This window comes from Pseudanabaena sp. Chao 1811, from assembly GCF_027942295.1.
Lineage (GTDB): Bacteria > Cyanobacteriota > Cyanobacteriia > Pseudanabaenales > Pseudanabaenaceae > Pseudanabaena.
Genome location: NZ_CP101416.1, coordinates 2767844 through 2883186 on the forward strand (window position 1 = coordinate 2767844; position 115343 = coordinate 2883186).

Here is a 115343-nt window from a genome sequence, read left to right on the forward strand (position 1 = left end):
GGTTTTAGTCGATTCGCGAGAAGGCGATCGCTATCGGGGTGAACGCGAACCTATCGATCCGATCGCAGGTCATATCGAAGGCGCAGTTAACTATCCTTGGATGGAAGTTACTAATGAGCAGGGTTTTGTGGTGGCGAATCAAAGCGATCGCTGGCGGTCAGTAAAAAATGCTGAAGAAGTGATTGTGTATTGCGGTTCGGGTGTAACTGCTTGCGTGAATTTATTATCGTTGAAATTAGCGGGAATTGAGACTGGTAAACTCTATGCAGGTAGTTGGAGCGATTGGTGTTCGTATTTAGACCCCATTTAAGAATTCAAGGATTTGCCCCCTAATTAGGTAGTGCTAAAATAGGTAAGAATGGGCGGCGCTTCGCGCCGCCCATTCTTACCTATTTATTTAGGACTATCTAGGGGTTAGGGCTGCAACACTTGCTTGAGATGAAATTTTTGACTGCATTCATTTCTCAAACATGATCTTAAAATGCTTTCCCTAAAATAGGTAACCGATACTGAAATAAAGAGCTGATTCTTGCAAATTAGAGCCGCGATCGCTAAGGTTCACAAATGGAATTGCATAATCTAGACGTAAGTTAAGACGTTTAATCGGTTCTACTAATATGCCCAGTCCACCACCTGCTAAAAAGTTTTGATTGGGGAGAACATTGAGGTTTCGGGAGTTGTTCCAAACTGTGCCAAGATCGACAAAAGGAGCTAACTGAACGATGGTTCTTCCTTCCTCATCTCGTGCCACCACAAATCGGCTCTCCAAAGAAAGACGAATCCCATTATCACCCGATCGAGCATTTTGACGGAAGCCTCGCAAGGATTGCCCACCACCAATCACAAACTGCTGTGATGGTAGAAGAGGATCGGCTGAGAGTTGCGTATCTAAAGAACCAATCAAAATAGTATCAGTGCCAAGAACCTGAACTCGTTGAATCTGTCCTAACCAACTCAGGAATGATGCACTAGGAGAAGTAACGAAAGTTGCGCCAAATAGCCCTGTACCAAGACTAAACTGCGATCGCAAAGACCAGACTCCTTCGGTATCACGACTAATATAGTCTTGCCCAAATTTAAAGACGCTGGTGCGGCTAGTGCCATCGGCTTCAGGTCCAACCCCAAATGGTACGGCAAGATCGTTGAATAGAAATGTCTGACCTCTTTGATATTCATAGCCTAGAGACAGTGCAAATTCTTCACGGGGATTGCGAATTAAAGGCTGACGATATGTAGCGGAGTAAACTTCGTTGTTGCCACGAATATTGAAGACATCAAATGGGGACTGGGTAATGCGATAGTTGCTAGGTGCAAATCGAAGGGAGACGGTTCCATTCATCGGATTGACGGGAATGCTAAAACCAAAATCATATTGATTAGAGCCGCCCGTTGTGGTTCTGGAATAATTGGCAGTAAATACATCTCCCATGCCGAAGAGATTGCGGTAACTGAGTCCTGCCCCCATGCGCTCGGAACCAACCGCAGGCGGAGAGAAGTTGTCAAAGCTAACCGATCCTGCTAGTTGATTTGCTTCCACAACTTTAATTGTGAGTATGCTTAAACCAGATTGACTACCTGCCTTGAGACTAGCATCTACGCTTGTAAAATTGGGATCGGCACGTAGGAGACGCAGTTGATCTTCGAGGTTATTGGTGTTGAGAGGATTCCCAGTTCCTAGCTCGGCTCGCGATCGCACGTAGTCTGGATTAAGGGTATTAACACCTACAACTTCGATTTTTTCGACTTTTCCTTCTGAGACCTGAATCTTGGCAACACCATCAACGACACTTTGAGGCTTATATATGGCTTGAGAAGTAACATAGCCATTGCTGACATAAAGCTGGGTAATGGCATTGGCGGCGGCTGTCAATTGCTCTTCAGTGACTTCTTTCCCTTCAAGAGGTTTGGTGATGGGATCGAGATTGTCTGCACCAAAAACTGTACTGCCAACAACTTCAATTTTTTTGAGAGGAATTGCTTGAGCAATTTGGGCTTGAGAAGTTTGCGTTTGAGCAATTTGAGATGGAGAAGTCGTAGGAGAAGAAGCTAATTTTTTTGAGGAAGTAGAACTTGATAGTGAAGGTGTTAACTCTGAGGAGATGGTATTAGCATTAACCGATAAGCGACAGTCTATTAATAAAATTGTAGAAATACTTAATACAAATAGCTGAATTTTCTCTGTGCCAATCTTTGATCTCGCTATTTTTATATTCATAGTTTTTGCTTTTACCTTATCTCCTCACTGACAAGAGAAATCGTAGCATATACAGTGTATGTATCTTACAGAAATTATGCATGACTTAGAAATAGCCTAACCAGACAGCTAAATCATTAATTGTTTCACTATGTAACATCACCAAATCAATTTGTAATAAATGTCTTATTGATAATGTAAATTAGGATTTAAGGCAAAGTAAATTTCGATGTAGTTGTTGGAGATTATGATGAAGTCAGTTTTGGGAATGTATTGGGCAACTACAGCAATCGCGATCACCCTGTCACCGATAGTCCTGACAGCACCAGTCACAGCACAATCAATTACCGCAGCTCAAGACGGAACGAATACCGTAGTAATGTCAAATGGACAGCAGTTTGACATTACAGGTGGAACGCAAGCAGGAGCGAATCTCTTCCATAGCTTTCAACAGTTCGGATTGAATCAAGGACAAATCGCCAACTTTCTGAGTCAACCAAACATTCAAAATATTCTCAGTCGAGTCGTTGGCGGCGACCCATCAGTAATCAATGGCTTAATCCAACTGACAGGCGGAAATTCCAATCTGTACATCATGAACCCCGCAGGGATAATCTTTGGAGCAAATGCCAGTTTAAACGTCCCAGCTTCCTTCACAGCCACAACAGCCAATGGCATCCAAGTAGGAAATGGATGGTTTGGGATGAACACCAGTGCCAGCGATCTGCAAAATCTGACAGGAAATCCCAATGCTTTCGCATTTACTAATTCTTCTATTTCTAATATCCAAGGACAAACATCAGGAGTAATTCTCAATCAAGGAAATCTCAACGTTCCCCAAGGAAAAAGCATCTCCCTAGTGGGAGGGATTGTAATCAACACAGGAGCGATCGCAACTGCCAATGGCACAATCAATATCGTGGCAGTACCCGATGGTAAGTATGTACGAATTACACCTGAAGGTGGTGTACTCAGTTTTGATCTGCCCATCGCCACCCAACAAGAACTAGGCAATACAAAGCCAATTACAGGGATAGATTTACCACAACTGCTAACTGGTTCAGGGATTACTGCACCGACACAAGCAGGAACTGCGATCTCAACGGGTAATCTCACAGCAGCAAACATCAATATCCTTGCCAATCATTACGACACAACGCAAGCATCTCTGAATGCAGCAAATATTCAACAGGGATGGAACTTAGTCTTTATCGACAGCACAGTTAAGAACTATCAAACATTGCTTGATGGAACTAATGGCGGCAGTAGTGTCACCTTGATTAATCCTGATCAGTATGGCATTCAGAAAGTGACTGAGACTTTAGCGAGTGTCACAGGTGCAAATAGTTTGCATATTGTCTCTGAGGGTGATGTTGGTAATTTCTGGCTGGGTAAGGATTTTGTTAGTACAGAGAATATTGCTAAGTATGCTAACGATCTTCAAGCATGGAAAACATCTTTATCTCCTGCGGCGAATATTTTGCTCTATGCCTGTAATTTGGCAAATGGAGAGAATGGAGCGGCGCTAGTTCAGGCAGTGAAGAACTATACAGGGCGAGAAGTAGCGGCTTCCACTGACTTGACGGGTAGCAGTAATCTCGGTGGTAATTGGAATCTGGAATATCAGACTGGTAAACTGAATACGGGAGTGGTGTTTAATTCTGAAGCCCAGAATAGTTATGATGGCAGACTTGTCACCTTTACGACTACGAATATTAATGATGCAGGAGCAGGGTCTTTAAGACAAGCAATTCTCGATGCTAATGGTTTGGCGGGTGCTGATACGATTCGATTTAATACCACGGGTGTATTTGCCACACCTCAAACAATCAATCTGACATCGGGGACGCTGAATATCACTCAAGCTCTGACGATTCAGGGGACTGGAGCTAGTAATCTCACTGTTAGAGGCAACAATACTTTTGGGATTTTTAATATCACTGCTGGCAATGTCACGTTTGATGGTCTAACGATTACCAACGGTAGAGGTGTCAATGGTGGTGGCATAAGTAACAATGGTGCTGGAGCCTTGACTGTCACCAATAGCAATGTATCGGGAAATACGGCAACTAATTGGGGTGGTGGGATTTTTAGCTTAGGAGCCTTGACCGTCACCAATAGCACTGTGTCGGGTAATACGGCAACTAACGTTGGCGGCGGGATTCTTAGCTTAGGAGCCTTGACCGTCTCCAGTAGCACTGTGTCGGGTAATACGGCAACTAACGTTGGAGCTGGTGGAATTTACGGTGGCTCTACGACGACTATTACTAATAGTACAGTGTCAGGAAATATAACAGGTAATACTGTTGGTGGTGGTGGAATTGCTATAGACGCTGGAGGAGTCTTGATACTTACTAATAGTACTGTGTCTGGGAATAAGTCACTTTTAGATGGAGGTGGGATTTATTTCTTTTTTAGCAGGGGTACAATCTCCAACAGTACAATTACAAACAATACTGCCGATGCCGATAACAATAACTCAGGCAATGGGGGCGGGATTTTTAATAACAGCGCTAACATAGTTACTATCAGGAACTCGATTATTGCTGGAAACTTTGACACTCCAAATAATGCTGGATTGGGAGTAAAAAACCCCGACGTAAGTGGAGTGTTTGTTGATGGTGGCAAGAATTTGATTGGCGATAAAACTGGAAGTGCCAACTTTACCGTCAGTACTCTAGTCGGCACAGCCGCAAACCGCCTCAATCCCCAACTTGCTCCACTTGCCAACTATGGCGGCGTAACTCTTACTCATGCGCTCTTACCCAATAGCCCCGCCCTAAATGCAGGAAATAACGCCAATGCCCCAGTAGGTAACGATCAACGTGGAGCAACCCGAATTATTGGTGGAGTTGTCGATATAGGAGCATTTGAATCTCAAGGATTTAGTCTCACTCCCCTCACCAACAGCACACCCCAGAGTACAAATATCAACACCAGTTTTGCTCAACCCCTAGGAGTACAAGTCACCGAAAACTTCGTGAATAGCCCAATTCCCGCACCAAATATTCTCGTCACCTTTACTCCACCATCTAGCAGTGCAAATGGTGTATTTGCTGGAAACACCAGCGTACTAACCAATAAACTCGGCATTGCCGTCGCTCCTACATTCACTGCAAATGGAGTTTCAGGCAGTTACGAAGTTACAGCGACAGCAACAGGATTTAAACCAGCAACTTTCACACTTACCAATAAAGTTGCTGGTGGATTTGGTGGCGTATTTCCTAGCCGAGAGGATTTAGAAGGACGTTCTCCCAGATTAGATGAGCAAGATCTAGATATAAGTTTCACACAGGTTCTCTGTCTCGATGCTTCTATCGCAAATGCTCAGACTAATTCCATTCCTACTTGCAAAGATAAATAACAGAATTTTATTGCCTCATTAATTTAGGTTAAATTATACTTTCGGGTAAAGTAAATCTTGATTTAGCGGCTGGAGAGCATGATGAAGTCAGTTTTGGTAATGTATTGGGCAACTGTCGCGATCTCGATCGCCCTATCTCCAGCACAGTTGCTCACAGCACCAGTGAACGCGCAATCGATCACCGCCGCTCAAGACGGAACGAACACCGTAGTATTGCCTAATGGACAGCAGTTTGACATTACAGGTGGAACGCAAGCAGGAGCGAATCTCTTCCATAGCTTTCAACAGTTCGGATTGAATCAAGGACAAATCGCCAACTTTCTGAGTCAACCAAACATTCAAAATATTCTCAGTCGAGTCGTTGGCGGCGACCCATCAGTAATCAATGGCTTAATCCAACTGACAGGCGGAAATTCCAATCTGTACATCATGAACCCCGCAGGGATAATCTTTGGAGCAAATGCCAGTTTAAACGTCCCAGCTTCCTTCACAGCCACAACAGCCAATGGCATCCAAGTAGGAAATGGATGGTTTGGGATGAACACCAGTGCCAGCGATCTGCAAAATCTGACAGGAAATCCCAATGCTTTCGCATTTACTAATTCTTCTATTTCTAATATCCAAGGACAAACATCAGGAGTAATTCTCAATCAAGGAAATCTCAACGTTCCCCAAGGAAAAAGCATCTCCCTAGTGGGAGGGATTGTAATCAACACAGGAGCGATCGCAACTGCCAATGGCACAATCAATATCGTGGCAGTACCCGATGGCAAATATGTGCGGGTTACGCCTGAAGGTGGGGTGCTGAGCTTTGATCTACCGATCTCCACCCAACAAGAACTAGGCAATACAAAGCCAATAACAGGGATAGATTTACCAAAACTGCTAACTGGTTCAGGGATTACTGCACCGACACAAGCAGGAACTGCGATCGCAACGGGTAATCTCACAGCAGCAAATATCAATATCCTTGCCAATCGCTACGACACAACTCAAGCATCTCTGAATGCAACGAATATTCAACAGGGATGGAACTTAGTCTTTATCGACAGCACAGTTAAGAACTATCAAACATTGCTTGATGGAGCTAATGGTGGTAGTAGTATCACCGTGATTAATCCTGATCAGTATGGAATCCAGAAAGTAACTGAAACCCTAGCCAGTGTGACGGGAGCAAATAGTCTGCATATAGTTTCTGAGGGTAATGTTGGCAATTTTTGGCTGGGTAAGGATTTTGTCAGTACAGAGAACATTGCTAGATATGCTAACGATCTCCAAGCATGGAAGACTTCTCTATCTCCTGCGGCGAATATCTTGCTGTATGCCTGTAATCTAGCAAATGGAGAGAATGGAGCAGCACTAGTTCAGGCAGTGAAGAACTATACAGGGCGAGAGGTGGCAGCTTCGACTGACCTCACGGGTAGCAATAGCCTTGGTGGTAATTGGAATCTGGAGTATCAGACTGGGAAACTGAATACGGGAGTGGTGTTTAATTCTGAAGCTCAGAATAGTTATGATGGCAGACTTGTCACCTTTACGACTACGAATATTAATGATGCAGGAGCAGGGTCTTTACGACAAGCAATTCTCGATGCTAATGCTTTGGCGGGTGCTGATGACATTCGCTTTGACCCGAATGTGTTTAATGGCGCTCAAGCAGCGATTACCTTAGCATCAACCTTGGCGATTAATACCACTACTGGTGGTCTCAACATCAGTGGCGCATTTGGGGCAAGCAATGTCACGGTGAGCGGTAACAATGCGGTAGGGGTGTTTGATATCGTGGGTAATGGCAATACTACGTTTGATAGTTTAAGGATTATTAATGGTAGAAGTGTCACTGGTGGTGGCATAACCAATGGCTCTGGAGCCTTAACTATTATTAATAGCAACATATCGAGTAATACGGCGACAAATATCGGTGGAGGGATTTTTAGCGTTGGAGCCGTAACTCTCACCAATAGCACCGTGTTGGATAATACGGCAACCGATACCGGTGGAGGGATTGTGAGCAATGGAGCCGTAACTCTCACCAATAGCACCGTGTTGGATAATACGGCAACCGATACCGGTGGAGGGATTGTGAGCGTTGGAGCCGTAACTCTCACCAATAGCACCGTGTCAAGGAATACAGCAAATAATGGAGGAGGGATTTTTAGCGTTGGAGCCGTAACTCTCACCAATAGCACCGTGTCGAGTAATACGGCTATTGATGGTGGAGGGATTTTGAGTAATGGAGCCGTAACTCTCACCAATAGCACCGTGTCGGGTAATAGGGCAAATAATGGTGGCGGAGGGATTTTGAGTAATGCCGTTACTGTTACTAATAGCACCGTGTCGGGTAATAGGGCAAATAATGGTGGCGGAGGGATTTTTAGCCTTGGAACTGTGACTCTCACAAATAGTAACGTATTGGGTAATACGGCAAATAATGGTGGCGGAGGGATTTTGAGTAATGGAGCCGTAACTCTCACCAATAGCACCGTGTCGGGTAATACGGCAAATACTGCTGGAGGAGGGATTGTGAGCACTGGAACCGTAACTCTCACCAATAGCACCGTGTCGGGTAATAGGGCAAATACTAATGGAGGAGGGATTGCGAGCACTGGAGACGTAACTCTTACCAATAGCACCGTGTCGGGTAATACGGCAAATACTGCTGGAGGAGGGATTTTTAGCGGTGGAGCCGTTACTGTTACTAATAGCACCGTGTCGGGTAATACGGCAAATACTGCTGGAGGAGGGATTGCGAGCACTGGAGCCGTTACTGTTACTAATAGCACCGTGTCGAGTAATACGGCTATTGATGGGGGAGGGATTGCGAGCACTGGAGCTGTAACTCTTATCAATAGCAACGTGTCGGGTAATACGGCAACAAATAGCGGTGGAGGGATTGTGAGCAATGGAGTCGTGACTCTCACAAATAGCACCGTGTCGAGTAATAGGGCAAATATTGTTGGTGGAATTTTTAGCAATGGAGCCGTGACTCTCACAAATAGCACTGTGTCGGGTAATACGGCAACAAATGGTGGAGGGATTGTTGGCAATAATGGAGGTACGATCACCAATAGCACGATTACTAACAATACTGTCAATATAGGCGGTGTTGGTGGGATTTTCCGTAATGGAGGCATATTCACGATTACAAATTCGATAATTGCAGGTAACTTTGACCGAGGATTGCAAGCTTCTGACTTGGCTAGTAATGTCGCAGGAGTAGGTTTTACCAATGGTGGCAATAACTTAATCGGCGCAAATAATGGCTTTGCGGCGACTTTTGCCAATAGCTCCCTCGTTGGCACGATCGCCAATCCTGTCAATCCCCAACTTGCACCACTTGCCAACTATGGCGGCACGACCCTAACTCATGCGCTTTTACCCAGTAGCCCCGCCTTAGATACAGGAAATAACGCAGGTGTAGCCGCTACCGACCAACGCGGCGCAACCCGTATTTTTAACGGTAAAGTCGATATCGGTGCTTTTGAATCTCAAGGCTTTGGTCTAACGCCTCTAACCAATACCACACCCCAAAGCACAAATATCAACACTAGTTTTCCTCAACTGCTAGGCGTACAAGTCACAGAGAACTTTGTAAATAGCCCAATTCCTGCACCAAATATTCTCGTCACCTTTGCTTCATCACCTAGTAGTGCCAATGGAGTATTTACAGGAAATACTAGCATCCTCACTAATAATCTTGGCATTGCCCTAGCTCCAACATTCACCGCCAATGGAATTCCAGGTAGTTATTCAGTTACAGCCACAGCAACAGGATTTAAGCCTGCTACTTTCACACTTACCAATAAAGTTGCAGGTGGATTTGGTGGTGTATATCCTAGTCGTGAGGATTTAGAAAGACGCTCTGCTAAATTAGATGAGCAAGATCTAGATATAAGTTTCACACAGGTTCTCTGTCTCGACGCTTCGATCGCAAATGCTCAGACTAATTCCATTCCTACTTGCAAAGATAAATAACTAAAGTTTATTGCCTCATTACAGCGCTTTGCGCTTTCTTAAAAACCAGATAAATTTTGAAAAAGCTTGCGAAGCAAGCTTTTTCAAAATTTATCTGTACTATACCAACCCTAAATAGGCTGTAAGTAGATGAGCATATTAAACCCTAAAACCAAAGATTGTTCCGCCCGCTACGCGGGCGGAACAATCTTTTCGGTTTTCAGTTTATTTATGCCTAGCTACTTACCTAGCTACTTAATTTAGATTAAATTAGACTTTCGGGTACGGTAAATATTTGATGTAATGGCTGGAGAGCGTGATGAAATCAAGTTTGGGAATGTATTGGACAACTGCCGCGATCGCCCTTAGAAATGATATTGCAGTTTGCATTTTGCCTTAGGCAAAATGCAAACTCAACCTCTTCAACAGAACATCAACCTAAAAATAGCTTGTAGACAGGATTTTGGCTTTCATCCCAATAGCGATAGCCGAGGGTGTCGAGAAATGCTTGCCACTCTGCCATCTCCGACGGTGGAACCTGCACACCGACAACAATTCTGCCGTAGTCAGCACCATTGTTCCGATAATGGAATAGACTAATATTCCAATGGGGACTCATCGAACCAACGAACTTCATTAATGCGCCCGGACGTTCAGGAAACTCAAAGCGATAGAGTAGTTCATTGTGGGCAAGGGGCGATCGTCCGCCGACCATGTGGCGCAAATGCAGTTTTGTCAGTTCATCATCGGTAATTTCGATCGCTGTAAATCCGTTTTCCGCAAAAGCCTTCGCTAAGTTAGCTGCATCGGCTCGATTCACAATTTGGATGCCCGTAAAAATATGGGCGATCGCTTGATCGGCAATGCGATAACTAAATTCGGTGAGGTTGCGTTTACCCAAAAGTTCGCAGAACTTTCGTAGACTTCCTGCTTGTTCGGGAATGGTCACCGCAAAAATAGCTTCTCGATGTTCGCCTAGTTCGGCACGTTCAGCAACAAAGCGCAAACGATCAAAGTTCATATTTGCACCACAGGCGATCGCCACGAGCGTTTGACCTTCGATGCCTTCACGCTCGACATATGCCTTTGCCCCTGCGATCGCTAAAGCGCCAGCAGGTTCCAAAATTGAGCGAGTATCTTCAAAAACATCCTTAATTGCCGCACAGGTGTTATCCGTATCGACTAACAAAATCTCATCGACATATTGCTGACAAAGGCGAAATGTCTCTTGCCCAACTTCGCGTACAGCCACACCATCGGCGAATAGTCCCACTTGATCGAGGCGCACCCGATGTCCTGCCTGTAGCGATCGGGACATGGCATCGGAGTCCTTGGGTTCCACTCCGATGATTTTGATCTCAGGTCGCAAGCGCTTTATGTAAGCAGCTACCCCTGAAATTAAGCCACCACCACCGATCGCTACAAAAATCGCATGAATCGGCTTTTGACATTGGCGTAAAATTTCCATCCCAATCGTTCCCTGACCTGCAATCACATCAGGATCATCAAAGGGATGGATGAAGGTTAAATTCTTTTCGGCTTCCAGTTGACGGGCATGGGCATAGGCATCATCGTAGGTATCGCCATGCAAGACTACTTCTCCACCACGCATTTTTACCGCATTCACCTTTACGAGCGGGGTAGTTACGGGCATGACGATAATTGCCTTTGTGCCGAGTTCGCGAGCGCTGAGGGCAACTCCCTGAGCATGATTTCCTGCGGAAGCGGCGATTACCCCATTGGCGAGGAGATCGGGTGGCAATTGTGCCATTTTGTTATAAGCACCGCGCAGTTTAAAAGAGAACACCGACTGCATATCTTCCCTTTTTAGCAGCAGTCGATTGTTCAATCGTGCCGATAGATTAGGTGCAAACTCTAAGGGTGTTTCTTGCGCGACATCATACACGCGAGCTTTGAGGATTCGTTCTAAGTAGTCAGATTGCATACAGATCGCACAGTGCCGTCAGCCTAGTCATCAATTTTGGCAAGTTACAATTTTACTCTCTTTTTCCTCAAAACCTAGGTTCTTAATGGGAATTCACGATAAACTTTGGCTAGAAGAAATTTTTACAGGCTTATGCAAGGCAAATTCCCATTGTATCCACCCATACGCTTTGGCACTGACGGTTGGCGAGGTATCATTGCTGACGACTTTACCTTCGATCGCTTAGCGGCAGTTGCTCCGATCGCTGCCCATATTTTGCGCGAAACCTTTGGCGAATCAGGCAGCAATACGATCATTGTTGGGTTCGATCGCCGATTTATGTCCGATGCCTTTGCTAGACGGACTGCCGAAGTTGTAGCCGCCATTGGGTTTGATGTATTACTTGCCGATGATTTTGCACCTACACCTGCTTTTAGTTGGGCTGCCTTCGATCGCAAGGCTTTAGGAGCCTTGGTCATTACCGCTAGTCATAATCCTGCGAATTATTCAGGTTTAAAAATTAAAGGCGCATTTGGTGGCTCGGTATCACCAGACATCACGGCAAAGGTTGAAGCAATTCTAGAGCGGGGTGATTTTGTCTATGAAACTCCACAAAAGGGCAAAATCGAAACCTTTGACGCATGGAAAAGTTATTGTGATGCTTTGCGTGGCAAGGTCAATATCGAGTTGATTCAAGAGGCGATATCGTTGGGAAAGTTGACCATCTTTGCAGACGTAATGCATGGAGCCGCCGCAGGTGGTTTAGCAAAAATTTTAGGATTGTCAGCCGCTCAATCTAATTTGGTGGAGCTAAATGGCGATCGCGATCCCCTCTTTGGTGGTGGCGCACCTGAACCGCTACCGCGCTACATTTCTGAGCTGTTTCGTCAAGTCAAAACCTATCATCATGAGCATCCTGAAAAAACTTTAGTGGGTTTTGTTTTTGATGGTGATGCCGATCGCATTGCTGCGACTGACAGCGAAGGCAATTTCTTGAGTTCGCAAATTCTGATTCCGATTTTATTGGAGCATCTTGCCAAGCATCGTGGGTTTAAGGGTGAATTGATTAAAACCATCAGTGGCTCTGATTTGATGCCTAAAGTGGCGGCTCTCTTTAATTTACCCGTTTACGAAACTCCCGTTGGTTATAAATATATTGCTGAGCGAATGCTTTCGGGAATTCCCTGTCTATTAGGTGGTGAAGAGTCTGGTGGTGTGGGCTATGGCAATCACATTCCTGAGCGAGATGCTTTGCTTTCGGCACTGTATGTGTTGGAGGCGATCGCTACATCTAACAAGGATCTAAGCGTTCTCTATAGTGACTTGCAAAAGCAAACTAATTTCTTTTCCCATTACGATCGCATTGATAAAAAGCTTTCAGGGATGGCAGCTCGTGAGAAGCTAGTAGCTACCCTTCAGCAGTTCTCTTTAACGGAAATTGCAGGACGAAAAGTAGTCGATGCTCAAGCCCCCGATGGCTTTAAGTTCCGTTTGGCTGATGGTAGTTGGTTATTGGTGCGCTTTAGTGGTACTGAGCCTTTGTTGCGTCTCTATTGCGAGGCAGAAACTCCTGAACTTGTGCATAAAACCCTCAATTGGATTTCCAATTGGGCAGAGCAGTTTAACTAAAAGAGAAGGGGCGCAAAGCGCCCCTTCTCTTTTAGCAAGCTTCTGCTTCTAATACACAACGTAGAGTTGATAAACCTTTTTTGAGTTGACGGGAAATCGTCACGGCACTGACCCCCAGCATTTTGGCGACATCCCTTTGAGGCATGTCTTCGATAAATACAAATTCGACAATCTCTCTAGTACGTTGCTCTAGAAGGGAGAGCGCTTGGTGTAAACGGAACTTCTCATCCTGTTGTGATTGCAGATTGCTCTTAGGATCGGCAACGAGATCACCAATGGAAGCGGCATCTTCTTCTTCGGAACGGATGGGAGCATCAAGACTTAAAGGAGCGCGATTTTGACAGGCTAGTTTTGCTTCTTGCCATTCACTGAGGTTGACTCCTAGGGCATTAGCAACTTCCTGTGCAGAGGGTTCTCTTTGTAGGGTATTGCGTAACTTTTGCATCACACGGACTGATTGTTGTTGCAAATCCATCCAACGGCGAGGAATGCGAACGGCTGAACTTTTATCGCGGAGATAATGTTGAATTTCGCCACGAATGTAGCGGACGGCGAAGGAACTAAAGGCATAACCGCGATTGAGTTCAAAGCGATCGACTGCACCGATGAGACCTAAGGCTCCCACTTGTAATAAATCGTCATATAGCTCTGAGTGACGATCTGCCCAGAAATGGACTTCTTTTTTGACGAGCCCGATATTTAAACGCACGATGCGATCGCGTAGGTATGCTGATGGTGCTTTGCGATATTGCTTGAGTAGTTCGAGGGTTGTAGTTTTGTCTGCCGCCGAAAACTCACGTACCTTATGAGTGGTGATGCTTGACTGAGTGGGAATGTCGGATTCGATGGTGAGTGTTGCGGTAGTCATAGTTTTGCCCTGAACTAATCAAGCTTTTTAATATAAGTCATGAATAACTTTTTTATTTCGATGTACTTAGATTAGGGGCTTAAGGAGTGAGCGTCACCTTTCAGACTGTTAGGGATTTGTTAAATTTCTAAATACCTAACACCTAACAGGTTGTTAGGTGTTAGGTTGAAAGGACGATCAAATATACTTAGACAGGATGTAGACTTTATTTTTTGAAAGGGTAAAAATGGAAAAAACAGTAGCTTTTCTCCAAGATGATCCGAATAACATTTAGCAAAGAAGAAATGGATGCCCTACATCACGAAAGATTCCATCACCCGCATCCGCGAGTACAGCGAAAAATGGAAGCACTATACCTAAAAAGCCAGAAATACGCGCACAAGGAAATCACGAAACTACTAAGAATCACTGAACCGACATTGTTGAGTTATTTACGAGATTATAAAGAAGGTGGGATAACCAAACTCAAAGAACTGACCTTTAATCGTCCCCAGAGTGAACTCAAACAGCATCAGGAAAGTTTAGAGATATATTTTCGAGAACATCCACCCAAAACTCTGGCTCATGCAGCAGCAACAATTGCCGAGTTGACAGGAATTGTTCGTAGTCGAGAACAGGTGCGTCATTTTTTGAAATCGATGGGAATGAGTTGTCGTCGAGTGGGGCTAATACCTGCTAAGGCTGACCCAGCAGCACAAGAGGAATTTCTAAAAAAAAACTAGAACCACGCTTAGAGGAAGCTAAATCTGGTCAAAGAGCCGTTTTCTTTGTCGATGCGGCACATTTTGTCCTCGGTGCTTATTTAGGCTTTTTGTGGTGTTTTGAACGCTTGTTTGTCAAAACTGGGACAGGAAGGCAAAGGTTTAATGTCCTGGGTGCGCTTAATGCTGTTACTCATGAACTAGTTATCGTGACTAATGACACTTATATCAATGCTCAATCCATCTGTGACTTACTTTATAAACTTGCGGCTCTGGGCTTGACTATACCCATTACTCTTGTCTTGGACAATGCTCGTTACCAAAAGTGTGCTTTAGTTTTTGAGTTGGCTCAGTCATTAAACATCGAACTTCTATATTTGACTACTTACTCCCCAAACTTGAACTTGATTGAGCGCCTTTGGAAATTTGTCAAAAAGCAATGTCTCTACTCGGTCTATTATCCTGATTTTTCTTCTTTCAAATTCGCTATTTCTTCTTGCCTTTCACAATCCCACACTACTCATAAAACAGCTTTGGATTCTTTATTGACTTTACGCTTTCAGTCTTTTAAAAATGTTAAGTCTATTCCCTGTTAAGGTATATGCTGAGGATATTAATTTTTATGTTCACTTAGCTTTCTTTATTGCGATGTTGTTTAGATGTCTTGGGGCAATAAGTTTGATCATATTAGGGAATACTATTCGCTTTGTTAAGATTTAACGGATTGCTCTGGTTTCAACTTAAAGTTAGTTTCCAATTTATAAGCTTCTAGTTATGGATAATCTACGCCCTAAAACGCAAACTTCGCCTTTGCAGTCAGGGAACTTTGGTGAGGTAAAGAATGAGATTAAGATCTTAATTGTGGAAGACTTGGAAAGCGATCGCTTCAGTTACAAGCGCTATCTCACATCCGATCCAGAGCAGAAATATCAGATTGCTGAAGCAGAAACCTTAGAGGAAGGATTGGAACTGTGGCGATCGCAGCAACCCGATGTCGTACTGCTCGATATCAATCTGCCCGATGGTGATGGTTTAGAGTTTTTAGAAGAGATTAGTACGGGGCAATTCATCAATAAACTGCCTGTGATCATGCTGACGGGACAGGGAGATGAACGGATTGCCGTGCGGGCGATGAAGTTGGGGGCAGCCGACTATTTAGTGAAATCAGATGTGACTGCGGTTTCGCTCCTCACCTGTATCAATCAGGTGCAAGAAAATAATTTACTCTTTCGTCAACTGCGGCGATCGCAACAGCAACAAGCAGTAATTGCCTCAATGGCGCTACATATCCGTAGATCGGTTTCATTTGAGGATGTTGCTAATACGATCGTCCAAGAAATACGCGGCTTTTTAGCTGCTGATCGGACGATTATTTACCGATTTCATCCTGATATGAGTGGGTCAATTGTGGCTGAGGCAGTTCTTCCCGAATGGGAAACATGCTTGAATAGTCAAATTGAGGATACTTGCTTTCAGGAAAATCTTGGTGGGGAATACCAAAATGGCAAAATCTTTGCGGCGAATGACATTTACGAAGCTAACCTCACAGAGTGTCATATCCAACTTCTCGAAAGATTTCAGATCAAGGCAAATCTGGTAGTGCCGATTCTCCTGAATGGTACAAATGCTCTATGGGGATTGCTGATCGTTCATCAATGTTCATCTCCACGCCAATGGCATGAAGAAGATATTCAGCTATTGCATCAGCTATCTGTGCATTTAGCGATTTCCCTACAACAAGCTGAACTCTATCAAAATCTAGAAAGCCTGAATTCGTCTCTGGAGGCAAAAGTACAGGAACGCACTGAAGAAATACAACTGCAAGCGCAAATGCTTGAGCAGATTCATGATGCTGTAATTTCTACAACCCCAGATGGCACGATCTTAACTTGGAACACTGGGGCTGAGCGACTCTATGAATACAAGTCTAATGAGGCGATCGGGCAGAATGTTAGTATGCTTTACCTGAATGAAGATGTGCCTATCATTCAATCCACAGTCTTTGTTCCTGTAATAGAAAACGGAAACCATGAAGTTGAGCTACGGAATCGGACAAAATCAGGAAATATAATTGATATAAGCTTACGTCTTTCTTTGGTTAGGGATGCGCTAGGAAATCCCATTCGCTTGATTGGGTGCTCTAACGATATTAGCGATCGCAAACAAGCCGAAATAGACCTCAAAGAAAGCGAACAGAGCTATGTTAGTCTCATGGCAGCGTCTCCAGTAGGAATCTTCCGCGCCGATCCGATGGGATATTGCACATACATCAATGATCGCTGGAGTTTCATTGCAGGAATTACAATAGAATCTGCTATGGGAGATGGATGGCGACAAGGTATCCACCCCGAAGATCGGCAATTAGTCTCTGATGAGTGGGATCAATCAGTACAGGAAGAGCGAACTTTCACCCTTGAGTATCGCTTTCAGCGTCCCGATGGAGTAGTAACTTGGGTCTATGGGCAATCAGTTGCTAAACGTAACGATGATGGGATTGTCACAGGCTATGTCGGGACGATTACAGATATTAGCGATCACAAACGCGCCGAACAAGAACTACAGAACCTCAATCAAGAACTAGAAGTCAGAGTGGAGCAACGGACTGCTTTATTAAAAGAAAGCGAACAGCGTTTTGTAACTTTAGCTGAGGCGGCTCCCGTCGGCATTTTTCAGGCAGATGAAATGGGTCAAACTATTTATGCCAATCCTGCTTGGGGACATATGACGGGGCGCGAACCCGAAGCAGCTTTAGGAAGTGGTTGGCTCGAAACGATCCATCCCGAAGATCGCGAACGAATTCTGAGAGAAGCGAGCGAGGGAATGAGTCAAAATAGCAGTTTCCAAACGGAGGCGAGATGCCTCAAACCCGATGGCACGATTACTTGGTTTTACTGTCAGGTCAATCCCAAATTAGACTCTAACAATAATGTTTTGGGCTACATTGGTACTTTAACCAATATTAGCGATCGCAAATTAGCTGAAGCAGAACTTCAAAAGCTATCTAATCGCCTTGAATTAGCACTCAGATCTGCGGCGATCGGTTGTTGGGAGTGGGATCTCGTTAATAACATCAAAGTTTGGGATGCACGAATGTATGAGATCTATGGTTTATCAGAACAAGATGTTAATTCTGTTGACTATGAGCGATGGGCAAACATTCTCCATCCAGATGACTACTTACCCACCACGACTCTACTCCAGCAAGCCATCTTAGGAGAAGCTGAGTATGATACCGAATTTCGGATTATACATTCCGATGGGACTGTTCACTTTATCAAAGCCTATGGTGTGTTAGTCAGAGACGAACAGAGCAATCCCAAAGCTATGATTGGGATTAACTTTGATATTAGCGATCGCAAGAAATTTGAAGAAACTTTGCGAGAGAGTGAAGAAATAAAAAGACGGATTCTCGAAAGCAGTAGCGACTGTATTAAATTGCTTGATCTTGATGGACGACTCCTATATATCAATGATGGAGGACTCGACATTCTGGAAATTGATGACTTTTCAGCTTTTCATAATGTCGATTGGTGCGGTTTGTGGCCAGAAGCATCGCATTCAGACATAGTAGCAGCCGTCAATATTGCCAAGTCAGGGCAAACAGGTAAATTCCAAGGTTTTTGTCCTACGGCAAAAGGGAATCCTAAATGGTGGGATGTTGTAGTTACTCCCATCCGCGATGGAAATGGACAAGTAGTACAACTGCTATCGGTTTCGCGAGATATTACTGAACGCAAGCGAGCAGAACAGGAAATTTTGGAAAATCATCAATTGATTCAACAAATTGCCGACTCATCGCCCAATGTCCTCTACCTATATGACCTCCAAGAACAACGGAATACCTATGCTAATCGCGAGATTTTGGCGACGCTAGGTTACTCGGCGAGTACGATCCAAGAAATGGGTATGTCTTGGTTGCCTACTGTAATTCACCCAGATGATCTCCTGCCAACCGTAGAACACTTTGAGAGATTGAAACAGGCTCATGATGGCGAAATCTTTTCCCATGAGTATCGACTTCGACACGCAAATGGCGAATGGCGCTATTTCTTCAGTCGCGATTTAATCTTCAGTCGCGATGTACAGGGGCAAGTCAAGCTCATTATTGGCACTGCCCAAGACATTACCGATCGCAAAAATGCCGAAGCCGCCTTAAGAGCTAGCGATCAACGTTGGCAATTTGCCTTAGAAAGCGCTGGCGATGGCATTTGGGACTGGAATATTCAAAACAATGAGGTCTTCTTCTCGCAGCAATGGAAAGCGATGCTGGGATATACAGACGATGAATTTGAGAATAGATTTGAGTCATGGGAAAATCTCGTTCATCCTGACGATATCGCCAAATGCTACGAGGATATTACCAAATGCCTCAATCGTGAAGTTCTCCTCTATGAAAACGAACATCGACTACGTTGCAAAGATGGAAGCTATAAATGGATTTTGGCTCGCGGCAAAGTGTTTGAGATGGATACCAATGGTCAAGCCTTGCGAGTGATGGGTACACATACCGATCTGAGCGATCGCAAACGTGTTGCCTTAGAACTGCAACAACTAACAGAAAGACTCACCCTAGCACTAAAATCTGGGGCGATCGGCAGTTGGGATTGGAATATTAATGACAACAGATTGTATTGGGATGATCGGATGTATGAGATCTATGGCATCACTAACGAGTCTGACGTAGAGATGACCTATGAAACATGGATTAATACATTGCACCCTGAGGATGTTCATATTATCGAAGATATCATCCAGCAAGCCGCTTCAGGTATATCCGACTTTGAAACTGAGTTTCGGATTGTGCTCCCAGATGGAATAATTCGCTACATTAAAGACTATGGAGTAGTGATCAGAGATAATCTTGGCAATGCCCAAAGCATGATTGGGGTTAATTTTGATATTAGCGATCGCAAACAAGCCGAAGCCCAACTCCAACAAATTAACAACGAATTACTTCGCGCCACCAAACTCAAGGATGAATTTCTTGCCAATATGAGCCATGAACTGCGGACACCACTTAATGCGATTTTAGGTATGTCCGAAGCTCTCATAGATCAAGTTCTTGGTTCGATCAATGAACGGCAACAAAAAGCGCTCGGCAATATCGAAAGAAGTGGACGACATTTATTAGATCTGATTAATGACATTCTCGATCTCTCGAAAATCGCGTCAGGCAAAATGGTACTGAATCGCACCTCTACTTCCATCACCAATCTATGCAGTGCTAGTGAAGTTTTTGTCCGTCAACAAGCATTTCAAAAGAATATTCAAATCATCAGCAATATCCCACCCAATCTCAGAGATCTGAATGTAGATGAACGGCGCATCAAACAGGTACTGATCAATCTCCTCACCAATGCCGTGAAATTCACGCCGAATGATGGGCAGATCACCTTCTCTGTTGCCGTTGGCTATGGCAATACATGGCTAGGCGAAGCGCAAATTCCTAACCAAATCCGAGATGAAAATGCGCCAATGATCCTATTTCAAGTCACAGATACGGGCATTGGCATTGCTGCCGAGGATTTATCCCGCCTCTTCCAACCCTTTGTGCAGGTGGACAGCAACCTCAATCGTCAATACGAAGGCACTGGCTTAGGACTAGCGATGGTCAAGCAGATTGCCGAACTGCATGGTGGACAGGTTACGGTCGCGAGTCGGCTTGGACAAGGAAGCTGCTTTACGGTTGCCCTACCCTACGAAATATCAGATATATCCATCATGCAATCAACAGCCGAATCAACCACTGCTACTGTGATGGCATCTTTAGAAAATGCGATCGCCCCACTCATTTTGCTTGCCGAAGACAATGAAGCTAATATTTCCAACTTTACGATCTACCTTACGGCACTCAATTACCGCTTGATTGCGGCAAAAAATGGACAGGAAGCGATCGCCCTTGCGAAATCTGAAAAACCCGATATTATCCTCATGGATATTCAAATGCCGATCATGGACGGACTAGAGGCGAGTCGCTTAATTCGTGCTGATGCCGAGATTGCCAATATCCCGATTATTGCCTTGACTGCTCTAGCTATGGAAGGCGATCGCGAAAGATGTTTAGAGGCAGGAGTGAATGAATATATCAGTAAACCTGTTAGGCTAAAACAACTGGCTCTAAAAATTGCCGAATTATTGGGTGATTAAGAGCGTGTTTGAGAAGTATCCTATTTAGCATAAGTTTCCGCTTTTACCCCCCTTAATCCCCCCTTACAAGGGGGGAAACTTAAATTCTCCCCTTATAAGGGGGAAACTCAAATTCCCCTTGCAAGAGGGGAAACTCAAATTCTCCCTTGCAAGGGGGAGTTAGAGGGGGTTAAAACTTCTTAAACACGCTCTAGTTTTAGATTGTTGCTGTTTACCATTGACTATATGAGATTTCACTCAACTGACTAGCTATGTCGTACGCTCACCTTAGTTCTACCAACAATCCTTTGCCGTCAACGATCGCTGTCTTGATCGTTGATGACTCGGAGAGCGATCGCGGTAGTTTTGGGCGCTATCTCCAATCAGATAGAGATAGCAGCTATAACTTCCTCGAAGCAGAAACCCTAGAAGAGGGACTGGAACTATGGCGATCGCAGAAACCTGATATTGCCCTCATCGATCTGAATTTACCCGATGGCGATGGATTGGAATTTCTAGAAGCAATTAATGAAGTTTCTAGGAGTGAGCGTATTCCTGTGATCATGTTGACGGGGCAAGGGGATGAGAAAAAAGCCGTACAGTCAATGAAGTTAGGAGCATCGGATTACTTAGTTAAGGGAGATGTCTCCGCGAAATTGCTATCTAGTACTGTAAATCGAGTACTACGCGAAACTGCGCTCAATCGCCAACTATGGCGATCGCAACAACAGCAAACAGTAATCGCCGAAATAGCACTACGGATTCGCGAATCTCTAGACTTAGTCGAAATCTCGAATGCGATCGTTAAAGAAGTACGTCAATTTATCAACGCTGATCGCGCCGCTATTTATCAATTCAAACCCGACATGAGTGGCGCGATCGTTGCCGAAGATATCATTGCTCCTTGGCAGCCCTGCTTAAATATCCAAATTGAAGATACCTGCTTTCGCGACAATCTAGGCGGTGCATATCGCGATGGCAAGTTCTTTGTTGCTAATGATATCTATCAGGCAAATTTGACCGATTGCCATGTGCAACTGCTCGAAAGATTTCAAGTACGCGCCAATCTCGTTGTCCCAATCCTATTACCAAACGCCGAACAGAGTATTTTATGGGGTTTGCTGATAGTGCATCAATGTTCGACGGCACGTATATGGCAAGATTCCGATATTCTGTTGCTTCAGCAGTTATCAGTACAGCTAGCGATCGGCATTCAGCAAGCACTGACCTACCAACAAGTCCAAACTGAGTTGGCAGAACGCAAACGCGCCGAAGCTTTACTCTTGATTAAGCAAGCAGAAATCGAAGAACGCAATGTTCTCCTAGAAAAAACAAGTGCCGACTTGGAATGCACGATCGAGGAACTGAGGGTCAGTGCTGAAGATCTGATCTATCAGCAACGCCAACTAGAATACGAACAGCTCCGTTATCAAAATTTATTTAACTTCGCTCCTGATGGTTATCTAGTAACAGATTCCGTCGGCAAGATTGTAGAAGCAAATCAAGTTATCTTAGATCTGCTAGGAGTCACCCGTGAGTATATCGTAGAAAACTTTTTGGCGAGCTTTGTTGTTGCTCACGACCGAGAAATTTTCTTTAACCGCCTTAGTTATCTGTTATCCCATGATAATTCCGTCGAAACTTGGGAAATTACCTTAACCACTTATCAGAAAGAGTCTTTCCCTGCGGAAATCATCCTCACCAAAAATATCAATCCTGCAACCAAGCAAATCCAACTGTTATGGATTATTCGCAATATCAGCGATCGCAAACGCGCCGAGCAAGAACTGCTAGAACTCAATCAATCCCTAGAAGCAAAAGTCATAGAACGTACCCAAGAACTATGGCAAGTCAATAAACTGCAACGCGCTATTCTCGATGGTACGGACTACGCGATTATCTCCACTGACCTCAATGGCATCATTCAAACTTTTAACACTGGTGCGGAAAAAATGTTGGGCTACAGTATGGGCGAAGTGGTTGGCAAGGTGACACCCGAAATTTTCTACGATCCCCAAGAGCTTCTTGCCAGAACTAAAGATTTGCCAATAGAGTCGGGACAGGTGGTTCAGGGCTTTGGAGCATTAATACCTCTGGCGCTTCAAGGCGGGTTTAGTGAAGAATGGACGAGTATCCGCAAAGATGGTTCTCACTTTCCCGCAGAGATATCAGTGACAGCGCTTAAGGATGACAATGATCAACCTATTGGCTTTTTGAGTATCAGAAAAGATATTAGCGATCGCAAAAAGAACGAACTGATACTGCAAAAACAAGCCTTAGTATTTGAGAATATCTCCGATGGCGTAATCATAACCGATGTCAATGGAATTATTATCGATTGGAATCAGGGAGCCGAAAAGTTATATGGTTATAGCAAAGCGGAAATAATAGGACAGTCTGTAGCAATTCTGCATGATCAGGAAGATGGCATAAAAATAGCTCGTGAGGTAATTGAGCAGACCATTGAAAACGGGGCTTGGTATGGAGAGTTGCAGATTATTCGTAAAGATGGTGTTCCTAGAATCACGGAAACTTCAACGGTACTATTACAGGACGAGATTGGACAGATCATTGCTTTGATTGGGACAAATCACGATATTAGCGATCGCAAGCAAGCAGAGATCGCTCTGCGGAACTATGCCCACGAAGTGGAAGATCTCTACAATAATGCACCCTGTGGCTATCATTCCCTAGATATAGATGGTCGATTTGTTCAAATCAACGATACAGAACTGCGATGGCTGGGATATACACGTAAAGAGGTGATTGGTAGATTATTTACTGATTTTATGACTGAATCTAGCCAGCAGATCTTCTCCCAGAGCTATCCTCAATTTATACAGAGGGGGTGGGTCAAAGACGTGGAATTTGATTTAATTCGCAAAGATGGTAGTGCTTTTCCTGTTTTGTTAAGTGCAACAGCGGTTAAGGATGCGGAGGGGAACTATCTGTATAGTCGCTCTATGCTATTTGACATTCGCGATCGCAAACAGTACGAAGCGCAACTACTACAAGCCAATAAAGAACTTCTTCGCGCCACCAAGCTCAAGGATGAGTTTCTCGCCAACATGAGCCACGAACTCCGCACACCGCTAAATTCGATCTTAGGACTATCAGAATCTCTTAAAGAACAGATTTTTGGTTCACTAAACGAAAAGCAATTAAAGGCGATCCGTACAGTGGAGTCAAGCGGAGAACACCTGCTATCGTTAATTAACGACATTCTCGATCTGTCAAAAATCTCATCAGGCATGATGAAGCTAGAACTTGCTCCATCTTCAGTCCGCTCTCTGTGTGATGCCAGTCTGGTTTTTGTCAGGCAACAAGCATTCCAAAAGAACATAACACTCAGCAGTAATATTCCGCCGAATATCCGAGATATCCATGTCGAAGAGCGTCGGATCAAGCAGGTATTAATTAATCTCCTTACTAATGCCGTCAAATTTACTCCCAGTCAAGGGGAAGTCAGTCTGCTTGTATCTGTCGGTAGTGGCGATACATGGCGAGGAAAGGCAATTATTTCCCCGCAATTAAAACTTCAAAATGCACCCATGATTGTCTTTCAGGTAGTGGATACTGGTATTGGTATTACCGCCAACAATTTGGCACAACTCTTTCAACCCTTTGTGCAGATAGATAGCAGCCTCAATCGTCAATACGAAGGCACTGGACTAGGACTCGCTCTAGTCAAGCAAATTGTGGAGTTACATGGTGGTCAAGTGATGGTTGAGAGTGAAATCGGTAAAGGCAGTGTCTTCACAGTTGCTTTGCCCTATGAGATTTCTCAGCCGATTGCGACCGAAGCTACCCCCACTTCCCCAAATGTAGAATTCCTAGAAGTTAACCCTGACGAAGCCCCGCTCATTTTGCTTGCCGAAGACAATGAAGCTAATATCGCCAACTTTACGATTTATCTCACTGCGCTCAATTACCGCTTGATTGTGGCGAAAAATGGACAGGAAGCGATCGCCCTTGCCAAATCTGAAAAGCCCGATATTATCCTCATGGATATTCAAATGCCGATCATGGACGGGCTAGAGACAACTCGCTTAATTCGTGCTGATCAGGAGATTGCAAATATTCCGATCATTGCGTTGACTGCCCTCGCCATGCAAGGCGATCGCGAAAGATGTCTAGCAGCAGGAGCTAACAACTATCTATCCAAACCAGTCAAGCTTCGACAACTTAAACTCTTAATTCAGCAAGTTTTAAATTCCGTAAAATAAAGAACTAATTTTTGGTGTTGCGGCGCAGCCGCAACACCAAAAATCGGTTTACAAAATTACACTTTTGGTAACTGGTACTGAGCAATGATCCGTTTAGCAAATTCGGGGACATGTGCTTCTAGCTTCTTGGGATAGTTGCGGCGCACATAGAGGTAGTTACGGACAAAGTGGGAATCGATAGAAAAACGCCCATATTCCAAACCTTTCGGCCCAATCTTATTCACCACAAAGCTAATGATCCAAGCGAACCAAATTGGCAAAGTTACCGCCTGATCGTATGCCGAGATACCTTGTTGCACAGCCGCACGGCGATCGCCATTAGAGATCACAGGCTGAGTCTGCAATTGATCCTTGATTAGCTCCAGCATCTCTTTGCCCGTCTCGTTACGCACCACGATCCATTGCCAGCCAAAGGTTGCGCCCATATAGCCCACAACGATGTCAGCAAGGGCATTGGTGTAGTCAAAGCAGGTCATGCAGGATGGCGCAAATACATCCTTGAGTTCCTTAGTATTTAACCCAAAAAATGGCACTAACTCCGTCGAACCGTCGGAATGCTTGAAATGCACATTAAAGTCCTGCATGAATTCATAATGCACTACGGTTTCAGGCGATCGGCTAGTGGTATCGAGAAATTTCTGTAACCCTTCTCGCGTGACGTTATCGGTGCAGGGTGTCCCTAATACATAGAGCTTTTCTAAGCCCAGTTCTTTCTCAACAGTTCTTAGGGCTTGGATTTGGCAGCCGACACCGATCGCTAAAAGCCTCTTGATCCCCGACTGCTCGATCTGCTCTAGCACCGAGAGATTGGGCGAAAGCGTCGGTTTATTGACTCGCGCCGCCAAAATTTCTTCACGGGTACGGGCAATGACAGGCTGGGGCTTAAAGCGATCGCTAGCACTAGACTGCACACAGACCACGCCTTCGACTAGCCCTTTTTCGAGCATCTCGATCGCTAAAGTAGACACAATGCCTGTCCATTGCGCCCCTTCGATCGGTTCAGTCTTGCGGGCGGCGATCATTTCTTGATGCACACCGAAATAAAGCTCTTTTTCGTTATCGAGATCACGCGATCGCCCGTGGGATTGTGTCTCTAGTTCATCAATATGCTGAGTGATAAACGCGCAAGCCTCTTTGACGTAATGAATGTAATAGGTATCACAGAGACCACATTCACTGCATAGTTCTTTGGCAGGGCGACGCTGGACATCTGCGAGACCCTTTGCCTTGCGATGGGATGGGACAACCGACATTTTGCTATTTCTGACTATATGGATCTAAGGTAGATCATATCAGTCAAGAGATTGGAGTCGCATCTTATAGCGCTTTTCAAGCAAACGAGGTTGTGTCACCGCCTTCGGCGGTGACACAACCCTAGATATATTAAAGAGGTATGGTGATAGAGATACTTGTGCCTAAATTTTCTTGACTTTGAATGTCGATGTTACCCCCGTAAAACTCCACTAAAGTTTTCGCCAAAATCAGACCGAGCCCTATTCCCTGTTGCTCGTAAAAGCGACGTTCAAACTGGATATATGCGCCAATATTGGCAATATGTTCTTTATTCATCCCCCGTCCATGATCTTGAATCTTCAAAATCAAGTCTGTATTGCTGATATGACTACTGATGCAAACCTTAGTGCCTTTGCAGGAGTATTTGAAAGAATTATCGATGAGTTCTTCGGCTATTTTAACTAAATCCTCACAGGAAATTGCTAAATCAGCCTCTGCAATATTCAGTTCTAGGTCATCTGTACGTTCATATTCCCTTGCTTTGCGATCGCTAATACTACTGATCACAACAAAGCTATTGCAGGGATAGGTAGGAGTGCATTTTTGTAAGCCTTGCGATCGCAATAGTAATAGCTTGCTATAGAGCAAATAGTTTTGGATGAGACGATAGAGTCGCTCTGCCGAACGATGAATGCCGTTAGCATACTCATAAATTTCGCTAGGCGTAAATTCTTCACTTTGCATCATCATTAGTTCAGATAATCCCAGAATCCCCGAAAGTGGAGTCTGCAATTCATGGGGCAAAGATAGAGTAATGCTGCTGCGCAAAGCATCCATTTTTTCTTCAATACGTTGTTCGATCGCTTTTTGCTTTCCTAAACGCACTGTAATCGCTGCAAGTAATTCATCTTTTGTACAGGGCTTTTCTAGATAATCATCAGCGCCTAGAGACATCCCCATCCGATTACTGCGCCGATCCATCATTGAAGTTAAAAACAAGAAAGGAACTGTACTTAGTTCCTTATCTTGGCGCACCTGTTCTAACACCTCATACCCGTTAAGTATTGGCATCATTACATCACAGAGAATCAAATCAGGTTGTCTGTGACTTGCTAAATACACGCCTTTTTCCCCATTTTCGGCAGTGATTACTTCAAATCCTTCTACTAAGAGCAGATCTTCAAGAGAATCTCGAATTAAGTCTTCATCTTCGATGACTAATATTCGTGTCATAGATTTTATATATTCTTTGTATCTATGTTACCCAGAGAGGCGTGTTCTTCGTACAACCATACACAACTTTAAATCCTCACGATTTAATTGGGATAGGACGATGAAAGTACGCCTCACCCAAAATCGAGATAACGGTTCAGCAAAATAGTGAATACTGACCCCTTGGGATGATTATTTGCTACAGAAATTTCTCCTTGGTGGGCTTCGATGGTCATTTTGCAGAAAGAAAGTCCCAAGCCAATTTGTGATACCCCTGTCACGATATTGCCTACCTCATATTTCTCAAAAATTACTTGTTTTTGCTCTGGGCTAATCCCAATACCACTATCAATTACTTGAAATTTAACTAAGTCTTGGCGATCGGGATTTTTGGGTAAACATTCTATTTTAAGAATAATAGAACTTTGCTGAGGAGAAAACTTAACGGCATTGTCAATTAAATTATCAATAACACGACGAATTAGGTTTTTGTCACCAGAAATATAGACTGGTTCTGTCGGAAATTCTCCTAAAACTTGGATGTGTTTATTGGATGTTAGGGGTTCAATATCGTCAATAGCAGATTTTGCCATTGCAACTAGATCGATTTTGGTGAGATTGAGGACGAGTTTCTTGGCTTCGATTCTACCGATTGTCAAAATATCGTCGATGAGTAGACGCATTTGCTCAATGGTTTTGCCAATCTGGTCGATCCTTTTTTTGGCGCGATCGGACATGTCTACAGCTCTAAGTGAGTCACAGCCGAGCATGATCCCAATTAAAGGATTACGCAGATCATGGACGATGGTTTGCATCATTTCCTCACGCAAACGCATGGTGTCTTGGATGCGATCGTATTGAGACTTGATTCGCAACATCGATCGCACACGGGCGCGGAGTTCGGTACTGTTTATTGGCTTGCTGACAAAATCATCGGCTCCAGCATCTAGACAACGGGCGAGATCTTCCTTATCCGATAGAGCTGTCACAATAATGATCGGAATATGATGCCATTGGGGGTCATTTTTTAAATGTTGACATACTTCAATACCATCCATGTCTGGCATCATGACATCTAATAAAATGATGTCAGGTTTAATTTCTCCTAGATCTGCGATCGCTGCTGCACCGTTATCTTTATAGTGAAGTTCAAAACCCTCTTTGAACAGCAAAATTTCAATTACATCAAAATTTGCTGGTTCATCATCTATAACTAAAACTACTTGTTGATTGCCCATATTGCTTACATTTAAGTTAGGGAGGTGAAGCGTCCCTAAACTTCTAGAGATTAACCGATGATTGCGGTTTCCCCATTGTCTACGATAACTTGAAAACGGCTAAATCTACATTTGATTTAATGAGTGATGTGTATATTATCTATGTCAATGAGTCAAAGGCAATATCAATATACTTACAGCAATATGTGACCAAAAGAATCAGAATATTTTAGTGAAGATCGCCACTTTTTAATACTCTTAACAAAAGTATTACTTCTAGTTTGGTAATGCTAAATAGGTAAGGAAGGGCGGCGCGAAGCGCCGCCCTTCCTTACCTCAATATTTTTTAGTACAAATTGCTGTAATTTTTAGAAGGGAGAATACAGTAGATAAAGTAGCTCCCTAACTTCTAGAAATTAGTTGACTGCTTTTATTCTTACAGATTTTCATTTACCATGACTTGAGATATTTCGCGGAAACAGATCATGACCTTAGATGTCAAAACTCTAGCAGCGATCGATGTGGGTACAAATTCCATTCACATGGTAATTGTGCAGATTAAGACTTCGATTCCTAGTTTCAGTGTGATTGAGTCAGAAAAAGCAACTGTCAGACTAGGAGAACGTTGCGCTCAAACGGGAAATTTGACTGAAGATGCGATGAAGCGATCGCTAGAAGCTTTAAAGCGATGTCAAGAAATATGTCGTACTCAAAAAGTAGAAGAAATCGTGGCTGTGGCAACTAGTGCTACGCGGGAGGCTCCTAATGGGCTGGAATTTATTCGCCGCATTCACGAAGAATTAGGTTTGCATATTGAGGTTATCTCAGGACAGGAGGAAGCCCGCCGCATTTACTTGGGAGTGATCTCAGCGATGGAACTCAAGGATGAGCCACATCTGCTGATAGATATAGGGGGTGGCTCTACGGAAATGATTTTGGGAGATGGCAGAGATCCAGCCTATCTCAGTAGTACGAAGATTGGGGCAGTTCGTTTAACAGATTTATTTATTACTACCGATCCTGTTTCTCAAACGGAATACGATCGCCTGTTGGGGTATGTGCTTGGTTCGATTGAGCGCCCGACTGATGATGTGCGATCGCTACTAATTAGTCAGAACATTAAGTCGCTAAAAGCGATCGGGACATCGGGAACTATTGAAACCCTCGCGATTTTGCATTCTAAAGAAAAAACTGGTTTAGTTCCCAATCCTTTGCAAGGGTATGAGATTCCTTTTGCCGATTTAGAAAATATTGTCTGGCGTTTACGGCGAGCCACTTTAGATGAACGCACAGCAATGGTGCGTCAAAAGAGAGCCGAAATTATTTTGGCAGGAGCCTTAATTCTCTTAGAAACTATGCGTTTATTAGGAATTCCCAAAATCACGCTCTGCCAAAGTGCTTTACGCGAAGGTTTAGTTGTCGATTGGATGATTCGGCATGGCTATATCGAGGATGGCTGGCGCTATCAAAGTTCGGTACGCGATCGCAGTATTCTCAAACTTGCTGATAAATATAGCATTGATACTAGATATGCCAAACAAGTTGCTGACCATGCTCTCAGTCTCTTTGATCAAACTAAGGGAATCTTCCATGAATGGGGCGATGATGAGCGCCATTTACTCTGGGCGGCGGCGATGCTACATAACTCAGGGCATCACATTAGCCATGATGCTCACCACAAGCATTCCTATTATCTAATTCGTAATGGGGAGTTGTTGGGATATACCGAGTCCGAGATTGAGGCGATCTCTAATCTTGCTCGCTATCACCGCAAAAGTGAACCGAAGAAAAAACATGATAACTTTCAACGTTTAGGTAATGAGCGTCTGAAGTTATTTGTCCGTCAAGCCAGTACTTTTTTGCGTTTAGCCACAGCGTTAGATCGTCGCAAAATTGGAGCGATCGCCGAGATTCGGGTGGTTTGCAATCCGCGTACTCGTGCTTGCAACTTGCAACTCACTCCCCAACAAGCTAACGATCCCTGCACACTAGAACTTTGGAGCCTTGATTATAAAAAACAACCCTTTGAAGCACAGTTTAACGTTACGCTGTCAGTATCTTTAGAGTAGATGGGGGTTGGTGCTTTGCGCTAACCCTATAGTCAGGTTATGGAAGGGTCTCTCTCTTTAATCATAATTATTGCGATCGTGGCAGGGATTGCTGCTCGTGTCATTGCGAACTTCTTTCGTGTGCCGAGTATTGTGTTCCTACTGCTATTTGGTGTGGCTTTGGGGGGCAATGGGTTAAACCTAGTCCACCCAAGACTCTTAGGAGATGGTTTAGAAGCGATCGTATCTATTTCCGTTGCCCTAATTCTCTTTGATGGGGGGTTAAATCTCAAACTGCAAGAACTGGGTAAAGTTTCTGCGAGTTTACGCAATTTGATTACTATTGGTACGCTGATTACTCTAATTGGAGGTGGCATCGCTGCCTATTGGTTAAGTGAATTCCCTTGGACGATCGCTTTTTTATATGCTGCTCTGGTGGTCGTAACTGGGCCCACAGTCATTAATCCGATTGTCGAAGAGGTGGGACTAGATCGCCGCCTTGCCACGATTCTAGAAGGAGAGGGAGTACTAATTGATGCGATCGGCTCAGTATTAGCGGTTGTAGTTTTGGATGTAGCTTTAAACCCTGCGGCAGGAGCCTTTGAAGTCGTAAGTGATCTTGGTTTGCGCTTAGGTGTGGGCGGTTTGCTTGGGGCGATCGCGGGATGGCTATTAGGCAAGTTTTTGCAATGGGCGACATTTCTGGCGGAAGATACGAAAAGTGCAGTAGTGGTTGCCGCAGTGTTAGGACTCTTTGGCATTGCCCAAGAAATTCAAAGCGAATCGGGCTTAACTGCCGTGGTAGTGATGGGGATTATCCTCCGTGCTTCCGAGATTCCCAATAGTCGAGACCTACTCAAATTCAAAAGTCAACTAGTGGCTTTGATTGTCTCCGTTCTTTTCATTCTGCTATCTGCCAATCTTTCCATTCCTAGTATCTTCGCTCTGGGGTGGGGCGGGGTACAGACAGTGCTATTTATGATGTTTATTGTCCGCCCGATCAATGTCGTTGTCAGCACATGGAATAGCAGCTTCACATGGCGACAAAAAGCTTTTTTATCATGGTGTGCGCCAAGGGGAATTGTGGCAGCTTCCGTTGCCTCACTCTTCTCGATATTATTAACGGAACGGGGAGTCAATGGTGGTGAATCAATTAAGGCGCTAGTTTTCCTCACCATCGCCATGACTGTGTTTTTGCAAGGTCTATCGGCGAAGCTAGTGGCGAAACTGTTAGGGTTGAATCAAGGTGATATCTCTGGCTTAGTGATCGTGGGCAGTAATCCTATTGGTATTCTCGTAGCACGGCTCTTTCAAGCTAATGGGCAGAGGGTGGCTTTGATTGATACTAATGCTGAACTTTGTAAACAAGCTGCCGAATATGGTATTCCCGCCTTTGTCAGTAATGGGCTGGATGCGAAATCCTTAGCTGAAGCAGGACTAGACTCGGTGGGAACCTTTGTGGCGCTAACGATTAATACCGATGTGAATATTGTGATTGCTCAACTAGCAATTAAAGAATTTAATCCCCCGAAAGTATTGGCAATTTATGTCAAGGAGACTGAAAGCGATCGCAATGGAAAAAATGAAGTGCAGCAAGCCTTTAGCTTCCGTGTTCCTATTAAAACTTGGAATCAATATATTCTACAACGGGAAGTCAGGGTGGGAGAATTTCTTCTTACTGCCGAAGAATTGGAAGAGCAATTAAATCGCTTTAATACGTTATTTAATGCAGGAATATTATTGCCACTGTTATTTGAGCGCAAAGGTCAATTACAAATTGTAGCGGCGGATATGACTTGGGAAAAAGGCGATCGCATTGTCTATTTGCTATATACCCCCAAGACCTTACCACCTGCGGAGTTTGCTGTACTGCCACCCAATACCCTTGATATCACACCAGTGGTTCTCTCTGATTTGGATATTGCCCAAAAGACTAGTGACTCTAATTCCTCTAGTTCACAAAATTCTAGAAGCAATGCTAAAAACAATGGCAAAAATGGTGAAAACTCCTCTAATCCCGATTATTTCTTAAAAATGGCAAAGGATATTCTCAATGGGCGATCTTAGCCTAGTTTGGTGAATTCGTCAGGTCGCATAAAATCAGAACCGCAGTCAAATTGTCATATCCATTGACATTATTTCCTAATTCAATGAGATTGTCTAAGCCAGTTACGAGATCAAGATCTTTGTTTAAAATTGGTAATAAATGAGTTTGCCAGTTCTCTTCGATCACATCGTTATCACATAGACCATCGGAACATAGTAAAAAGAGAGTTGGCTCGGTTAAGGTGAAGAATTGAATCGAAGGCTCTAGGCGATCGCTAGGATTTGGACCTAATGCTTGAGTTAATTGATGACTGTCAGGTCTGGCTATTGTCGATTCTCGATCCATGCCCAGATCAAGTAATTGATTGAGAACATCATGATCGCGAGTGATTTGTGCTAATTTTGCTGAACTAGCGGCTGCACTAACTTCTAATGAATTTTGGATATCTTTAGTGGAAATTTGAGCATCATTAGGACTATTTGTAACCTTATAAATTCGGCTATCACCAACATGGGCAATCACAACATCAAGATCATGAATCGCCAACATGACGAGAGTTGTTCCCATTCTCCCTAGAGATTGTCTGTTTTCTTCTTCATTTCGATCAAAGATAGCTTGATTGGCATTGCCGATAATTTCATTAAGTTTCTTCTCCCCTGGTAAAGTGTCTACCCAAAATGGCAGAAACTGCTCAGTAATGGATTTAACTGCGATCGCACTAGCCTCTGCTCCTCCCTCATGTCCACCCATACCATCACACAACACAAATAATCCGCGCTGACTGCGATCGCTAATCTGACTTTTGCCATGACTGCTACGAGTTTGAAAAATCGTTACGAAATCATCCTCATTGCGATTTCTCTGTCTACCAACATCAGTTTTCCCCGCATAGACGATATCTTGTAAATGTACTTGGGATAATTGTACTTGGGGAAATTCGAGTTGCTCAGTTTCCGAGGATAAATCTAAACTTGCATCAGGCAACGCTTCCAAATCCATAGATGCAGGCTGTTCTGGGGTGGCGATCTTTGGAAACATGATCGGTATGGTAACTGCGATCGCATTATCGACATCTTCCTGAGCTTCCGCAGACGCATCTCCTTGCGCTTCATTTTCATTGGGATTCTCTAGCATCTCGGATGGCTGGTGAGCCTCACTGTCCATGCTATTATCGCCAACCTCGCCATCTTGATTATGTGCAGTATGTTCTAAATAGATGGGTTTAGTTACTGCGGATTCCACAGCTAGGGATGGTGCGATCGCACCATCCTCTGACGGATGATTAACAATTTCAGTAACAATTTTAGAACCGCAAAATTGACAGAATTGATAATCATCAGGGTTTACGCTGTTGCAACTAGGACAGATGCTCATAATTATGTCTAGGTTTACCCAATATGAGAAATTAGCTTCATAATAGGGGTGAAGAATTAAGGTAATCGCACCCATGACTGATTCTACCAGACTCAACCATGCTCAAGAGATCACCCTCGGACGGGACTTTATGACTCTTTCACAGCATGTCCTCTCCCAATTTGGGACATTTTCTCCTGATGCGTATGATCTGAGTGCATTAATGGGGCGGATTGGTTTAGCAGGTAAAACGATTGCCCGCCATCTCAGTCGAGCGGGCTTACTCGAAAATGTCCTTGGGGTTACAGGCGAAGTTAACGTCCAAGGCGAAGCGGTCAAAAAAATGGATCACTACGCTAATCGAGTGTTTCTACGTGCGTTTGAACAAAGCGGCTTAGTTTGTCGCCTTGCCTCTGAGGAAATGGAGAAGCCCTATTACATTCCTGAAAACTGTCCCATTGGTCGCTATACCTTGCTTTACGATCCCATTGATGGTTCTAGTAATATCGATGTCAATTTAGCGATCGGTTCGATCTTTTCGATTCGTCAACAGGAAGGGAATGATGAATCGGGAGAAGCTCTAGATTTATTACAGTCAGGACGCAAGCAGATTGGTGCTGGATATATTCTTTATGGTACTAGCACGATGCTAGTTTACTCCCTTGGCATAGGCGTTCATGCTTTTACTCTTGATCCTAGTATTGGAGAATTTATTCTGTCTCAAGAGAATATTCACATTCCTCCAACGGGTTCCACTTACAGTGTTAATGAAGGGAATTTTTGGCAATGGGAAGCGCCAATGCGTGAATATGTCAAGTATATTCATCGTCAAGAGGGATATTCTGCTCGTTACTCAGGGGCGCTAGTGGCAGATATCCATCGAATTCTCTTTCAGGGTGGTGTATTTCTCTACCCCGGTACAGTCGGTCATCCCGATGGAAAGTTACGCTTACTCTATGAGTCTGCGCCTTTAGCATTTTTAGTGGAGCAAGCAGGCGGCAGAGCGACTACGGGCAATCAAGATATTCTTGATGTGATTCCCAAACAATTACATAGTCGAACGCCATTGATTATTGGTAGTTCAGAAAATGTAAAATTAGTAGAGTCATTTTTAAATAAGTAAGTTAAATAAGTAGGGCTAAACTTACAAAATTTCTAATCTCAGACTATAATTTTAACTAATATTTAGATTGACAAACAAGTAGGAATCAGCATCTACGCAAGGACATCACAATTATGGGAATGACACTCACCGAAAAGATTTTGGCAAAAGCTTCGGGAAAAAGCTACGTTAGTCCAGGCGAAAATATTTGGGTGAATGCTGACCTGCTGATGACCCATGATGTCTGTGGTCCCGGCACAATTGGCATCTTTAAAAAGGAATTTGGTAGTGATGCAAAGGTTTGGGACAGAGAAAAAATTGTTTTAATTCCTGATCACTATATTTTCACCAAGGATGCAAGGGCAAATCGCAACGTTGATATTTTGCGAGATTTTGCCAAAGAACAGGACATTAAATACTTCTACGACATCACCGATCTTTCCAACTTTAAAGCTAACCCTGATTACAAAGGTGTGTGCCATGTTGCCCTAGCTCAAGAAGGTCACACCAGACCCGGAGAAGTTCTATTCGGTACTGATTCCCATACCTGCAATGCGGGAGCCTTTGGGCAGTTTGCTACGGGTATTGGTAATACTGACGCTGCCTTTGTGATGGGTACTGGCAAATTGCTGATCAAAGTACCTGCATCAATGAAGTTTGTCTTTGATGGCGAAATGCCTCCTTACCTTTTGGCAAAAGACTTGATCTTGCATGTCATCGGTGATATCAGCGTTAGTGGGGCAAACTATCGCGCTTTGGAAATTAGCGGTGAGGCAATTTCTAAACTGACGATGGAAGAGCGGATGACTCTTTGCAATATGGCGATCGAGGCGGGTGGTAAAAATGGTGTGATTGCGCCTGACCAAACTACCTTTGACTATGTGCGATCGCGTACCGATAAGCCCTTTGAATCGCTCTACGCTGACGCTGATGCCCCCTACTATTACGTCAAGCATTACGATGTATCTAAGCTAGAGCCTGTAGTTGCTAAGCCCCACTCTCCCGACAATCGTGCCCTTGTCCGTGAAGTCACAGATGTCAAAATCGATCGCGTTTACATCGGTTCTTGCACTGGTGGTAAAACTGAAGACTTCTACCATGCTGCCAAATTGCTGAAGGGGCAACAGGTCAAGGTTCCTACCTATCTTGTACCTGCGACGCAGAAGGTTTACAACGATCTATTCAGCATCAAGATTGATGGGTTAACCCTTTCTGAGATTTTCTTGCAAGCGGGTTGTATTGAGCCAGCATCACCTTCCTGTGCTGCTTGTTTGGGCGGACCACAAGATACCTTTGGACGGGTGAATGAAGCTGAGGTTTGTGTGTCTACCACTAACCGTAATTTCCCTGGACGGATGGGCAATAAGCAAGCGCAAATTTATCTTGCTTCACCCTATACGGCGGCGGCCTCTGCCTTAACAGGTCATATTACCGATCCTCGTGATTTTCTGTAGTGTTTTCTAGTCTAAGTTTGCTTTATTTCTGAAGGTGAAGAAGCAAACTTAGACCACACTTGATTGAAAAATGCTAAGTAGCTCGGCGTAATTAAAAAAACAGAACTAAAGCCTGTGGCGCACGCTGCGCGTGCGCCACAGGCTTTGAGGTTTTATATTTAGAAAACGTTATTATAGAAAAGGGGTTGTGCTTTGCATATCCCCTTTTCTATGGTTAATTGTTAAGGCTATTGTGGGAATTCTCAGTGAGGAATACCAGATATGTTTTTATATAACTTTCAATATTTGCTTAATAAACTTGAAAGTATATGGTAGTCCTAAAGCCATTTCTAGGTTTTGGGGTTTGTAGAAGCGCAACTCGAAGGGGTTTGCTTTTACAAACTATTTAGGATTGCTATGTATAGATTAAGCTTAGTAAAATATAAATGATAAATGTGTGTAGATAGGATAAGTATTAATAGTTTGCTCAAACAAAAAGTTTCTGAATGTTATCTTTCCCAAGGATATGAGGTAATTCAACAGCCACATATTCATCAATTACCTTTTGATTTGAGTAATAAGTTAGGCGTATATTCCCCAGATTTATTGGTGACTATATCTAAGCATCAGGGGCTATTCATAACGATCGCTGATTATGCGACGAATTTGCCAATCTCTAATTACTGTCACATCGCGAAAACTATTGCTGAACATAGTGGTTGGCGATTTTTATTGATTACGGGTGAAGATGCTACCCCGATCGCAGAGGAAGATATTGCCGATCCGAAATTGACGCGATCGCAAATTTTGCATCGTAAAGAGCGCATTGCCAAGCTCATCTCGATTGGTGAACATGAGCCAGCTTTCTTATCCCTATGGATTTTTGCGGAAGTATTGATGCGTAGACATGCTCGACAGGCTTTAATTCCCATTGATCGCCTGCCAACGATTTTGATGATTCACCATCTCTATGCTCAGTTAGAGATCTCTGAGGGACAATTTGAGAGAGCGATCGCCTTAAATGAAATTAGAAATCGAGTTGCTCACGGATTTCCTGTGAAGTCCATCAATCTCAATGAGGCGATCGAAAAGCTTTTAAATTTAGTAGATGAATTTATTGCTGCTGAAAAACATTAGAGCGTTTTTGAGAAGTTTTTACTCCCTCTGACTCCCCCTTGCAAAGGTGGAGGACTTTGAGTTTCCCCCCTTCCAAAGGGGGGATTAAGGGGGGTAAAAGTAGAAATTTATGCTAAATAGGATACTTCTCAAACACGCTCTTAGAGGGAATGCTTCGCGATTCCTCAGTTTACTAATCGTTTGCTAGACCTTGCTGACGGGCAACTGCATGGACGGCGGCGGCGACGGCATGGGAAACTCGAGGGTCAAATACTGACGGGATAATAAAATCAGGGGCAAGATCGCTGGTGCTAACTAAAGAGGCGATCGCTTGAGCAGCACCTAAATTCATTTGGGTAGTGATTTTGTGAACCCTAGCGTCAAGCGCACCTCGGAAAATTCCAGGGAAGGCAAGTACATTGTTAATTTGGTTAGCATAGTCGCTGCGACCTGTAGCGATGACTGCGACATCATTTTCTACCAGTTCGGGTTGAATTTCAGGATTAGGATTTGCCATAGCAAATACGATGGGTGCAGGAGCCATACTTCTGACCATTTCAGGGGTGAGCGCTCCCTTAACGCTCAGACCAATAAACATATCGGCTCCCTTAATCACATCAGCTAACGAACCAGAGAAGTCGCTGACAAATTCTAATTTTTCCGCAGTTAGATCGGTGCGGTTTTTGTTGATGCAACCTTTAGAGTCACACATAGAAATTTGCTTCACACCTGCTTCACGCAAGAGTCTAGCTACGGCAATACCTGAGGCTCCTGCCCCATTCATGACAATGCGAACTGCATCAATGGGTTTGCCGACCACTTTGAGGGCATTGATGGTGGCAGCAACTACGACAACTGCTGTGCCATGTTGGTCATCGTGGTAAACGGGAATATCTAATTCCTCTTTAAGACGCTTCTCGATTTCAAAGCAGCGTGGGGCGCTGATATCCTCTAGATTCACACCGCCAAAGGATGGTGCAATCCGTTTAACTGTTTCCACAATTTCATCAACATCTTTAGTCTTGAGGCATATCGGAAACGCATCCAGTCCTGCAAACTGCTTAAATAGCATTGCTTTACCTTCCATTACAGGCATGGCGGCTTCAGGCCCAATGTCGCCGAGTCCTAAGACTGCTGTGCCATCGGTGACAACGGCGATCGTATTGCATTTGATCGTGTAGTCGTACACTTTACGCTTATCTTCAGCGATCGCCATACAGACTCGCCCTACTCCGGGGGTATAGACCATGGCAAGATCATCCTGACCTTTGACTGCCACTTTAGCTTCGAGATGGATTTTGCCACCTTGGTGAATTTGGAAAGTGCGATCGTAAACATCGAGTACGCGGATTTCGGGAACTGCCTTAACAACGGCAATCAATTTATCCATATGCTCGGTGCTATAGGCATTAACTGTAATGTCGCGCACCGAAATTTTACGAGTCTGTTGGATTAAATCAATCTGTCCTAAATTCCCGCCTGCTTCAGCTAGAGCGCCGATTACAGAAGACAGCATTCCTGCGCGGTTGAGGAGTTGCACGCGGAAGGTCAAGCTAAAGCTAGGGTTAGGTGTTAGTTTTTGCATCTTGAGAAGTGAGTAATTGCATAGAATCAGGCTTTGCCCGATTGATGCAATATTACCTGATTGTCTGTAGGCTTAGCGTTACAAATCACACACCATTAAAGTTCGTCAGCTGTTGCTAAGTGTATTAGTACATAAACCCTAATAAGAGAATGGCGGCGCGAAGCGCCATTCTCTTATTTAGCTATCAGTGCTGTACTTAGCTGCACTTATTTACATATAAAGAAAGCGGCTCAGCCGCTTTCTTTATGATTTGATCAGTTGGCGGGCAATGTACCAAGTGAGGATGCCTGTAAATAGCGCGATCGCACTGAGAGCAAAAATCACCTGTTGCAATCCGAAATAGGACTCGGCGATGCCTGCGACGGAGAGGGGCAGACTGAGGGCAATATTTACAGCATTATTTTGTAAGCCGAAGACTTTACCGCGCACATCTTCAGGAGTCTCCTCTTGAATAACTGTCTGCATAGGGATCACGCATAGCCCCGCAAAAATCCCTGTACCTGCGATCGCGATTAGTCCTAATCCAAAGCGATCGCTAAATATTGCCAACATTCCTAAAAATAGACACATCCCAATCGAGCCAACTAGCGCGAGGGTTTGACGACTACAGCGATCGCCCAGTTTCGCCACAACTCCAGCCCCGATCGCCATCCCTAAACTAGCCACTGCCAATAAAAAACCAAACTGCTCGGATTTAATTTCGGGCATGACCTCAGCTAAACGTACCGCCAGTACTGTGAGTGCCGCAATAATCGAAAAAGTACAAATTAGCTGAATCAGTGCAGACAGTGAAGTTTTTTTATGTTTGAGATATTGCAAACCTTCTTTGATGTCATTCCAAAGATGAAAGCTATCGCGGTGGAGATCTTCTTTGGTTTCTCCTGTTTTTAAAAGAATTAAAATAATCCCTGCTAGTAAATAACTGCCACCGACAAGAACTTCTTGCCCGACATTGTGCCACAGGTGATCGGATAGAGCTAAAAGCGGTTCACCAAGGGCAAATCCCAAAATTAAAGCCGCCATAATTGTCGTCGTGTAGAGAGAATTGGCGGCTAATAGCTTTGGCTTTTCAACAACAAGGGTAATTGCAGATTGTTCGGCAGGGGTAAAGAACTGCGTAAAGGTAGAGACCAAAAAGGTAATACATAGCAAGCCCCAGAAACCTGTTGGTGCGCCCCAAGGCAAAACACTATTTTTCGTCACCCAGAGCAAGAGAGGAATGCTCAATACCAAAGCTCCACGTAGAATATTGGAGCTAACTAAAACTGTTTTTTTATTCCAGCGATCAACATATACACCAGCGATCGACCCAAATAAGATCGCAGGAATTGTAAATGAGACCATGACTGCGGAGACCCATCCGCTAATCGTTTCGCCTTCATGCTGAAATTGGGTAGAGACGATCGCAATGACGAGTACGAGAAAAATCTTGTCCGCAATCTGCGAAAAAACTTGACCACTCCACAGTGATAAAAAGTTGGGATTGCGAAGGACGGATTGGGAATCAACGGGAGCGTCACTGATGATATCGATCTGCGAATCGCTGGTTTCTACGGTCTGCTGGTGATCGGCATGATGTGGATCAACGTGGTGGGGATCGTGATGTTCAGGGAAATTCGGTGTGGGTGGATCGAATAAATGGGTCATATATTAAAAAAACAGTTGTCAATCAGTGCCGAAGACTGGATTGGTCTATCAAAATGATACTGCGCGTAGGCTCGTAACAATCTCTCGACTGTCAGCCAATCTGTTGTGTGTGACTTTAAAATATTATCGGTTAAATCGGTTTGCGCGAGTTCCTGAATAGCTAATAGTTCTGTGGCTGTTAGGTAATGGCTAATCCGATTGTGGATCGCGTCACTGCCGATGATCTCCATGCCATTGATAGAGCGATCGCTATTCGGATTACCGCCATGAGTCGGATCGGTTATTTCAAGATTAATCACCCCACCACCGACAATGCTAAATCCTGCTTTCCATTTGGGAAGTTCACGATTGGCAATAACGGGGCGTTGGGAGATACAGCAACTATGTACCTGTGGGGCAAAACCTGCGATCGCCAGCAAGTGATAAGTCCCATGCGCCAAACAAGCCAAGACATGGTTGTTTTCGGCATTCTGAATGCGAGTAAGATGTTCGACTAATACTAGAAACAGTTCCTCCTGTGGTTGAGACGATAGAGCCTGCATGAGAGCTAATTCCGATAAATATTGTGCAGCCGTTAGCTTAGCCAGAGTTTTCCCCAAACCCACAAAAGATTGCAACATTTCCGCATTTTTAACCCGATCCATTGATCGCCCCACCGAAATTTGCAGATCATTGACTACAAATAAGCCCGATCTTCCCGCCATTGCTGATCGATGTTTTCTTGCCCCAGCCGCCACTGCCTTGATCAATCCATGCTCTTTAGTCAGAATCGTCAATAGGCGATCGTGCTCACCCAAGGGCATTCCCTTCAAATTAATTCCTGTAGCTTGATATTCTTTGGGCAAGATCGCAACTCGTGACTAAGTAAATAAACTCAAATCTCAGTATACTTGCTATTTTTTTTACTAAGCGGTGTGATATGTACTGCACTCAAGTTTAAAATTAGGAACAAGAGGATAGTTGAGGAATTAAAAAACCATCAATACATTGGTATGAAGCTTAATCTCAAGATTCATCGCTATTGATTCGCCATTTGGTTGCCATTTGCTTGTCATTTGGTCGCCATTTAGTTAGTTTTTTTATCTTTCTCAGATCTAGTTTTTATCTCCTGCAATGATGAATCCTGCCAATCGTGGTTTGAGTGCAGTTTTAACTCGCATTACCAATAAATTACAACAAGACTCGTTAGTTCATGATGCCCTACACGAACTAAGGCAGTTTCTTGATGTTGATCGTGTCGCTTTGTACTATTTTTATTCCCATTGGAAAGGTCAGGTGACGTTTGAGGCTTTAAGCGATCACAGGTATTCGATCATTTGTTCGACGGGGGCTGATGAATGTTTTAAGCGGGAATATGCTGATCTATATTTAGCTGGGCGGATCTATTATGCTGACGATATTGAAACTGCGCCAATTAGCGATTGTCATCGAGACTTTTTGAAAGAGCTTCAAGTGCGCTCCAATTTGGTTGCGCCAGTGCTAAATTATGGCAAGTTATGGGGTCTACTAGTGGCTCATCATTGCCAAGAAGTGAAGAAGTGGCAGCCTTCAGATATTGTGCTTATGCGTCAATATTCGCAAGGCTTATCCGCAGCTCCTTCAATCCAGAGTGAATCGGACAATTTCTAGATATTTCTAGATAGGGTATAGCTGGTGATGAGTTGCTCAAACCATTTTTCTAAGCGATCGCCCCATACTTCTAGGGAATATTCTTCCTCTAATTGCTGACGACAGGCTAAGCGATCAATGGTTTCTAATTTGGAAACTGCTTCAATCAGTCCAGCGACACTTCCCATATCCACAAGAAATCCTGTCTTGCCATGACGCACAATTTCTGTGAGTCCGCCGCTACGATAGGAAATCACAGGTACTCCACAGGCAAAGGCTTCGATCGCCGCATTACCAAAAGCCTCGATCCAGCGTGGTGTCATTAATAAAGCACTCGATTGACCTAACTTTTGCTGTAACTCATGGGTAGACAAAAATCCTTCATAATGAATTTCTGCCTTCGGGAAATCGTTTTGAATCTGTTGCCAATAGGCTTGATCTTGAATAAGACCAAATACTCGTAGCGGTAAACCTGTGGCTTGAGCAGTTTCGGCGGCATCCTCTAGTCCCTTTTCAGGAGAGATGCGTCCGACCCATGCCAGACTAGGTTTTTCTGGCTTTGCCACAAAATTGTATTGGGTGACATCAATGCCTTTTCCCATAATCATCAAGCGATCGCCATCGCTAAAGGTATCGGCACAGGCGCGAGTATTAACAGCGATCGCCTGTGGACAAAGCTTGACTGTTTTGCTGACCATCGCATCGATCACGGGCGAGAGGGATGACATACTAATCCAATGGGCGATCGGGCGATGGAAGAATGGTGTGAGATATAGCGGTAGCCAATCGTAGGCAAAATTGAATAATAAATCAAACTGATCTTGGACTTCCCTCGCGTAACTCCACATATTTTCGAGAACGGAATCTTGCGGCAATACGACCATATCTGTTCCGACTTGAGTTTGGGCGGAAACTTGGCTATTGCCTGCTATTGGGGTTAGTTTCGTGACATTGGTAACAGAACCTTCAGGAGCAACGATTTCCACTTCATGACCTTTTGCCATGAGCGCTTTGGCTGCATTCTGAAGAGTTAATTCTACGCCGCCCCCAATTCCAGAACCTAATGCACCTACGGGAGTAGATAAAAACAGTAACCGATATTTTTTATTCATCTCTTTATTCTTACAGTAATAACCGCAAAGAAATTTTTAAAAGCGTTGCAAAGCAACGCTTTTAAAAATTTCTTTGCGCTATAAAATAAGGGTCGCGCTTTGCGCGACCCTTATTTTATTTTATACCCATTAATCCTTTTGTGAGGCGCTTTACCGCAGCCCCAGCGACATCACGATAACGTAACTCACCACAGAGAATCTTGCCCATGCGTTGGCTCGCACTGGGACGCTTCACTCCCATTTTGTAGCCAAAACTGGGAATGCGATAGAAAATATTGGCAATGCGCTGCGCCCACACCATATCTTCACCCCATTCTTCATGGACTCTCTGGGTATATTGCTTTAGAGCATCGGTATTGCCACCGATCGCTTCATCGATCGCTTGCCCTGCAAACATGCCTGTTAACAGGGAAGGACGAATTCCCTCGGCAGTAAAGGGATCGACTATACAGGCGGATTCTCCTGTGAGAATCGCATTTTGGGTATGTAGCGGTTGATTGCCATCCCATAAACAGAGTGGATGTCCATATTGCTTAATGGAAGTGATGTCGATACCAAACTTTTGGGCATAGGCAGCACCAATCTCTTTGAGGTTTTGCTTCTCACCACCAAGGAATGTACCTGCACCAATGGAATATCCATCAGCTTTAGGGAAGTTCCAAATATAGCCATTTTGGACAGAGCCAAAGTCAAAATGAGCGGCACTCACATCGGGTGCTGAATGGGGCGCTTCGACTTCAAGGGCTGCCCCCATGCGACGTTTTCTTTCTTTAAATCCTAGCCATTTTGCCATTGTGCCTTTTGCACCATCAGCAGCGATTAGATATTTTGCTTCAAAGACTTCATTTTCGGTTTTGACTAACCAGCGATCGCTTTTCCATTCAATTCCTGTAACGCCAGTATTGTCGCGGAGTTCTACGCCTAATTTTTGGGCTTGTTGGACGAGGTAATGATCAAAGACATCGCGGCGCACCATCCACACTGGTTCTTTAGTTTCTAATGCGACCAGTTCGGGATCGCCCATTTGCCATGTATAGCGAATATTGCTGACTGTTAGTGATACTGCTGGCGAAAAGTCAAAGTCAAACCACTCTTGTACCATCGGCGAAACGCCACCACCACAAGGCTTGTATCGAGGCAGGCTTTCTTTTTCGAGTAACAAAACCGAACGTCCTCGTTTTGCCAAATGATAGGATGCTGAACCGCCAGATGGACCTGCTCCCACAACAATGCAGTCGTACATAGAAAAATTTCTTTTAGGTAAAGGTACAAGCAAATCTTTTAGATTCTACCTTTAAACGTAAATTATGGGGCAACCGCCAATTTACAGAATTTATAGTTGTCGCCATTCTGGTTAGGACATAAAACCAAATAATGTAAGGCGATGCAAAGCGTCGCCTTACATTATTTGGTTTTTGATATCAGGTGACTGTAGCTATATAAAAGGGCAGCACTTAGTGCTGCCCTTGGTTGGGATTATAAAAAGTTACGCTTAACGACCTTGGCAGAAAATTCCTTATCGCGGATTTGGACTTGGACAATTTGCCCAATCTTAGCGAGATGGGGCGGTACATAACCAAAGGCGATCGCTTTGCCGAGGGTTGGTGACATCGTGCCACTGGTGACGATGCCCACAGTTTCACCTTCAAAGCGAATTGGATAATCATGACGAGCAATATTGCGACCTTCCAATTCCAAACCAACTAATTTACGAGGCACTCCATTCTGTTTTTGATCTTCAAGAACAGCACGTCCGTAGAATTCTCCCTTCTCTTTGAGATGAATAATCCAATTGATATCCGCTTCCCAAGGTGTAGTGCTATCGTTCATGTCCTGCCCATAGAGGTGCATTCCTGCTTCGAGGCGCAGGGTATCGCGACAACCTAAGCCGCAAGGAACAACACCGAGGTCGAGCAGTTTTTGCCAAAGTGCCTTACCAGTTTCGATATCGGTCATAATTTCACAGCCATCTTCGCCTGTGTAGCCTGTACGTGCCACGAAGCTGCGAACGCCTAGTACTTCTGTATAGGTATGCCCAAAGCGCAGTCTGGGTAATTTCATCAAGTCCGCACCGACTAACTCCTGCAAAGTGGCGATCGCGGTTTTCCCCTGTACGGCAATTAGGGTTTGGGAAGCGGAATTATCAACTAAGCGATCGCCTAAATGTTGTTGTAACCATGCCTTATCCTTTTCGGTGGTGGAAGCATTGACAATCACTGACCAATTTTCGCGATCGCCATCAGGCTCATGGTGATAAAAAATCACATCATCGATAATCCCACCTTTTTCATTGAGTAAGACCGTATATAGAGCTTGTCCTACCTTGACTCGACCTAAGTTCGATGGCACAAGTTTGTTTAAGGTTTCGAGAACGCCTTCCCCAGAAATCGCAAATTTGCCCATGTGGGAGACATCAAACATCCCCACCTGCGATCGCACGGCATTATGTTCGGCAATGATGCCTTTGTACTGCACGGGCATCTCCCACCCACCAAATTCTACTAATCGTGCGCCAGAGCTAACATGAAGATCATACAAAGGGGTGCGCTTGAGAGAGTTGCTCATGATTGCCATTAAAAAAATTGGTTACATCTATAGATTATGCAATCTGAAGTGACGATTGTTATTGACCATACCCGAACATCATGTGGGTTTGTTCAAACTGCGATCGCCAAAATGAAAGACAGCTTGATGTCAAATCAGAATCCCCAAGGTTTGGCATCCTTCGATTTTATGCAGCTTGCAAAATTGGAATTGTTTGAAACTTTTGGCGCTTGGGCAATGGTTCACCTTTTTCTATAGCAGCTTCTACTAGCAGTTCAATCACTTCTTGAGCATTTTGAATTGCTTCTAAGTAAGTACTCCCGTGGGTGCAAGGTTGCATCACATCTGTAAATTTAGGTAAAAAGACAACAAAGCAGTTATCTTCATTTGAGGCATTTCTGAGGATATCGCCTTTGGTAATGAAAAGCGATCTAGACTTCTAAATGCGATCGCCTTAGTCAAAATATCACCATTAGCTGTAATCTTAAATATTTCTAGAATTTCTAGCGATCGCATCAGTGCTAATAGTTCTAATCTCAATATCATTATCGCCACTTATCGGGTTAGTATTTTAACTTTGCTAGAGCCATCAGTAGCATTTTAAAAAATATCACTAAACTATAACTAGTACTAAGTAATAAAATAAATATTACAAACCGAAAAGGGACATATGCTATTTCGCTAAACTTTTTGCTCATCTCTAAATCAGATAGTGGCTATAGTTTTAAATTGCTAAATGTTCCTGGAATTTCTCGTTATAAATATGGAGAAACAGTTAGCAGAAAATGCTTAAATGGCTGTGCTGCTTTGATAGATAGCCCAAGCACTGTTACTCCTGCTAGAAAGTATTTCTTTAAGTTTGGAGAAAGAACCTTAAGCATTTATATTGGAAAGGGGCTTGTAGGATGTTGTCTAAATATAGAATAGGTGACAAAAAAACTTGATTTAATTGAGAATAGAGAAGGCAGATTAAAAGAATGTAATGATTTTTGCTATGGATAAACAACTTTAGATTCTGATATTCTTCCCGCAGGAACTTTTGATTTATCACTGGTAAATTTCAAAGTAAGAATAGTGTACTTTAAAAGTTTAAATTGATCTTCTTCAAATTTATATTCAGCCTCATAGCCAGCTAAATTACGAACTGTACTGACTTTTAAAGTTAGACTGTCAGTATCAAATGTTGGTAGCCCTCGAATTCCTTTGCTATATTTCCAAACTTGTTGAATCTGACCATTAGAATTCAATTTCTCTCCATTATTTACAATTAATAAAAGAGGCTTAATCTCTATTTCATTATTAGCGATTGAATATAGAAGAAATTCTTTATATACGTTGTATGCTCCTGGATAACAAGTAAACTCTAAAATATGTTTATGACTATCTACTTTGTATACCTTAGAAGATTTTGCCCTGAATTCTAAAAGTTTATCAGATACTGCATTAACTTCATTTCCTGTATTTTCTTCGCAAATGCGAAATGATCGTCTATTATCATGAATATATCCTAATTTTTCATCATTAAAATGAGGCTCATTTTCTTTATTATAAATATATTTATATATATTAAGATCTCTCTTAGTTACTGAGAATGCTATATTTGAGTCAAATCTTGAGTTGGCGATATATGCCAAAGATTTACTAGAAATCGTAGGAATCTGAGCAACTAAAATCTGGAATATCAATATTAGTTCCAACATTACTCAAATCCTATAAGTATTTCCAATCATCGATAAACCCCTTAACTCATTGAAGTGCGATCGCCGATCCCGTAGGGTGTGTTCATAAAATAGAACGCACCTTATTTTTATTTTAACTGGTCATCTAATAGGAAATGAGTGGAAATGCCCATTTCATTATGATCTGGTCAAAAATTTGGTGATTGCCATCAAAGTTCTGTGAATAAACCCTGAGTCCAAGAGCTTAAGCTTTGAGGATCGTAATTTAGGGCAGGGTATAATTGTTGCCTATTTCAAATACAGCGATCGCAAATAATCATGATTCCAGAATCGGGCGAAGGTTTTAAATCGGGCTTTGTCGCATTAGTAGGACGACCCAACGTCGGTAAGTCCACATTGCTCAATGCCCTCATTGGTCAAAAAATTGCGATAACTTCGCCCGTTGCCCAAACTACGCGCAATCGGTTGCGTGGCATTCTGACATTGCCCGAAGCCCAAATCGTGCTAGTAGATACTCCCGGAATCCATAAACCCCATCATTTGCTCGGTCAAACCATCGTCAAAAATGCGATTGGCGCAATCTCTTCCGTTGATGCAACGGTATTGGTAGTCGATGGCAGCGTGTTTATGGGAACAGGCGATCGCTTTGTTGCCGAAACAATCTTACAGAGCAATGTTCCTGCAATTTTAGGTATCAATAAGATTGATATGCTTGGTGAAGATGCAGAAGAGATTCTTGCCAGTTATGAAAGCTTTGCCGCCGAACATGGTTGGCAAGCGGCTAAGTTTTCATCGGTAACGGGTGAAGGACTCGAAGCTTTGCAGGCAATGATGTGCGATCGCTTGCCCTTAGGTCCCTACTACTATCCACCCGATTTAGTCACCGATCAGCCTGAGCGCTTCATTATGGGTGAATTGATTCGCGAACAGATTCTCTTGCTGACTCGCGAAGAAATTCCGCATTCAGTAGCAGTCAGTATCGATCAAGTGGATGAACAGCCCAAAATTACGCGAGTAATGGCAACTGTACATGTGGAACGGGATTCGCAAAAGGGAATTTTAATTGGGAAGAAGGGGCAAATGCTCAAGGAGATTGGGACAAATGCTAGACAGCAAATGCAGAAATTAATTATGGGTTCTGTCCATTTGGAGATTTTTGTCAAAGTTCAACCCAAATGGCGATCGTCACGGTTTCAACTGTCAGACCTTGGTTATCGCGTGGAATAAAAAAGAGCAGTGTATTGCACTGCTCTTTTTTACAATTCATTACCGTAGTAAATTCTGACTCCCCAGATTCCGACTAAGAGAATTAGTAAAAGGATATCGCGAGGTAATAATTTCAAGGGATTCCACACGACAAGATGCGTATTAGGACTAGTGAAACCACGCACCTGCATGGCACTGGCTGTCTGTTCGGCACGAATGAACAGATTATCGATCAATCTTTCTGCCAGAATTAGCCAAATCTGGGTAGTGCGCTTAAAGCCTAGCTTTTTCCAATTAATGGAACGGGTACGCATCGCTCTGGCAAGATTTTGAACTTCTTCTAATACTAAAGGTACAAAACGCAGCGCAAGGGTGAGGGTGAGGACAACTTCAATAATCGGCACTTTGAAAAATTTTAATGGCGCAAATATAGAGGCGATCGCCGCAGTAATTTCTTCGGGAGCCGTAACCAGCAGAAATAACGTCGGTGCGTAAAGATAGGTGAAAATCAATGTACAAACACGTACACCCAACTCACGGGATTTACGAGTAATCGTTATACTGCCTGCTTTCCAGATTACATAATTGTAGGGTGTGGGCTGTTGTAATTTGAGGGTTAAGGGGGATGCAATTACTGGTTTATCATTGCTGATATTCACCTCAGGTATGGGACGGCGTGGTTGGACAGTGGCATTAAATCCATCGGGTGAAATCGTGGCGATCGCTAAAGTCATAAATGCTAGTAACAACAAAATCCCCATTTGCTGTTTCCATACCCGCATTGGAATTTTTGAAGCGAGGGTGAGGATGATCAGGGAAATGGCGATCGCAATCCGCCAAGGCTCATTAGCTTGAATTGGGGTTAGCAAAAATGTCAGCAATCCAAACAGTTTAATGCGCGGATCGAGTCGATGCAGCCATGTAATAGGCTGTTCGAGATAAAGTCCAATGGGTAGCGATCGCAGTATGTCCACTATATTCTGATATTTTTCGGAGATTGGGTGCTGGCAATTTACAATATACCAATTTAAGAGCAACAGCACTTCGTACTATGACCATCGAATCCGAACAACTATTAGAAATTGCGCTCAAATCTGGCTGTGAAGCGGCGGAAGTCTATGAATCTCGCTCAACTTCCCGACCTGTATTTTTTGAGGCAAATCGACTTAAGCAGCTAGAAAGTATTGAATCTGAAGGAGTTGGCTTGCGGATTTGGAAAGATAGTCGCGTAGGTTTAGCGATCGCCTATGGTGCGGTAGAGGCAAAGGACTTGGTAGAACAAGCGATCGCCCTGAGTGCATTAAATGAGCCTGAAGAGATTTTATTACGCAACTCGACCATTGTGGACTATCCCAAACTTTGTGGGCAGGAAGTGAGCGTTGAGCAGATGGTGGATTGGGGAAAATCAGCGATCGCACAGGTGCTAAATCGCTATCCCGAAGCAATTTGTGGTGCGGAATGGGAATGTAGTCGGGAAATGGTGCGGATTCTCAATAGCCAAGGTTTAGACTGTGGCTATACTGACATTACGGTGGATGGCTCTCTCAGTGCCGAGTTGACGAGAGGTGATGACTTTCTCAATGTTTGGTATGGACAATCGGAACGGGGAAATGTGAATCCTGAAGTAATTGCTCAAAAAGTATTGCAATATCTCGACTGGTCTAAGAAGAATGCAAAAGCGCCATCGGGTAAAGTACCCGTAATTTTTACAGGTAAGGCAGCAGATTTACTGTGGGGGGTGGTAGCGATCGCGATGAGTGGTAGGCAAGTGCAGCAAAAAGCGACACCTTGGCTCGACAAAATCGGAAAACCCGTAATTTCTGATATTTTCACCGTCAGCCAACATCCAGATTTTGGGGTTTATAGCGCTCCTTTTGATGATGAAGGTACACCTACGCAGGAAGTTACTTGGATTGATCGCGGCACTTTGCAAGGATTTTATGGCGATATGCGTACCTGCAAAGATTTAGGAATTGTAGCCACGGGCAATGGTTTTCGTGGAGATTTGGGCAACTATCCGAGTCCGGGGCTATTTAATCTCGCGATCTCCGCTAAGGAAAATATTCAAGGCGATATTGTAGAACTCGCGGCAACTTTAAAAAATGGGTTAATCGTCGATCAAGTTTTAGGTGATGATACGGATTTGTCGGGAGATTTCTCGGTTAATGTCGATTTGGGCTATCGCGTCAAAAATGGCAAAATCGTTGGACGGGTCAAAGACACGATGCTGTCAGGAAATGTCTATACAGTGCTGAATCAAGTGACAACGGTTGCTAGCGATCGCCAATGGTATGGTTCGCTCTATGTACCAGCCATGATTGTTGAAGGCATATCTATTACTAGTCGTGACGCTTGAGCAAAAGTAGAGTTAGTGCGCTTTATTTCCCATAAGTGATCGCCTGTTCCACATTTGCTGTCACACCTTCACAAATTGCATCGATCGGTAAATCGTTAAAATCATGTCCAAAGGGATTTTCGATTTCATTGCCAATTTGTTCTACTCCCATCAAGATGAAACTGACTAACCCCACTGCGATCGCCGTTAGCCAATGAATCTCAAGGACTAGATGGAATGGTAAACCGATGCAATAAATCAAAATTAAACGCTTTAAATAGATACAGTAGGCAATGGGCAATGGTGTTTTGAGAATACGTTCGCAACTGGTTAAACCCTCTACTAATGCATTGAGATGACTATTCATCGCCACAAAATAATTGGTATCTATGCGATCATTTTGTACTTGCTGGTGCAGGTAGTCTCCCAACCATAGTGTCAATTCTAGAGGTACATGTTTAGAAGTCTTTAATTTCTCAATTTCTGCTTCCGTGAGAATTGTGTCTAAATCCTGATTAATTTCTTCATTGCGAAGATGTCGTTTCGTAGCGATCGCAAAAGCAGTTAAGAACTTAATCGATTGCTCTTTTTGTTGCTGTTCTAAACCTTCAGAAGATTTGATGGCAACCTGCATGAGTCTCGACAAATTCCGAATATTGACCACTAAGGTTCCCCATGCTTTGCGTCCTTCCCAATAGCGATCGTAGGCAGTATTTGTACGAAAGACGAGGAGCAAACCTAAAACGAGATTAAAAACAACATTATTGGTGAGATCGCCTAAGACTTGGAGAGATATTTGGGGTTCGTAATAGTGCAGTACAGATACCCCCAACGCAAAGCCTGCAAAAATGAGAACCCTCGGTAAAATAATCGGTGCGACGGAGCCTTGAAGCTTAAATGCAAGATTGAACCATTGCCAAGTCATAATCTCGATATTGTGAAAGTTGATCGCCTCAAAAAATTGTATAACGCTTTACAAACATCCTTGGGAGAGATTGTGGGATATAGGATTATTGATTTAGCGATCGCTGCTTACCAGCAATGCTCTAGTTAAAACTTATAAGTATAAATATAAAACCCAAAAGCCTGTGGCACAAGTCGTGCTTGCACCACAGGCTTTTGCTTTGGTTTTTAATTATGCTCAACTACTTGGTGCTTAGGAGTAATACTGATCTACGGTGAAATTAAATATCGAAGTAATTAATCAATAATCTTCTTCTCATTTCGATAGAAGAAGATTGTAGAAATAATTAGTGGATATCTTGCGATTTTCGCCATTTATAAATATCAAAAATGCTATAAATCTCTAGGTGTAAATCCGTAAAAAACATAGTTTTTTCAAAATGTCTATGTTATGCTTATTCAAAGGGAATAGGATCAGAACTTTATTATAAAAATACAACGAATTACTCAAGCTTATAGTTTGTTGTATTTTTGTTTTGTAATAACTTGGAATACTGAGTGAGAGCTTTCTTCATGGTCAATGAAAATTGGTTGTGAGCTACAGCAATTTTTCGGTGGGGGTAATTATATCTAGTAATTATAAGAATTATTTATTTAAATTTCGAGAGAATGAAAACCCTATCGCTCTGCGTTGTGAGTATAGTCTGGTAAAAAAGTATTTGCTATCCCCTGCACTTGCGGAGGGATAAATCATTTCAATAAATTAATAATTAAAACCTTATAAATAGATACAAAAGGATTAGATATATCTGCATTTGTTAGGACTGTTTTGTAACGCTATCTGATGATTTGAAATAATTTACAAGAAATACAACTATGCTGCTAGAGTCAATGAATCTGCAAGGATTAATTCTTATTGTGGATGATGAGCCAGCAAACCTTAATGTTCTTTCAGAGGTCTTAATTGCTGAGGGATATGATGTGGCTATTGCCAATAGTGGGGAGCGAGCAATAACAATAGTCGATCGACAATTACCAGATCTAATCTTGCTAGATATCCATATGCCAGATATGGATGGTTTTACTGTCTGTCAAAATCTCAAAGAAAATCAGAAAACCTCTGCAATTCCTGTCATTTTTATGACAGCCTTAAACGATATAGACAGTAAAGTCAAAGGCTTTGAACTGGGGGCTGTAGACTATATTACGAAGCCTTTTAATGTGCGAGAACTCTTAGCACGTATTAAAAACCATTTGCAGTTAACCAGAGTTACCCAAAATTTAGAAAAGGTCAAGGAACAATTATCCCTAGTTTTAAAAGGTTCTAATGATGGTTGGTGGGATCTTGATCTATTACAAAATCAAGCTTATAACTCTCGTCGTTGGTGGGATATGTTGGGATATGCAGATGGGGAGATAGAATCGTCCTTCGAGAATTGGCAAAAGTTAATACATCCAGAGGATCGCGATCGCGTAAATGCCCAAATGATTACCACTGAAAGTGATAGTCAGCAGCATCGGGAGCATGTCACTTTTGCAAAAAGGGAGAGAAAGGAGGGAAAATAGAATAATTTAGAGACCAGAAAAAGCATGACACCAGAACAAGCTGAGAAATTACAAGAACATGTGCAGGAGATCGCCAAAATACTTTACGCAAATACCGAACTAGAAGCGCTAAAGACATTTTCAGGGATCGAACAAGCCGTGCGAGAACAGATGCAACAGCATGTGATGCCCGAAGTAGGAATTTTTTTGTCTCAACAAGTACAGGAACAACAGAAGGACGAGAACGCAAGCTCAAAAGCATCCTTGGAGAAATAACTGTAACCACGCAACAAGCAGAGCAACTGGGAATTAAGGCACATACTCGTCTGAGTCCATATCTGGAAATGTGTTGTTTGCGAGTCAGTGCAAATAGCTCCTATGAACACACCGAAGCAGATGTGGCAATGTTTACAGGAATTCGAGTCCCAGCCAAGACCCAACAGCGTTTAGTCCATCGGCAAACCTTTGAATTACCCCAAGCAGAGCAAGAGATTAACGAACTGAGTGCAGATGGCGGTAAGATCCGTATCAGAACACCTCTGGGGGAAGAATGTCGATGGCTAGACTATAAAGGAGTGAGATTACATGAGTTTGCTACTGGAGCTTGCTTTCAGGACAATCAGCAGTTAATCGATTGGGTACGCCAGCAACCTTTGAGTACGCCAATAACTTGTTTAGGGGATGGACATGATGGAGTATGGAATTTGATTAAGCCCATGGCTACTGAAGAGCAACGACGTGAAATTCTCGATTGGTATCATCTGATGGAGAATCTAGAAAAAGTGGGTGGTTCAATACGTCGCTTAAACGATGCGAGAGCTTTACTTTGGAAAGGTAATGTTGATGATACTATTACTCTTATTGAACAATGTAAACGCAGGCAGGCTGTTAATTTCTGTGCCTATCTCCGAAAACATAGACACCGTATTGTCAATTATGATTACTATCAGAGTGAGCAGATTTGTTCTATCGGTTCAGGAGCAGTTGAGTCTGCGGTAAAGCAGATTGACCGTCGCACTAAAATCTCTGGTGCTCAGTGGAACAAAGATAATGTCCCTCAGGTGCTTGCCCATCGTTGTGCTTATCTCAATGGTTTATTGGCTTTCTAGACTATCCAAAAAAAGTGACATGCTCCCGCAGCATCTTCTCGAATTTGAATACCGTTTATTGCATAAACAAGGACATTATGTCCCCATTTACGCGAGGGCGCTGTTGCAACGAGATGCTACTGGTCAAGCGATCCGTATCTCTGGTACTAATACTGATCTCACCGCTTGGAAGCAAAAGGAATCAGAACTGCAACAAGCTCTTACAACCGTACATGAACTCAATCATAAGCTAGAAAATAGAGTAGCTGAACGTACTCAGACTTTACAAAGACTCATGGCAGCGATCGAGGCTAGCATTGATGGCATCGCTGTTGTTAATGAAGATGGCAAATATATTTATATTAATGCTGCTCATCTTGAATTGTTTGGTTATAAACATCCTAGTGAGTTGATTGGTGAAACTTGGAGGGTATTTTACTATCCTGATGAGGTACAACGCATTGAGCAAGAAATTTTTCCCATCATTGGAGAAACTCAAAAATGGCGAGGAGAAGCGATCGCGAAACGACGGGATGGTAGCACATTTGTCGAAGAACTATCACTGACAATGGTTCAAGATGTCGGGCTAATCTGTGTATGTAGGGATGTGACAGATCGCAAGGAAATGGAAAATGGTATTCGTCAGTCACTAGCCAAAGAGAAAGAACTCAGTCAACTCCGTTCTAACTTTATTTCGACAGCGTCCCATGAGTTTCGGACTCCACTTACGATTATTTCATCTTCATCATCAATTCTGGAAAATTATAGCGATCGCTTAACTGAAGACAAGAAAAATAATCATCTGCAACGCATTCAATCAAGCGTCAATCACATGGTGAATTTATTGGATGATGTGCTTACTGTAAATCGAGCTGAAGTTAACAAATTAGACTTCAATCCAGAAATAGTTGATCTCGTTAGTTTTTGTCAAAATATAGTGGAAGAAATTCAACTGAGTACTACAGAACATAGTATTAGTTTCTTTGCTGTTCCCAATAATTTTGATGAGACTGATTTAAAAGCTCTAAATATTCGATGTGATGTGAAACTCATGCGGCAAATTATTACAAATCTTTTAAGTAATGCGATTAAATATACTCCAGACGGGGGAATGATATATCTATGGCTAATGCAGCAGGATAACAATGCAGTTTTAAAGGTACAAGATCATGGCATCGGCATTCCTATTGATGATCAAACAAAGCTATTTGATTCGTTCTATCGAGCTGGAAACGTCGGCAATATATCTGGAACTGGGCTGGGATTAGCTATTGTTAAAAAATGTGTTGATTTACATAATGGTGTAATTGGAGTAGAAAGTAAACTCAATGACGGAACAACTTTTACTGTGATTATTCCTAAGAGTCCTAACATTTCTAACACTCCTAAATTAGTACATCAAATGTTAATTAATTAACTGAATAAACTCTTTGAATTATATTTTTGCGAAGTGGTCTAAATATTAGATATGAAAAAGATTTTAGTGATAGAAGACTCCAAGGAAGTTTGTGATAATATCCAGCAAATTCTGGAATTAGAAGATTTTAATGTAATTACTGCTGTCAATGGACGTATTGGGATCGAGTTAGCCCAATGTCAGAGTCCTGATTTAATCATTTGTGATGTCATGATGCCAGAAGTTGATGGCTATGGTGTACTAGAGGCATTACAAAATGATGTTATAGCTAGACATATTCCTTTTATATTTTTAACAGCTAAAGCTGAGTATAGGAGTATGCGTCAGGGGTTTGAGTTAGGAGCGGATGACTATTTAACTAAGCCTTTTTCACCTAATGATCTTTTAAAAGCGATATCTGTGCGATTGCACAAGAAGAACTTTGCCGCCAATTATTTAAATGAGCAATCTCAAGATCATTTATATCTATGGGAACATGAGCAAATCCAACAAATCCAACAACAAATTGATGGTGCTAAGGTATCTTTGCTCAGTTCAGTAGATTTAACACTCTTGGAAGCCCTTAAGCGATCGCTAGATAAACTAGAAGATCCCAAGCAAAGAGAAATATTCATTTTCTATCAACCTCAGATTAATTTAAAATCAGGAAGAATTAGCGGGATTGAGGCTTTGGTGCGTTGGCAACATCCAGAGTATGGATTCATTACACCAAGCAAATTTATTCCAATTGCTGAAACTACAGGTTTGATTAGACAACTGGATACATGGGTCTTGCAACAAGCTTGTAAAAATGCTCAGCAATGGCAAAGTATTCAAGAAAATCTGACAGTTGCAGTGAATATTTCCGCCAATCAATTTAGAAATCCAGATTTTTATTTAACCGTTCAACAAACCCTTATTGAGCAGGAACTTAAACCAAATTTGCTGAATTTGGAAATATCAGAAAATATTGTAATTCAAGATTCTAATCTGACAATTGATCGACTGAATAAGCTCAGAAGTCTAGGTGTTCGGATTGCTATTGATAATTTCGGTACTGGTCATTCTTCATTAATTTGTCTGCAAAAGTTTTTGCCAAACTTTATTAAGCTGGATCAATGCTTTGTCAACAATATTGATGTCAACCTAGCCAATGCCACAATCGTAAAATCATTAGTGGAAATGGCTCACAACTTAAATTGTCAAGCAGTTGGAGTAGGTGTAGAGGTCGTAGCAGAGCTTAATTTCTTGAAAACCTATAATTGCGACATAATGCAAGGTTTTCTATTTAGCAATCCTTTGCCTTGTCATAAGATTGAGCAGTTATTGATTGGAGATAAAAGGCTTATTTCTTATTAGGACATAAAAAATGCCGCGAAGCGGCATTTTTTATGTCCTAATAACTTTGCTCTCCTTTTCGGTAGAGTTCGCGGGCATAGTCTGTCCATGTGCCTTGTCCCCAATAACGGAAGCAACTAGTTTGGACTAGCAGGTTATAGAGTAAGGCTTGCTGATAGTCCGATCGCTTAGTAATCGATGGATCTTGAGCTACCAGTGGATCATATTTCTCATGGAACTTAGCACTGAGTTGATTCATCGGTTCTAAAACATTTTCGTAACCATTAACCCAGCTCATACTATTTGTCCATGATGCACCATCCATATGGAACTGATGATCCCTGGCTTTGAGTTCAGTAATTGCCTGCTCGACCATAGCTGTATTCAGATTTTGGCGATCGCCGATTTGATCGACCTTTTGCCAGACCTTATGCTGCTGCACTGCTTGAATCGTTGGATAATCAAGGGGACTCACACCTGCTGCCTCGATCATTTCTAAATATTCAGTACCATTTAAACCGACAACACCCGCAGCGCCACGACCATTATTTTTCAGTTGATCCCATACCAAAGGATAATCGCGGGGAAATTCATTCATCATCACGCCGCCATTCTCGCCATCGGCAATCTGAGTGACTAGGGAGGGAATGGAAACATTACCAAGTTGCTGTTTACCTCGACCTTTGGCTTCATGGTAGGGCTGCATTTGTGCAACTAATTTGGTATCAGAACCTTGGGTTTTAATTAGTGCGGTAATGCTAATCGATTCACCTTTCGAGTTCATCGCTACCAATCGATTAGGCAAATATTTCTGATCTTGAGTTAAACCCGAACCATCAAAACGTTCTACGGAATGTTCCTGTACCATTAGCCAGCGATAGCCGCATTCCTTGAGCGCTTTAATATATTCATAGAGTGTATCAGGATGATTGGGAAGGTGCATCTCTGGTGGCGAAAACCCTTTCACGCGCTTGAGAGCATCAATTCCGAAAATAGAAGCAAAATGACTTTGCCATGCTTGGATATGCAGTTTGATATCAGGAATCGGAGTGGAGGGAATCACCGCATGACTCCACATTGTACCGAGCCATTCCACATAGGGTTGATATTGGCGATCGCAAGTAATCCGTTTGAGATTATCTAAAATGTCATGGCGTTGCATCTGCTGCAAGCCCCAGAGCAGGTTTCCAGAATAGTCCAACATGATCCGAGGATTGCTGCCCTGTGCGACAAGTTGGGGAATGAAATCGCCCATGCGGCTATAGCACCAAGCAAATACTCCAGCATTGTGATTATCACCTTCGCCTTGATGCTCGAACATATGCTGAAGATTGCAAATTAAAGCTCCATTCGCGCCTGCGGGAATAGTCGGCTGGTGCATATGCAAGGCACAGGCAAAGGCAGAAGTAATCTCTTCTAGTTTTAAGTTATTGCTATTTAGATTGCTATTTAGAAATACAGGTGCATCATCCTGTACTGCGCGTTGAATTAATTCTTCATTGCCACAAATAGCAGGAAGATCAGAGGTAACAAAGCTTGATGGTGTCGTTGAAATCAAAACTTGGAAACCTCGATAAAGATATGTTGATACTCAGATTACCATAGTAAGAAGGGCGGCGCTTAGCGCCGCCCTTCCTAGATTAACTGGCTAAGTGGGACTTTTTGATTAATTAGGAAGCAGGTAACTCCGTAGCAACATTAACCTTGAAAGCCTTGACTTCATTAGCTTTGGGCAAGGTGAGAGTAAGAATACCATTGGTGTATTCAGCCTTCACCTGTTCATTTTCGATCGCGACAGGCAATGCAAATACACGGCGGAACTTGCCATAGCTGATTTCACTCCAGTAGTAACCCTTTTCCGCAGATTCTTCTTTGCGTTCGAGGTGACGTTCACCAGCAATTGTCAACGAATCCTTAGTTACTTGAATATCGAGATCCTTAGCTTCGATATCAGGAATGGAGAGTCTGAGGGTCAAATGATCGCCATCATCGCGCAATTCACTAGCGGGAACCCAGCCTTTGGCGGCTTCTTGATCTAGGGTAGTGATGTCACGGAACATGCGATCAAACTGACGACGAACTTCTTCGATTTCTTGTAAAGGTTGCCAACGTACTAACATAAATATCACCTTGAGCTATTTCAAAACAACTATGAACATTTAGAAGTAGGTTTAGGATTTAGTTGATATTTTGTACTTCCCTTTCGTTCACAGTTTTATTATGAAATAGCCGCAAAGCTATGGACAGAAGGGGAACCGAACTTTTTTGGTAGGGTTCACCTCACCACTTTGACTGCGTAATCTTTGCGCTTGACAAAGGCTAAACCTAAGACAAGGAAAGTACAAATACCTGCTAAATAGAGCGGATAGCCGTAGGATTCAGGATGTTCTTGATTGACAAGTAAGCCTGCAATGACGGGACCAAATCCATTGGAAATGCTCAGGTATGAGGCATTTATACCTAGTACAGTCCCTTGTTCCTCAGGACGGGCATTGAGAGAGAGTAAGGCGCTAATCATCGGTTGTACAACCGAATTGAGTAATGAGAAGAGTACACAAACAGCGATAAAGTAATAGATATCCTTCCATATGGGCATTAAGACAAAAGATAAACTACGGATGAATAGTCCTAAAAATAATATTTGCGCTAGTTGCAGATGTTTGGTCATTTGGGAAATACCCGCCGTTTGCATAATGACTGCGAGTACGCCAAATAGTAAAAACATGAGGGCAAGCCCATCACTATTTTGGTTGAGAACCTTAAGAAAGTAAGGCTGAAAGGCAAAGGTAAAGATATTAAAAGTCAAGCCTGTCAGGAAATTAATAATCAGTAAAATGCCAATTTTGGGCATCAATAATCCTGTAATTAGTTTCTCTAACCCAAGGTCAAATATATTTTGTGCTTTTTCCGCTTTAGTTTTCAGCGTCTCTGGCAAGAAGAATATAGTTAAAAATAAAGCGATCGCCGCAATCGCCCCTGACACCAAAAACGAAGCCCCAAAGGATTTACCTAAGGGAGTATTGAGGGCAGCTTTCTGCGCGACCAAACTGATCGCAGGACCTAGGATAAAGCCCATTCCAAAGGCGGCTCCATTGATCCCAAAAGCTTTGGCTCTGGTCTCAGGTGTAGTGACATCAGAGATAACAGCTTGAGCAACCGAGGCATTTCCCCCCGTAATCCCATCTAAAAATCTCGCAAAAAACAATACTGCGGCACTAGCGGCGGTTCCTGCCATCAGATTAGCAACCACTGTTCCCGCTAAACTCAGTATTAATAAAGGCTTTCTTCCAAAGCGATCGCTAAGTTTCCCGATGATTGGAGTTGCAAAAAATTGCGAGATTGCATAAATTGCGAATAATAAGCTTGTCTGAAAATCATTTAATTGAAACTGTCTACCATATTGGTACAAAACAGGGATGAGAATCGTAAAACTCAGCGCATTAATGAAAGAAATAAGAGCAATAATCCAAAAGTTACGATTCATTCTAAAGGCGATCGCATAGAGTCCTTTTCTATACTACAGCCCGATCATGGAAAAGATTTATAGCTCATTACCCTAGACTTAACTATAAGCTTGGCGATCGCTACTTAAAACGATGGGAGTTCGATAACGCCAATGGCGTTATCGAACTGACCTTCAAACAGAGGTAGTGCTAAATAGCAAAGGGATCTGCGTCGCAGATCCCTTTACAGCCTTTACAGTTTTGAGGACGAATAAAGTTTTAGTTGAGATTTTGAAAAGCGGCAAAGGGCAGAGCAGCCGCGAGCGCCTTTGGCATTGCTCCAGTTAGGGTTTTAAGAGCCATGTCCCATAACTTGGCAGGTTCGAGATCGACACTGAGCATATTCCAGATACGCATGAGTTCCTCAGTGTGGAGACGATTATCTTCGGTAAGAGCTAGCAAAATACGACGGCGGATATATTCGCCATCTTTGGAAGTTAGGAACTTAAAGCCCATACTGGCGGTAGGGATGATGTCAAATTGACCATCGGATTTAGCGATCGCTAATAAATTCTCTAGTCTTGACCATTGGAATTTGTCATCTTTAAAGAGAACTTCTAATAGTCTTGACCGCAAACTTTCTGATTCATCGGTGAGCAAGCGTCTAGCCACATAAGGATAAGCCACCTGCACGATCCGAAATTCAGGATTGAGGCTGAGAGCTACACCTTCTTGGGTAATTACAGAGCGAATAATTAGAGCAAACTTAGCAGGTAAGCAGAAGGGATAGTCGTACATCACTTTTGAGAAGCGATCGGTGACAACTTTGAAGTTGAAATCCTTCACTTTTTCGGACATGATATCGCCTAGCACCGATTCCAGAGCATTGACAATTGGCTTCATCTCAATATCTGGTTGTAGGAATCCCAATCTCACATAGTCCTGCCCAAGCTCGTCATAATCCTTATTGAGCAAATGCACAACGGAATCGACTAATTGTTCTTTAGTTTGGAGATCTAACTGATCCATCATCCCAAAGTCGATATATGCCATCTTGCCATCGTAGGTAGCAAAGAGATTTCCGGGGTGAGGATCGGCGTGGAAAAAGCCAAATTCTAACAATTGTCGTAACCCAGACATCACACCAATTCTGACAAGATTATCCGTATTCAGACCTGCCAATTTAATTTGATCGATTTCGTTGAGCTTGATGCCGTTAATCCATTCCAAAGTCAGAACTTTATGGGTGCTGTACTGACGATAGATAGAAGGAACCTTCACATCAGGATCGTTTTTAAAGTAGCCTGCAAACCTCTCAGCGTTAGTCGCTTCATGGGCATAGTCGATTTCTTCAAATAATTTCAAACCGAACTCATCAACGATCGCTTCTAGGCTATTACCCAGATTGAGGGGCAAAAGTGGACCCAGCCATCCTGCAAACCAACGCAAGATAAATAGATCGAGGGTCAAAGTTGGGATCAGATATGGGCGTTGGACTTTAACGGCAACTTCTTCGCCTGAGTAGAGTGTGGCTTTGTAGACTTGTCCTAAACTTGCGGCAGCGATCGGATCTTCAGAAATAGTCCGATAAACTGTACTGACGGACTTGCCTAGCTCAGACTCGATGATTGCGAAGGCTTGCTCGTTAGAAAATGGTGGTAGTTGATCTTGAAGTTTTGTTAACTCCTCAAGGAAATCTACACGCACGAGATCGGGACGTGTAGATAAAGCCTGTCCAACTTTGATATAGGTTGGACCAAGAGCCGTGATGATGCGGCGTAACTGTTCGGCAAGCTTGGGTTGACTTGCGGTGTTCCCAGTCAAGACATCCCAGCCAAAGGCTAAGCCAAAACTAATTGCAAAATAAATGATTTTGAAAATGCGACTAATCGCTAGCCAAGGGCGACGACCGTAATATTCGGCATTGGCTTTGGCATCATAGCGATTTAGCTCTTCTAGGGGATGCTGACTCACGCTGTTAAATACCTTTGTTATATCCCATTCAAACTACCAGTATACAAAACTACATAATATAGTTGTAACAATTTTTAAAGACTTGTAAGCGGCTAGACATAATTAAAAACCTGTGGCGCACGCGCAGCGTGCGCCACAGGTTTTTAGTTTTTATATTTAATTAGGCTTAGCTACTTATAGCAATGCTTGAGTTAGTACCGAAATTGTTGTGCTGCATCCAACAATCTCAATTTAGTTTATATCTGTAGCCATTTGTCAATCAATCCCTTTGGAGGAGTGACTTCAATTCTTTTTTGTTTAATATCTACAAAGGGAACGATCGCTTCAACAAAAGGAATTAACTCAATTTCTTCATCATCGGGATTGCGAACTTCTAGAAGATCATTGCCTGCGGCGATGATACTAATCACTTCTCCCAAAAGTTTACCTGTTGGTTGGTGGTAGACATTGCAACCCACCAAATCGGCGATCATGTACTCGTTAGGCTCTAGGTAAGGGCGATCGCTAGTAGGAATGAACATTAGATAATTACGCAGAGCTTCAGCGCGATCGCAATCATTGATTCCTTCAAGACGCACCACAAAGAGATTCTTTTTACCTGCAACTTCTCGACCTGAGAGCATCATGATCTCCTGTGGTTCATCTTTCTCTGAAGCGGCAATCCAGCGTTTACCCGCATTCTCAAAGCGCTCAGGAAAATCCGAATAGGACAAAACCCTTACTTCACCCTTTAGTCCTTGTGGTGAAACAATCTTGCCAATCATTAACCAATATTCAGTCATCATTTTTTCCTTGTTTTAAAATTTTTGCTTCGCAAAAATTTTAAAACTTATAACATTCTTTCTATTTGTTCTAATGCGTCGAGCGCAGCTGCCCGTTCTGCTTCCTTTTTGCTAGAAAAATTTCGCATACTTTGACCATATAGGCGATCGCCAACATATACTTTAGACGCAAATTCGGGCGTATGATCAGTTCCGCCTACTTTTTCAGTGACATAGCGCGGTAATGTGTGACCGATATAGGACTGCACCCATTCCTGCAAGCGATTTTTGGCATCGAGATCTGAGCGTGTGTTTACTAGCTCAGGGGGGACAGAGGCAAATAATGCTTCCACCGCAGGACGTACTGACTCCACATTGCAATTTCGATCTAGATACAATGCCCCAATCATCGCTTCAAAGGCGCAACTCAAAAGGTTATCGCTCTTATTGCCGCCATCACGCAAAGCCCCTTTACCTAACAAAATTTGGTTATCGAGTTCTAAGGCGATCGCAAAATTAGCTAGCTGCTTTTCGTCCACCAGAGCTGCCCTTCGCCTCGTTAGTTCATCTTCACCTAATTCAGGATGTTGACGATAGAGATAGGAACCACTCAAAAAATTTAAAATGGCATCCCCTAAAAATTCTAGACGTTCGTTATCTTCCCCCACACTTGGATTTTCATGGACATAGGAACGATGGGTTAGGGCCATTCGTAATAGGTTTTTATCTTTAAAACTAAATAGATCTTTCATTGTCACTAAATATAGCAATCACTTTTTGGTTACAGCAAATTGTGATTAAACAATCTCAGAGTTAAGATTCTTATAACTGACAAGTCCGACTAGAAATACTACCATTGGGTAAAATTGTCTGGCAGATTTTGACTCCATTTCGCCAACCGACATCTAAAACAGCATGTTTTAAGTTAGCACCATCAAGATTGACCCCATATAAATCCGCATTAGTTAAATCGGCATTAGTTAAATCCGCATTAGTTAAATCGGCATTCCACAAGTTTGCAGAATTGAAACAAGCTCCCCGCAAAATTGTACCGCGCAAAATTGCTTTGCTCAAATTGCTACCACTGAAATTAACATTGCTTAGATTCAGTCCACTCAAATTTGCTAAACGGAGATTGATCTCACTAAAATCGATGCGATCAAGATCTGCCTCACGTAAATCTGCCTCACTTAAATTTGCACCTTTCAAATTTGCACCATGCAGGCTAGCTTCACTCAAGTCAGCTTCACTGAGGTTGGCATTTTCTAAGTTAGCCCGACTTAAATTTGCCCGAAACAAGAAAGCATGGTGCAGGTTAGCATCGCTAAAATTAGCTTTAGAAAGATTAGCTTCTAACATATAAACTCTTTGCAGATTTGCATTTTTAAAATCCATACCATGCAAATTTGTACAATTGAGAATGGCAGTTCTTAAATTCGCATTGTCTAAGCTTACATTGCTAAACTGCACACCACTTAATGAGGCATAACTAAAATTTGTACGGGTGATATTAGCGTTACTGAGATTAGCATCTAATAAAGAAGCCCCACATAAATCAGCATCAGATAAATTTGCACCTGAGAGATCAGCATTACTGAGATCTGACTCCCATAAATTGGCGAAAACCAAGTTGCTATTTCGTAAAATTGCACCACTAAGATCGACTTTACTTAAATCTACTCCCATCAAATCTACTCCCTCAAAGTTTCTTTCACCTTGGGAATAACGTTCTATCAAATTGCGTTTCTTAGCAAAGTGATTCAACATAGAAATAATATGTGTGGATCTAAAAGAACGAGTGGAATTCTTTCGTTCATCATCAAACCCCTAGTCTAACTTTATGCAGTTGTGTTATGTGGTTATGTTGCTGGAGTAAAACCTATTTGCATTGTTCCTGTATAACATTAAGACTTGGGTTCTTTGGGTTGTTTGTGGGAAGTGTACTCTAAAGTGCATATCCCACGACTTATCCTGCTTGCCAATCTGATGATTGCATTTTACTTTGCTTTCACCTTTTGTTGTTGCTTTTCTTGACGTTTTTCCGCTTGTTTTGTTCTTTCCTTTTCCTTCTTTAAGGCATCTTTTGCGGCTTTGGCTGCCATCTCTGCTTTGTACTTAGCTTCTCGTTCTTCTTCTTCCTTTTTCTCTTGGTAGTAGGCGTAGTCACCTGCATAGACTACGAGATCGCCATCACGGATTTCGACTATTTTATTGGCAACTTGGGAGATGAAATAGCGATCGTGGGAGATGACAGCAACAGTCCCTTCATACTCACGTAAAGCTGCTTCTAGCATCTCTTTAGCAGGAATATCAAGGTGGTTAGTCGGCTCATCGAGGATTAAAAAATTGACAGGAGTGAGCAACATTTTTGCAAGGGCAAGCCTTGCTTTTTCCCCACCACTGAGATCACGTACTAGTTTAAATACAGTGTCTCCACTAAATAGGAATTTACCCAATACGCCACGCACTTCTTCATGGGTCATTTTGGGAAAATCGTCATGGATGGTATGAAATACGTCTTTGTGCAAGTCAAGGGCTTCCGCTTGGTTTTGCTCAAAATAACCAATGAGGACATTATGACCAAGGTTGATTTCGCCTTCGTTGTAGGGTTCTTTGCCCACAACCATTTTGAGTAGGGTGGATTTGCCTGCGCCATTGGGACCAAGGAAGGCAACGCGATCGCCTCTTTCGATTTCTAGATCTGCACCCAAGAATAGAATTTGATCCCCATAGGCATGGGTGAGATCTTTAATTTCGACGGTGACACGCCCACTACGAGATGCAGGGGGAAAATGGAATTTGAGAGTCCGTACATCGCTTTCAGGTGCTTCGATACGCTCGATTTTGTCCAGTTGCTTTTCACGACTCTTGGCTTGGGTACTACGGGTAGCACTTGCCCTAAAGCGATCGACGAATACCTGTTGCTTTTCGATATATTTTTGTTGACGTTCAAAGGCAGCACTCTGGGCAGCTTTGGCTTCAGCTTTTTGGGTGAGATATGAGGTGTAATTGCCCAAATAGGTGGTGGATACGCCACGCTCAGTTTCCACAATTGAGGTACAGAGGCGATCTAGAAATTCACGGTCATGGGAGACGATCACCATTGGTGTACTTAGCGATCGCAGGTATTTTTCTAACCACTCAATGGTTTCTAAGTCCAAGTGGTTTGTCGGTTCGTCCAATAGCAATAGGTCTGGCGATTGCAGCAAAATTTTGCCTAAGCCCATCCGCATTTGCCAACCGCCGCTATATTCACTGACCAAGCGATCGCCATCGTCAGTTTTAAAACCTAGTTCTGGCAATAGTTTATCGATACGGCTTTCCAGTTCATAGCCATTGTGATCTTCAAACTGACGTTGGTAGCGATCCATCTTTTTAAGAATCGGCTCATAGTCCTCACCATCCTTGAGGTTTTCCAAGTGATGATGAATAATTGCTAATTCCTTCTGAATTTCGCGCACTTCCTGAAATGCTTGCCACATCTCCTGTTTGACGGTACGAGTCTCTTCGATGTCAAATTCTTGACTGAGATAGGCAATTTTCAGACTCGAAGGACGCACGATTTGCCCTGCGGTCGGTTCGATTTCCCCTGCAATAATCTTGAGCTGTGTTGATTTCCCCGCGCCATTTACGCCGACCAAACCAATGCGATCGCCTGTTTTGACTTCCCAGTTAACGTCTTTGAGGACTTCGCCAGTGGGATAAATTTTCTGAATGTGTTCTAGACGAAGCATAGGATTGGGGGGAGCAACAAAACTTAACTTTTTATTAAGATTATCATTTTTTTGTAACAAAAGCATCATCTATCCCAAAACATACTGTAACTAAGACCTTTTTGGCTTTTAAAAACCTTTCTGGGGGTGGCTTTTAAGTCACAAATTCAAAGAGCAATTAATTCTTAAAAATGTCCTTTTATCAAGCTTTAGCTTCAAAATAGGTCAAAATCGTCAATTTATTGCTTAGGATGATGCTTGTTTTAAGTAGATGAGCATATTAAAACCTAGAGATTATTCCGCCCGCATAGCGGGCGGAATAATCTCTAGGTTTTAAGTTTATTTATGCCTAGCTACTTAAGCGATATTGATGGAAATCATCAGGGGTGTTGCAGTTAAATAGCATCGATAAAGGTGCATTGGGAATTGCCATAACTTCTTGTGTATCTAGCCATTTCTGAAACGATCGACCTCCCTTTTCTATAAATTCCACCAGTGAATCACAACATTGCCATCGATAAAAACCACAGAGAGGTTCCCATTGCTTTCTTGATTCATCAGGATTGGCTGCATGGGTTGGTAAATAGGCGATCGCAGTTTTAGGTAAGTCTGCTAATTGTCTAGCCCAAGTTTGTAAAACCTCACTTTGTAGATTTGGCAAGTCACAAGCAAGTAGTAATATCCAATCAGTCGGTTTGGCGATCGCTTGAATTCCTTGCCAAAATCCGACTAATGCGCCATCAAATTTCTGGTCGAGAACCAAATGAATAGAAGCTTGAGAATCTATTTTCAAGCTTTGATATTGTTCTTGACTACGAGCTACAATATATACTGAGTCAGCTGTTTGCAATGCTATGCGGCTAGTTTGTGATAAGAGAGTTTCGCCATTAATTTCTAATAGAGCTTTATCTCTTCCCATTCGCGAACTTTTACCACCAGAAAGGGCGATCGCTGTAATTTTCATCGCGTTACTCGATAAACTTACTGTCGCTTAGTTTCATTGATTTGCCATTGTCCTGAAGCTTCATCCCATACTAGATTCATGCGTAGGGTTTCGGGAAATAGAGCTTTACCCTTTTGATAGGTTAAATCAATGTCAATAATCGCTGAGTTTTCCTTAACTTCAACTAAACGAGAGCCATTAACGGAAACCTTATCAATGGTGCGCCACCAGTCTGTGAAAGTACTATATCCACCTGCGCGATCGCTTTGAAATTTGGGTGTGAGATTTTTCCATGCGTTTTGAAATTGGCGATCGTTAACGAGACTGTAGTAGCTCTTGACAAACTGTTCGGGAGAGGGTTTGGCTTTTTGAGAAGGAGTTACAGTTGGCGTAGGCGTGGGGGTAGGAGTTGCGGAAGGAGAAGTTGATGATTGGAACTGATCACCTGTCACCCGATTTACTGGATCTTTCGCATTTAGACTTGCAAAGGCACAGTAGGCATCAGGAACACGCTTAACATAGGTCTTGAGATCGTTAATGCAACTATTTGCCTCGGTAAAAGGAACTGCATAGACTTGATAATATTGACTATTACCGAGATTCGGATAGTCGGGTATCCAGAAAGCTCCTGCTTCTTTAAAACCTTGAGATGTCAGAGCTTGTACTCTTAAATTGGCATAGTTTTTATCTTCAAAAGCTGAATCTGCTAGGAAATAGAATGCTTTTTTATCAACTGGTTTATTAAAGGGAGAGATTTTATTCCAGAAGGCGACGATGCCGCCATTTTGCGATACGACTACACCTAAGGCGATCGCTGCACCAATTGCGCCACCGACGATGACAGTTGCTAAAGCTTGACCAAAGATCTTCTTTTTCGGATCGTGCTGTGGTTGATAGACGTAAATATCAGGTTGATTTTGAATTGCAGGTGGCGTATAGCCTCTAGGTGTTACTGCCACCGTCTGCATATTCGACATCGCTGGTTGAATGGGAACAGGTTGTAATGGATGAGATTGATTTGGTACTTGGCTAACCTGTAGAGCATTTAACATTTCTCGTGCAGAATTGTAGCGATCGCGAGGATCAAATTGGAGTGCTTTAGTAAATATTGCCTTTAAATCAGTGCTAATCCCTGTTACTTGGCTTTGCCAGAGGACTTCACCCGTTTGGGGATCAGTGCCTAGCTCTTGGGGATATTTGCCAGTGAGTGCGAAAATGGCAGTCAGGGCAAGACTGTAGAGATCGCTTGCAAAAAAAGGTCTACCTGCCGCCTGCTCTGAAGCCATAAACCCCGGTGTCCCGATCACGATTGAATGTGCTTGCTGTGAAGAACTACGAATCGTACTTACATTCAGAGTTTCTTTGACTGCGCCAAAATCGATGAGGACAGGTTCCCCAGCACGCAAAATAATATTATCAGGCTTAATATCACGGTGAATAATGCCGCGTTCATGGACATAAATGAGCGTTTGCAGAATACTGCTCATCAGTCTTCGGACAGCATCTTCATTCCAGTTGCCATTACGTTCTATCTCTTGAGTTAAAGTTAATCCATCAATCCATTCTTGGACGAGATAGAACAAGCCATTCTCAATAAAGTTGGCATAAAGTTTAGGGATATAGCGACTTTCTTCTCCTAAGGCTTCGAGTACCACTGCCTCTCGGTGAAAGCGCTGTTGCAATAACTCATACATCTGTGGATTATCAGCAACGGGCTTAAGTTGCTTGATCACACAACGACGATTAGATGGCATTTTGGTATCTTCAGCCAAATAGGTCTCACCAAAGCCACCACTACCGAGGACGCTAGTGACGCGATAGCGGTTATCTAAAAGGTTTGACAGCATGGAGTTTATTATTAATTGCCTATTAATCGCCTGTTAATTGCCTGTTGGTTGCTAATAGCGATCGTACAGCATATCGAGGCGATCTAGCGATTTGTCAATGAGTGACCACTTGCTTATAAATCTTAAAGTCAATTGGGGTAAGGGATTTGAGGTGTTTATTTTGACTTATAGCTCTAACAACCTGTGGCGGCGCGAAGCGCCGCCACAGGTTGTTAGAGCTAATTATGCTTGACAGCTAATTAGCTCTAGGTGTTGCTTGATCTCTTGTTTTAATTTATGAAAATCTGATTTTTGGAAGGTCAATATATCGTCAACCGAATAGACTTCGACGATACTTTCTCTTCCCTTGGTATGAAAATCACCAAGTCTAACAGGCTTCCAGCGATCGCTTAATCCTGCACGTACAGAAGCAGAAAATACGAGAAATCGATTTAACTGTCTGGTGAGAGCTTCTATTCTGGCGGCAACATTGACGGCATCACCAATCACTGTATATTCCTTCTTTGTTTGCGAACCGATATTTCCCTCTAACACAATTCCTTTAGATAGACCAATACCAATGTAGAGAACTCGTAATGGACTATTGGCAGGGGCTTGATTGCGTAAAAGCTCTAGTTCCGCCAGAATATCTAGGCTTGCCTGTAGGGAATCATCTGCGCGATCGCCATCAAAATATGCCATTACGCAATCGCCAATAAATTTCGTAACTTCACCACCTCTTGCAGTAATCGCTCGCGTGCAAATGGTAAAGAATTGGTTGAGCAAATCCACCACTTCCGCAACTTGCAATTTTTCAGTAATGCCAGAAAATGAGATAATGTCGGCAAATAAGATGATTTTATCGCTATAGAGTGGTTTGAGGGTGAGGGGATTAATCCCATTCTCAATTGCTTGCAAAACTCCTGACTGGGTATAGTTAGCGAGAATGGTTTGAGATTCGCCTAGAGTTTGCAAAAGAATTTTAATTGGTTGCAAGAGAATGTCATTATTTTCATCAAGAACGATGACTTCCATTGACCAATCAGGAAACTTACGGGTTGAAACATTTAATTCAGATTTCAAGCATAAAATATTGCTATGACGATCATCTCGTAAAATCTTCTCGTACAGCCGATCAATGCGGTCTTCATCTCCTTCTAAAATTTGAAAGAAAATGCTGTTACAGCTTAATAAAACCCCTGTAATTCCTTCCCTAGAATTATTAGTCTGAGAAATATGTCCAATGGCTTCAATTTCTCTTTTGCTAAGCGATCGCGAGAAGCTACTAATATAAGTTAGCCTTTTCATAAAATTGAGAAGTGATTTACATGAAAGAATTCGATCTGAGACATGTTAGTGTTTAATTACAGCGCTTGTCGCTTAAGCCCAAAGCAATAGGCTTGTTTGAAGGTATTGGCAACAAAGCCTTCAAATAAGCTGTTGTGGTTGATTGGAGCAAAAATTGCTGTAAAAGATGAAAAATCCAAGCTTCTTTACTACTTGTAACGCAAATAAGGAAAGAAGGGTTATAAGCAATACGGCGTAAATGTTTCTTCCCGTATTCTATATTAATGCTTCTGAGCGCATCGGACTGTGATTTTTATTAGCGATCGTAAAGCTTAAACAGTGTTTTGCGTTGTTTGTAAGACGCTAGAGTTTGCTTTCCTATGAGTTCAAGCTGCTCGTTAATCTCTTGTTTTAGATGGTGGAAATCTGATTTTTGAGATGCCAAAGGATTATCAATTGAATATACTTCCACGATCGCTTCCCTTCCTTTAGCATAGAAATCCCCCATTTTTAATAATTTCCAGTGATCGCTGAGTCCCTCTCGTACTGCTGCCGAAAACACTAAAAATCTATTTAACTTTCGCGTTAGCGATTCGATTCTTGCGGCAACATTAACGGCATCGCCGATGATTGCATACTCTTTTTTGGTTTGAGAACCGATATTTCCTTCTAAAACTGTTCCTTTAGATAGTCCAATCCCCACATAGAGAACTCGCAACGGGCTATTAACAGGCGATCGATCTCGTAAAATTTCTAATTCTGAAAGAATGTCTAGACTTGCTTGTAAAGCTTCGTTTGCACGATCACCATCGAAATATGCCATCACACAATCGCCGATAAACTTCGTAACTTCACCGCCTTTAGCTGCGATTTCTGACGTGCAAATCGTAAAAAATTGATTGAGTAACTCCGCAACTTCGGTCACTTGGAGTTTCTCAGTCATACTGGCAAAGCCCATAATATCTGCAAAGAAAATAATTTTTTCGGTATAGCGTGGGGTCAGGGTAAGAGGATTGATTCCATTTTCGATGGCTTGTAAAACCCCTGAATGCGTGTAGTTTGCCAAAGCCATTTTTGACTCTCCCAAGCTTTGTAGCAATATTTTAATTGGTTTTAATAAAATCTCGCTGTTTTCATCTATGGCAATTGCTTTCATCGACCAGTCAGGAAAGAATCTCTCAGTAATATTTACTTCAGACTTAAGACATAAAACTTGATGGTGACGATCATCTTTTAAAATTTTTTCGTACAATAAATCTACTTGATGATCATCCCCTTCCAAAATTTGAAAAAAAATCCCACTACAACTCAGCAAAATCCCTGTAATCCCTTCTCTAAAATTATTTTTTTGTGAAACAATCTCAATATTTTCTATTTCCTTGCTGGTCAATGATCGCGCGAAGTTACTAATATAGGTTAGCCTTTTCATACAATTACAATATTTTAATTAACTAAAGAGAGCGATTGCTGTCAGATTTTGCAGCAATCTTTTTGTAAAATGAAGCTTCCCCACCTACTTTTAGCTCAATTAATGCCCCAAGGGTAATCAGCAATAAGGCGTAATTGACTTAAATATATATATTTCGACTATTTGTATCATATAGCACTAAATCCCAAATTTAAGGAGGGCAAAGCGATCTAACGACTTCCTTATTAAGTTGATGTCACCTTGTTTCGCTTCGTGCGATAGGATTAAAAGTGCTGCTTTAAAGTTTATAAATGAGTATTTCTGCTGAAGATATTAAAAAGTTAAAACAAGAAGTTGGAATTGCGGCGGCGCAAAGAGTCCAGTCGGGTATGGTAGTTGGCTTAGGTACTGGATCAACCACAGCTTTTGCGATCGAGGAACTAGGTAGACGCATTGCGGCGGGTGAACTTACTGACATTGTTGGTATCCCTACGTCCTTCCAAGCTTCAGTACTAGGAAAAAAATATGGTATTCCTATCCGCAGTCTCGATGATGTCGATCGCGTAGATGTAGCGATCGATGGTGCTGACGAGGTTGATCCTCATAAGACTCTGATTAAGGGTGGTGGCGCAGCCCATACTCGCGAAAAGGTAGTTGATTCCCTCGCAAGCCTCTTTATCGTTGTAGTCGATGAATCGAAATTAGTTGATAAGCTAGGTTCTACCTTTGCTGTACCCATCGAAGTTTTACCTATGGCTGTTGCGCCTGTAACTAGAGCTGTAGAAAAGCTTGGTGGTAAACCAGATCTGAGAATGGGCGTGAAAAAAGATGGTCCCGTAATTACCGATCAAGGCAATATGGTTTTAGATGTCACCTTTGATGCGATCGCTGATGCTGCTGAACTAGAAAAGACCTTAAACAATATCCCTGGAGTAGTTGAGAATGGTCTCTTTGTTGGCGTTACCGATCTGATCTTAGTTGGTGAATTTAAAGACGGAAAACCTCAAATTCGCGAAATTTCCTAATAACAAAAAAGGGCTTTTCACAAACTTTTATTTATATTTTTTCCCCACTGAACAAGAAAGGAAGGCGTAGTTTATTTATATTTTTTCGCCCCTGAATCAAAAAAGGAAGGCATAATTTATTTATATTTTCGCCACTGAACAAAAAAGAAGGCGTAATTTTTTTATATTTTTTCGCCACTGAATCAAGAAAAGAAGAGCGCAAAGCGCTCTTCTTTTTTATATTTTTTCGCCACTGATAATAAATATCGGACTAATAGCAGCGAAAACTTGGCGATTGCCACGGGTTTCTAAGCGGTTAACCGAACATTGCACCACCTCAACATTCCGAGCTTGCAATTTTGCAAAACTTGCCGATATTGCATATAAACCTTCGAGACTATTGGTCGTTGCGATCGCTCTACCATCAGCCTGTAAACGCTCCCAACTATATTCCAGAATTTCCGATACCGATCGCCCACCTTCAATACAAATGCGATCTGGCTGTGCTGTCAGCCCAGTGAGGCATTCTGGCGCACTGCCAATCTTGATTTCGACATTATTCACCCCAAATTTTTTGCAGTTGATAGCAATCAATCCCGCTACATCTTCATCCCGCTCGATCGCCACAATTTTGCCCTGAGGACAGAGTAATCCCGTCTCAATTGGGATGGTTCCTGTGCCTGCACCAATGTCCCACAAGATCGAGTCTACCTTTAAGCGTAACTGCCCCAAAATTAGCAAGCGAGTCTCACATTTGCTCATGGGAATACCTGGCAAGCGCTCGAAGAGTTCGTCAGGAATGCCGGGGGTGACATATGACCAGATGGGTTCAGACATGATCTTGGCGCACTAGATGATTAAACATGCTAAATATAGCGTTTTTCTACTCTGAAAACGAAGAATGCGTGTAGCGAAAATGATCACTTCTTATGCCCCAAGACACGATGCGACTTGATTTTGCTGTTACATTGTTTTTGTTATCGTGATTTTCATGTACAGCGTTCGTAGATTTTATGGCAAAGCAAGGGCAGCAACAGCTAGATTTTTGGTCGGAGTCTAACGGGGGAAAGATCATACCGACTTCACTGCATACAGAGATGCAGCGATCGTACCTAGAGTACGCCATGAGCGTGATTGTCGGTCGTGCTTTGCCCGATGCCCGTGATGGTCTTAAACCAGTGCATCGCCGCATCATCTATGCTATGCACGAACTGGGACTACTGCCCGATCGCCCCTTTCGTAAGTGTGCCCGTGTGGTCGGGGACGTTTTGGGTAAATATCACCCCCACGGTGATCAGTCGGTTTACGATGCCCTTGTGCGCTTAGTACAGGATTTTTCTAGCCGTTATCCTTTGCTGGCGGGACATGGTAACTTTGGCTCGGTGGACAATGACCCTGCGGCGGCGATGCGCTATACCGAATGTCGCTTGGCAGCGATCGGTAATGAGGCTTTGTTAGGGGAAATTGAGGAAGATGTTGTTGACTTTGTCGATAACTTTGATGGCTCAGAGCAGGAACCTGCGGTATTGCCTGCCCAATTGCCGATGTTATTGCTCAATGGCGCAACGGGCATTGCCGTGGGGATGGCGACAAATATTCCACCCCATAATTTGAGTGAAGTGATTGATGGCGCGATCGCTTTGATCGATAATCCCAATTTACCCGATGAGCAGTTACTCAGCCTAATTCCTGCGCCTGACTTCCCTACAGGTGGGATCATCATGAATGAGGAGGGTGTGCGCGAAGCATACCTCACAGGTCGTGGCAGTATTACCATTCGTGGAGTTGCCTCAGTTGAGCATTTTGGCGGTAAAGGCACGGGCAAGCGCCAAAAACTTGCCATTATTGTTACCGAGTTGCCCTATCAGGTTAATAAATCTGCATGGATCGAGAAGATTGCCGAATTGGTTAATAATGGCAAAATCGAGGGTATTTCTGATATTCGTGATGAAAGCGATCGCACAGGAATGCGGGTGGTGATTGAACTGAAAAAAGATATTGCCCCTGCCGTAATTATCGATCAGCTCTATCGACAAACTGCTTTGCAATCAAACTTTGGCGTAATTCTCCTTGCTTTGAAAGGCTCTCAACCCAAACAAATGAGTTTGCGAGAGTTACTGCAAGAATTTCTGGAATTCCGTGAAGAGACTTTATCAAAACGCTTTCGTTATGAATTGAAGAAGGCACAGGAAAAATCGCATTTATTGGAAGGATTGGTACTAGTTCTCCAAGACATCGATCGCCTGATTAGAATCCTGAGATTTGCCAATAATAGCGCCCTTGCTAAAACTGATTTGCAAACAGAATTTGCCCTATCAGAAACTCAAGCGGAAGCAATTCTCTCCATGCCTTTGCGACGAATTACTGCCATTGAGCAACAGAAGATCCGTGAGGAATTGGAAACTTTACAACAGCAAGTTTCGCGATTAGAGAAATTACTAAGCGATCGCCGCGAGCTGATGAAATTCCTCAAAAAAGAATTGCGTGATCACAAAAAACGTCATAGCGACCCAAGGAGGACACATTTAGCATGGCAATTGCGGGAAAATAATCAAAATGCGATTGATGTTGAGTCCAGCGAAGAAAATGAACCACCTAAGGCAAAAGGTAAAAAAGGCGATCGCCCAATTCAACAAACTATTGAAACGGAGCAGGTAGTCGCAAGCGTCCCTGAAAAAAAATCTCGCGCCTCGACCGTCAAGCAACCCAAGCCCGCCGAAGTTCCACTTATCTCCCTGACTACTGAACTAAATATCCCCATTGCTGAGCCTCAAGATGTTACTGTTCAAATTACACACAAGGGCTATATCAAGGGTTTTGAGAATAGTTCCAAAATCTCGCAGTCAGCAGATTTGAGTGATGATGTGACGATCGCTTCCTATAACACCCGTAGCGATCGGGAATTGGTGGTACTCACAAATTCAGGTAAAGCCTTTGCCTTAGCCCTAGCCAATGTTCCGATTGTGAAAGGTAAAGGACGCGGTACTCCCTTAATTACGCTATTGCCAGATAGTACAGAGCGCATTGTCTCGCAATTTGTCTGGGAAAAGAATCCTGAATCTAAGGAAGGTCTAGTGCTGCTTTCTAGTCAAGGCAAAATTAAGCGATCGCCTCTTGCGGAATTTGCGGATATAACTGCCCGCGGATTAATTGCGGCAAAATTTAAAGAAGATGATTCTCTCTTCTGGGCAGATGTGGTGAGTCTAGATCAAGAATTGGCGATCGCTACCTCCGCAGGTCGCATCCTCCGTCTCAAAGCTGATGAAACGCAGATCCCCACCGTTGGTCGTTCTGCCGCAGGGAATATTGCTCTACGTCTAGGCAGTTCTGAGACTCAAATTGGTGTGTCAGTATTAGATCTCGTAGCTGCTCCTAGTTCAGAACTAATTTTAATTACCGCCGAAGGATTTGCTAAGCGGATTGCGGCGTCTAATATCAGGGCTGCTGTCCGAGGTGCGATTGGCGCTCAATGCTTTAAGTTCCAATCCCGTACCGATAGATTAGTCAGCATGACTGCGATCGCGCATCCTCGCCTAGATTTACTTGTCACCTTCTTAATCGGTCAAGATAATGATGTTGGTTTACGAACTGTGCAAATGCCCTTAGGCGCGATTCCCTTAGAATTGCCCAATAGTCAAGGACGCTCGATATTTGCGGGTGAAAGCGATTTAGTGCGATCGGAAAAGGTGATTCGCGTAGTAATCTAAATAAATTTATGGAACTGTCACCACAGGCACAACTTGGCAATTTTTGAAACTTGAACAGCAAAAAGTTCACATAGATTTAACCGAATACTTTATCAATCAACTCGATTTGATTTTGGGTATTCTTACCCTTCCTTTTCAAAAATTGGGAGAGTTCCACAGTTAATGTGGAGAACTCTCCTAATTCAAAGTGATTTCGATATGGCATCGGAAAATCACGAAAATCAGATAAAATATTAACTACACATTTTTTGATACCTGTCTTATGACTCTCAACAAAGTTCATCTAGTAGGACGTGCGGGACGAGATCCTGAAGTCAAATATTTTGAATCGGGCAAAGTGGTTTGTAACTTTGCGATTGCTGTTAACCGTAATACGAGCAATCGTGATGAGCCACCCGATTGGTTTGACCTAGAAGTTTGGGACAAAACCGCAGAAGTGGCAGCAAACTATGTCAAAAAAGGCAGCTTAATTGGTATTTCAGGCTCACTCAAATTTGATCGCTGGAATGACCGTACTACAGGCGACGAACGTCAAAAACCCGTAATTCGTGTTGATCGTCTGGAATTATTAGGATCGCGCAAGGACAATGAAGCCGCAAGTGGTGGTAGTAGCGGTGGCTATGACGATGATTTCTAAGCTAGAAAACCTTGCATAGCAAGGTTTTCTAGCTCTTTTATACGGTTAAATACGGTTTTCCTACTCGAAAATTTTCTGTTGTATCAGTAAGAATAGACTTAGCGAATTACAGATACAAGGAATCGATCATGTTTAACCTTGGTGAACTCAACTCCAGCAGCAACAACCTTTTGCTTGATTATCTTAAAAATCAATCACCTGAAACTTTAGCTACAGTTGCCCAGTCTGTTAGTCCCGAAGCTCAGCAAATCATTAACCAAAATATTCAAAACCTGCTTGGCATATTGCCACCATCCCATTTCAATGTCAGCATTACCACCGATCGCGAAAACCTAGCAGGCTTAATCGGTTCCGCAATGATGACAGGTTACTTCATTCGCCAAATGGAAACGAGAATGCAGCTAGACAATTCACTAGCATCAGTAGAATAAAAAAAGAGAATAAAAAAAGCGGCGCTTAGCGCCGCTTTTTTTATTTGTGTTTGGAGTGAAAGCGAATACCTAAGAACACATCGTATAGAAATCCCGCTAAATCAGGCATTTTCAGTAGTCCTAAGGTTTGGGGTGAGCCATTAGCATCTAGTAGAGGCTTCATTTGATAGTACGCACTCTCGTAGTAATACCAAGGCACATTGGGCCATAGGTGGTGAACTAGGTGATAGTTCTGACCGAGTAACAGGATATTGAGAAATCTGCCTGGATAAACTCTGGCATTCTTCCAGCGCGATCGCTCGACAAAGGGACGATGGGGTAGGTAATCGAAGAATAAACCTAGCAATAGACCCATGACGGCGGCTGGCACAAACCAAAAGTTCATCATGTAGCCTAGAAAACCGTGGTAATAGCCAAAGATAATCATCGCTACAACAATTAAGCGACTAATTGCCCATTCCAGCAATTCATAATTTCGCCATAGGCGACGCTGAAAAAAGAACACCTCATGATAGAAAAAGCGGGCAGCAATCAACCATAGTGGGCCACCTGTAGAAACAAAGTGATCGGGATCATCCTCTTCATCATTCACATGGGCATGATGCTGCATGTGAACACGGGTGAATACGGGAAATACAAAGCCCTGTAATATTGCCGAAATATGTCCGATCGCAGCATTAACAATACGATTGGGGTGGGCTACACCATGACAAGCATCATGGATGACTGTCCCTAATACATAGAGCGACGAAAAATTACAAATAAATACGAGCCAGTGATCCCAGCCCCATACCCAATACCCTGTAGTTGATGCGGTTGCTAAAACAATCGAACCTAGTAGCAGTAGTACTGTTGGATTAAATCCCTGTGCTGCACCCATCAGACCGATTGGAACAGTTAGGGCGTTGCCCTGCTGCTGCATTTTGTCACTCCTTCCTCAAGTTTCCTATCTTTAAATTTATTGAGCGTTTTGAGTTTGGTATCTACCAAACTCAAATATATTAAAAAAATATATTTTATTGTTGCGTTTTATTACAGTTTTTATTATTACCTATGCTACCGACATTAGAGCGAGATTGCAACTTTGATTTCGAGGTGATGGTTGTGAAATTCAAGGTAAATGTTGCATGGATCTACTTGTATCTATGAATAAGGATGCGAAAAATTGTTGCTCCTGTTGGATTATGTAGTGACACATAAGTTTATGCCTTCTACCCTATCAGGTATTTTTTCCCTCATTTCATTTTTAGTTTTTGGGGGATCGTTTTTTGAGTCGATCGCTTTCTTTATGAGAATATAGCAATCCTCAATGGTTTGTGGAGGCATAGCCCTTTGGGTGCGCTTCCACAAACCCAAAAATCTACAAATGATTTAGGATTGCTATATAACTAAACATAGTTCTAAACAATTGTCTTAAAATATGGCGGATTCCATTTTTGTCCTTGCATCAGCCTCTCCAGCACGTAAGAAAATCCTTGAAAATGCAGGGATCACGCCAATTGTGAGGGTCAGTTACTTTGATGAAGATGCGATTCAGGTAAGTGATCCCACCTCCTTAGTGCTAACACTGGCTCAGTGCAAAGCCAAGGCTGTTCTTCCTAAAGTATCACAGGAACTATCGGGACAAAATGCATTGGTAATGGGTTGTGACTCGATCATGTACTTGAATGGGTTAGTCTACGGTAAGCCAGAAACTAAGGAAGTTGCGATCGCTACATGGCAAAAGATGCGGGGCAACTATTGCGAACTCTATACAGGACATTGTTTGATTGATATCCAAAATCAGCGTACAGTCATGCGTCATGGTGTCACCAAGGTGTATTTCAGCGATGCCACAGATGCGGAAATTGAAAGTTACGTTAATTCTGGGGAACCTCTATGCTGTGCAGGATGCTTTACTTTAGAGAAATTAGGGGGATTGCTAATTGAGAAGATAGAAGGCTGTCATACTAATGTTTTGGGCTTGAGCTTGCCAATTTTGCGGCAAATGCTCAAAGAACTTGGCTACAGCATTCAATTTAGTGCCAATGGAACCATAATCCGATGAATACTGCAAATCGCAATACTCTTTGGGCAAGCATTGTTGCCGAAGAGCTTTATCGGTCTGGTGTGCGTACCGTTTGCATTTCCCCCGGTTCCCGATCTACGCCACTTGTGATTGCCTTTGCCGAATTACGCGATCGCCATTCTGACTTTCGGATTTTGGTGCATATTGATGAGCGCTCAAGTAGCTTTTTTGCCCTTGGTTTAGCGAAAGTGCAGATGGCTCCTGTGGTGCTACTTTGTACATCAGGAACGGCGGCGGCAAATTATTATCCTGCGATTATCGAAGCCTACTACAGTCGGATTCCCTTAGTGGTATTAACTGCTGATCGTCCTCCAGAGATGCGTGACTGTGGCTCTGGACAGACGATTGACCAAATTAATATCTATGGAAAACATGTTCGTTACTTCTTTGAAGTGGGAACTCCAGAAATAATTGGATTTCGCCTACGCTATTTACGATCGCTGATTAGTCGCACAGTTAGTATTGCTGTTGGTAAAGGCGATACCCCCGCAGGTGCGGTGCATCTCAATTTCCCCTTTGCTGACCCGATGCCACCGATTCCTGTGCCAACGGATATACCAGAGGATTTAGCCCTCAGTAGTCCAGAGGCGATATTTGGTAATCCGTCAGGAGGAGCCTATAGTCAAATCATTACAGGAATGCGAGCAATCGATACCAATGCGATCGCCGCGATTGCGAATCAAATCATTAGTCATCCTAAGGGGGTGATCGTAGTTGGTGTATATGATGCACCCAATGATTTTTTAGCATCGGTACGGAGATTAGCGAGGGCTACAGGTTATCCTTTACTGATAGAAGCTACGGGCGCACATCGGCGTGATGAAATTGGACATTATGATAGCTTTTTGCGATCGCCGAATTTCTGTAAAACCCATGCCCCCGAAATTGTGATTCGCTTCGGTGCAATGCCCACTTCTAAAAGCTATATGCTTTGGCTAGAGCGACATATTAGCTGCCAGCAAATCGTTGTCGGTAGTACCAATAGCGATCCTACCCATGGAATTACACAATCCCTAAATATCTATCCTGCTACTTTCTGCGAACAGTTAGCCAACTATTTAGAAAACTATGCTCAAACCGCTTGGCAAGATAAGCAATGGCGTTTAGATTTTGAATTAGCTGAAAGTATTGCCGAACATACGATTAATGATGCCCTTGGTGCAATAGAAGAGTTGTTTGATGGAAAAGTCTATGCGGAACTTGCCCAAATTCTCCCTGCAAATAGCCATATTTATGTTGCCAGCAGCACACCAATTCGAGATTTAGATACGTTCTTCCATAGCGATCGCCCGATTAAAGTTCTTGCCAATCGTGGTGCAAATGGTATTGATGGGACGATTTCCAGTGCGCTTGGTGCAGCTTGGGGATGTGATCAGCCGATGGTGCTTATTTGTGGGGATTTAGCCTTCTATCATGATTTGAATGGATTGCTTGCTGCGAAAAAGTATGATATTTCCCTCACGATTATTCTTCTAAATAATGATGGTGGCGGTATTTTTAATTTGTTGCCAATTTCCAAGTTTGAGGATACCTTTGAGGAGTTTTTTGGTACAGCTCATGGCATAGATTTTGCCCCCATTATCTCGGCATATAATTGCAAACATGTTCTGATTCAAGATTGGCAGCATTTTCACAAAGCCTTAACTAATTCGCTTGAATCACAAGGAACTCAAGTATTAGAAATAAAAAGCGATCGCCAGCGTAATAAAGAACTACATTTCTCTATTTGGAATCAAGTCATTGAAAACTGCGATCGCCACTTTAATCAAGATTAAATGAAAGTCCCCATAATAGAGGTGGCGCTTTGCGCCACCTCTGTTTATACTTGCCAAGCTTTCATCTTATCTGGATTCATCAATCCGTAGGGATCAACCATCCGTTTGAAATTTAACTGATCGTAATCTACGGTTTTCATGCCTCCATCTTCGAGGATATAGGTATGGGGATTGGCGATGAATACGCCCTGTGATTCGTGGTAGGCAATGATTTCATTCAGGTGATCGCTAGTCGTAAAACGTACTAATTGAATCGCCGCAGGAATTGCTACACCATTGACGCGAATGAACTCTAAATGCATAATCACTTCGTCACCAAAATGATCGTACATTTGCTGCACAAGTTCTAACTTCGGATCATTGAAAAATAGACTCTGGAGATAGGTAAAGGAGGGATCGGCGGCGCGAGCATGTAAAGTGGTGTGATTCCAAGAAAACTCTACAAGGCTGATCCCTTTGCCTGATTCTTGAGCAGGTTTCTCGTAGCAAACTTCACCATTGAATTCGTTAACTAGGCTCAGAAATGGTTCGCGATCGCTTTCAGCAACAAGGACTAAAGCACAATGGGAATCTGGAGGAATATAACTCTGTAAAGCTGTGAAATAATTGCTACTGGGTGCAGCATGGACACTGATCAGCTTTTTGATAATGCCATCGCTATTACCAAGAGCTTGCCCAAATCTTGCGGCGGTCATAAAATCTGCAAATTTAACTACAAATTCTGACCATTCATAGGCAGGGGCGAGGGGAACTTCTAATTCTGTAATAATGCCATTTGTCCCATAGGCATGATTGACCTTTTGTACATCATCGCCCCGCAATTCAATAATGCGTGGCTCATCTTCAAGGGTGATTACACGGACTGCTCTAAGATTGCCGCGATCGCGCAATTGTCCATACAAAATTGAGCCAATACCACCACTGCCGCCAGCAATAAATCCGCCCACAGTAGCACTTCTAAAGGTAGATGGAACCATCCGCGATTCCCATCCAATTTCTTGAGCTTTTTTATCTAGTGTTGCCATTTTTACGCCTGCTTCTACACAGGCGAGTCCTGCTTTAATCCATTTAATTTCTTGCAGGCGCGAAGTCTCAAGGATTATGCCACCTTTGAGAGGAGTACATTGTCCATAGTTTCCTGTGCCGCTTCCCCGCACAGTCAGTGGTATTTTATATTTCACGCAGGTCTTGGCAATTCTCAATATCTCATTTTCATTGCTAGGACGTACTACGACATCGCCAACTTTGCCAGCTAGTAATGGAACAAGGACGGGGCTAAAGTGAGAGTAATCCTCTGAAAGTTTTGCAACTTGTGCGGGATTAGTAATTGCCTCAATGCCAGATAATTCTTCTAATAGATTGTCTAAAGATATTTGCATATTACCGATCATTTTTGCTATCCCACTATTCTAAGCTCCCAGAAGGGAGGCAAGTGATCTGCTTGCAGATAATGGTTACGAGGCTGATGGGCGATCTCGATCGCCACTTCACCAAACTCAAGTAGCGATCAGTAATTTTTACTTTGTCCAATCTTCTATTAGTAAGTTAGCAATTTGCCCAAAATCAGAAGTATTGCGAGTTAATACGATCGCATTGTTAACAATAGCGATCGCTGCAATTTTTAAGTCCATTGTGCCGAGGCGAGGGTATAACTTTCTGATTCGTTGGAATTCCTTTGCGGCTTCTATATCAAAATCAATTATTGGAATAGCGCAGTAATTATTAATTTGTCTTTTAAGTTGTTTGTAAATTTCAACTTGTGCTTCAAGGTTGCGTGCTTTAGAAATGTGGCTTAACCATCCTCTTGTCTGTTCTTCGTAGCTGATGATGGTTGCTGAGACTTGATTAGGATTGACTTTTGCTAAACGAGTAAGAAGACGTTGAGCGTTAATCCCCCCACGATCTAATGTGCTGAGATGGTCAGTATCGAGTATGTACATCTATTTTTTGCGGGACTTTGTTGATGCCTTACGCAATGACTCACGATATTTTTTGCCTAGTTGCATGGCTTTGTCATAGTCTGGGCTATCGGCAAATGTTCCCGTGATTTGCTCCCACCAAGGTTTTACTGTGGTAGTTGAATTTTCCACTTTGTTTTTAATCAAGTTGATTTCAGCTTCTAGGATTGCGACTCTTTCTTCTAGGGTTATTGACATTAGGGTTAGAACTCAATCATGTTGTAGAAATAATTATAACAATTGATTCATTTTGTTAACACAGCCGCCCTTTCAATACTCAAAACTCTGGATCGCTACTTTCTTAACAAAGTGGTCAAAAGATTAATAAGTCCAAATTTTTCCTTCTACTAACCATTTTGGAATTTTTATATCTGTAGTCGCTACTAAAGGGTGCTTTGACAGTATTAACCTTAGTATTTGCAGTGCTTTGAAAGCCCGAATTATTAATTCTCGTTGATCTTTAAAATACTTTTGATCGAAAATATTTTCTTTTATTGTGTGAGCTGGTTGCTGACGGCGTTTGCGTATATCACGAAACGTCTTAATACTTTCATCCCAAGCTTGCCAATCTTCCATAAAAAAGAATTCTCTCACCCAATCATCTAAAATCTTCAAGCTCCCTTTACCTTGAACTTCTATCTTTCCATCTTTTCTTTCTATTTCAGTTTCATAAGATACCTCATTTTGAAAGAATGCTTTATTAATATTGTCTGACAATATCTTGTCTAGCAATAGTACAAAATTATTAAATTCTTCTAAGGTAGGACGCACTAAAAAACTAAATTGTGATGGTCTGTCATCTGCATACTCCCCAAAATCTTGATTAAATAGTGGAGGACGTTTCATCAATTTTGCTACTTGATTTATTATGTATAGTTCTTTTAAAAATGCAAGAAAAATTGAAACTCCACCTCCAAAAGATCCACCAATTGTACTGCCGAAGTAATCTGGATGTAATTTATAATCACCTATAACCTCTTTAGCTTTCCATATTTGTTGATGTTCTGGACTAAGACTAACTAAATATCTTAAGTAAACAGATACATATCGGTTCCCATTAGAGTCATACGAAAATCCAAATGATTCTAATAGAATCTGATCACTTTCCGCCATTTCATCTGATTCAAAGTATTCATCTTGCACACAAATATAACCCTTAATATCGCTATTTTTGTACATATAGCGAGGATCATTTCTATAAAACTCTAAAATACTCAGGTCAAAAGATTTGTGTGTTAGCTGAGGTTCGCCCAAAGCTAGGCAAAGTTTGTATGGTTCTCCTTCGTACAATGAGCGATCTAACACGGTCTGGAGATGGTTAAAAAGTGGATAAATACAGGTATGAAAAAGTTCATTTGTAACTAGCTTTGAAATTTGAATATCTTTAGGTTCAAAGCCAAAACGAATAATATGCGAATTGCTGTCGGAACTATTGTAAAGTATCCCTACTTTATCATCTTCAATTAGATTCTTAAGTCCGTCATGTAGATCAATCCATTCAACTTTAAGCTCTTCACACAGATTAACTGCTGCCATACCATTGAAGTCTATTGAATTGAGATAGAAATTAGTGATTTTCCTTAGAACTAAGTTTTTGTCAAAGCTACTCATTTTAATATAAAGGTAATGTAAAAAGTAGGCTGTATATATCTAAATGCATGCAAACTGATCCATATACTCTTTCATTTCTACTAATGGCTCATCAAAATCATCTGACATCACAATCAGCCCTGCCATCGTTCCTGCTTGCCTGTATTTTTTTCTTGTGTATTTCATCACTTGCGATCGCAACACCAGATGATTTTTCAGTTCCCTTATTCAATAAATATTCCGCATAATGCAGAACCTCGACCTTGAGAGCATCTGGCATTTTCGCAAGGATTTTTAGCACCTCATCATCTAAGGAAATATTGGTACTAGGTTCTTGATCTTTAGTAATAGTTTGTTGCATTGATTTTCCCTCTGGTGCGATCGCAGATAGAAATATTGACAATTATGACCTACATACTCTCAACAGGCTCAGGCTTCCAAGTTTCGCCGTACTTGTCTTTGAGCGCAGACCATGCTTCGACTTGACCTTCGGCATATTCCCCCGGTTTACCCCATTGCAGGAAAGCACTCATTTGGGGCTTGTCATCGGCATCGAGGAAGCGGATCGCGTAGGTGGTGAAATTGCCGCGTTTGGCTTCGGCGGTTTCAAAGCGGACATCGGTGATTTTGTCCATATTGAGGTGAAACTCGATATGCTCGGAGTGCATATTCGCATACTTGCCCTTAGGAAGTTCCGCGTAAAAAAGTTTCTCGATATTTACCCTTGCTTCTAGCACACCCGCATCACTGGTGACGATCAGACGCACTAAGCCGAGAGTGTGACATTCTTCTAAAAAATCTTTTAAAGTAGCAGCCATAGTTAGTTAATTAATAAGTTTGTGATGATGTTGTGAAATTTTTTTGCGATCGCAATATCCCTATTAAACCCGAAAAGAGTTAGTGTGTGTAGCTTTTGGGGCATAAAAGTAGCGATTGCCCGATTTGGCTAAAAGCTCTAAGCCCTCAAAAATGCTCTAAAGTTTACTACAGGCTCATTTACCCGCAATCATTCAAGCTTTTATCTATGAAAATCGCCAATAACATTACTGAATTAGTCGGACGTACCCCCTTAGTTGAATTGCAACGCATCCCCAAGGCTGAAGGCTGTGTGGGAAGAATTATCGTCAAACTGGAAAGCATGAATCCTGCTGCTTCCGTTAAGGATCGTATCGGCGTAAACATGATTCAAGAAGCGGAGGAACAGGGCTTAATCTCTCCAAATAAGACCATCCTCGTCGAGCCAACTTCAGGCAATACAGGCATCGCTCTAGCGATGGTGGCGGCAGCAAAGGGATATCGCTTAATTCTGACCATGCCAGAAACCATGAGTTTAGAACGTCGAGCAATGTTACGTGCCTATGGAGCTGAACTCGAATTGACCCCCGGTAGTGAAGGTATGGGTGGTGCAATCCGTCGAGCTAAGGAAATCTCAGAAACTACGCCCGATGCCTATATGTTGCAACAGTTCCGTAATCCTTCCAATCCTTCCATTCATCGCAAAACTACTGCCGAAGAGATTTGGGAAGATACCGATGGACAGATTGATTTCTTGATTTCGGGAGTTGGTACTGGCGGCACAATCACAGGGGTTGCTGAAGTAATTAAATCCCGCAGACCATCATTTAAGGCGATCGCAGTCGAGCCAGCGAATAGCCCTGTATTGTCGGGTGGTCGCCCTGGTCCTCACAAAATTCAAGGTATCGGTGCGGGATTTGTGCCTGAAGTTTTGAAAACAGAATTGATTGATGAGATTATTCCTGTTGATGACACTCAGGCGATCGCCTTTGGACGCAGATTAGCCCGTGAGGAAGGATTGCTTTCAGGGATTTCTAGTGGAGCTGCCCTCTATGCGGCGATTCAAATTGCTAAGCGTCCTGAGAATGCAGGCAAAATTATCGTGATGATTCAGCCTAGCTTTGGCGAACGCTACTTAAGTACGCCCCTCTTCCAAGATCCTGAACTCTTGGCACTTAGCTAAAATACTTCGCAAGATAGGGGGCTTAAGCCCCTTTTCTGTCCTAAATCATAGCGAGTACAAGCTAAACTATACATAACTTTACAATTTGATGGTTTAGCTGTACCTATGACTGCAAATACCTTGCTGCGAGATGAACTTACCCCTGTAAACGCTAAAGCTAATAATTCACAGTCACAAACTTTGCCTGCGGGTGGACAAGATCCCGATCGCTTTGATTGGCAAGAGGTATGGTATCCCGTCTTTTACATTGAAGATTTAGATAAAACAAAACCTGCCAAGTTTACCCTGCTAGAGCGTGATCTTGTCATTTGGTGGGACAGTCATAGTAACGCATGGAAAGCCTTTGACGATCGCTGTCCCCATCGCCTCGTGCCTCTATCGGAAGGTAGAATTGCTGAAGATGGCTTATTGGAATGTCCCTATCATGGTTGGGCTTTTAAGGGGGATGGCAGTTGCGATCGCATTCCTCAGCAACCTGAAGGGGGAACTGCTCACACCTCAAAACGTGCCTGTGTGAAATCATTGCCTACTGCCGAGCGTCAGGGTCTGTTATTTATTTACGCTGGCAAACCCGAAAATGCTCAGCAAGTTAAGATTCCCATCGTCGATCCTATTGATGACGAACCTGAGAAATGGACTATTTTTGGAACCTTTCGCGATCTTCCCTACGATGCGATTACCCTTTTAGAAAATGTCCTTGATGCGAGTCATCTACCCTTTACTCATCATAGGTCTGTGGGCAATCGCGCCAATGCCGCACCGATGGTTTTAGAAGTTCTCGAAACCCATAAAAATGGCTTTAACGGCACATGGGAAGAGGGACCCCGACGGGGCAAATTAGGAACACAAGATACAACTTTTATCGCGCCTTCCTTGATGTGGCACGACCTCACTTCTAAGCAATTTGGGAGAACGATGACAGTGGTATATGCCACACCCACCCGCAAGGGTGAATGTCGGATGTTTGCGCGATTTCCCTTTCAATTCAATTCAGCAATTCCTCGATTCTTTATTGGTATCACGCCTCGTTGGTATTCGCATATCGGGCAGAATGGAATTCTCGAAGATGATCAGATTTTTCTGCATCATCAAGAGCGCTATTTAGCAACAGCACTGGCTCAACCAGAAAATGATGGAAACTATGCCAAGGCTTTCTATTTAGCAACTCCTGCCGACACCTATGTTTCCGAATTGCGAAAATGGGTAACTCGCTACAAAGCCGATCCCTTTGCTGACCAAAGGCTAGCTGCACCTTTAGCCAAAGAAGTTCTCTTAGATCGTTACCATTCCCATACTTCTAAATGCGCGAGTTGTAGTAAAGCTTTAAAAACTGTGCGATCGCTAAAAACAGCAAGTCTAATCATTGCGGCGATCGCATGGACAGGTACGCCATTGATTAGCTATTTCCTAACCGCCAATTTACTTGCAATTTTGTTTGGTTCTATTACTGCGATAATTGCGATCGCTGTTTGGTTCATCTGCAATAACCTAGAGCGCAAGTTTATCTATGGACAGGAAACTCCCCTACGCAATCTATAAGTAGCTGGGCGCAATTAAATATAAAACCAAAAAAACTGTAGCGCACAGCGTGCGCTACAGTTTTTGGATCTATCCTAGCTAGTTAGGGATTGTTTAGAGTGTTTTCAAATGAATATGCACTCATCTGAAAACCGCTATACTATCGGGTGAATTTAAGGTGTCTATAGCATCGATAGTATTAATCTGACCAGTTAAAATCACTAAATAACAACTATGACCAAGCTTTATGGTGGCGCGAGAAGTCGTGCTTCAATTGTGAAATGGTATTTAGAAGAACTGCAAGTTCCCTACGAATTTCAACTTCTCGATATGCAGGCAGGTGAACACTTACAACCTAACTTTTTAGCCATTAATCCCTTCGGAAAGGTTCCTGCAATTACTGAAGGTGATTTTCAATTGTGGGAATCTGGCGCGATTTTGCTATACCTTGCCGATAAATATGAGCAGGTGAAAACCCTCGAAGAAAGAGCGATCGCTTCTCAATGGGTATTGTTTGCCAATGCGACCCTTGGTCCAGGTATATTTGGTGCAGACACTCGCGAAAAAGAATCACCACGATTACTCGGTGGTTTAAACAAGATTCTTGAAAATCAAAGTTATATCACTGGTGAAAACTTCACTGTGTCGGATGTAGCGGTGGGGACAATCCTCGGCTATGCGATTTTGATGCTCCAAATCTCATACGCTGACTATCCTGCTGTAGATGCCTACGTTAAACGGATTAGCGATCGCCCTGCTTACAAAAAAGCAATTTTAGGTATTACATAAATTGTACATATGATTTATTGCTGCTGGAATTGATGTTGCTATAACTTCAATTTCAGTAGCAATAAAACTAGGTGTTTAAATGCTAAAAAGTCTGCGCTTAGAAAATTTTAAAAGTTTTAAAAATGCTGAGCTTTCGCTTGGAGATTTGACGGTTCTAGTGGGAACTAATGCTTCAGGAAAGAGCAATATTCGTGATGCATTTCGTTTTTTGCACGGCATTTCGCGAGGCTATAGTATTGCCGAAATTATTGGCGAGAAATATGGTGAAGGTGGTGTGCTGCAATGGCGTGGCATACGGGGCGGGACGAAAGAAATAACTTATTGTGGGGCAGATTCTTTTGCGATCGCTATTTCCTTTTCTGTCCAAGATGGTGATACAAAATATGACATGGATTACCTTATTCGGATGAGGTTAGATGCTTCTAGTCCAGTACCATATATTAGGGAAGAATCTTTATATTGTGGGCAAAAAGAGTATCCAATCTTTGAATCAAAGTTTGACTTTAACTCTCCTCTTTATCCCAATTCTAGTAAGGTTCGTTTTTATGACTATATGGGAAGTTATACACAATATGTAGATCCTGTAAAGTTTGAGAATTATGATCATTTAGCTAACTATATTCCAATACTTTCTCAAGTCGTATTAGGAGCTAAGCCATATGGACAAGGTGATAGAGAAAATTTTACAAACTCAACTGCGAGAAAATTTTGTGAGATCGCTCTAACTGCAATTAGTGAAATGAGATTTCTGGATCTCAGCTCTGATGTAATGAGATTGCCGACTTATTCAGGACAAAATGTTTTAGGCGATCGCGGCGAAAATTTATCATCGGTGATGCTAGATATTTGTCGTGATGCAAATCGTAAGGCGATTTTATTGGATTGGTTGCAAGCCTTAACGCCAATGGATGCAAAGGATTTTGACTTTCCAGAGGATTTTACGGGCAAAGTTTTGCTGAGAATCGAAGAGGCTAGTGGACAGAAAACAACCGCTTACAGTGCATCGGATGGAACATTAAGATTTTTAGGATTGCTAGCGGCGCTTTTGGGTAATCAGCGATCGCGCTTTTACTTTTTTGAAGAACCTGAAAACGGCATTCATCCCAATCGCTTGAGCTTGTTATTGCAACTAATGGAGCAAGAAGTCGCTAATGGCTCAATGCAAATAGTGATCACTACCCATTCACCACTTTTGTTAAATTTCCTCAGCCCTGCCAGTCTTGAATATGCCTCTTTGATGTATCGCATAGGCGATCGCGCCGAGTCACGAATTACTAAGATCATGGACATTCCCAATGCTAGGGAACTTGTCGCTAATGATGGATTATCGAGCTTACTAGATTCAGGTTGGCTAGAAGATGCGATGTATTTCCTCGAAGATGAAGAGGTGCAGAACTCATGAATGTTCTGATTATTCTGGAAGATTTTGTTAATGATGAGAGTATGGTGCTACCGATTGTCAGAGCGATGATGACAGCGATCGGTAAACCAAAAGCAAGAGTTACAGTCTGCAAAAATCCCCGTCTGCGAGGTCATGCTGAAGCTCTGAGATGGGAAAAGATTCAAGAAATTTTAGAAAGATATGGAGGTATGACTGATTTGTTTTTAGTATGTGTCGATCGTGATGGCAATGAAGATCGACGAGCAAAATTAGATGGACTTGAAAAGAAAGCACAGGAATTTTTAGCGGAAAAGTACCAAAGTCCAAAGCAATTCCTTGGAGAAAACGCTTGGCAAGAATTAGAAGTATGGGTTTTAGCAGGATGTGAAGATCTTCCTAAAATCTGGAAATGGTCAGAAATTCGTGCTGAAAGAAAATCTAAAACAAGTTATTTCATGCGTTTTGCAGAACAGCGATCGCTATTAGAAGCACGTTGTCAAGGTAGAGGAATCCTCGCCGAAGAAGCAGCTAAAAATTACGATCGCATTCGGCAACTCTGTCCAGAAGATATTCAAGAACTAGAGAAAAATATTCGACAATGGTGTGAGTTGAGTAAATGAAAGTACAACAGAAAATTATTGTGATCGGGGCGGGAATTGGCGGTTTAACGGCGGCGGCTTTGCTGGCAAAGCGTGGCTATGAAGTCATTGTTTATGATTTGGCTCTTGTTGCTGGTGGCTGTGCATCGACCTTTAAGCGGCGCGGCTTTACCTTTGATGTTGGTGCGACACAGGTGGCGGGATTGGAATCTGGCGGGATTCACGATCGCATTTTTAAAGAACTCGAAATAGAACTTCCTGAAGCTACCGATTGTGATCCAGCCTGTGCCGTGTTTTTGCCAAATGAGCATGAACCGATTAATGTCTGGCGCGATCGCCATAAGTGGAAACTAGAAAGACAAAAGCAATTTCCCAATAGCGAACCATTTTGGGATTTCTTAGAAGATTTATTTTGGCGGAGTTGGCGCTTTCAGTCTCGCGATCCGATTTTGCCGCCACGCAATTTTTGGGATGCTTGGCAATTAGTTAAAGCTTTGCGGATTGACACTCTAGCTACCGTTCCCTACACCTTTTCGACGGTGGGTGATGCCCTGCATGGTTTTGGATTAGCAAATGATCAAAGACTCCGCACCTTTCTCGATTTGCAATTGAAGCTCTATTCACAGGTGAATGCCGAAGAGACAGCTTTGCTCTATGCGGCAACAGCTCTTGCAGTTTCGCAAACTCCATTAGGACTATCTCATCTCAAAGGAAGTATGCAGGTACTAAGCGATCGCCTAATTGAGAGTATTGAAAGGGATGGAGGTAAAGTATTAATGCAGCATCGGGTTAGCGAAATTAAGGAAACAGGAAACAGGAAACAGGTAAAAGTAGAAAGTCTCAGAACGGGGGAAACTTGGTGGGATGAGGCAGATCATCTGGTGGCGAATGTGACGGTGAATAATTTTGTGCAGCTTTTGGGTGAACAAGCTCCTAAGGGTTATGCTAAGCGGGTTAACAATCTTAAACCTGCTTCTGTTGCTTTTGTCGTTTATTTGGGAGTAGATCGCGCGGCAATTCCCGAAAACTGTCCGCCGCACTTGCAATTTTTGGAAGCCTATGAACACTCTATAGCGTATAAACCGCATTCTCTATTTGTTTCCGTGAGCAAAGAAGGTGATGGTCGCGCTCCAGATGGAAAAGCAACGATTATTGCGTCAGAATTTACCGATGCTGAAGTTTGGTACGGTGGTGAGGATTATCAGGAACTCAAAAAGAAATTTACAGAACGGGCGATCGCGCAGTTAAGGGTCTACTTTCATCTTAATGAGGAAACAATCATTCACGTAGAAGCCGCTACACCTCAGACCTTTGAGCGTTATACGGGACGCGATCGCGGCATCGTTGGTGGTGTAGGAATGCGTGTCTCTACCTTTGGTCCCTTTGGATTTGCTACCCGCACTCCTCTCAAAAATATCTGGCTAGTCGGCGACTCCACTCACCCCGGTGAAGGAACCGCAGGGGTAAGTTATTCCGCACTAACAGTGGTAAGACAATTAGATCAATCATCCTAACTCTCGAAAGTGTGACTACACGGTTTTTATGGTGTGGCTCCGCCGCACCATAAAAAATCAGTTCTTTATTGAAATGGCTTTAGGGCAAAAGGTCGCCAAGGTAAATCGCTTTCGCCAGTTAAAAGTAAATCTTTGGTAATTTGAGCAGTAACAGGAGCCATCATTACGCCATTGCGGTAATGACCTGTAGCAATCAGCATATGGGGATGATTGGGGACAAACCCAAGAATGGGCGCTTGGTTTGCCTGTGGTCTAGGGCGATCGCCTGCCCATGTTTCTAAGACTTCAGCATTCGCAAATGTGGGACACCATGCGATCGCCTGTTCTAATAGAAATGGTACGTTCGCCTCACGGGGTAATTGACTTGGCTCAAACTCTAGAGTTGCCCCAAGCCAATATTGATCATCCCCAAGCGGCACAATATTAATATCAGTACCATCTTCATTTTCCGCATGAACAATGTTTTTGAGATTGAGATTAGGGACTTTTAGCCGTAAAGCTTGACCGCCAATGGGTAGCAATAGATCTTGAGTTTGATTTTTTAAGAATGGCGCAATCAAAGGATTGGAACCCATACCTGACGTGATCACGATACGATCGCTAGAAATATCTTCTAAGTTTTTAACTGAGGTATTCCACAGAAATTTCACCCCATTTTGAGTAGCGGCAGCGACTAATGCGTTGACAAACCTAGTGGGATGTACTGCCCGATCACTGGGACTGAATAACCCACCCTCAGCTTGCCATTGTGAAAATTGTTCGGTAAGTTCTTGATGCTCCAGCCATTGCAACTCAAAGCCTTGTTTTCTGCGGATTTCGATCAGCGATCGCGATGTGGTTTCCGCATTGGGCGATCGATATAAATTTAAAATGCCGTTGCGATTGTAGCGAAGATCCTGCTTGGTTTGGGCAGTTAACTCCATAATGAGGCGATCGTACTTACTTAAGCTGGCTAAGCGCAACTTGACTAAAGTCCCCCTCGCCTTAGCACTACAAACTGCCATTAACACCCCTAACGAAGCCCCAGTCGCACCCATTGCAGGTTGAGTATTTGCCTCAATAACAGTCACATCTAGTGTATTTGCACTCACATCTTTACTTAATTCATAGGCAAGTAATGCCCCAATCACCCCGCAACCAACAATAGTAATAGTTGTCATTAATCTCTTCAAACTAAGTGCATATTCATAAATTTTAGACATTTACTAACGTCAGTTTGGGTTAAGCTTGCAAGTCTTACAAGCCCAGAAGCAGAAGCATTGCTTAGCAATGCTTCTGCTTCTGGGCTTTGAGAGAGGGTTTGCGTAGCAAAAAACTCTCCCAAAACTTGTTACAAACTATTCTGAACTCGCGTTAGTTAACGTCAGTTCGACGAAGGCGGAAAATGGTAAAAATCGCTAAGCGATTTTTACCATTTTCCGCCATTTGCGCGATGCGAAGCACCGCGCAAATGGCGTTATCGAACTCACGTTTAGTTAACTGATGTTACAGCTTGTTAAAACTTGAAGTAGTAGAGAGACATGCTTGAAAGCGTTGCTTTGAAAAGCTTTCAAGCATGTCTCTTGTTTTTAATTTAGCGTAAAATACTGTAACTACAGTTGTATTCGGTAAAGATACGCTACAAAATAACCAAGCAAAATAATTCTGAACAAAAGAGTATTGTTGGTTATAACAATTCGAGAAGGTCAGTGCTAGACTTTTGAAATAAATTGAAAAAGTGCAAGTCCTGTCGTATTTGCCATAAAAATTTTATTTTTTCTGTAAAAATTCTGCATGAAAGCCTGTGATTACGCTTAACTTGCTTCATCCTATCGAAGCTACTCCTATCCAAACATGGAAATTTGAAGCTGAGCCTGTGATTCGGATTGGGCGCTCTGGCGATAATGACGTTATCTTATATAGCTCAGTTGTTTCTCGCTACCATGTCGAACTACATCGTCAGGCTCTATATTGGGAAATCGTGAATATTGGGGCAAATGGGACATATGTTAACGATCAGCAAATAGAAAAAGAACGGGTACAAAATGGGATTACGATTCGCCTTGCGGCAACTGGACCGAAGTTACAAATTTTACTAGATGGACAAGCATCTCCTACTTCCTCGCAACAAGTGTCTATCACTCAGCCTATATCTGCCAAGCCAGTCGATAACCGTCCTACTCGTCACCTCAAGTAAATATTGAGACGAGGCAATTTGCCTCGCATCTCAATATTTGGGGTTTTCCTAACAATTTATACAATTTATGGGCAGCATATTCGGTGCGGTACATGTCCATATTTGAGGCAAGTTGAGCCGCTTTAGGATTGGATATGTTTTTTATATAAATATGATCGGCATATGATCGGCGATATCGTAATATTATAGACTTGGCATAATTTGACACTTGCTGACAGTTTTGCTAAAAAGTTGGCAGAAGTTGGCAAAGGTTGGCAAAAAATGTTTTTTGATTTCTAGATATATTCAATCTAGGCATACTTAATCTAGGCATATTTAAATAATGAAGGTCACTCTAGAGAAGCTTCCCGCTAGTCAAATTGGTTTTGACATTCAAGTAGAAGGGGCAAAGTCTCAAGCAATATACGATCGCATTGTCAAAGACTTGACACGCACGATCCAAGTCCCCGGTTTTCGCAAAGGTAAAGCCCCACAACAGCTTGTACTAAGACAAATTGGTAGTCAGCGACTCAAAGCAAATGTTCTCGAAGAGTTGCTAGAAAAAACCTTAAACGAAGCTCTTGCCGAAAACAAAGAAGTTAAAGATAAAGCTTTAGGCGGCTTCCAACTGATTACAGATATTGAAACCCTTGTCCAAACCTTCACCCCCGGACAAGAAGTATCTTTTAAAGCAGCGATCGATGTTGAGCCAGAGGTTACTCTTGCTAAGTATCAAGGCTTTAGCGTTAAAGCTGAGGAAATCAAACCCGATCTTACGGAAGTCGATCGCACCTTGCGCGAATTTCAAGTGCGTAAATCTACATTAGTACCCGTCGAAGATCGCGCCATCGAACTAAATGATGTCGCAACGGTTGATCTCAAAGTGCTTGATCGCGAGACTGGCGAAGAATTGCCCGATGCTGGTGAAGATGATTTTCAGTTAGATGTTGATGAAAAAGCATTTATTCCTGAAGTCGTCAAAGCGCTCATCGGTGCAAAAATCGACGATGTCGTAGAAGTTGAGTCCGTTTTCCCCCAAGACTATTACCCCGAAGAATATGTTGGTAAGGAAATTAAGTACGTAATTACGGTCAAATCACTCAAGGGTCGTGAATTACCAGCCCTTGATGACGAATTTGCCAAATCCATCAGCGATAAGGAAACGATCGCCGAATTGCGTGAGCTTTTAGAAAAGCGCGTCATTGATGAGGCTGAGTCCAAGACTAAGGCAAATAAAGAAACCGCAGTCCTTGATGCCCTCACTGCCGAACTCGACGTGGACTTGCCTGCAACATTGGTACAGCAAGAACTGGATTTCTTGGTAAGACAACAGGCCAGCTATCTCCAAGAGCGTATTGATCCTGCGATGGCAAAGCAACTCTTTACCAAAGAGTTGGTCGAAGAAATGCGTCGCCTCAATCAGCCTGAAGCCGTGAAACGCCTTAGACGCAAGGTTGCCCTTGATGAAATCGTCAAACAAGAAAAAATTGTTGCCGATGAAGCAACCCTCAATGAAAGAGTTGCTGGTGCGCTAGAAGCCCTCAAGGGTCAAAATATTGATCCTGATCGCTTAGCAACCGTTATTCGTGAAGAAATCTTGACCGAAAATGCCCTCGCATGGTTGATCGAGCATTCTGAGATCGAGCTAGTTGAGCAAGGCTCCTTGAATCCCCCAGCCGATGAAACCCTCGAAAGCATTGAACCAGAGATTGATGCTGATGGAGTAATCACGGTTGACGCAACCTCTGAAGAAGCTTAATTAACTGCTTAAATAAAATAAAGAGGGGGTGCAGCGCACCCCCTCTTTACTAAAAAATTCAGATTGCGTAAAAGATTACAATAGGAATGACACCATCATCAACACGATTTTTGAGTCATAATAGCTCTCAAATAGGTATGGTAAAACTCAAGCATTGCCTGAGATAATGCGTCAAAATTATGGTGAATTCAAAACGAATGTTCCCTTTATCTAGTCAATTAACATCGAGTCAATTCGCGATCGCTTCGACCCAAAATCAGGTTGTACCAATGGTGGTTGAGCAATCAGGTAAAGGCGAGAGAGCGTTTGACATCTTCTCGCGCCTATTGCGAGAGCGGATTATTTTCTTGGGTTCGCAAGTTGATGACACCAGCGCCAATTTAATCATGTCCCAGCTTTTATTTCTAGAAGCTGAAGATCCCGAAAAGGACATTTATCTGTACATCAACTCCCCCGGTGGCTCAGTCTATGCAGGGATGGCGATCCTCGACACGATGAACCATGTCCGTCCTGATGTCTGTACCATTTGCATGGGGCTAGCTGCTAGCATGGGAGCATTCCTGCTTGCGGCTGGTGCTAAGGGCAAGCGGATGTCTCTACCAAATGCGCGGATCATGATTCACCAACCCCTCGGTGGCGCTCAAGGTCAAGCAGTGGATATCGAAATTCAAGCAAGAGAAATTTTGTATATTAAGCGATCACTGAACGAGATGTTAGCCGAAAATACAGGTAAGCCCCTTGAACAGATCGAGCAAGATACCGAGCGCGATTTCTTTATGTCCCCTGCCGAAGCTCAGCAATATGGTTTAATCGATCGCGTTTTAACCAATGCCAATAGCCCTCAGCCATCTGTCCTCTCCCTAGTCTAGCCACAGCGAGATAGCTTATGCCCAGTAAATATGACTCTCATCTAAAATGTTCCTTCTGTGGTAAATCGCAGGAGCAGGTACGCAAGCTAATTGCAGGACCAGGGGTATACATTTGTGATGAGTGTGTGGATTTGTGTAACGAAATCCTCGATGAGGAGCTGTTTAATAGCGCTCCCCCCCAAGCTGCTCAGCGTAAAGATCCTGCCAATGAAAAGCGTAAAACCAAAACTGCGGCAAATCTCAATCTCAACCAAATTCCCAAACCTCGCGATATCAAACGCTATCTCGATGAAAATGTAGTGGGGCAAGACGAAGCCAAAAAGGTTTTGTCTGTGGCTGTGTATAACCACTACAAGCGCCTTAGCTTTATCGAGTCAGCTAGTAAGGGGCAGTCTGAGGATGGGGTTGAACTTCAGAAGTCAAACATTTTGCTGATAGGTCCTACGGGTTGTGGTAAGACGCTTTTGGCGCAGACCTTAGCCGAAATGCTAGATGTGCCTTTTGCGGTTGCTGATGCCACTACACTCACCGAGGCAGGCTATGTCGGCGAAGATGTGGAGAATATTTTACTGCGGCTATTGCAAGTTGCGGATCTCGATGTCGAAGAGGCGCAGCGGGGCATTATTTACATTGATGAAATCGATAAAATTGCCCGTAAGAGCGAAAATACTTCGATCACCCGTGATGTGTCAGGCGAAGGCGTACAACAAGCTTTACTAAAAATGCTAGAAGGGACGATCGCTAACGTACCGCCCCAAGGTGGACGTAAGCACCCTTACCAAGACTGCATCCAAATTGACACCAAAAATATTTTATTTATTTGCGGTGGAGCCTTCGGGGGCATGGAAAAGCTGATCGAGCAGCGCATCGGTAAAAAGTCGATGGGGTTTGTGCAGCAGGGTGAATCAATTCCCCGTGAAAAGCGTACTGCCGAGATTCTGAAAAACTTGCAGCCCGACGATCTAGTCAAGTTTGGGATGATTCCCGAATTTATCGGTCGTGTGCCTGTAACGGCTGTGCTTGATCCTCTTGATGAAAAGGCACTCATGGCAATCTTGACTGAGCCTCGTAGTGCATTGATCAAGCAATATCAGAAACTCTTAAAAATGGATAATGTCCAGCTTGAGTTTCAGCCCGATGCTGTACAGGCGATCGCTAAAGAAGCCTATCGTCGGAAAACGGGGGCAAGAGCATTACGCGGTATCGTCGAGCAGTTGATGCTAGACATGATGTACGAGTTACCCTCGCGTAAGGATGTGACCAAATGTCTGATTACTCGCGACATGGTCGAAAATTTATCAACTGCCGAGATATTGCAACATCCTGCGTCAATGCCTAAACCTGAATCTGCATAGTAAAAAGACTCGCTTTGCGAGTCTTTTTTAACGTCAGTTTGGGTTAATCTGGCAAATTTTAAAATTCCAAAAGTAAAAGCCTTGCTTAGCAAGGCTTTTACTTTTGGAATTTGAGAGAGGGTTTGTGTAGCAAACCCTCTCTCAAATTTCGTTTCAAATTTTATTAAATGCTCCAAGAAATTAATAGTGAACCTGCAATATAGGCAAATGCCTCAATTAATCCTGCTCCGAGATTAGGTACTTCCTGTCGCACGATTTCATCAGAAATTTTCACCCCCGGTACAAGAATCAGATCCGCAAGCCAGCGAATGGCTACAAGCATCAATATTCCAAAGGGAATCGCCAAAATATATAAGATAAAACTAATTCCCCAATTCTCAAACTCAGGCAAAAAGGCAAAATGTACCACGTTGCCGATCGCTACTAGCAAACCAGCAAAAGCAACTCCCGCCGCAGGATTGTTATGTTCTTGAATTGATTTAAATACGTCATATCCCGCGATCGCTGAATAGCAAAAGCTTGCAAGTACCAGTGTCGTTAAACCGATGACATAACTTACTAAACCCACTAGCCATGTTCCTGAATCTCCGCCCATTGTGGAACTAATGATAATGCCATTAGCAATATGACAACCTGACTCAAGAGCTGCTGCCCCAAAATTACGCTCTTCGAGGATTTCTCTAGCACTGTCACAGCGTTGCAAAATTAAGCGATCGCAAACAATTGCGCCAACCCACATCAAGGCAATTACTAATAGTCCATAGACAACTAGATTGACTAAGATATTTTGCCAACCTAAAACTGACTTGGTAAGAGCGCTTTTAAGGGCGATCGCAATACCTAAATAGTAGCCAACTAGGGCTAGTGCTACTGCCGAGTTATCACGGATAAATAGCTCAATATTGAGTTCGATCTTGCGCCGAAATAGCTTTTGATAGACAAACTGTCCAATCCAAAACAGAATAAAGCCAATGGCAATTTCGGCAACGATCAAAGGCGATCGCCCTATTTCCTGTAAGACTCGTTCCATGGGGCAGTTAACTCAATGTTGAGAATCCAAATATATACCAAAAAATGAAGTGCTGTGCAAAGCACAGCACTTCATTTTTGTTACTTAGCTAAATTACGCAGAAGCGATCGCTGCTTCTCGTTCATGCTTTGGAGGACTTGTCGAGCATCACTGTTTTGTAACATCTGCAAAAGTTCTTCGATCTCTTCATTTAGCGATCGCGAAACAGGTTCTTGTGTTTTAGTTGGTTCGGGGAAATGCTGCTTGGTATTTGCATCAGGCATCACACAGGTTCCTGTTTCACAGTTCATACCTAGCTCTTGCCAATAGAGACTAGGAACGGCTTTCCCCCTTTGTCCTGCATGTTCATGCTGCACCAAATCGCTTTGCAAATAGTTGCGAGGTGAGTCATGGAATTTGACATCACGAGCATAGGGAATAGTGTGACAGCCAAAGGCTTGACGATATTCTTCAGAATCAAAGATTTTATGGAAGAAGGCAGAAACACCTTGTTTGGTGAGTACATCTGTATAGATACTAATCTCTTCTTTATTATGGAGAGTTCTACCAAGGAGATGCTTAAAGCTAAACTCCATAAACTTCAAGTTAGAACTATCGCGATAGAAACTATCTAAATATAGATTTGACATCACCAGTTCGCCGAGGAAGTGGCGTACATCCAACTTGCCAGATAGAAAATCTTCTTCTAAATGAGCAATTTCGTGACGTTCAGAGGCATAGGGTTGCCGCTCTAGCAATTGAGTATAGATTTGTGCAAGTGCCTGTTGGCGATCGGCGGCGGAATGGACGGAATGACTCATTGCATCGGGATTGTGCTGCATTTCTTCAGGCATCACACAGGAACCCGTTTCACAATCTAGCCCTAACTTTTGCCAATAGATCATCGGCACAATCTTGCCCCGTTGTCCAACATGTTCATGGGTCAAGAGATTTGTTTGTAGATAGTTGCGAGGAGAGTCATAGAACTTGACATCACGAGCATAGGGAATTGTGAAACTGCCAAAAGCTTTACGATATTCCTCCGATCCGAGAAGCTCATGGAAAAATGCCGCTACCCCCTCCATCATCAGTAAATTCATGTACTTCGCAATCTCTTCATTGTCCCTTAGCGCCCGTCCAAGGATATGCTTAAAGCTCCATTCGACAAACTTGAGATTTGAGCAATCATGATAAAAACTGTTGAGATAGACCGATGACAGGACGAGTTCGCCGATGAAATGACGTACCCCCAACTTCCCTTTAAGAAAATCCTTCTCAAACTTCGCAAGTGCCTTGCGTTCAGACTCATAGGGCTGGCGCTCTAGAACTTGTGTATAGATTTGCTGGAGAGCTGTTTGGCGCTCTGCCTCTGTGGAATTACGGTCAACGGTAACGACGGGATGAGTATCCATAACAACTTCTCCAAAAAACCTCTAAAAAACCTTTGAAATGCTTGTCAATCTAGTCATTAATTAACTGATTATTAATTAACTGAAGTCTCGGAGGTCGATCATGCGTGAGTATTGATAGCTAGCCTCAGCTAACTAAGCATTCATTAATGCAGCAATAGCTAGATCTGAATAGGGCTTTACCAATACAGAACATTCAGGAGGTAACATCTCATCAACAACCGTTTGCATTAACCGATAGCAAGTAGAACATTCCTTCGAGACTTGATAGGAGTTAATGATGTTTGCCAACCAATCCATCAAGGTTTCTCGAAAGAAAAGCTCGTCATCACGCAAGATGGATAAAGATGCATAGCGAATCATGTTAGACATGTCATATTTGCAACGGGCTAATTGCTTATGAACTAACTCAGGATACTGCTGTGCCAAGAGTTTGAGAGTTCGTATTGTGATCTCTTCAGCGCGATCGCGCAATAGACTATAGGTCTTGACACGCAAGGAAAAAGTATTGGCAAAACGCTCTAAATTAAATAGATCGCTATCAGTAAGATAAACATGCTCAACATCGCTAGTCTTTGCATCCAAGGTGCGATTCATTGTTAACATAATCTTTGAACCCCTCAATTCAACTTCAGTAATGACTGTTTGATTTAATCTAACTATTCTGAAAATAACTGTTTCGTTAGCTCCCCCGCTATTTAAAAGAATAAAATTGTATTTGCTTACTTATTCAAGAATGAAATTAAAGTTAACTTAACAATATATTTCGACATATATGGCTTTACTAAATAATTTCTAGATTTTTGAGTTTGTAGCAAAGTGATCCTTCTTGTTAATGAAAGATTTTATTGCGATTTGGATAGCGTCACGGTTAAAATAGTTGGTTAACAGAACGTAATAATTAGATACCTCCATGCAGTCGGCAGTAAGAATTGAAAATCTCAAGAAAACTTATGGCACAACTATTGCCGTAGATGGAATTTCTCTAAATGTTACGCAAGGGCAAATTTATGGACTGCTTGGTCCTAATGGGGCAGGCAAAACCACAACGATGCGCTGTCTATGTACTTTGACTACACCTGATTCAGGGGTGATCGAAGTGGCGGGGGCAACAGAGTCTAGGGCAATCCGCGATCGCGTAGGTTATGTAGCCCAAGAAGTTGCTCTAGACAAAGTTTTGACAGGACGTGAGCTTTTACAGTTTCAAGCCGCTTTGTATCATATTCCACCCAAACAAATTAGCGATCGCATTGATCAGGTATTGGACTTACTACAACTCGAACCCTATGCCGACAAGCTGTCAGGGACATACTCAGGTGGTCTCAAAAAACGTTTAGATCTAGCGGCAGGACTGCTGCATCAACCATCGGTATTGATTCTTGATGAGCCAACGGTGGGACTAGATATTCAAAGTCGCCTCGCGATTTGGGATTTTTTACGCAAACTTAGAGCTTCTGGGGTCACAATCTTAATCTCTAGTCATTACCTCGAAGAAATTGATGCCCTTGCCAATCGTGTCGCGATTATTGACAAGGGAAAAATTATTGCAGAAGGCACAACTTCGGAACTTAAAACTAAGGTTGGTGGCGATCGCATTACCGTAAGAATTCGTGAATTTGCCGAACGCCATGAGGCTGAACATGCCCAAAAAATCTTGCAGCAATTACCAATTGTGCAAAGCATTACGATTAATGAGGCGCAAGGTAATGCTGTTAATTTATTTGTGACTCCCGACGCTAATGCTATAGGCGAGATTCAAAGTATGTTATCAGCCGTTGATATCGAAGTATTCAGTTTGGCTCAGTCACGACCTAGTCTTGATGATGTATTTTTAGCTGCAACGGGGCAGACAATTCTTGATGCTGAGATTGCTCAGGCAGAATTAACAAATGCAACAAAAGGTAAAAAGAAACGCTAATTTATCAAAACTTTAAAATCTCCTTCTATCAAAAGGTTTTTGAGGATTTAGCGATCCTTTAAACGTTTAAAAGTCATTAATAATTATTTTTTTCTTTATATTTAGGAAAAACCTTAATTATTAGTGACTTTTTTTTCAAGATATCTCCACTTAAGATACGGAAGAGGATACTCCTTAATTGTTCAGCTTTGAGGTGTGATTTATGCACGATGTTTCCTCTTTCCTGTTAGCCCAAACCTCAACAGCGAAAGGATTTGCAATTGAAGATTTACTCAACCCCGATGGATTTGTCGTCAAATTAATTTTGGCTGTTCTAATTCTTGTTCTCGGTTGGGTAATTGCTATAGTTTTCTCCTCTATAACGGAAAAACTTCTGAGACGTACCGATGTTGATAACAAGCTAACATCTTGGTTATCAGGCTCCCGTAGTAATACTTTTCCTATCGAAAAATGGGCAGGTACTACAGTTTTCTGGATTATTTTACTTTTTACCTTAGTCGCATTTTTCCAATTTCTCAAATTAGATGCAGTTGCTACGCCACTAAATAGTTTATTAGGGCAAATTACATCATTTTTACCAAAATTGGGCGGCGCAGCCATCCTGCTCGGAATTGCATGGGTATTGGCAACCTTTAGCAAATTGCTCGTTGGGAGCTTTTTGCGATCGGCACAAATCGATGACAAGGTAAATGCACAGGTAAGTGATGCTGATACGGAATCAAAATCTGAGACAATCCCCCTCAGTGAGACCCTATCTTCGGCTTTATATTGGTTTGTCTTGCTGCTGTTTTTGCCTTTAGTCTTAGATGCTCTAGGTTTAGTACAGGCACTCCAGCCCTTGCAAAATCTAGTCAATCAAATTCTAAGTGCTCTACCGAAAATCCTCAAGGCAGTGATTATCGGTGGGATCGGCTGGTTGATTGCTCAAGTAGTTAAGCGAATTGTGACAAATCTCCTAGCTACTAGTGGAGCCGATCAATTCCTACGACGCTGGGCTAATAATCAAACTGAATACACGCTTTCTCAGGTGGTTGGGAATTTTATCTATGTATTGATTCTTATTCCCACAGCGATATCCACGTTAGAAGCTTTAGAAGTTGGTGCAATCTCCCGTCCAGCGACGGCAATGCTCGATCAAGTATTGCGCTTCCTACCTCAGATTTTTGTGGCAATTGTGATTCTCGCTGTTGCCTATTTTATTGGGCAGTTTGCGAGAGATATTGTTTCGGGAATTCTGACAGGATTAGGATTTAACAACATCTTGCAATGGCTGGGATTTCCTGCGATCGCGGCAATTCCTCCTAGCGACTCCTCAGCAAATTCAGATCCTGAGAATAAATCGATTACGACACTACCCCAACAAACGCCTTCGCAAGTTGTTGGTATCATTGTGTTCATTGCGATTATTCTCGTAGCGATCGCGGCAGCAACCGATGTCTTACAAATTAATGCCCTTACCCGCATTGTGTTTGGGGTCTTGCAAGTTGCAGGTCAAGTACTCAGTGGCGTGGTTATTTTTGCGATCGGGCTATATCTTGCCAATCTTGCTTTTAATTTGATTACTAGCACAGGTGGAAGACAAGCTAGAATTCTCGGTCATGCGGCAAGGATTTCCATTGTTGTTCTGATCACTGCAATGGCTCTTAAGCAGATTGGTGTTGCTAGCAATATCGTTGATCTTGCCTTTGGCTTACTGACTGGAGCAATTGCCGTGGCGATCGCTGTTGCTTTTGGTCTTGGAGGCAAAGAGATTGCTACTCAACAATTGCGTGAATGGCTAGAGTCATTTAAACGTAACTACTAAATCAAAAAAGATTCGCATCGCGAATCTTTTTTGATTATTTAAGCCTCGCTGAGCGAGGCTTTTTTTATCTAACCCAAGTTGCTACCTATTAAAAATCGGCTCAAAACAAGTTAAAAACAGCCTCGCTAAGTCCAAAATGACGCTATTTTTATATAAAAATCTAGCATTTTTTATTTTAACTTTAGTCTTAAATGAATAGGTAGCAACTTGGGTTATCTAAACAATTAGTGAGCCTGCGCTATACATACCTGAAGCGATCGCTTTATTGATCAAAGAATTCGCTCCCACTAAAGTTTGAGAAGGAATATGAGAATTCTTACCAATGGAAGCAGCATCTCCTATATAGCAAGGAGCCTCTAAAACTGCTCCCTCAGCAATAGTGGCAGTTTTGGAAACCCATATACCTGTGCTTCTCTGCTCAGAGCGATCGCCAAAATCATAAGGAACCTTTCCTTCCAACACATCAATCTGGGCTTGGAAATACTTTTCAGGTGTTCCCATATCCATCCAATAGCCGTCCCACACAAAACCCATCATCTTCAAACCACGCTCCAGCACATTTGGGAAGACTGTGCGTTCAAAGCTCAAAGGCTCTCCCGTAGGATAGATATCAAAAATCTTTGGCTCCAGAACATAAGTTCCTGCATTAATCGTATTAATTCCTTGTGCCAGAAATGCTACGGCTTGCTCTGCATTTGGTTTTTCGCGGAAAGCCTGCACTTGATTTTGCTTATCAATCTCTACTAAGCCAAATGGCGTAATATCGGGGACTCTGGTTAAGGTCAAAGTTGCATCAGCTTTAGTCTCTTGATGAAACTTTATCAATGCCGTCAAGTCTAAATTAGTGAGAATGTCAGCATTGAAGACAATCAATGATTCACCCGTGAAATATGGCTCTGCAAGCTTAATAGCTCCTGCGGTATCCAATGGTGTGGACTCTTCGACATAACGAATTTTTACGCCAAAGCGATCGCCATCTCCGAAATAATCGATTACCTGTTGCGAGTGATACTGCACATTTAACAAAATGTCGGTCACACTAGCTTCACGGCAACGATTAATCATCCATTCTAAGAATGGGCGATCAATCAGAGGTAGCATTGGTTTAGGACAGCCATAGGTCAAGGGTCTAAGCCTTGTTCCTTTCCCACCAGCAATAATTACAGCTTGCATAGAGTTGTTGACTTGCGGTATATGTTGTTTGTTGAGCATTATAGAAGTATGGAGTGGTGTGTGAGCAATAGACCGATAACTGCATCCAAAGTTCGGTCAGCCGATGCCACCAATCGGGCTGATTTGCCTACTAATTTGCCAGAATCAAAGCAAGTCGGTGTTGTCCAGACCATATCCAAAATTAAGCACATTCCCTTCGCAAAAATTGGGTTTACCTTATCTTTAATTGTCTCTGTTGGGGCTGGTGCATTTCTAGGGCGAATTGTCCCGATTAATGCCATAGATTGGGGTGGTTTGCTGTCTGGTCGCAAGCCCGAAGAAGTTTTGATGGAAGGCTTGGGGCGGAAGTTAGAACGTCCTTACCAAATTTTAGTGATGGGAGTAGATCGTGTCCTTGAGGCTCCCCTCGGTTCGCCAGAATCCTTTAATGGTCGTAGCGATAGTATGTTGCTGATTCGATTTGATCCAAGTGATCGCTCGGTGAATATCCTCTCAATCCCTCGCGATACCCAAGTACCAATCCCCAATTATGGCGTAACCAAGATTAATGCCGCTAATGTCTATGGTGGCGCAGAACTCGCTCAGGAAATTGTTTCTGAAAAACTCAATGGCGTGGAAATCGATCGCTATGTACGCTTAGATACTTCGGGGCTATCAGCTTTGATTGATGCCCTTGGTGGGATTGAGGTCAATGTCCCTAAGCGGATGAAGTATGTAGATAAAACGCAAAAGCTAAATATTGATCTTTATGCAGGAGTACAAGTTCTTAATGGCACACAGGCTGAAGGTTTTGCCCGATTCCGTCATGATGAAGATGGTGATATTGGACGTATTAAGCGTCAGCAAATAGTTTTAAAGGCTCTCAAGGCAAAAATTGCTAGTCCTTCGGTTGTGCTACGTCTTCCTGATTTGATCAATATTATGCAAAAGCATGTAGATTCTAATCTCAGTTTTGATGAAATGATGGCGATCGCGACCTTTAGCCTCACTTTAAAACCTGATCAAATCCAAACTACAAGTCTCAAGGGTAGACCTAGCGGAGCAAATGAGTTCCGCTTTAGCTATTGGATTGTCAGTCCTGAAGATGTCGATCAAGCGATCTCAGGAAAGTTTAAAACTAAACAAGATACCCAATAAAAAAGCAGCATAAAAATGCCCAACAAAAAAGCAGCACATGGTGCTGCTTTTTTATTCATTCTGGACGGGCCAGGAGGGATTCGAACCCCCGACACCGTGGTCCGTAGCCACGTGCTCTAGTCCACTGAGCTACAAGCCCTTAACTCGCGAATCTAATAATAACATACTGTGCAATCTTGACAACCCAAAAATAAAATTTATTTCTCGAAACTGTGAAAGTGTTGATTTACAGTGCGTTCACTAAAATAAAGAACCCAATTTTTTGTGGCACGGCAAAGCTACGCCACAAAAAATTGGGTTTAAGTATAATCAGACTAAAGTTAGCTTGCTTAAAACTATGGTTAGCCCTGCGATCGCTGAAAAAGCAGAAGAGATAGCTATTCCCAAAATTTCCCTTGATGAATGGGTCAACAATCCCCCATCGGGTGGACTGGAATGGGTTAGCGGCAATTTAATCGAAAAAACGGGTATGACATTACAACATGGTCGGGTACAAAGTAGGGTTGGATGGCTTTGGAAAAGTCATATTGAAACCTCTGGGATTGGTGGTGAAGTATATACTGAAGTACCCTGTCGCACTCTGGAACAAGGACGTAGACCTGACGTTGCTTATCTCACCCCTGATTTGCTAGCTGAGTATGGCAATTTACCCACTTTGCCCCAAAGCTTTCCTTTAATTGCGGAAGTGATCTCACCGACTGATGCCGCTAATGATGTATTTGCTAAGGCGCACGAATATTTGCGATCGCAGTGTCAAGAAGTTTGGCTAATTTTTAATGAAGAACGGTTGATCGTGGTATTAACCCAAGATGCTCGCAAAATTTATGTTGCCGATGAGGTGATTACCTCTGTCGTTCTTAGTGGCTTTAGCATGACAGTTAATGAGTTATTGGGGTGAAAGAAAAAGGAGCAATGCTTGTTCCCTTTTTCGGATATGGGTTTAAAGTAGAGAAGGCAATGTTCTTAAGTTGATTTCTGTGCAAGAAGATTTTCGGTTAATTGTTGATTTAGTAACGGTTCTTGCAGCAGCCTCCTTTGGCGGATTATTGGCGGCGGCGCTGCGATTACCAGTTTTATTGGGCTACATCTTTGGTGGCATCGTCGTTGGACCTACGGGCTTAGGACTGATCAAAGAATTGATTCAGGTAGAGACCCTTGCCCAGTTTGGGGTTGCCTTCTTACTGTTTGCCCTTGGCGTTGAGTTTTCACTAAAGCAGTTAAATAAAGTGAGAGCGATCGCCCTTGGTGGTGGTACTTTACAGATTTTATTGACGATCGCCCTCACCACAGGAGTATCTGTATTGGTGGGATGGGTGGACACACCAACTCAAGGCATTTTCCTTGGTGGCATCCTGTCGCTCTCCTCTACGGCAGTTGTGCTGCGAAGTTTGATGGAAAACAACGAAACCGAGTCTGCACAGGGACAGGTGACATTGGGGATGTTAATCATCCAAGACTTAGCTTTGGGATTAATGTTAGCGGTATTGCCTGCGCTCGATCATCCTGAATCCGTAGGTATTGAGGTGATCAAAGCCTTAGCGGTGACGGCTCTATTTGCAGGGGCAGCGATCGCGGCGGGAATTTGGGTGATTCCGCCATTTTTGCGCTGGGTGGCAAGTACCGAGAGCCGTGAACTATTTTTGCTGAGTGTGATCGTGTTATGTCTAGGCATTGCGCTTCTTACTGAGCATTTAGGCTTGTCGATTGAAATGGGTGCATTCGTCGCAGGTTTGATGATTTCGGAGGTGGAATATGCTGATCAAGCGCTCACCTATGTAGAACCCTTGCGCGATGTGTTTGCGACCTTGTTTTTTGCGGCGATCGGGATGCTGATCGATCCTGCCTTTTTACTGCAAAACTGGGAATTGATTCTGAGTCTAGTGGCGATCGTAATGCTGGGTAAATTCCTGATCGTCGTACCATTGGTGAGCATTTTCCGTTATCCCCTGCGCGTTGCCATTTTTGCAGGCTTAGGACTTGCCCAAATTGGAGAGTTTTCCTTTGTACTTGCTAGCGAAGGTCAAAAATTAGGATTAGTTTCCCGCCGCGTATATTTACTGATTTTAGGGACAACTGCTGTCACCTTAATGGTTACACCCTTCTTACTGAAGGCAACACCGCAGATTTTGCAATTACTGGAAAAAGTACCATTCCTGAAGGCATGGATGAACAAGCTAGATATGCCTCAAGAACTTTCTGCCAATGCTGAACTAAAGGATCATGTGGTGGTCTGTGGTTATGGGCGGATCGGACAGGGGATTGTAGCGTTACTGCAATCAAAGGGCTATCCTGTCCTCGTAATTGAAGATGCTGAGTCTAAGGTAGAGATCTTGCGATCGCAAAATATCCCTTACCTATATGGCAATTGCGCCAGTCCCTTGGTACTCGAAAAAGCGGAGATCGACCATGCGCGATCGATGCTGATTGCTATTTCTGACCCGATCGCTACGAGGTTATGCGTCCAGAGAGCCATTAGCATTTCGCCAGAGATTGATATTGTCGCTAGAGCCGAAAAAGATGCGGATATCGATACGCTGTATCAACTGGGAGCCAAGGAAGTTGTGCATCCCACCTTTGAGGCAAGTTTAGAACTGACTACGCATTTGCTGATTTGTTTAGGTGAAAGTACTACGGATATTCAGGCAGAATTAATCGGCATCCGCCGCAGCCGCTATGCCAATTTCCGCCCTGAAATCGCCTGTGTCATTCCCATAAATACGCCACTGCTGTTACCACCTAGCGCTAATCTCGCCGAGATCGATCAAGCTTCCTAATCATGCACAATAAGACTGCTAGGATGGGCATCTCAAAGAGACGCTCATCCTAAAGTACTGAATCATTACCAATAGAAGTATGGAAACAGGTTTATATGAGACGGATTTTTATGGTTGGACAATGCAGCAGTCCAAACTTTTAGCATTAGGTAAGTTAGATGGATTAGATGTGGCTAACTTAGTTGAGGAAATTGAGTCGTTGGGTAAGCAAAAGCAGCAGGAGTTATCTAATCGGCTTGGAGTGCTGATTGGACATCTCTTAAAATGGCAATACCAACCCCAAAAGCGATCGCGTAGTTGGCAAGTGACGATCCAGTTGCAAAGAGAGGAAATTCAAGACTTGTTAGCGGACAATCCGAGTCTAAAGTCCTATTTAGATAAAGCTTTGTTCAAGGGTTTTCGCTTGGGATTAGCGTTAGTTTTGAGTGAGACACCAATTAAGAAAAACGTATTGCCCAATGAATGTCCCTATAGTTTTGAACAGTTGCTGGACTTGAGCTTTCCTGATGATATTGATGTGGAGTTTTAATGAAGTTCACATTTCGATTAATCCTAGGACTAATTGCTTGTTCCCTCAGCGCTTGCCAAGGGTCTAATCTTGGCAATTCCTTAGAAGGGGTGATCGCTCCAGCAAACCCTAACAGTGATTCCAGCCCTGAACCCATTGCTGAACAAAATAAACCTGCTCCCTCTGCCACCCCAACTGTAACTCCCACCACAGAACCTGTCACCACGCCATCTTCATCTCCCACTGCTTCTCCCAGCTTGGCTCCCAAATTTAGCGAGCGCCCTAATTTCCCCAATTTTAAAAGTGAAAGCTTATCTAATCAGATGATTGCGATCGCTGTACAAGCTTTACCTAATTCTTCAAGCGCAAAAAATCCAAATTCTCTCAAAACCTTTTTTTACATCAATTTTGCAACTGCTCAACCTCAGGCGGGCGAATTTAGTGACATCGAGCAGGGTCCTGTTGCCTTAAGACCTTGGATCAAAGATCTCAATAAATTAGGGACGATTACCGCAAAAACAGGATTGCAATTCCAGCCTAATAACTTAGTAGCAAGGCGAGAATATGCCAGATGGCTACTGCAAACTAATAATCGTTTCTATAAAAATCAACCGAGCCGCCAGATTCGTCTCGCGCAACCCAATGAAACGGCAAGTTTTACGGATGTACCGAATAACCATCCTGACTTTGCCATCATTCAGGGCTTAGCTAATGCAGGGCTAATTGGTACAGGCGATCGCTTTCGTCCTAATGATCCCCTCCTCCGTGAAGAATTGGTGCAATGGAAAATCCCCCTCGATCTCAGACAGCCTCTGCCTAGTGCCACATGGGACAGTATTAGTCAAACATGGGGCTTTAAAGATAGCGATCGCATTAGCGAAAATGCTTTAGGTGCAATTTTTGCCGATGCTCAACTGCGCGATATTTCTAACATTCGCCGTAGCTTTGGATTTACCACATTGTTACAACCCCAAAAGCCTGTTACCCGTGCCGAAGCTGCTGCTTCTCTCTGGTATTTTGGCACAGCAACCGATGGCATCTCGGCGAACAAAGTTGTGGAACTTGATCGCTAGGATTTTGCAACTTTTAAGAGGTCGTTCCTGTCTTGAAAATTGTTAAGTAGCTGGGCATAATTAAAGACCAAAATCCAAGCTTATAGTGCAGGCTATGCTTTTAATATAGGCTTTAGGGTTCTATATTTAATTGCACCTAGCTACTTATTAATTGTTATTACTTATTAGTAAATTCTGGGAAGACTAATTATAGTAATCCCAACATCGTTAATTTTTTCAATGCACTTAAATTAGGGTTTAAATCAGGGTATGAAAAAATTTCTATTGCTCCTTACGATTGTCGGCTCCTGCATATTTTGTAACTCCGCTATAGCTGCGCCATCAACTACAGAAACTGTTAAAGCCAAATCAACCAACACTGCTACCAAGACTATAAAAGGTAAATATGATGTTTGGATGAGGATCGGTTATAAAGCCTATGACAAAAAAGACTACAACACCGCTCTGATTAACTTTAAGCGTGCTTTAAAGTTGCGCCCCAATGATGTCTATGCTACTAAAGCAATTCAAAACACTGAGAAGCGTTTAGCTGGAAAATGATGATGTGGGCGATCGCTACTAAAAGCTAACTGTAAATTACTGTAAAGGAGTTTTCATTATGCCTGCAACTCTACAAGCCTCAAGGCTCAGCTTGTACGATGTCAAAAGTAAGTTTCATTTGCATCAAGCTCCAACTGATAGTTTTTTCAGTGATTTACTAAATTCGGCACAACCGCTTAGCGAACTCGAAAAGCAGCAGCTAGATCGTACTAAGCAACAATACTTATATCTTGCCGATCGCCCACTTCTAGAAGTAACCGTCAAGATGGTTACTCTGTCGCCTTTGCTATCCCTCGCAGGATTTTATGACCCGCCATTTTACACAACCCTCGAAGAATCCGTTGAAGTGGAATCTCAAGATGGCTCTGAAATAGTACGAGGACAAATTGATGTCTTAGTCCTACAAAATTCTATCTGGGTTGTAGTGATCGAGTCTAAGAGTGTTCAGTATGACGTAATGATGGCGTTGCCTCAAGCCCTGACTTACATGAGTGCTAGTCCTAATCATTTGGCTAACCAAAATACATTTGGGATGATTACCAATGGGCGAGAATTTCGTTTTATTAAGCTAGAGCCGACTCCTTCACCTACTTACACACTATCTAAAGTTTTCTCCCTCTCAGAACCAGAAAACCATTTATACCTAGTGCTACAAATTTTAAAATCCCTTGGACAGCTAGTTATATCGATCTAAAAAGCGATGCTTTTCGTTTTACGGTTTTGATCTTTTTGATTTATAAACGCTAGAATATTAGCAATTGTTATTGTTGGGAAAAATTTATAGATTATGTCGCAATATCAACGTATCGAGTACTTAATCGGGAAAGATGGCAAAATCGTTGAACGTGCGATAGACATGTCTGGTAGTGAATGCGTCGCAATTACTGCCGAAATCGAGTCGAATTTAGGCAAAGTCGAAACTCGCGAATTATTATCTAGTTATTACGAGACTTCTGAGCAGAGCCTTGATCATAATGAGATCGAGCAAGTCCAGTATGGTCAATACGATCAACAGTCCTAAATCCCATTAGATTGAGATACCTATTGTTCTGTTTATCCATCGCATAGGCGAACAATATTCGTGTATCAATGTCTTAGTATCTGAGAATCTATCTCAATAAAAGTTAAACTAGCTACCCCGATTTGGGTAAAATTGTGGTTAAGAAATTAAGAATTGTTAAAGATCTGCTTATGTAGAGATGTGTCATGGTAACTCAAACTCCGCTATTGATCTCAGAGTCGAGCGCAACTAGTAAATTGCGAAAAATTTTTGCGTCTGTCGATGCCATGAGTTGTCCACATAGGCTGAACTTTCATTTGCATACGGTGCATTCTGATGGCAAGATGCAGGCTGTTGATTTAATTCAGCAGGCGATCGCTTTGCGTCTATCCGATTTGGCAATTACCGATCACCATGCGATCGGCGGTTATTACGTTGCCAAGCAATATCTTGATAATTTTGCTAGCCAAGTCAATGAGCCAGCAAACCTCCCAACCCTCTGGTCAGGGATCGAAGTTAATGCCAGTCTGATTTTTACGGAAGTACATATTCTCGGCTATGGCTTTGATCCTAAACATGGGGCAATGCACCCTTATTTGCAAGGCAAAACCACCGCAGGTTTAGACTATCAAGCAATTAGTGTAATTAAAGCCATTCATTCGGCTGGGGGACTAGCGGTACTTGCCCATCCTGCCCGTTATCGGCGATCGCCTGAAGACCTGATTCCCGCCGCCGCCGCCTTGGGGATTGACGGTGTAGAAACCTACTATGGCTATGACAATAGCGATCCTTGGAAACCTAGCCCTAAGCAAACCGAAGAAAT

91 protein-coding genes, 1 tRNA gene and 1 pseudogene (2 of these 93 running past the window's edge) are annotated in these 115343 nt (G+C 42.8%); 48 read left to right on the forward strand and 45 right to left on the reverse strand.

The features are described from left to right. On the forward strand, positions 1 to 310 hold the 3' portion of the coding sequence (locus NMG48_RS12730; RefSeq protein ID WP_271251904.1) for a sulfurtransferase. The gene continues 509 nt to the left of window position 1, outside the view; only the last 310 of its 819 coding nucleotides appear in the window; its start codon lies off the left edge, out of view; its stop codon occupies positions 308 to 310. 180 nt (positions 311 to 490) lie between these two features. Here NMG48_RS12730 and NMG48_RS12735 read toward each other — a convergent pair whose 3' ends face one another. Then, entirely contained in the window at positions 491 to 2215 is a 1725-nt protein-coding gene (locus NMG48_RS12735; RefSeq protein WP_271251905.1) for a ShlB/FhaC/HecB family hemolysin secretion/activation protein, read from the reverse strand. Positions 2216 to 2441: 226 nt separating this feature from the next. On the opposite strand from NMG48_RS12735, the gene NMG48_RS12740 reads away from it, so the two are divergent. Further along, entirely contained in the window at positions 2442 to 5558 is a 3117-nt protein-coding gene (locus NMG48_RS12740) for a DUF4347 domain-containing protein (protein WP_271251906.1), read from the forward strand. A 78-nt stretch (positions 5559 to 5636) separates the two neighbouring features. After that, positions 5637 to 9533: a DUF4347 domain-containing protein gene (locus NMG48_RS12745; protein ID WP_271251907.1), complete on the forward strand. Its 3897-nt coding sequence runs from the start codon at positions 5637 to 5639 to the stop codon at positions 9531 to 9533. 412 nt (positions 9534 to 9945) lie between these two features. Here the strand turns inward: NMG48_RS12745 and ilvA are convergent, their stop codons facing one another. Beyond that, positions 9946 to 11457: a threonine ammonia-lyase, biosynthetic gene (ilvA, locus tag NMG48_RS12750; protein WP_271251908.1), complete on the reverse strand. Its 1512-nt coding sequence runs from the start codon at positions 11455 to 11457 to the stop codon at positions 9946 to 9948. 132 nt (positions 11458 to 11589) lie between these two features. On the opposite strand from ilvA, the gene NMG48_RS12755 reads away from it, so the two are divergent. Then, positions 11590 to 13065, forward strand: a complete 1476-nt coding sequence (locus NMG48_RS12755) for a phosphoglucomutase/phosphomannomutase family protein (RefSeq protein ID WP_271251909.1) — start codon at positions 11590 to 11592, stop codon at positions 13063 to 13065. Between the two features lie 31 nt (positions 13066 to 13096). On the opposite strand, the gene NMG48_RS12760 is transcribed toward NMG48_RS12755, so the two are convergent. Next, positions 13097 to 13933 carry a sigma-70 family RNA polymerase sigma factor gene (locus NMG48_RS12760; protein WP_271251910.1) on the reverse strand — a complete coding sequence of 279 codons (837 nt, stop codon included), beginning with the start codon at positions 13931 to 13933 and terminating at the stop codon, positions 13097 to 13099. 254 nt (positions 13934 to 14187) lie between these two features. On the opposite strand from NMG48_RS12760, the pseudogene NMG48_RS12765 reads away from it, so the two are divergent. The 3 genes and pseudogenes from NMG48_RS12765 to NMG48_RS12775 all read left to right on the forward strand — a co-directional run bounded on the left by NMG48_RS12765 (position 14188) and on the right by NMG48_RS12775 (position 24986). Next, positions 14188 to 15230, forward strand: a pseudogene (locus NMG48_RS12765) (IS630 family transposase). A 178-nt stretch (positions 15231 to 15408) separates the two neighbouring features. Next, on the forward strand, positions 15409 to 20781 hold the full coding sequence (locus NMG48_RS12770) for a PAS domain-containing protein (protein ID WP_271251911.1): 5373 nt from the start codon (positions 15409 to 15411) through the stop codon (positions 20779 to 20781). Positions 20782 to 21032: 251 nt separating this feature from the next. After that, positions 21033 to 24986: a PAS domain S-box protein gene (locus NMG48_RS12775; RefSeq protein WP_271251912.1), complete on the forward strand. Its 3954-nt coding sequence runs from the start codon at positions 21033 to 21035 to the stop codon at positions 24984 to 24986. Positions 24987 to 25042: 56 nt separating this feature from the next. On the opposite strand, the gene NMG48_RS12780 is transcribed toward NMG48_RS12775, so the two are convergent. The 3 genes from NMG48_RS12780 to NMG48_RS12790 all read right to left on the reverse strand — a co-directional run bounded on the left by NMG48_RS12780 (position 25043) and on the right by NMG48_RS12790 (position 28669). After that, entirely contained in the window at positions 25043 to 26239 is a 1197-nt protein-coding gene (locus tag NMG48_RS12780; RefSeq protein ID WP_271251913.1) for a Coenzyme F420 hydrogenase/dehydrogenase, beta subunit C-terminal domain, read from the reverse strand. 130 nt (positions 26240 to 26369) lie between these two features. Then, positions 26370 to 27452: a hybrid sensor histidine kinase/response regulator gene (locus NMG48_RS12785; RefSeq protein ID WP_271251914.1), complete on the reverse strand. Its 1083-nt coding sequence runs from the start codon at positions 27450 to 27452 to the stop codon at positions 26370 to 26372. A 113-nt stretch (positions 27453 to 27565) separates the two neighbouring features. Beyond that, positions 27566 to 28669 (reverse strand): hybrid sensor histidine kinase/response regulator, encoded by a 1104-nt coding sequence (locus NMG48_RS12790; protein ID WP_271251915.1) that lies wholly within the window; start codon positions 28667 to 28669, stop codon positions 27566 to 27568. Between the two features lie 464 nt (positions 28670 to 29133). Here NMG48_RS12790 and NMG48_RS12795 point away from each other — a divergent pair, with 464 nt between their 5' ends. Continuing rightward, complete coding sequence (locus tag NMG48_RS12795) at positions 29134 to 30717, forward strand: Ppx/GppA phosphatase family protein (RefSeq protein WP_271251916.1); 1584 nt, start codon at positions 29134 to 29136, stop codon at positions 30715 to 30717. 39 nt (positions 30718 to 30756) lie between these two features. Continuing rightward, the gene (locus NMG48_RS12800; RefSeq protein ID WP_271251917.1) at positions 30757 to 32763 is read left to right on the forward strand and encodes a cation:proton antiporter; all 2007 of its coding nucleotides are present in this window, start codon (positions 30757 to 30759) and stop codon (positions 32761 to 32763) included. A 1-nt stretch (position 32764) separates the two neighbouring features. Here NMG48_RS12800 and NMG48_RS12805 read toward each other — a convergent pair whose 3' ends face one another. Further along, positions 32765 to 34192 (reverse strand): protein phosphatase 2C domain-containing protein, encoded by a 1428-nt coding sequence (locus tag NMG48_RS12805; RefSeq protein WP_271251918.1) that lies wholly within the window; start codon positions 34190 to 34192, stop codon positions 32765 to 32767. On the opposite strand from NMG48_RS12805, the gene fbp reads away from it, so the two are divergent. From fbp to NMG48_RS12820, 3 genes are all read left to right on the forward strand, one after another. Beyond that, entirely contained in the window at positions 34191 to 35219 is a 1029-nt protein-coding gene (gene fbp, locus NMG48_RS12810; RefSeq protein ID WP_271251919.1) for a class 1 fructose-bisphosphatase, read from the forward strand. The genes NMG48_RS12805 and fbp overlap by 2 nt on opposite strands. Before the next feature lie 113 nt (positions 35220 to 35332). Then, a complete protein-coding gene (locus NMG48_RS12815; RefSeq protein ID WP_169361968.1) occupies positions 35333 to 36652 on the forward strand; it encodes a 3-isopropylmalate dehydratase large subunit in 1320 nt (439 codons plus the stop codon). A gap of 462 nt (positions 36653 to 37114) precedes the next feature. Beyond that, on the forward strand, positions 37115 to 37768 hold the full coding sequence (locus tag NMG48_RS12820) for a hypothetical protein (RefSeq protein WP_271251920.1): 654 nt from the start codon (positions 37115 to 37117) through the stop codon (positions 37766 to 37768). A gap of 172 nt (positions 37769 to 37940) precedes the next feature. Here the strand turns inward: NMG48_RS12820 and NMG48_RS12825 are convergent, their stop codons facing one another. The 3 genes from NMG48_RS12825 to recO form a co-directional block, all read right to left on the reverse strand. Beyond that, positions 37941 to 39332: an NAD-dependent malic enzyme gene (locus NMG48_RS12825; RefSeq protein ID WP_271251921.1), complete on the reverse strand. Its 1392-nt coding sequence runs from the start codon at positions 39330 to 39332 to the stop codon at positions 37941 to 37943. A gap of 243 nt (positions 39333 to 39575) precedes the next feature. Then, a complete protein-coding gene (locus NMG48_RS12830; protein ID WP_271251922.1) occupies positions 39576 to 40979 on the reverse strand; it encodes an MFS transporter in 1404 nt (467 codons plus the stop codon). Further along, positions 40976 to 41824 (reverse strand): DNA repair protein RecO, encoded by an 849-nt coding sequence (gene recO, locus NMG48_RS12835; protein ID WP_271251923.1) that lies wholly within the window; start codon positions 41822 to 41824, stop codon positions 40976 to 40978. The genes NMG48_RS12830 and recO overlap by 4 nt, the downstream gene beginning before the upstream one ends. 268 nt (positions 41825 to 42092) lie before the next feature. Here recO and NMG48_RS12840 point away from each other — a divergent pair, with 268 nt between their 5' ends. Continuing rightward, the gene (locus NMG48_RS12840) at positions 42093 to 42608 is read left to right on the forward strand and encodes a GAF domain-containing protein (RefSeq protein ID WP_271251924.1); all 516 of its coding nucleotides are present in this window, start codon (positions 42093 to 42095) and stop codon (positions 42606 to 42608) included. On the opposite strand, the gene NMG48_RS12845 is transcribed toward NMG48_RS12840, so the two are convergent. From NMG48_RS12845 to NMG48_RS12870, 6 genes are all read right to left on the reverse strand, one after another. After that, a complete protein-coding gene (locus tag NMG48_RS12845) occupies positions 42605 to 43699 on the reverse strand; it encodes a glycosyltransferase family 4 protein (RefSeq protein WP_271251925.1) in 1095 nt (364 codons plus the stop codon). The genes NMG48_RS12840 and NMG48_RS12845 overlap by 4 nt on opposite strands. 115 nt (positions 43700 to 43814) lie before the next feature. Then, positions 43815 to 44942: a geranylgeranyl reductase family protein gene (locus NMG48_RS12850; protein WP_271251926.1), complete on the reverse strand. Its 1128-nt coding sequence runs from the start codon at positions 44940 to 44942 to the stop codon at positions 43815 to 43817. A 233-nt stretch (positions 44943 to 45175) separates the two neighbouring features. Then, entirely contained in the window at positions 45176 to 46264 is a 1089-nt protein-coding gene (gene gcvT, locus NMG48_RS12855; protein WP_271251927.1) for a glycine cleavage system aminomethyltransferase GcvT, read from the reverse strand. 166 nt (positions 46265 to 46430) lie between these two features. Next, entirely contained in the window at positions 46431 to 46649 is a 219-nt protein-coding gene (locus NMG48_RS12860; RefSeq protein ID WP_345961264.1) for a type II toxin-antitoxin system HicB family antitoxin, read from the reverse strand. Next, positions 46583 to 46789 carry a hypothetical protein gene (locus NMG48_RS12865; protein WP_271251929.1) on the reverse strand — a complete coding sequence of 69 codons (207 nt, stop codon included), beginning with the start codon at positions 46787 to 46789 and terminating at the stop codon, positions 46583 to 46585. Before NMG48_RS12865 ends, NMG48_RS12860 begins: the two co-directional genes overlap by 67 nt. Positions 46790 to 47235: 446 nt before the next feature. Next, the gene (locus tag NMG48_RS12870) at positions 47236 to 47943 is read right to left on the reverse strand and encodes a hypothetical protein (RefSeq protein ID WP_271251930.1); all 708 of its coding nucleotides are present in this window, start codon (positions 47941 to 47943) and stop codon (positions 47236 to 47238) included. A 297-nt stretch (positions 47944 to 48240) separates the two neighbouring features. On the opposite strand from NMG48_RS12870, the gene era reads away from it, so the two are divergent. Then, positions 48241 to 49149, forward strand: coding sequence for a GTPase Era (era, locus tag NMG48_RS12875; protein WP_271251931.1), 909 nt, complete (start codon positions 48241 to 48243; stop codon positions 49147 to 49149). Between the two features lie 29 nt (positions 49150 to 49178). Here the strand turns inward: era and NMG48_RS12880 are convergent, their stop codons facing one another. After that, positions 49179 to 50102, reverse strand: a complete 924-nt coding sequence (locus tag NMG48_RS12880) for an energy-coupling factor transporter transmembrane component T family protein (protein ID WP_271251932.1) — start codon at positions 50100 to 50102, stop codon at positions 49179 to 49181. A gap of 77 nt (positions 50103 to 50179) precedes the next feature. Here NMG48_RS12880 and NMG48_RS12885 point away from each other — a divergent pair, with 77 nt between their 5' ends. Beyond that, positions 50180 to 51484 carry a TldD/PmbA family protein gene (locus tag NMG48_RS12885; RefSeq protein WP_271251933.1) on the forward strand — a complete coding sequence of 435 codons (1305 nt, stop codon included), beginning with the start codon at positions 50180 to 50182 and terminating at the stop codon, positions 51482 to 51484. A gap of 22 nt (positions 51485 to 51506) precedes the next feature. On the opposite strand, the gene NMG48_RS12890 is transcribed toward NMG48_RS12885, so the two are convergent. Next, a complete protein-coding gene (locus tag NMG48_RS12890) occupies positions 51507 to 52388 on the reverse strand; it encodes a bestrophin family protein (RefSeq protein WP_271251934.1) in 882 nt (293 codons plus the stop codon). On the opposite strand from NMG48_RS12890, the gene NMG48_RS12895 reads away from it, so the two are divergent. The 5 genes from NMG48_RS12895 to NMG48_RS12915 all read left to right on the forward strand — a co-directional run bounded on the left by NMG48_RS12895 (position 52377) and on the right by NMG48_RS12915 (position 57754). Continuing rightward, positions 52377 to 52517, forward strand: coding sequence for a hypothetical protein (locus NMG48_RS12895; protein WP_271251935.1), 141 nt, complete (start codon positions 52377 to 52379; stop codon positions 52515 to 52517). The two genes, NMG48_RS12890 and NMG48_RS12895, sit on opposite strands and share 12 nt — an antisense overlap. A 725-nt stretch (positions 52518 to 53242) precedes the next feature. Continuing rightward, a complete protein-coding gene (locus tag NMG48_RS12900) occupies positions 53243 to 53932 on the forward strand; it encodes a response regulator (RefSeq protein WP_271251936.1) in 690 nt (229 codons plus the stop codon). A gap of 116 nt (positions 53933 to 54048) precedes the next feature. After that, positions 54049 to 55020, forward strand: coding sequence for an ISKra4 family transposase (locus NMG48_RS12905; protein WP_271255273.1), 972 nt, complete (start codon positions 54049 to 54051; stop codon positions 55018 to 55020). Between the two features lie 19 nt (positions 55021 to 55039). Continuing rightward, on the forward strand, positions 55040 to 56416 hold the full coding sequence (locus NMG48_RS12910; RefSeq protein WP_271251937.1) for a sensor histidine kinase: 1377 nt from the start codon (positions 55040 to 55042) through the stop codon (positions 56414 to 56416). Between the two features lie 51 nt (positions 56417 to 56467). Then, on the forward strand, positions 56468 to 57754 hold the full coding sequence (locus tag NMG48_RS12915; protein ID WP_271251938.1) for a two-component system response regulator: 1287 nt from the start codon (positions 56468 to 56470) through the stop codon (positions 57752 to 57754). Positions 57755 to 57791: 37 nt separating this feature from the next. Here the strand turns inward: NMG48_RS12915 and NMG48_RS12920 are convergent, their stop codons facing one another. The 12 genes from NMG48_RS12920 to NMG48_RS12975 form a co-directional block, all read right to left on the reverse strand. After that, positions 57792 to 59291: a glycosyl hydrolase family 57 gene (locus NMG48_RS12920; RefSeq protein WP_271251939.1), complete on the reverse strand. Its 1500-nt coding sequence runs from the start codon at positions 59289 to 59291 to the stop codon at positions 57792 to 57794. A 112-nt stretch (positions 59292 to 59403) separates the two neighbouring features. Next, positions 59404 to 59853 (reverse strand): Hsp20/alpha crystallin family protein, encoded by a 450-nt coding sequence (locus tag NMG48_RS12925; protein ID WP_271251940.1) that lies wholly within the window; start codon positions 59851 to 59853, stop codon positions 59404 to 59406. Positions 59854 to 60008: 155 nt separating this feature from the next. Beyond that, positions 60009 to 61217, reverse strand: a complete 1209-nt coding sequence (locus NMG48_RS12930) for an MFS transporter (RefSeq protein ID WP_271251941.1) — start codon at positions 61215 to 61217, stop codon at positions 60009 to 60011. A 238-nt stretch (positions 61218 to 61455) separates the two neighbouring features. Next, positions 61456 to 63150 carry an ABC1 kinase family protein gene (locus tag NMG48_RS12935; RefSeq protein ID WP_271251942.1) on the reverse strand — a complete coding sequence of 565 codons (1695 nt, stop codon included), beginning with the start codon at positions 63148 to 63150 and terminating at the stop codon, positions 61456 to 61458. Between the two features lie 236 nt (positions 63151 to 63386). Next, the gene (rimM, locus tag NMG48_RS12940; RefSeq protein ID WP_345961214.1) at positions 63387 to 63935 is read right to left on the reverse strand and encodes a ribosome maturation factor RimM; all 549 of its coding nucleotides are present in this window, start codon (positions 63933 to 63935) and stop codon (positions 63387 to 63389) included. A 44-nt stretch (positions 63936 to 63979) separates the two neighbouring features. After that, a complete protein-coding gene (gene rnc / locus NMG48_RS12945) occupies positions 63980 to 64663 on the reverse strand; it encodes a ribonuclease III (RefSeq protein WP_271251943.1) in 684 nt (227 codons plus the stop codon). A gap of 70 nt (positions 64664 to 64733) precedes the next feature. After that, the gene (locus NMG48_RS12950; RefSeq protein WP_271251944.1) at positions 64734 to 65678 is read right to left on the reverse strand and encodes a pentapeptide repeat-containing protein; all 945 of its coding nucleotides are present in this window, start codon (positions 65676 to 65678) and stop codon (positions 64734 to 64736) included. Positions 65679 to 65908: 230 nt separating this feature from the next. Then, positions 65909 to 67645 carry an ABC-F family ATP-binding cassette domain-containing protein gene (locus tag NMG48_RS12955; RefSeq protein WP_271251945.1) on the reverse strand — a complete coding sequence of 579 codons (1737 nt, stop codon included), beginning with the start codon at positions 67643 to 67645 and terminating at the stop codon, positions 65909 to 65911. 328 nt (positions 67646 to 67973) lie between these two features. Then, positions 67974 to 68588: a molybdenum cofactor guanylyltransferase gene (locus NMG48_RS12960; RefSeq protein WP_271251946.1), complete on the reverse strand. Its 615-nt coding sequence runs from the start codon at positions 68586 to 68588 to the stop codon at positions 67974 to 67976. A gap of 17 nt (positions 68589 to 68605) precedes the next feature. After that, positions 68606 to 70414, reverse strand: a complete 1809-nt coding sequence (locus tag NMG48_RS12965; RefSeq protein ID WP_271251947.1) for a serine/threonine protein kinase — start codon at positions 70412 to 70414, stop codon at positions 68606 to 68608. Positions 70415 to 70636: 222 nt separating this feature from the next. Next, a complete protein-coding gene (locus NMG48_RS12970; RefSeq protein WP_271251948.1) occupies positions 70637 to 71701 on the reverse strand; it encodes a BLUF domain-containing protein in 1065 nt (354 codons plus the stop codon). A gap of 295 nt (positions 71702 to 71996) precedes the next feature. After that, positions 71997 to 73109: a BLUF domain-containing protein gene (locus NMG48_RS12975; RefSeq protein ID WP_271251949.1), complete on the reverse strand. Its 1113-nt coding sequence runs from the start codon at positions 73107 to 73109 to the stop codon at positions 71997 to 71999. A 290-nt stretch (positions 73110 to 73399) separates the two neighbouring features. Between NMG48_RS12975 and rpiA the strand changes: the two genes are divergently transcribed. Continuing rightward, entirely contained in the window at positions 73400 to 74113 is a 714-nt protein-coding gene (rpiA, locus tag NMG48_RS12980) for a ribose-5-phosphate isomerase RpiA (RefSeq protein WP_271251950.1), read from the forward strand. A gap of 216 nt (positions 74114 to 74329) precedes the next feature. Here rpiA and cbiT read toward each other — a convergent pair whose 3' ends face one another. Next, a complete protein-coding gene (cbiT, locus tag NMG48_RS12985; RefSeq protein WP_271251951.1) occupies positions 74330 to 74929 on the reverse strand; it encodes a precorrin-6Y C5,15-methyltransferase subunit CbiT in 600 nt (199 codons plus the stop codon). 176 nt (positions 74930 to 75105) lie between these two features. Here cbiT and NMG48_RS12990 point away from each other — a divergent pair, with 176 nt between their 5' ends. The 3 genes from NMG48_RS12990 (at position 75106) to NMG48_RS13000 (ending at position 78867) form a co-directional block, all read left to right on the forward strand. Next, the gene (locus NMG48_RS12990; RefSeq protein ID WP_271251952.1) at positions 75106 to 77799 is read left to right on the forward strand and encodes a DNA gyrase/topoisomerase IV subunit A; all 2694 of its coding nucleotides are present in this window, start codon (positions 75106 to 75108) and stop codon (positions 77797 to 77799) included. A gap of 262 nt (positions 77800 to 78061) precedes the next feature. After that, complete coding sequence (locus NMG48_RS12995; protein ID WP_271251953.1) at positions 78062 to 78436, forward strand: single-stranded DNA-binding protein; 375 nt, start codon at positions 78062 to 78064, stop codon at positions 78434 to 78436. 128 nt (positions 78437 to 78564) lie between these two features. After that, positions 78565 to 78867: a DUF760 domain-containing protein gene (locus tag NMG48_RS13000; protein ID WP_126385556.1), complete on the forward strand. Its 303-nt coding sequence runs from the start codon at positions 78565 to 78567 to the stop codon at positions 78865 to 78867. Positions 78868 to 78907: 40 nt separating this feature from the next. On the opposite strand, the gene crtR is transcribed toward NMG48_RS13000, so the two are convergent. After that, complete coding sequence (gene crtR, locus NMG48_RS13005; RefSeq protein ID WP_271251954.1) at positions 78908 to 79789, reverse strand: beta-carotene hydroxylase; 882 nt, start codon at positions 79787 to 79789, stop codon at positions 78908 to 78910. A gap of 498 nt (positions 79790 to 80287) precedes the next feature. Between crtR and NMG48_RS13010 the strand changes: the two genes are divergently transcribed. Together NMG48_RS13010 and menD are read left to right on the forward strand one after the other, a co-directional pair. Next, positions 80288 to 80914, forward strand: a complete 627-nt coding sequence (locus tag NMG48_RS13010; RefSeq protein WP_271251955.1) for a nucleoside triphosphate pyrophosphatase — start codon at positions 80288 to 80290, stop codon at positions 80912 to 80914. After that, positions 80911 to 82710 carry a 2-succinyl-5-enolpyruvyl-6-hydroxy-3-cyclohexene-1-carboxylic-acid synthase gene (gene menD / locus NMG48_RS13015; protein WP_271251956.1) on the forward strand — a complete coding sequence of 600 codons (1800 nt, stop codon included), beginning with the start codon at positions 80911 to 80913 and terminating at the stop codon, positions 82708 to 82710. The genes NMG48_RS13010 and menD overlap by 4 nt, the downstream gene beginning before the upstream one ends. Before the next feature lie 44 nt (positions 82711 to 82754). Here menD and NMG48_RS13020 read toward each other — a convergent pair whose 3' ends face one another. The 7 genes from NMG48_RS13020 to NMG48_RS13045 all read right to left on the reverse strand — a co-directional run bounded on the left by NMG48_RS13020 (position 82755) and on the right by NMG48_RS13045 (position 87076). Further along, positions 82755 to 84089, reverse strand: coding sequence for an FAD-binding oxidoreductase (locus NMG48_RS13020; protein WP_271251957.1), 1335 nt, complete (start codon positions 84087 to 84089; stop codon positions 82755 to 82757). 138 nt (positions 84090 to 84227) lie between these two features. Then, positions 84228 to 84650 (reverse strand): type II toxin-antitoxin system VapC family toxin, encoded by a 423-nt coding sequence (locus NMG48_RS13025; RefSeq protein ID WP_271251958.1) that lies wholly within the window; start codon positions 84648 to 84650, stop codon positions 84228 to 84230. Continuing rightward, positions 84651 to 84866, reverse strand: coding sequence for a hypothetical protein (locus NMG48_RS13030; protein WP_271251959.1), 216 nt, complete (start codon positions 84864 to 84866; stop codon positions 84651 to 84653). 123 nt (positions 84867 to 84989) lie between these two features. Beyond that, on the reverse strand, positions 84990 to 86204 hold the full coding sequence (locus tag NMG48_RS13035) for a hypothetical protein (RefSeq protein WP_271251960.1): 1215 nt from the start codon (positions 86202 to 86204) through the stop codon (positions 84990 to 84992). A gap of 114 nt (positions 86205 to 86318) precedes the next feature. Continuing rightward, on the reverse strand, positions 86319 to 86405 hold the full coding sequence (locus tag NMG48_RS21710) for a hypothetical protein (RefSeq protein ID WP_345961265.1): 87 nt from the start codon (positions 86403 to 86405) through the stop codon (positions 86319 to 86321). After that, entirely contained in the window at positions 86377 to 86619 is a 243-nt protein-coding gene (locus NMG48_RS13040) for a DUF2281 domain-containing protein (protein ID WP_271251961.1), read from the reverse strand. The genes NMG48_RS21710 and NMG48_RS13040 overlap by 29 nt, the downstream gene beginning before the upstream one ends. A 49-nt stretch (positions 86620 to 86668) precedes the next feature. Then, positions 86669 to 87076, reverse strand: coding sequence for a ChuX/HutX family heme-like substrate-binding protein (locus NMG48_RS13045; RefSeq protein ID WP_271251962.1), 408 nt, complete (start codon positions 87074 to 87076; stop codon positions 86669 to 86671). 206 nt (positions 87077 to 87282) lie between these two features. Between NMG48_RS13045 and cysK the strand changes: the two genes are divergently transcribed. From cysK to crtD, 6 genes are all read left to right on the forward strand, one after another. Next, a complete protein-coding gene (cysK, locus tag NMG48_RS13050) occupies positions 87283 to 88236 on the forward strand; it encodes a cysteine synthase A (RefSeq protein ID WP_271251963.1) in 954 nt (317 codons plus the stop codon). 105 nt (positions 88237 to 88341) lie between these two features. Beyond that, entirely contained in the window at positions 88342 to 89775 is a 1434-nt protein-coding gene (locus NMG48_RS13055) for an aromatic ring-hydroxylating dioxygenase subunit alpha (RefSeq protein WP_271251964.1), read from the forward strand. A 213-nt stretch (positions 89776 to 89988) separates the two neighbouring features. Beyond that, positions 89989 to 90543 (forward strand): glutathione S-transferase family protein, encoded by a 555-nt coding sequence (locus NMG48_RS13060; RefSeq protein ID WP_271251965.1) that lies wholly within the window; start codon positions 89989 to 89991, stop codon positions 90541 to 90543. A gap of 79 nt (positions 90544 to 90622) precedes the next feature. Then, positions 90623 to 91945 (forward strand): AAA family ATPase, encoded by a 1323-nt coding sequence (locus NMG48_RS13065; RefSeq protein WP_271251966.1) that lies wholly within the window; start codon positions 90623 to 90625, stop codon positions 91943 to 91945. After that, a complete protein-coding gene (locus NMG48_RS13070) occupies positions 91942 to 92544 on the forward strand; it encodes a hypothetical protein (RefSeq protein WP_271251967.1) in 603 nt (200 codons plus the stop codon). Before NMG48_RS13065 ends, NMG48_RS13070 begins: the two co-directional genes overlap by 4 nt. Beyond that, positions 92541 to 94037, forward strand: coding sequence for a C-3',4' desaturase CrtD (crtD, locus tag NMG48_RS13075; protein ID WP_271251968.1), 1497 nt, complete (start codon positions 92541 to 92543; stop codon positions 94035 to 94037). The genes NMG48_RS13070 and crtD overlap by 4 nt, the downstream gene beginning before the upstream one ends. A 65-nt stretch (positions 94038 to 94102) precedes the next feature. On the opposite strand, the gene NMG48_RS13080 is transcribed toward crtD, so the two are convergent. Next, positions 94103 to 95197: an NAD(P)/FAD-dependent oxidoreductase gene (locus tag NMG48_RS13080; protein WP_271251969.1), complete on the reverse strand. Its 1095-nt coding sequence runs from the start codon at positions 95195 to 95197 to the stop codon at positions 94103 to 94105. 623 nt (positions 95198 to 95820) lie between these two features. On the opposite strand from NMG48_RS13080, the gene NMG48_RS13085 reads away from it, so the two are divergent. From NMG48_RS13085 to clpX, 4 genes are all read left to right on the forward strand, one after another. Continuing rightward, positions 95821 to 96213, forward strand: a complete 393-nt coding sequence (locus NMG48_RS13085; RefSeq protein ID WP_271251970.1) for an FHA domain-containing protein — start codon at positions 95821 to 95823, stop codon at positions 96211 to 96213. A gap of 322 nt (positions 96214 to 96535) precedes the next feature. Then, on the forward strand, positions 96536 to 97951 hold the full coding sequence (gene tig, locus NMG48_RS13090) for a trigger factor (protein ID WP_271251971.1): 1416 nt from the start codon (positions 96536 to 96538) through the stop codon (positions 97949 to 97951). Positions 97952 to 98130: 179 nt separating this feature from the next. Then, a complete protein-coding gene (gene clpP / locus NMG48_RS13095; protein ID WP_271251972.1) occupies positions 98131 to 98820 on the forward strand; it encodes an ATP-dependent Clp endopeptidase proteolytic subunit ClpP in 690 nt (229 codons plus the stop codon). A gap of 17 nt (positions 98821 to 98837) precedes the next feature. After that, on the forward strand, positions 98838 to 100175 hold the full coding sequence (clpX, locus tag NMG48_RS13100) for an ATP-dependent protease ATP-binding subunit ClpX (RefSeq protein WP_126385534.1): 1338 nt from the start codon (positions 98838 to 98840) through the stop codon (positions 100173 to 100175). Between the two features lie 163 nt (positions 100176 to 100338). On the opposite strand, the gene NMG48_RS13105 is transcribed toward clpX, so the two are convergent. From NMG48_RS13105 to NMG48_RS13115, 3 genes are all read right to left on the reverse strand, one after another. After that, positions 100339 to 101205 carry a DUF350 domain-containing protein gene (locus NMG48_RS13105; protein WP_271251973.1) on the reverse strand — a complete coding sequence of 289 codons (867 nt, stop codon included), beginning with the start codon at positions 101203 to 101205 and terminating at the stop codon, positions 100339 to 100341. 80 nt (positions 101206 to 101285) lie between these two features. Then, positions 101286 to 102596, reverse strand: a complete 1311-nt coding sequence (locus tag NMG48_RS13110; RefSeq protein WP_271251974.1) for a phycobilisome rod-core linker polypeptide — start codon at positions 102594 to 102596, stop codon at positions 101286 to 101288. A gap of 132 nt (positions 102597 to 102728) precedes the next feature. Next, positions 102729 to 103199 carry a phycocyanin gene (locus NMG48_RS13115; RefSeq protein WP_126385532.1) on the reverse strand — a complete coding sequence of 157 codons (471 nt, stop codon included), beginning with the start codon at positions 103197 to 103199 and terminating at the stop codon, positions 102729 to 102731. Positions 103200 to 103506: 307 nt separating this feature from the next. On the opposite strand from NMG48_RS13115, the gene NMG48_RS13120 reads away from it, so the two are divergent. The 3 genes from NMG48_RS13120 to NMG48_RS21815 all read left to right on the forward strand — a co-directional run bounded on the left by NMG48_RS13120 (position 103507) and on the right by NMG48_RS21815 (position 106407). After that, positions 103507 to 104511: an ABC transporter ATP-binding protein gene (locus NMG48_RS13120; RefSeq protein ID WP_271251975.1), complete on the forward strand. Its 1005-nt coding sequence runs from the start codon at positions 103507 to 103509 to the stop codon at positions 104509 to 104511. Positions 104512 to 104713: 202 nt separating this feature from the next. After that, positions 104714 to 106315: a mechanosensitive ion channel gene (locus NMG48_RS13125; RefSeq protein WP_271251976.1), complete on the forward strand. Its 1602-nt coding sequence runs from the start codon at positions 104714 to 104716 to the stop codon at positions 106313 to 106315. A 23-nt stretch (positions 106316 to 106338) separates the two neighbouring features. Further along, positions 106339 to 106407, forward strand: coding sequence for a hypothetical protein (locus NMG48_RS21815; protein ID WP_441339191.1), 69 nt, complete (start codon positions 106339 to 106341; stop codon positions 106405 to 106407). A 124-nt stretch (positions 106408 to 106531) separates the two neighbouring features. On the opposite strand, the gene NMG48_RS13130 is transcribed toward NMG48_RS21815, so the two are convergent. After that, a complete protein-coding gene (locus NMG48_RS13130; protein ID WP_271251977.1) occupies positions 106532 to 107488 on the reverse strand; it encodes an NDP-sugar synthase in 957 nt (318 codons plus the stop codon). Positions 107489 to 107548: 60 nt separating this feature from the next. On the opposite strand from NMG48_RS13130, the gene NMG48_RS13135 reads away from it, so the two are divergent. After that, positions 107549 to 108625 (forward strand): LCP family protein, encoded by a 1077-nt coding sequence (locus NMG48_RS13135; protein WP_271251978.1) that lies wholly within the window; start codon positions 107549 to 107551, stop codon positions 108623 to 108625. A 65-nt stretch (positions 108626 to 108690) separates the two neighbouring features. On the opposite strand, the gene NMG48_RS13140 is transcribed toward NMG48_RS13135, so the two are convergent. After that, positions 108691 to 108764, reverse strand: a tRNA-Arg gene (locus NMG48_RS13140). A gap of 186 nt (positions 108765 to 108950) precedes the next feature. Here NMG48_RS13140 and NMG48_RS13145 point away from each other — a divergent pair. From NMG48_RS13145 to NMG48_RS13180, 8 genes are all read left to right on the forward strand, one after another. Next, a complete protein-coding gene (locus tag NMG48_RS13145; RefSeq protein WP_271251979.1) occupies positions 108951 to 109523 on the forward strand; it encodes a Uma2 family endonuclease in 573 nt (190 codons plus the stop codon). A gap of 79 nt (positions 109524 to 109602) precedes the next feature. Continuing rightward, positions 109603 to 111399 carry a cation:proton antiporter gene (locus NMG48_RS13150; RefSeq protein WP_271251980.1) on the forward strand — a complete coding sequence of 599 codons (1797 nt, stop codon included), beginning with the start codon at positions 109603 to 109605 and terminating at the stop codon, positions 111397 to 111399. Between the two features lie 79 nt (positions 111400 to 111478). Beyond that, complete coding sequence (locus NMG48_RS13155) at positions 111479 to 111928, forward strand: DUF29 domain-containing protein (RefSeq protein ID WP_271251981.1); 450 nt, start codon at positions 111479 to 111481, stop codon at positions 111926 to 111928. Continuing rightward, positions 111928 to 112980 carry an S-layer homology domain-containing protein gene (locus NMG48_RS13160; RefSeq protein WP_271251982.1) on the forward strand — a complete coding sequence of 351 codons (1053 nt, stop codon included), beginning with the start codon at positions 111928 to 111930 and terminating at the stop codon, positions 112978 to 112980. The genes NMG48_RS13155 and NMG48_RS13160 overlap by 1 nt, the downstream gene beginning before the upstream one ends. Positions 112981 to 113229: 249 nt before the next feature. Beyond that, positions 113230 to 113520, forward strand: a complete 291-nt coding sequence (locus tag NMG48_RS13165; protein WP_271251983.1) for a tetratricopeptide repeat protein — start codon at positions 113230 to 113232, stop codon at positions 113518 to 113520. A gap of 58 nt (positions 113521 to 113578) precedes the next feature. Further along, entirely contained in the window at positions 113579 to 114214 is a 636-nt protein-coding gene (locus NMG48_RS13170; RefSeq protein ID WP_271251984.1) for a type I restriction enzyme HsdR N-terminal domain-containing protein, read from the forward strand. A 93-nt stretch (positions 114215 to 114307) separates the two neighbouring features. Next, the gene (locus NMG48_RS13175) at positions 114308 to 114541 is read left to right on the forward strand and encodes a DUF2997 domain-containing protein (RefSeq protein ID WP_271251985.1); all 234 of its coding nucleotides are present in this window, start codon (positions 114308 to 114310) and stop codon (positions 114539 to 114541) included. Positions 114542 to 114726: 185 nt separating this feature from the next. Further along, positions 114727 to 115343, forward strand: the 5' portion of a protein-coding gene (locus NMG48_RS13180) for a PHP domain-containing protein (RefSeq protein ID WP_169362414.1). The gene runs 82 nt beyond the window's last position; 617 of the gene's 699 nt are visible here — the first part of the coding sequence; the start codon lies at positions 114727 to 114729; its stop codon lies beyond the right edge, outside the window.

Coding starts and splice junctions, on each gene's coding strand:
- NMG48_RS12735 (WP_271251905.1), bottom strand. CDS start 2,215: ATGAATATAAAAATAGCGAGATCAAAGATTGGCACAGAGAAAATTCAG.
- NMG48_RS12740 (WP_271251906.1), top strand. CDS start 2,442: ATGATGAAGTCAGTTTTGGGAATGTATTGGGCAACTACAGCAATCGCG.
- NMG48_RS12745 (WP_271251907.1), top strand. CDS start 5,637: ATGATGAAGTCAGTTTTGGTAATGTATTGGGCAACTGTCGCGATCTCG.
- ilvA (WP_271251908.1), bottom strand. CDS start 11,457: ATGCAATCTGACTACTTAGAACGAATCCTCAAAGCTCGCGTGTATGAT.
- NMG48_RS12755 (WP_271251909.1), top strand. CDS start 11,590: ATGCAAGGCAAATTCCCATTGTATCCACCCATACGCTTTGGCACTGAC.
- NMG48_RS12760 (WP_271251910.1), bottom strand. CDS start 13,933: ATGACTACCGCAACACTCACCATCGAATCCGACATTCCCACTCAGTCA.
- NMG48_RS12770 (WP_271251911.1), top strand. CDS start 15,409: ATGGATAATCTACGCCCTAAAACGCAAACTTCGCCTTTGCAGTCAGGG.
- NMG48_RS12775 (WP_271251912.1), top strand. CDS start 21,033: ATGTCGTACGCTCACCTTAGTTCTACCAACAATCCTTTGCCGTCAACG.
- NMG48_RS12780 (WP_271251913.1), bottom strand. CDS start 26,239: ATGTCGGTTGTCCCATCCCATCGCAAGGCAAAGGGTCTCGCAGATGTC.
- NMG48_RS12785 (WP_271251914.1), bottom strand. CDS start 27,452: ATGACACGAATATTAGTCATCGAAGATGAAGACTTAATTCGAGATTCT.
- NMG48_RS12790 (WP_271251915.1), bottom strand. CDS start 28,669: ATGGGCAATCAACAAGTAGTTTTAGTTATAGATGATGAACCAGCAAAT.
- NMG48_RS12795 (WP_271251916.1), top strand. CDS start 29,134: ATGACCTTAGATGTCAAAACTCTAGCAGCGATCGATGTGGGTACAAAT.
- NMG48_RS12800 (WP_271251917.1), top strand. CDS start 30,757: ATGGAAGGGTCTCTCTCTTTAATCATAATTATTGCGATCGTGGCAGGG.
- fbp (WP_271251919.1), top strand. CDS start 34,191: ATGACTGATTCTACCAGACTCAACCATGCTCAAGAGATCACCCTCGGA.
- NMG48_RS12805 (WP_271251918.1), bottom strand. CDS start 34,192: ATGGGTGCGATTACCTTAATTCTTCACCCCTATTATGAAGCTAATTTC.
- NMG48_RS12815 (WP_169361968.1), top strand. CDS start 35,333: ATGGGAATGACACTCACCGAAAAGATTTTGGCAAAAGCTTCGGGAAAA.
- NMG48_RS12825 (WP_271251921.1), bottom strand. CDS start 39,332: ATGCAAAAACTAACACCTAACCCTAGCTTTAGCTTGACCTTCCGCGTG.
- NMG48_RS12830 (WP_271251922.1), bottom strand. CDS start 40,979: ATGACCCATTTATTCGATCCACCCACACCGAATTTCCCTGAACATCAC.
- NMG48_RS12840 (WP_271251924.1), top strand. CDS start 42,093: ATGATGAATCCTGCCAATCGTGGTTTGAGTGCAGTTTTAACTCGCATT.
- NMG48_RS12845 (WP_271251925.1), bottom strand. CDS start 43,699: ATGAATAAAAAATATCGGTTACTGTTTTTATCTACTCCCGTAGGTGCA.
- NMG48_RS12850 (WP_271251926.1), bottom strand. CDS start 44,942: ATGTACGACTGCATTGTTGTGGGAGCAGGTCCATCTGGCGGTTCAGCA.
- gcvT (WP_271251927.1), bottom strand. CDS start 46,264: ATGAGCAACTCTCTCAAGCGCACCCCTTTGTATGATCTTCATGTTAGC.
- NMG48_RS12865 (WP_271251929.1), bottom strand. CDS start 46,789: ATGATATTGAGATTAGAACTATTAGCACTGATGCGATCGCTAGAAATT.
- NMG48_RS12870 (WP_271251930.1), bottom strand. CDS start 47,943: ATGTTGGAACTAATATTGATATTCCAGATTTTAGTTGCTCAGATTCCT.
- era (WP_271251931.1), top strand. CDS start 48,241: ATGATTCCAGAATCGGGCGAAGGTTTTAAATCGGGCTTTGTCGCATTA.
- NMG48_RS12885 (WP_271251933.1), top strand. CDS start 50,180: ATGACCATCGAATCCGAACAACTATTAGAAATTGCGCTCAAATCTGGC.
- NMG48_RS12890 (WP_271251934.1), bottom strand. CDS start 52,388: ATGACTTGGCAATGGTTCAATCTTGCATTTAAGCTTCAAGGCTCCGTC.
- NMG48_RS12900 (WP_271251936.1), top strand. CDS start 53,243: ATGCTGCTAGAGTCAATGAATCTGCAAGGATTAATTCTTATTGTGGAT.
- NMG48_RS12910 (WP_271251937.1), top strand. CDS start 55,040: ATGCTCCCGCAGCATCTTCTCGAATTTGAATACCGTTTATTGCATAAA.
- NMG48_RS12915 (WP_271251938.1), top strand. CDS start 56,468: ATGAAAAAGATTTTAGTGATAGAAGACTCCAAGGAAGTTTGTGATAAT.
- NMG48_RS12925 (WP_271251940.1), bottom strand. CDS start 59,853: ATGTTAGTACGTTGGCAACCTTTACAAGAAATCGAAGAAGTTCGTCGT.
- NMG48_RS12930 (WP_271251941.1), bottom strand. CDS start 61,217: ATGAATCGTAACTTTTGGATTATTGCTCTTATTTCTTTCATTAATGCG.
- rimM (WP_345961214.1), bottom strand. CDS start 63,935: ATGATGACTGAATATTGGTTAATGATTGGCAAGATTGTTTCACCACAA.
- rnc (WP_271251943.1), bottom strand. CDS start 64,663: ATGAAAGATCTATTTAGTTTTAAAGATAAAAACCTATTACGAATGGCC.
- NMG48_RS12950 (WP_271251944.1), bottom strand. CDS start 65,678: ATGTTGAATCACTTTGCTAAGAAACGCAATTTGATAGAACGTTATTCC.
- NMG48_RS12955 (WP_271251945.1), bottom strand. CDS start 67,645: ATGCTTCGTCTAGAACACATTCAGAAAATTTATCCCACTGGCGAAGTC.
- NMG48_RS12960 (WP_271251946.1), bottom strand. CDS start 68,588: ATGAAAATTACAGCGATCGCCCTTTCTGGTGGTAAAAGTTCGCGAATG.
- NMG48_RS12965 (WP_271251947.1), bottom strand. CDS start 70,414: ATGCTGTCAAACCTTTTAGATAACCGCTATCGCGTCACTAGCGTCCTC.
- NMG48_RS12970 (WP_271251948.1), bottom strand. CDS start 71,701: ATGAAAAGGCTAACTTATATTAGTAGCTTCTCGCGATCGCTTAGCAAA.
- NMG48_RS12975 (WP_271251949.1), bottom strand. CDS start 73,109: ATGAAAAGGCTAACCTATATTAGTAACTTCGCGCGATCATTGACCAGC.
- rpiA (WP_271251950.1), top strand. CDS start 73,400: ATGAGTATTTCTGCTGAAGATATTAAAAAGTTAAAACAAGAAGTTGGA.
- cbiT (WP_271251951.1), bottom strand. CDS start 74,929: ATGTCTGAACCCATCTGGTCATATGTCACCCCCGGCATTCCTGACGAA.
- NMG48_RS12990 (WP_271251952.1), top strand. CDS start 75,106: ATGGCAAAGCAAGGGCAGCAACAGCTAGATTTTTGGTCGGAGTCTAAC.
- NMG48_RS12995 (WP_271251953.1), top strand. CDS start 78,062: ATGACTCTCAACAAAGTTCATCTAGTAGGACGTGCGGGACGAGATCCT.
- NMG48_RS13000 (WP_126385556.1), top strand. CDS start 78,565: ATGTTTAACCTTGGTGAACTCAACTCCAGCAGCAACAACCTTTTGCTT.
- crtR (WP_271251954.1), bottom strand. CDS start 79,789: ATGCAGCAGCAGGGCAACGCCCTAACTGTTCCAATCGGTCTGATGGGT.
- NMG48_RS13010 (WP_271251955.1), top strand. CDS start 80,288: ATGGCGGATTCCATTTTTGTCCTTGCATCAGCCTCTCCAGCACGTAAG.
- menD (WP_271251956.1), top strand. CDS start 80,911: ATGAATACTGCAAATCGCAATACTCTTTGGGCAAGCATTGTTGCCGAA.
- NMG48_RS13020 (WP_271251957.1), bottom strand. CDS start 84,089: ATGCAAATATCTTTAGACAATCTATTAGAAGAATTATCTGGCATTGAG.
- NMG48_RS13025 (WP_271251958.1), bottom strand. CDS start 84,650: ATGTACATACTCGATACTGACCATCTCAGCACATTAGATCGTGGGGGG.
- NMG48_RS13030 (WP_271251959.1), bottom strand. CDS start 84,866: ATGTCAATAACCCTAGAAGAAAGAGTCGCAATCCTAGAAGCTGAAATC.
- NMG48_RS13035 (WP_271251960.1), bottom strand. CDS start 86,204: ATGGCAGCAGTTAATCTGTGTGAAGAGCTTAAAGTTGAATGGATTGAT.
- NMG48_RS21710 (WP_345961265.1), bottom strand. CDS start 86,405: ATGGCAGGGCTGATTGTGATGTCAGATGATTTTGATGAGCCATTAGTA.
- NMG48_RS13040 (WP_271251961.1), bottom strand. CDS start 86,619: ATGCAACAAACTATTACTAAAGATCAAGAACCTAGTACCAATATTTCC.
- NMG48_RS13045 (WP_271251962.1), bottom strand. CDS start 87,076: ATGGCTGCTACTTTAAAAGATTTTTTAGAAGAATGTCACACTCTCGGC.
- cysK (WP_271251963.1), top strand. CDS start 87,283: ATGAAAATCGCCAATAACATTACTGAATTAGTCGGACGTACCCCCTTA.
- NMG48_RS13055 (WP_271251964.1), top strand. CDS start 88,342: ATGACTGCAAATACCTTGCTGCGAGATGAACTTACCCCTGTAAACGCT.
- NMG48_RS13060 (WP_271251965.1), top strand. CDS start 89,989: ATGACCAAGCTTTATGGTGGCGCGAGAAGTCGTGCTTCAATTGTGAAA.
- NMG48_RS13065 (WP_271251966.1), top strand. CDS start 90,623: ATGCTAAAAAGTCTGCGCTTAGAAAATTTTAAAAGTTTTAAAAATGCT.
- NMG48_RS13070 (WP_271251967.1), top strand. CDS start 91,942: ATGAATGTTCTGATTATTCTGGAAGATTTTGTTAATGATGAGAGTATG.
- crtD (WP_271251968.1), top strand. CDS start 92,541: ATGAAAGTACAACAGAAAATTATTGTGATCGGGGCGGGAATTGGCGGT.
- NMG48_RS13080 (WP_271251969.1), bottom strand. CDS start 95,197: ATGACAACTATTACTATTGTTGGTTGCGGGGTGATTGGGGCATTACTT.
- tig (WP_271251971.1), top strand. CDS start 96,536: ATGAAGGTCACTCTAGAGAAGCTTCCCGCTAGTCAAATTGGTTTTGAC.
- clpP (WP_271251972.1), top strand. CDS start 98,131: ATGGTGAATTCAAAACGAATGTTCCCTTTATCTAGTCAATTAACATCG.
- clpX (WP_126385534.1), top strand. CDS start 98,838: ATGCCCAGTAAATATGACTCTCATCTAAAATGTTCCTTCTGTGGTAAA.
- NMG48_RS13105 (WP_271251973.1), bottom strand. CDS start 101,205: ATGGAACGAGTCTTACAGGAAATAGGGCGATCGCCTTTGATCGTTGCC.
- NMG48_RS13110 (WP_271251974.1), bottom strand. CDS start 102,596: ATGGATACTCATCCCGTCGTTACCGTTGACCGTAATTCCACAGAGGCA.
- NMG48_RS13115 (WP_126385532.1), bottom strand. CDS start 103,199: ATGTTAACAATGAATCGCACCTTGGATGCAAAGACTAGCGATGTTGAG.
- NMG48_RS13120 (WP_271251975.1), top strand. CDS start 103,507: ATGCAGTCGGCAGTAAGAATTGAAAATCTCAAGAAAACTTATGGCACA.
- NMG48_RS13125 (WP_271251976.1), top strand. CDS start 104,714: ATGCACGATGTTTCCTCTTTCCTGTTAGCCCAAACCTCAACAGCGAAA.
- NMG48_RS13130 (WP_271251977.1), bottom strand. CDS start 107,488: ATGCAAGCTGTAATTATTGCTGGTGGGAAAGGAACAAGGCTTAGACCC.
- NMG48_RS13155 (WP_271251981.1), top strand. CDS start 111,479: ATGGAAACAGGTTTATATGAGACGGATTTTTATGGTTGGACAATGCAG.
- NMG48_RS13160 (WP_271251982.1), top strand. CDS start 111,928: ATGAAGTTCACATTTCGATTAATCCTAGGACTAATTGCTTGTTCCCTC.
- NMG48_RS13165 (WP_271251983.1), top strand. CDS start 113,230: ATGAAAAAATTTCTATTGCTCCTTACGATTGTCGGCTCCTGCATATTT.
- NMG48_RS13170 (WP_271251984.1), top strand. CDS start 113,579: ATGCCTGCAACTCTACAAGCCTCAAGGCTCAGCTTGTACGATGTCAAA.
- NMG48_RS13175 (WP_271251985.1), top strand. CDS start 114,308: ATGTCGCAATATCAACGTATCGAGTACTTAATCGGGAAAGATGGCAAA.